This is a genomic window from Legionella sp. km535 (assembly GCF_003990085.1).
In the GTDB taxonomy this organism is placed as follows: Bacteria; Pseudomonadota; Gammaproteobacteria; order Legionellales; family Legionellaceae; genus Legionella; species Legionella moravica.
The window spans coordinates 1-102,896 of record NZ_RZGU01000015.1 but is presented as its reverse complement, the minus strand read 5'-3'; the positions used below and the strand labels follow the sequence as shown (position 1 = coordinate 102,896).

The following is a 102,896-nucleotide window of genomic DNA, read 5'->3' as shown; positions in this document are numbered from 1 at the left end:
TGGTCTTATAATAATGAAAGACCTAATATGGCTATCGGTGGCATTACACCAAGGCAGAAACTAGCTTTAGTGGCTGCTTAACTCTCTATTTTTGATGTCGGTTAAAAATGGGGGGATTACCGTGGATGCGATCAGGTTCTTTTAAAAACCAATCGTGCTCCTCAATATCTCTCTCGACTTCTTGAGCTTCTGTAAATTCAATCTCGATTCCATCTACTATACTTTTTCGTTTTTCCACTTCCTCCCCAGTTATATGGTGTATGCGTTTTTTTCTCTGCATATAATACTCCCAGGTATAGTGGAACTATGATTAACTGCAATTTGAGATTATTATTAAAAAGCAATTTGTTGCGTATTCAACTAGCTAATGCAGCTAATACATGCTCAGGATCTTTATTTATTGCACGAAGGAGAGCTTTTGCAGGGCCCGTTGGCTCTCTCCTCCCCTGCTCCCAATTCCTTAATGTACCAATATTAACATCAATTAAATGACAAAATTTTTCTTGAGTTAAACCCGTTTTTCTTCTTATTTCTTTTACATGAACAGCATCTACCACAAATTCTCGCGAAGGAACGCGCTCACCATCAACAATTTCATTCATTTGAGTCATGCTTTCGTATAATCTTTCAAATAATTTTTTATCCATGATTACCACCGTTCATTTAATTGACGTAACATTTTCTTTTGGTCTGTCGTTAAATCATCTTGCACCCCTTTCTTATAAATAAGTAAGAGTCTGATTTGTGAAGCTGAAGTTACATAATAATATATAACTCTTACACCACTTCGCTTTCCTTTTCCTTGAGAAGACCACCTAATCTTTCGCAAGCCTCCTGTTTGCTGTATAACATCACCCACCGAAGGATTATCAGCAAGATACTTTTGAAACTCAGCATATTCATCATCAGATAAAAGCTCTTTTACATCCTCTGTGAAAATTGGCGTTTCAATAAATATCATTTCAATTCTTCTTTTTATTTGATGAGTAAAGTATATACAATTAGTTATTGTAAGTCAATGACGTAGTTTTTGTAAGTAATAAAAATGGGGGTTTTGTTTCCTAGTATTGCTCTATAAACATTCTAACTTAAAAATGACCTTTAATAGCTTGTGGAAAGTTAATTATCTAGGTTAACTTTTCAAAGTTAAGTTATTAGCCTAAATTACGGAAAATTTACTTTCAAAGTTATAATGATATTATTTATTAAGCCATTTAGTTTCAAATAAATAATTAGAATTTAAATCAATTTCACTGATTATAACTTTTTTATTAAGCTTTTTTTCAAATTCGGTGTTTAACCATTCAATATAAGCTATTTCTTTTTGTACATAACCTAATGGGGAATAATTGGAGACGTATAGCAGCTCAGTATGATAGTTGATCTCTTCTTTAGGATTGATTAATCCCGTATTTTTATCATATCGTTTTTTATATTTTAAATTATATAAATAATTATATTTTTTGGGAGAGCATCCACGATACGATTCAAATACCACTTTTCCTAAAGACTCTTTAATATTTAGAGGCTTATCAACCACAATACCTTTATAAAGTATTTCGGCTTTACTTTTAGGATATGGGTCTATATAAACGACCTTTTTAATTCCAGAGGCAATAATTTTTTTTGCGCATAAATGGCATGGATAGGTGTTACAATATAATGTTGCATTTTTTATACTAACGCCCCTCAAAGCAGCATCACATATGGCAGCTTCTTCTCCATGCACAGGTCTTAAAAATTCAATGAGATCTTTAATCGCGCCCTTCTGTAAGATTTTTTTAATAATATTTTCTCTATTTTTTTGAAATAGTTTTTTTACTCTATTGGGTAAATCATTTTCTATATCTTTAAGAATTTCTTCAGCCATCTGCTCTTTTATTATAGTTGTTAAGGGTTTTCCTTGCTCATGACAAAAATAATCTCTTAAATCTTCATCTTTAGTGTCATTCCAATAAGCACCACCACCAAACTTAGGAACTTCGTTGCAGCCTGCTGAGAGAATATTTCCATCATCATCTGTGATCACAGCACCAACCTGTCTATATAAATCACCAGAACGCATAGCACATACTGAAGCATTGGCCATCGCTACTTCATCTTTAGTTGGCGTTTCTATTGGATCTCCTCTCAAAATATCTAATAATCTCTTAATATCTTCTTTTAAAGTATCGTATCTTACAAAATATGATGCATTTGTATATGTTTCTCGAACTGATTGACCATCCTTATTATTTTCATCATGCTTATCACGCTCAATGATGTAAGTGGCTTTTTCTTTTATCTCTTCATATCTCTTATCAGGGCAACATATAATTTCTTTATTAATTAAATGCTCTAATCTATGGGCTTTAGGTTCATAGACAGAAATTAAAATTAAATTATGTCCATATATTCTTCTTAAAACTTTATACTCGTCATTTCGTTTAAGCGATTTTATGATGTACGCGTTGGATTTGGTTGGAATACGTTTTTTATTAATTTCACATGTAGCAAGTATTCCCATCATAGCAGGATAATTTTGAGCTATCTCATCTCCTTGCTTCTGATAAAATTCAACTTTGTCTAAATGGCTTTTACCTGAAAAAGTGGGGTTGTCACTAAAATAGATGTTGGGTAATTTTGATAAAACAATAGGATGCACTTCGTCATAAAAACCTTCCAATATACCCTTTATATAATTTACAACCTCATCAAAGTTAGTTCCTGTACCTCCGACCAAAGCAATCACTAACTCTGAGCTAATATCCATTTCATTACTCTTATAATCCTTTTAATAAAGTTTAGACCATAACCAATAGCCAGAATGATTTTTACATAATAGTTTTATGTCTCTTAATTTATGAATTAGTAACCATATGAAATTATTGACGTTGCGGAGTCTACAAGTTCGCTTTAAAAGACTTGATGAACACCCGTATTTACTAATCGATTTAATGAACAAAACACGGGTTTTGAACGGTAGTTGTCTTTTAATTTTTCAGGCAATTAATTGATCTACATGTCTAATTGAAAGTCATTTGATGTGCTATTATTACTTAGGTAATTCATTTTTCAATAAGTCGTTAGGAATCTTCTAATATGAGAAAAATCAGGGAGTTACAAAATAAAATTAATCAGCAAATAGATGCCTGTAATAGAAAAAACAACACAAATCTTAAAGCTGAAATAAAAAAACACGGTATGGAGTTCACCATCGCAATTTTTGAAAAAATACCGTCACATCATTTTTTCCAGACTCCACCAATTAAAATTGAACGATTATCCCAAGACGAATTTCTAAAACTAAAACCAAAAGACATTGAAAATTTAATTCCAAAATTGGTTAAAGAAGCTATTGACTTACCGGACGAAGAACAAGACCTACCCAGACACCCTGGATCAGGAATATCAAAATGAACAAGAAAATTAAAGGAAAGAATAAAAAACATAAATCAAATATTGTGTCTGAAATGAATTTTTCATATGCAAGGTATAGTTTTTATACCTCTGAATCGTCAAAAATTGCCAGACAGGTAGCATTTGTTGAGGGGGCTATTTTTTGGACAGTGTATTGGTTAATCGAATGTAGGCCAAAATTTTTACTCATTACCTTTTTCTCAATATTAATTATTTTCTTTATAATTGATTTAGTTCAATATTTATATGGAGCATTTTTATCTAATTCAGATGCTCAAACAATAAAAAAAATACATCAACAAAATCCAGGAAAAGATATTAACTATAATTTGGGGGATGAAACAGGTAAAAAAATTGAAAAATTTTTTATATTAAAAATGATTTTTCTGGGTATTTCAGTAGTTCCTTTATTTGTGATGTTTAAACTTTATGCTACAAGCTAGAAGGAAATAATTATTTTCAATTATTAATGTATTTATATAGAGTGGTCTTTCCTACACCAACCATCTTACAAATAGATTGAATTGAATGCTTCTTATTGGCATAAAGCGTTCTAGCTAATTCCTTTTGCTCATCACTAAGCTTTTCTGGCCTTCCACCCTGCCGCCCTCTAGCCCTAGCAGCTTCAAGACCAGCAAGAGTTCGTTCTTTAATTAAATTACGTTCAAATTCCGAGAGTGCTCCAAATACATGGAACATAAACTTACCGGACGATGTTTCAGTATTTATAGATTCGGTAATACTATGAAACCCTATCCCTTTTTCCTCTAGCTTAGCCACATATGCAATCAGATGCTTAAGAGAGCGCCCTAGCCTATCCAAACGCCATACCACTAGAACATCTCCTTTTCTGAGATAATTCTGTAATTTGTCTAACCCAGGTCTTTCCGAAACCGAGCCGCTGATCTTATCCGTAAAAATTTCCTCACAACCCGCCCTTTTTAATTCATCCAGTTGCAAGTCTAAATTTTGTTCATGTGTTGATACTCTGGCATACCCTACTCGCATCGTTCATCCTTTTGTTCAGAAAGTCTAAAAAGTTAGATTAAAACGAACTTTGTTAAATGTACAGAGTTTACGAACCGATTTTAGGGGTAGATTGAAAATTTTAAGATTTGAGATCGATGCGTTCACAAACCCATCATTTTTGGGAATGTCGTAATAATTGATAGTTCAACACCTATTTATAATGATCGGCTGATTCAAGACCTAGACAAGAACCAAATTTCTGAGAGGCAGTAACGAAACTACAAAAAGCTATTAATTCGATTAACTCCTTGCGAGAAAAATATAGCTCCATCTCTTGAACTTCCTCTTTAGAAATGGATGTATGATCTATTGCAAATTTATTTGCAAACCTTAACGCAATTGCCAAACGTGTCGACTCGGGATTTTCTTCTGGAGGCCCAGCCTTTAACATACAGTATTGACATAAATTTTTAAAAGCCAAAGCACGCCTAATTTGTTCAAGAAACTCTAAAGTAAATACATTACTTCGAAAAAAAACTTCCTCCAATTTTGCCCATTGATTTAAAACCTCAGGTGCATGCCCCATTAATTTTTCAAAAGGTGATCCACCATAATTTGATAGCTCAATATATGACATATATATAATGTTCCATAGGGCGTGTTAACATTTCTACTCTCTTGGCCAACCAGCATACGAGATCAGTTCAATAAAATGTTTGGTTGCTAATATATTGAATAATAATTAATTAAAACCGTTTTTTAAACTCATTTAGCCAAATAAACTCATCTTTAAACAAAAAATAATATGAGTTCATTTAATATGTTTCTTGGATTTATTGAACTTTAACGAATCCCATAATACCTAAGTAATCCAAAATTTTGCCTGCTTTAACAAATTTTATTGTATTATATTGTTAATTATCAAAAGATTGTGATTCTTTGATAGAGTTAGTAAGATCCGAAGATACATTATACATTTTCCCTTCGATAGTCGCTTTATGAAGACTGAATCAAACTCACAGTTTCAAAGAGGAGACAGGGGTACATGGGTCGTCAATGAGTTTCGCGATCCTCCTCCTCTTTCTGAATTACAGCCAGATACTTTTGTGAATCTTGATGGTGAAATGAAACTGCTATCCCAGCTTTCTCTGATAGGAGCAGGGATATTAATTTACGGAGGTTGCACCAGTATTTTTGATTTTAGCAAGGGATTATTCAATCCTGATTTGATAGAAGCTCATCTTACTTATCCTCAAATTTATTATGTAGATCACAATAGGAAGCTTCACACCTGCATGAGATTTGAACTTTTTTTCTCTACACAGAGTGTACGGGATAAATTTATAAAATCCCTGCCAAACTCTGCTCATGTATATCCTAATAAAATTCACAGCTATTACTCTGATACTCAAATTAAGGCAACAATATTGACCAAATCAAGAGAATCTTATATCGAAGTTATAAATAAAATACTCGAGTTTCCTGAAGCCAGGCTAAAAGCAGATCAAATATTGAATGACCGTTATTTTGGTTTTGATAGCAAGGTTTTTGTGAAAGATATCCCATCTTTAGATGAAGCTTCACATGCCATCAATAATGCATCAACAATAGCATCTAATCTGATTGACTCCGTAACAAGCAACACTACTTCAACACCCGAAATAACATTTGTCGAACCGAGTGAAGCATCCCTTGCGCTTGCACAACTTCACCCTTCCAGGAGCAGCTCACCAGAATCGGTTGATACGAAGGTCCATCCCAATGACTCAACACAAAATTTAGTTTTAGTCCAGGCACTAATTGCAGTTCAACCAGATAAGGCACATGCTGAAATTGCGTCGCCTCACATTGATGAGCCCTGTTCATCAGAGTTAGTCAGCTTACATATCAGAAATCTGGAACCAGACACAGAATTAACCTTACCTGAACCTTGTAAAAAAACAACTGAGCTTGACCCGCTTCTTTGTGATGCACACAGCTCGGATATCACACCTGATGATAATGGCAATTTAAAAAATGGATTAATTAAAAACAGTATATTCACTACCATACGCGATAATATATCCAATCATCATCGTGCATCTCCTTCAAGCCAACGATTACCTACACATCAAGAGACTTTAATGACAAAATGTTTTGGAGGTTGTTCTCTTTTATAAATGGGTGCGGTTCCTTTAAAGCAACAAAAACCCCTTGAGTCAAGCTGGTGGGCACGCTTCGCTTTGTCCACCAGCTCCCACTATTCAACAATGGCGACATCTCACTATTTTTTATGCGAATTTTAAATTAAAGCTAAAAAAAATTACCCCATTTTTTTCTGTTCGACAAATTATCAGGTCATTAGAATTTCATATAATCATTATTACTTTTTAAGTGTTCACTCAAAAAATAGAGATTGCTACCATGGTTATGGTTTTTACATTATGTAAAAATATTCCGTGCATTACTCGTTCAATGCAGTACTGCAAAAATAATCGTCAAAAGGATTTACGTCATGCCCAATATAGCAAAACGCACATTGAAATTTACTCAAGGCTTAGGTTACGGAACGTTAACCACTGGAGCAGCTTTAGGAACACTAATTTTAGCAACAGCAACCTGTGGCCTTGCCATGACAGGTATTGGAATTCCTTTAGCATTTGTCACTGGAGTAGGAGCTGGTGGTTGTGGCTATGGCACCGTATTTTTTGCTAAAAAAACAGGTCATAAATTCGGACGGGCTTTTGAAGAGGGCAAGCATCATCACGATCATAATGGACAAAACATAAATTATGGTTTTACAGAAGTCGACGTAAATTCAATCACTGGAAGTAATGCAGCGAATAGCTTGAAAAACAGCAAGATCTCAAAAAGCACCAGTGCCAAAGAAGAACAATTAGCAAATAGCTCAAATCCCAATGCCCACAAACCACTATTTAGTGCTCCTGGTACCGAAAAAACACAGATCACTCTGGTTATGAGTGATACGGCTCCAACCCAAGATCCAATTAATAAAACCAGTATGATTAGCCCCGCGGCATAAACTGAAATTTAGCTCGAGATTAAAGTTAATCTCGAGTTTTATCAATTCCATAAATCAGGGCCATAAACAACTTAGACTAGTACAGCCTTGGCCTAATGGCACTACCTTAACCCATTATTATTTATTGCAAAAATAAAATAGGTTTCCTAAGATAAAAAGAGAAACGACTATTTGATAATCAAGAAGGATACTATGTCAAATACACAATTTCATGTGTCCATGCAGGATGAATAATCAATGGATTGGGATTTTCCTGGTTATGCTAACCCTGATATTGCTGGTTTTATTTTATATATTTACCACACCAATTCCTCAATTAAACAGTTATCATCATTTTGCTGACACACGAACACTATTGAGAATTCCAAATTTTTGGAATGTTACTTCCAATGTATTTTTTATATTTGTCAGTATCCTTGGATTCAGATCACTCAACCAACAATGGAACAATAAAAAAATACAGGGAAAAGAGGCAGTCGTTTATTTAATAATGTTTACAGGCGTTTTTCTTATCGGGGTTGGTTCCGCTTATTATCACTGGTCTCCTACAAATGAGAGGCTAGTTTGGGATAGAATTCCTATGACCATTGTTTTTATGTCCCTGCTGTCCTTGATGATCATGAAAAAAATTAATTTTAATTGGGGATTTCGTTTATTAATACCCCTACTATTATTTGGAATTTATTCAGTACTATACTGGCATTGGACGGAGGAATTAGGACGTGGAGATCTCAGATTATATATCTTAGTACAATTCTATACACTGTTTTTACTTGTTTTCATTCTGCTCTGGTCTCCAAAGTCCCCTCCAGAAACAAAAGCGTTTACCGGTCTGTTGGTTTTTTACCTTTTAGCCAAAATAACGGAACATTATGACCTGTTCATTTATCAGATCAATGGGCAAATAAGTGGCCATACTTTAAAACATCTATTCGCAGCAGTCAGTGTTTATTTTGTTATTAATATTTTAAATTCATCTTCTCAAGGTACATCTAATAATCCTTAAGCTACACTATTAGAGTATGCTATTGATAAGACAGGGAAGCAATGTTCAACGCACCTGAATAATATGGAAAAAAAAACGATGACGTCCATTAAGTGTACCAATCATAAAAATCACTCTGCCTGGTACTGGAAGCCATTTGTATGTCTCGGAATGGTGTTTAAATTCCTTTTTAAATTAAGTATTGGGTCATGGGGTACCCTGGCGATATATTATTCAAATCTACCTTGGTTTTTTTTACGAGTAAGCCTGGCGATTGTATTTGCACTATTTGCCATTTGGAGTTTATGGCTCTCCCATAAGTCGCGAACACTGATAATATTTGCACTAATATATCTTGGTCTTATTGGGTGGTGGATTAGTATTAAACCCATGGAGGATAGAAACTGGCGGCCTGAAGTAGCGGTTATGCCAAGAGCCGTCATTGATGGAAATAAAGTTCACCTAATTAATGTCCGTAATTTTGACTACCGCAGTAGAAATGATTTTATTATTCGATATGAAGATCGTGATGTCGAGTTGTCACACTTAATTGGCTTGGATCTCTATATTTCTTATTGGATGCCAGGTCCGATAGGGCATACTTTTGTGAGTTTTATCTTTAACAACGCTCCTCCGGTTAGTATTTCTATTGAAACACGACCAGAGGTTGGTGAAAGTTTCTCACCTGTTGCTTCACTTTTTAAACAATTTGAGCTGATTTATGTTGTTGGTGATGAACGCGACCTGGTTCGAGTGCGTACGAATTATCGAGGTGAGAAAACGTATCTCTATCACATTAATATTTCTCCGGAGAATGCGCGCAAACTCTTTATGATATATCTTACGAGAATCAATCAACTTGCTGAACGTGCTGAGTTCTACCATTTACTCAGCAATAGTTGCACCATAAATATCATACGCTATGCAAATAAAGCAGGGCGAGTAGGCCATGTGAACATGAACCACTATCTGAATGGTTGGCTTGACAGTTATCTCTACGATAATGGCTGGTTAAACACTTCAGTACCGTTTGAAATTTTGCGCCAACGTTCGCAAATTAACAAAGCGGCTCAGGATGCTAATCATAGTGATGATTTTTCAAAAAGAATCCGTTCGTCCTTGCCATCAGGCAATTGAATTAAAGCGACTCAAAGTGATATGCAATTGCCTGGTCCACCAGATATTTACTCTGTCAATTCATTTTATTTGAAGTATCTGTAGTGTCTTTTTCCTGAATTGGCTCTGAAACCTCTGAGTCTCTCATACCCAATACGGAATCCTTAAATTTTTTTTGTGTGCCCATCTGTTCCGAGTTCATAGATTTAGTTTCATCAGGAATTCTGTTTATTGAGATAAGCTTTGTAAAGGCGTTCAGAGCACCAGTAAACATCGTTTTTAAAAACTGAGTAAACGGTGTGAATGAGTCAAGGAATGTCATTGGAGTCCTTTCATTTAAAGCACTATCTTTGCTCACCGAAGTGGCAATTTTCTGTACTGATGGCTCAAGGCCTGCTTTCTCTTTTAACAGCTCAATACAACGAGTATTTCCAGATGCAATAGCTTTGGGTAGTGCCTTAGAGGCAGTTATGAGATTAGGAATGTCAATGCCAGGATTATTTTTTTCTATCAAAGAAATGACGTATTCCAGGCATTCAGGATTATTGGATTTAGCTGCCAACCGCATGTATCTTTTTTGAACATAAGCAGTCTGAATGCACGTATTAAACCGTGTGCCAATTTCTTCATTCTGTAACAGTCTTTTCAAGGCTTCCAGCCTTCCTTCCTCTACTGCATTTTCACATGCTTTATCGTATGTCGAATTCAGAAAACCGGATTCCAGGCCTTCCATTTTATCTTTATATTCTGGCCGCAATAAAACGTCAATTGCTTCCATCCGGTTATGCTTCGCTGCTCGAGCCAAAGCCATGTCGGAACCGGTTACTCCTGATTCAAACAACACCTTAATCATCTCGACATCATTTTGCATCGCAGCAACTGATAACAAATCAAAATGCGACAAATGAATATTAATCGTTCGGCTGAGGAAATCAGGATCTTCTATTATCAGTCCGTTGACTAACTGTGTTTTGTCAGGAAAATCATAACTGATTTGTTTCGCTGGATGAGCCATCACATTGATGGTTAACGGCATTTGAGTTAAAGGTTGTTTCTTTCTATCGGGACCAAAACTGTCACTTGCTAACAGACTAGCAAGTTCCTCACCGTTCTTACAGATCATGATTTTTCTATCATTAGGATCATAAACATGAAATTGTCCATCTTGCACTGAAATCGCAATCGTGTGTTGAAAAGAGGAAACAGTCCATGAGGTTTCATTAGCCTTCATTTGTTCAAAAATCCTGGACCATTCTTCTGTTTTAGCGATCAACCCAAGATTGTATACCTTTTGCATCGGTTTTGTGACGTGAGCACCTGTCGAATGACCGTGTGCATCATTCACTGGTATTGAAACACCTAATAAATTAACACTATCATCCTGGGCATAACGCTTATCGAATACCTCAGGTAATAAAGCAATGAGGGCATCGCCAATGAATTTATTGATCCGACTGTCGCTAATATCACCCGGTTCATTGAATAATAGCGTTCCTTCAGCTACCTGGCCTTTTTTAATCAAACCAATTGCTCCAGCTTTTTTAATAATAGCCTGGATAATCTGAATAAATTCCTCCTGTTTTCCTTCTATAACGAATTTACAATAAACCGTGGACAAACCATGACAAATGCCCTCATTTCCCGCTTTTAGTTGTATTTTACCTTGATGTTCCAAATAGGCATTTATCATAGGAATTAAATGGTATTGATCCATACCGATGACGTCATCGTATCCTAATCCTGTTTTTTTTTCGTTTGGTGTATACACAATAATATCGATTGAGAAATAATCTAAAGTATAGATCATAATCCAGGAGCTATTGTGTCATCGCTTCGGGATTAGCAGCCTGGAATTTTAAAGGGTTCTCGAGCTGATTTAATGCTGATTATGGGCCGTTGGCTATTGCATTTTATCCCTTGGATTCAATTCATCATCACGATGTGCAGTATAAATTTTGAATCGATTTACTCCTGTTTGTCTGGATTGATTCATCGCCATTTCAGCCAATTTAATTAAGGATTGAATATCCGTCCCATGAACGGGATACAGGCTAACTCCTGCATTTACTGATATTTGAATTAATTGCTCCATAATGTGCACTGGTATTATTAGATCCTGAATCAATTGTTCAATAAAAGATGCAAGGAATGCATTTGATGGTTCATTGGTAAGCATCACCACAAACTCATCCCCACCTATGCGTGCCAAAATATCCCCCTTGCGCAAATTGACCTTTAGTTTAGATGCAATATGAATCAATAACTGATCTCCCACATCATACCCATAGCGCTCATTAATGGATTTGAAGTGATTCATCTCTATAACTATCAAAGCCACCGTATCTTGAGTTCGCGTTAATTGTTTTATGGATACCTGGAACAGTTCATAAAGCATATTGCGATTGGAAAGCCCGGTTAACCCATCATGAGTCACTTCATAAAACATACGACTGTGTTCCAGCGAATTCATGATTTGAGCCATTAATAAATGCAAACTGTTTAAATGATCAGATGTAAATACATTACTCATACTCCGATGTTCCAAATACAGTATTCTCGTACATTGGCCTTTGTACAATAGAGGCATCATCAAGAGTGCCTTGGGATTTTTTTCCATCACATAAGGATCCTGACCGGAGAATTCTGATTGAGCCGCATCATTCAAAATAATTGGCTGTTGCGTTTGTTCCACATAACTCAGGATGAATTTTGGATATACGTTAACTGCATCAGCAGCTTCGAGGCCATTTAGATAAATAGCTTGATGTACCAGATTCCCCTCTGCCACTACAATCCACCGCTCCTCCATTTTCTTTAAAAGAACACAACGCTCAGCATTAGATAATTCCAAAACAATGACCAAAAGCCTTTGCAATAGACGATCCAGACGAATTTCACCTGAAATTAACTGGGAAAACTTTAAAATGGCCAACATATCCAGGTTTTTTGTATCGCCAAGGGCATAAGCAGGGTTTGATACAACCGACTCATCACTCGAACCGCAGTAATCGAGTAATAAGGCTGGATAGGTTTCTTCCAATAATTTAACTTTGGTTACAGCGCCCCAATCTTGATAATATCGGTGTGCATTACATAAATAGAATTTAGCTACTCGTTCAATCTTCATGTCAAGACAAATAAGAGCCGCCCGTTCACTGGCTATCGCAGCAATCAGAATCAATCCCCTGGAAAGTGCCAATTTAATTGATTGTTCACAGAGCGCAAGTGCTTTCTCATGATCTCGATTCAGACAAGCCAATTCACTCGCTATGAGCAATGCATAAACTTTGTAATTACCAGGACACCAGGAGGCGTATTTATCAATAAAAAACGCCAATCGTTTTAATTTTTTTAAATATACCTTTCTTTTAGCTTTAGGTATTTGAGGAAGATAAGAAAATAGAGCAAGAGCAAAAAAAAATTTACCATCCAAATGGCTTACTAAACCCTTATCGTATTCAGCATAAACCTCATGCTGTTCACCCGATAGAACCGCTTCCTCATAACGACCCACTAAAAAATTCAAACGAGTCAATGTACTGTAAAAAAAACTTAACTCCGTTTTACTTTTTCCATTTTTTATCTCTTCTTCAAATAATTCAGTCTTGTTAATCGCCGCAAATTCGCCATCCTTCAAATATTGCACTAAAAATTCCCAGAATTTTGCTACCGTAATAAAATCAGTGATCTTGACTCGGTTCATAAACGACAAAGCCAAACTGATATTCTTTTTTACCTCATCCAGATTATGTCCGGCTGATATGGCGTGAAGAACCAGTAATAATTTGCTGTAATTACTGTAAACCAAATCACCTGAATCACAACATAATCTGAATGCATTATTGACGGTACGGTTACACTCTTCAAAGGAATTTTGATAGGGCTGAATAAAAGTTCCTAATACAAACTGATTTTTTCCTTCAAAATCGGATGATCCATACTCTTGCTTCAACCGGTCGTATAAACGAACAAAAGAGATGGCTTCATCATATAAATTAAGTGAATGCATAATAATAAAAGCATAAACTGGAATGGACATCGAAGTACTTTCGGTATATCCATATTTGAAACTCAAACTCATATTTTTACACGTTAAAATAACGAAGAGTTTTTGATTAATATTAAAGGCGCTATTTAACAATTGAGTGATTAGGTTAACAATAGCCTTTTGTTGTACGTCAGTCATTGGAGGCAAATAAACTTGTTCTATTATGGTATTTCTTAACTGAAATTTAATTTTATAAACAGCAATCAACAAATGCAGTATATTCGGCTTTTCCGGGATGTTTATATTGTATTCGCGTAATGCTGCCAACCCCAAATGCAAAGCCTCTGTATGTTTACCCAAAACAGAGAGCATTTCTATTTTCAATCGATAGACTTCAAGACGATCTGTAGCGCATTGTGCATGATTTAAAAGTTCAGAAAAATAAAGATCAGCGGCTATAAAGTCCCCAAGCAGATATTTACAACACGCACATTCCTGATACAACCGAAATGCTAAAGTATAATTTTTACTCCAATTAACCGACTCCAAAAATTCAATACCTGCTGATAGATGTTCGTTTGCTGCATCATAAGCGGATTCCATTTTCGCTTTTTGACCTGCCCAGTAATTATATTGAGCCAGTAGATGTCTCTCTTCAATATCATCAACTAAAGGAATACTTTGATTAAAATGTTTCAGCACAGTGAACAATCGATCATCATACTTATCCAGTGGTTGTTGTTTTAATAATAACCGGCCAATTTTCAAATGAATCGCAGGCCTGTCCTGTGGCGCAATAAGGTCATGTGATGCCTGTTGAATTCGGTCATGTGCAAATCGATACTGTAAATTACCAAGTTCTAAATCCAAAACCGATTCATTTAACCCGACCAGGCCCAATGTTTTATAAGACTCGTCCAGAGGAAGGATTAAATGAGCATTTATTGCTTGCCATAGTTGTTCGGCAGTATTACTTACGGTCTGACCATTGATAACAAGAAGTGTTTTTAAATCAAATTGATGACCAAAACATGAAGCAAGCTTTAACAGTTCCTGGCCAGGTTTTGAAAGCAGATGAATTTTAGCTGTAATCAGATTAATTACATTATCATCGGCACTTTGCCGGTTTATCTCTTCTAAATTCCACTCCCAAATACCCCGATCATAAGAAAAAATAAGCAGCTGCTGTTGATACAGAAGCTTTAAAAACTCATTAATAAAAAATGGATTTCCTTGGGTTTTTTCAAAAACGCAGTCAGCAAGACTTTGAACTCTTTCGATGGAACCCGCTAATGCATCCTGTAATAATTGTTGAACATTGCTTAAATTTAATGGCTGCAATGTGAGAAGTGTAAGGGGTACATGACTCGTATTTAAATGATTTAAACAAAGCTGCAACGGATGATTTTCATTGATTTCATTATCCCGATAAGCTCCGATAATCAACAAATATTGATTGCCTCTATCGTTTAATAAATTTTCAATAAAGCTGAGAGATGAATTGTCTGCCCATTGCAAATCATCAAGAAAAATCACTAAGGGATGTTCTTCGGTTGCAAACACGCGCACAAAATTTTGAAACACCAGATTAAACCGGGTTTGTGCATCAACAGGATTCAATTGAGGTACAGCAGGTTGTTCACCTATAATTAACTCTACCTCAGGAATAACATCGATGACAATTTGTCCAATGGTTCCCAATGAATGCAACAATTGATTTTTTAGTTCTTCGAGTTTTCCCTCATGCTCTGCCAAAACCTGTTTGACCAAATGTTGAAACGCAGTCACAATTGCACTGTAAGGCATACTCCTTTGGAGTTGATCGTATTTACCCTGGATAAAACATCCATGCTGCTCCACTATTGAATTGTATACTTCCCTGACAACAGCGGTTTTTCCTACTCCTGAATACCCGGCGATAACTACGATTTCAGATGCTGCCTGACTCACTCGTTTATATGCGTCAATGAGTTGTCGCACTTCATGTTCACGGCCGTATAAATTGCGCGAGATACTCAAATGATCCTTAATGTCTTTTGTTCCGAGTGAGTATTCGGTGACCTGTCGCTTGATAACCCACTGCTTGTAACAGTCCACTATATCCGACTTGATGCCTATAAAACTTGAATACCGATCCTCTGGCATTTTTTCTAATAATTTATCAATAATTGCTGCCAGCATTTTGGGGATGTTTCGTCGAACAGCCAATACAGACAGCGGTTTTTTAGTGATCTGTTGTTCAATTAACTCTTGGCTGTTACGTGTTTGAAAGGGCAACTGATTGGTTAGCATCTCATAGAACGTAACCCCTAGAGAATAAAAATCAGTTCGATAATCTACTGGCCGGTTGATTCGTCCCGTTTGCTCGGGAGAAATATAAGCAAGTTCCTCACTAAATTGTTCCAAACTCGAGGAATCAAAGGACTCTTCAGCCAATTTTGTGGAAGCACTCAAATCGATTAATTTTAGAGTTAGTTTCTGTGTGTCGATAACAATATTGGCAGGCCGTATTTCCTTATGAATTATATTCCGTTGATGCAACTCTCCGACAATATCAACCAATTGGATTGCCAGATCGAAAAAATCACCAAGCTCGAGAGTATGATCCAGAATGTAAGAACTTAATAACTGCCCGTCTACATGCTCAAGAATCAAAATGGGAGCGGGCGTATTAGGTAAAAAATCATAGGCTTTAATTATTGGAGGAGCATTTACAGTTTGTAACACATGAAATTCATGCTGCAAAATAGCGAGATTTTCTGAAGAAGTGAAATTATTATTGGGAATTTTTAATAACACTTTGCACTTATCTTTTAGCCTCAACGCGTGATAAGTGTCGATGTTATGATTGTGCCTCATTTTATCATGTAATTCATATCCCAATACAGTAATCATGTACATCTCGGCTTGCAGTTTTTCGTCAGTCCTGTCCTGCGTGGTTTCTATCGCAATATCAATTCATTTTAATTATAGACCAAATCGAATGAGCTATTTCTTAGAGCTTCATATGAAGTGTCATTAATAAGCTAGAATAAACAGAAGAGTGATCAAGAAAGGGACTTATATCCTCATGAAACATCATAATCATATCGCCAAACACATCAAATCAGCTGAGTCCGGCAGCAACAGACATAACAAAACAACCGTATTTGTTATTGTACTGCTCAGTATTGCATTATTGTGTTTTAATTAAAGCGTTCCGAGCTTGATTAAAACCGTTTGCTACATATAAAAACATAGCGCTCTTAATTTTGCCTTAATCTCCGCTATCTATAATGTAGTTATCTAAATTCAAGAGCCCGCTCTATGATTTCTTTTAAAGATAATTTATTTCGAATTTTCCAAAAATATCCATTTCTCCACATAGATAAAGCAGGTGAGCTCACCATTATTATTCCATTAACCGGGGCACAAAAAATTACCGGAGCTATGTCAAAAACTGGTGATAAAACAATGGCGCTTCATTTATTTGGCGATAACACCTGTAAAGCAGATCTGGAGAGAAAAAAATTCTTTGGAGGATTATTCTCAGGGAACTCCGATACATTCAAAACCCAATTCCCTAATCTGATTAGAGATTTAAACCAGTTACTCTCGAATAAGAAACTACCTCCCAAAAAGCAAAAATTTTTATCCACATTAATAGAAAACCTGAATGAATTAAGTAAACAAGCCGACACTTTTCAAACGGGTAATCCCGGTTATGGAGCAATGAAATCCGATCTCGAGCATGGAGAAGACCTTTTAGTGGCCAAAGGAGAATTTATTGTTAAAGTAAAACCGGATAGTGCCAGGACATTAAGTTTACCCAATATCTTGAATCTGACAAACTCGGGTGAAGATCCAACCCGCAAACTCATACCTAAAATTGTGATCGATGACTATCTTGATGCACTGTCCCAAATTAAAGCACCCGCAATAAAAAATCGACTCGATTTAATTCCCGAGGCCATACAACAAATAACCAACATTCGCGATTATCTGAATAGAACAGAAAATAAAAGCCCTAAAGAACTGTTTGTTAAAATGTACCGGTACTTGCAAACAAAAGACAGCTCCTTAGCTGATCGCACTTCTGACGTATTTGAAGACATGGAAGAAAATTTTGGCTATCTCATCGATACAGATGACGATTTAAATGATTGGAGCGATAAGGAACTATTCGAAGCTATAGAATTTGTATTTAATAATGCAAACATTCTTAAAGAATCACCATCAATTCAGCAAAAATCTTTTGAAACTATCTACCAAAATGCGGTAAATCAATATGAAGAAAACCATCCAGATCCCCATAACTACCGGGAAAATAAAAAATCAACCTACAAATTATTCATATTACAGACCTTTCTCTATTTATGCATCCTGGAGCTCAGATTAAAAAATAAAGAAATTGCAAAATCTTTTATTGATTTCATCCAGGATCCAGAACAATTAAACCAGTTGATAACCACTCTATGCACCGATGAAAAAGAATTCAAAAGAATCATATCTGAGGAGTTTCAACTCTCGGATGAAGAATATCAATCAATAATTGATGCCACATTTGAAATCTCAATTCATCACATTGATGCAGACCATTATGATGAGTTACGATTGGCCTGCACAGCTGAAACTGTTCACAACACTCATTATCTGGTCATGGGTGGGCGCCTTTGCTGGAGCATAGTACCGATTACCGAAGACAGTAACCTAAACAGTCCAGAGCAGCAACAACAAGCCTCTGCTCTTCATTTTGAACATTTTTATAAAAACCGTCATGACTATGTGAAACATGCAGTTGCGTTTAAGAATGTCAGGGCATTACTCAATAGAATGTTGAAAGAAAAATTAGAACCCAGTGTTTTAATCCCGCTGATTCCCGATCTTTCAAATAATCAGGCAATACAACTTATAACCGAAACGATTACCAATAATCAATACACCCAAGCTGCGCTCCTAATTGAACACAGCCAGTTAGAATGCTCCTCAAAAGCCATTAGTGCAGCCCTAAAACAAAACCCCATCCCCACCCATTTAATTCAAATTTTTCTCAAAAAAGATCCTGAATATGCCCGGTATATTGAAGGAGAAGCATTGATAAAGGCCGCTCAAAGTGGTGATTTGAATCTGATCAAGCTCATCTTGCTACAACGACCGGAGCTGCTTGAATATGAAGATACCATGAAACAAACCGCCTTTCTTTGGGCATGCAGAATGGGACAAATTGAAGCGGCTTCACTGTTAATTACGGCAGGCGCCAATATTCATTCAAGAACTATTGTTCCTCCAAATTATATTCACAAAACAGGAGAAATAGCTTTGGGAGGCAGAACTGCCAGACAATGGGCAGAACAGTTAACTACACAAGAGCCAGAAAAGGCAGCTCTCTTTAAAACACTATTTACAAACTACTACCAAAGTTTGGATCGTCAATTTTCAGTAAATCCATCATACAAAGATCTTTTTACAAAAAATCATCTTACCCAAGCAATAGACAATGGAGATTTAAAATTAATTAGGATTTTATTGAAACATTGTCCTGATTTAAAGCAAGATTTTAGCGAAGACGATTCAATTCGAGCCCATCATCAATTAGCCCAAAACAATTTACGTGCCCAGGCACTTCCTTTTCAAGAACAATTTAATGCCAAATTAGAACAACTTCAATCAAAAATGCACCGACTTGCTCAAAAAAACGCTAATAACGCAGTCTTGTACCATACTATTCACAAATTAAACAATAAATTAAACAAGGCAAGAAACCAGTTTTTTAATCACGACATTACATCCGAATCACTGCAAAAATTTAATAAAGTGTGCAAGCAGGCTCTTGAAAATGCCAAACCCATATTGGCACAACATCGTGGTTGGCATAACTTTCCACAATTCATCAGAGCAGTATTGGGAGTCATTTCAGCATTAACGATTATTCCGGCCTTAGCCATTGGTTTGGCAACTCCTAATGGGTTTAAAGGCACGTTCTTTGATAATAAAGAAGCAGTAAAAACCACTTCAGCTAAAAAGCTGGAACAATTTGATCAAGAACTGGAAACCCTAAATTCGCAAATGAACCAGCAATTAAGCAAGTAATTGAGAGCATAACCAAACGCCATCAGTTCAAAGCAAACTTTTGGCGTGGAGACATCACGCGAAGACACTTTAAGGATATTAAACTCAACACACTAATCAAACTCAGTACCATCATAAAAGACTCAACGCGCTCAACCCCCATCAAACTCGTTATAAAACTGAATAATGCAGAGCAGTTAAACTGACAAAACAAGGTAAGCGCCAAAGCCATGGCCATTTGTTTAGGAAAAGGCCGTACAACCGATGCGGTAGCTGAAGCGACGATAAATCCCGTACCAAAATAATAGGCCATCATTGGGATAACAAAACTAAGGATTATATTGTCTGAAGTGAAGGAAAATAGCCACATGGACACAGCTGACAAAGCAAATAAACGAACGCCCAGGGCAGTCAATTGCACGCTTTGATAAGAGCTGACCATCAGACCGCAGCATGCAGTACCTAATAAATGCATAATGGCCATAATTGTTTTAATTGTTCCATATTCCGTACTGGTAAAATGAGCACCCTTGATAAGAATAAACGAGGCGCTGGTATTAAAAGCAGATTCTCCAGCCATCATCAACGCGGAAATCATTAAATAGCTGACAAAGACAGGATGTCTAAAAACCAGAAGCATGCTCTTTTTTAAACCCTGTGGCACTAAATTTTGCGGCTTTGTTTCTACTAAACACCCACTTAAGAGCAATAAAAGCAGACCATAAGCAGCAATAATCAACAAGGCAACTCGCCAACTCCAGTAACTGTTTATAAGCCCGCCAAACAAAGAGAGAAAACAAATAAACACACCTGCCAAAGTAAATAACCAGGCAAAATATCGAGTGGCATTTTGCTCATTCTGAGTATCATTTATCATAGCCCGCCCCATTAACAAAGTTGCACCGACTGCAATACCTTGAACAAAACGGCATAACAAAAGAAAGTAAATTGAAGAACTGATTGACGCCATCAAGTTACTGGAAACAAAGAGAATCAACCCACCAATAAATACTGATTTTCTGCCATAATAATCAGAAACTAGTCCCCAGATCACCATGCTCAGCGCTTTCCCCAACAAAAACAGACTTACGGTCAGTTGTGCCATAGGGGCTCCCACCGAGAAATAGTCTGCCAATGCGGGCAGTGATGGAGTAAGAAAATGAATGTCCATATTCCCTAGAAACCAGGTCAATAATACCATTAATAAAGCACTTTTTTTCATGTCGTCGCTTCACCATAGGAACGGGATTCATCCTGGATGTGTACAGGAGACGCCACTTGAAACAGCATAACGGAAAGAGCAAATAGCCCATAAACAGCAGCAATGACCAAAAAGATTAACGGATAGGAAATGGAATCAGCTAGCAATCCGCCCAATAACAACCCAATCAGATTGCCTGTTTTGGCGAAGGAATTGGCAATACCCAAAGCATAACCAGGCAAGACAGCACGATCGGAGCACAAAGCAAACAAAGCGGGCAGTAACGCAGCAAGAACCACACCCCAAAGGACGCGAAGGGCAACAAATAGGAAAAAATTGCTGATAAAAGCCTGCATTATCATTAGAACCATACCCAACACGCTGTAACGTATCAAATACTGATTGACCAGTTCCCGATGATTACGACAGCGATCAAACTGACGACCACACCATTCCGAACTCAACAACATTCCAACAGCTGGCATTGAGTAGAGCAAACCAATCATCATTAAATTATCAGTAAGCGAATGATGCAAATAGAGTGAAAAACCGGGTTCTGGCAGGAATTTGGCTATTTGAGTCAATGAAATTAAGAAACACAATAAATAAAAAATACTTCTGGAACCTGAAAGTGAAGAGGTTGTTACTGGTCGATGAGGTACATTATTTTTAGTTGACGGGGGTAAACAAAATTGCATCAGCAAGGTTATACTTAAACACACAAGGCTTGCTATACCATACAAGCCTTGATAATCAGCGAACGTCAATATTATTCCGCCAACAAAACCGGCAATTGCCGTAGCCATTGCTTTAGTTGATTGCAGTCGGGATAATTGCCTGCCTTTACTTCGCCATTCACAAAGACTCAGTGCATAGGTTTGCAAAGCAACAATAAATCCGGCAAACGCTCCCTGCAGGATGCGGATCACCAATACCCACTCAACGGAGTGAACACAGAGCATACTTGCCTGAGTCACTACTAAAGCCCAGCAAGCACGAAGAAGCATCGGTTTATAGCCAAAACGATCAGCGACCCTACCCCAGAAAGGTGCAACTAAAATGTTGGCCATCATTGGAAGGATAAAACTCAATGTGCTGTAGAATACTCGCTCATCCACAGACACATGACTTTGGGAAGCAATCAACAAAGGAAGAAATGGGTTGGTCATTTCCAAAGCCAGGATCATAAAAAACTGCCCCAATAAAAGGGTACTTTGCACTGACTTAATCATTAAAATCGCTCAACGGATTATCAAGAGAAAAGTAGTTCAGCTCATCCTGATCCTGATTCAGTCTCATGGTCAACAGACTTTTATGTTGCCAGGGCATGCTCAATAATTGCTGATAATGCCAGCGATAAACAGTGGGATGAATCTCCTCTCGATAATGCTCTAACAAGCCTTTTAGTATTGTCCGAACCTGAAGCCACAGTTGATCAACAGGATAGCCATAAACAGCATTTAAACTCTTAACCCAAGGGGTCAGATTACTTAAAAAATTTCCATGGATGAATGTTTGAGACAAACCGTTCAACTCAGAACAAGTAATTGTGGACACCGGATGTAAATCTGGCTTGGTTACGTGATGATACAGTTCATGAAGACAAATTTTTATCCCGCCCAAATCCCTGATGACCAGTCCTACAGGTCGATTATTTTGGATCATAATGAGCGTGTTTTGTTGATGGGCTTCCAGGGCAATACCGTAACGTAATAATAAATACAATTGTCCAGCCAAGACACAATGACAATATACAGAAAAGTATGCTCTGGGATTTAGTGTACTGCTTTGGATTAATTCAATTAATAATGGAGTATGACTGATTGGAGACGTGGCAAACATTGCTGCCAAAGGAATCAAGTATTGCGATTCATCCGTATGGTTCAATGGATTTTCACGAACCAACATGGCTGCATGTTTCCTATCCTGCTCAGAAATGGACTGATCTGAGACATTAATCCCAGCCAAATCTCTGGCAATGTACAAAGCACCTCCAAAGTTATGGTGCTGTGCCAATAACTCACTAAGCCATGTTGAAAGAATTGAAGAATTATATACTGACGCAGGAGAAACGGTACGCATTGCCGAAGTCGTATGCACACCAACCGCTAATTTTAAATGAGGTTTATTCGCTCCTGCTGGCATCATGGTACGAAACGACATTGAAGGCCTGGTATTTTGAATATCAGGAATAATGATGAATCGCCTTGAGTCAATTAGGGAAGAGCACAATGTTTTTAATTTATTATTCCATTGCCAGGGATGCACCGGTAATGGCAAATAATGATCAGGATTTAGTTGCATCGAAAGGAGTATCTGATTCCAGTTTTGAAACTCCCTGGGAAATTGATTCGCGAACAGCAATCGGTAGTTTAGTTCATCTATTGAGGTAAAAGCCACTGAGTAATGGATTGCCGCCCAATGTATGTTTACCTGGGTATTAAATTCAGGTGAATAGCGAATGACCTCATTGGAGCTGAATCCTTTTTTCGCGCGAAAATTGGGATGATAAGGATGGCCTGTACAACCCCACTGCTCCAGAAAATCCATCACTCCCTGTCGGTCATAATGCTCCATTAACCAAGCCCATAAGGTGGAATGGTTTCTTGCTCGAATTTTTAGAGTCTGTTGCCAATGATGACGATACACGAGAGCAAAAGCCTGATTTAATATGCTCTCTTCCAGTTCTTGCTCCAAGCCACTCCAGCGATCAAATAAATCCAATTGATTGGCAGTTTTTTGCTGATTTTTCAATAGATTCAGATAGTGATGAATAGAACATACTGGGTATTTGCGTTTAATTAAATGCTCACTTAGAGCGGCATGCTGAAGTCTTGAAAAACAATCCTGATAAGCTGTTTCAATAAACGTATCCAGCTTTTCTGGCGCGTGATGCAGACCTTTCTCAATGAGTAATGTATGCAATGGATGATTTACTTCCTGATACATGTTCACCTTCACTTTCATTGTATTTATCCATAATAAACTGAATTAAATACACTATAAATGATAATGATTCTCATTTGCAACAATTAATTTATCTAATTTAAAGCGTGTTGACCCTTTGCTTCCTCTGTGTGTACAGGCCAAAGATCCACTTAAAAATTGACGACAGCTTGCATGGCAAAATTATTGACCTGAACCGAATTTCCAACAACCCATCGATTCAATCCTGAGGCTATAGCGTTAGCGGGATAGCCATAGTCCTTAAAATATTGAAACTGCAGACTCAAATAACGGTATGGATTGAATGAAAAACCAACCCCAACTCGTTGTTTAGGAAGTCTTAATGCCAACGCCTGAGAGGAATGATCATAAAACCCAATTATTTTAAACGGGATAGTATTAATTTTCAATTCATAAGCAGTCTGTATACTGAATGCCTTAGGTTGAGCCCCTTTATTATTGTAACTCAAATCCTCCTTAGCAAAAGGACGCAGGGCCATCACAGCAGTGAGATACGCACTCCATTTTTTATTGTACAGATTCACATAACCAGAAAATCCCGGTACATCACTGCGAATACGCTGAGATAAAAATCCTCCGAATCCTTTGTTGTATTGAGATAATTGAGTTTCAGCGAAGGAGCGCAAGTAACTGCCGCCAACATCATAATGCGCATCACGAACTCCAATATTTAAATTGTAATACACAGGTAAAGATGAAGACTTTATTCGTGAATAAGGCTCAAAAAACGAAACATTGGCATAAATCGAATTTTCATAACTGAATACTGTAGTGACTTCATTGATTTGCCCAAGTGCCTTGGTTAAAGGTTTATAAATAAGATCATTTTTATAACGCCCAAAAACGAGCCATTTTTTTCCTGCTTCGAAAAAAAATTGAGAAGGATACAGAGTAAAGGTGTCAAAAAGCTGTTCAAAATAAAGTGACGGTGCAATGGGAGTAGGTACTGTGTTGTATATCAATAAAGCGTTTACTTTATTCCAGTCCGTCACCCGCCATTCAGAGCCTAATTTGATATTGGATAATTGCTGATTGAGCAAATACCGTTCACCCTGAGCAGCCGAGTTAGTCGCATTAAAAAACAGATGCCCATCATAAGAAACATTTTGATGGTCAAACAAACGACTTGCAGAATCAGCGCAATTCATAAAACTACACATCATGACTAATGTACTAATCCAGGTTATCCAATAGAATTTGGCCATAATACGGACACGATGAATGATACCTTAAATGAAAATGAGAATCATTATCATTTAAATTCATCGAATTTGGAACACCTGTTTTTTTATTACTGACACTCTGCGTGCGTTAATTCATCACAATGAATCGTGTGAATCCAGGGTGTGGTCATAACTTTGTGAGGGAGTTAATCCAGAAAAAGCTTTAAATTCATGAATAAAGTGAGCCTGATCATAATAATTGCTGCGTTCCATAATAGCCTCCCAACTGATCCCGTTGCGTAAATACGTTAAGGTATTTTGGAATCGTTTCGTGAGCAAAAATTTTTGTGGGCTGATCCCAATATAATCCTTAAACCGCCGTTCCAGAGTCCTTTTGGTGTACCCAAAATCATGAGCCAAATCAGTCACATTAGTGTTCACGCCAAGAGTCATTATTCGTTTGGTCTGCATAATAAACCGCTCATCGACACGCCTACCCATATGGGGACACAAACCACTAAAAAATACTTCCAGTGCTGGCACAATTTCATCGACTGTTTGCAAAGACAAAAGCTGTTCTTCAAGAATGTCTTGAAGCATTGTACCGAAAATATCAGCCACATTAAGTGCCTTATTCGTCAAAACGCTTGCAGACTCATGAAACAATAATGGGACAGCCCATGGATAAAAGGTGATCAACAATGTTCGGGTAATACCACTTGAATACTGATAATCTTTATACTGCGTCTGCAGTCCACTCAGACCACACCTATCCAGTTTGATTTGCTTGCCTTCCTGAAGTAACAATAAAGAACCCGAATATTGAAAACCCATAACGACATACAAATCAGGCATTACCCTGTAGGGTATAATGTTATTTTGTTCTTCTGCAGAATCAATCGCAATACTCTTAACAAGAGAAGACAAAACAGGATGTAACAGTTCGGACAGAGGTAATACTTGCATCTACAGACTCTGGAAAATACATATATCAAAATAACTAATAGATTTATTATTATACAACTCTACTGCTCAAATAGCGAATTTAGTTCTATTCAGGCGATGTCCTTGAAATTTATTTGAGCTTTGCTTGTAATGAATGATCACCTACACTCCCCTCCACGTCATCCCGAACCCGAACGCTGCACTGTCTCTTGATCACATCTTGCCCACGACCAACGGATTTGATCGCAGAACCAGGATGGCTGTGCTAAAACATGGGATCCCGCGGTCACAGCCGCGGGAATTCGCATGAAATGTGAGTACATGCTGCATTTCGAAACCCCGCAGCGAAGACTTTGGGATCTAATACGTCAATGCCACCATCATGGATCCCGCGCTCATAGCCGCGGGAATTCGCACGATATGTGAGTACATGCTGCATTTCGAAACCCCGCGGCGAAGACAGTGGGATCTAATACGTCAATGCCACCATCATAGATCCCGCGCTCATAGCCGCGGGAATTCGGTGGATTTGTGAACAAGGTTTACTCTTCAAATTCCCGCTACATAACCATGGGATTTCAATTCAAATGTGAGCAAAATCTAAGCCTCGAATTCCCGCGGCTATGACCGCGGGATCCATTTTTTTTAGCCTCACCCCTTTGAATTGTATGGGCAAGCTACACAGCGTAACAAAGAGTTGCTCGCAACTTTATCCTCTCCAAATCATTAAAAAACCAACCAAAATCTACTCATTGAATATCCCAGGTATGACTGCGATATAACAACTCTGAAAGATTAGATCCCGCGGCCATGACCGCGGGAATTCGAAGAGTACATTTTGTCGCATTTTTACAATACGAACTTATTCAATTATCGCATTATGAACTCTCTGATTCATATCACTCAATTCTATGGAGAAACTCGATGATGCAAAACAACCAATCGATAAGTGCACTTTACCCCTTTCAATCCCATTTTATAAAAATTAAGGGGTCAAATTTACATTACATTGAAGAAGGTGAAGGCAGACCCATTTTGTTCCTGCATGGCATGCCGTCTTCATCGTATCTGTGGCGAAACATTATTCCTCATCTTAAAGCTTATGGACGCTGCATTGCCCTGGACCTCATTGGTCATGGGAAATCGGACTCCCCTGATATCGAATATTCTGTTGCAGACCATTTAGCCTATCTGACTGAATTTATCGAACAACTCGATTTAAAGGATATTTTAATTGTCGGTCACAGTTGGGGAGCAACACTAGGCATCGCTTACGCTAAAGAGCATGAACACAATGTTAGAGGATTAAGCTACCTGGAGCCCATGTTGGGAGCATGGAACAATTGGGAGGATTTTAATCCCAATAACCCAGCAGCTCAGGAACTGTTTAAGACATTTCGCTCCACGGACGGCTGGGAACTCATTGTGAATCAAAATATGTTTCTTGAACAAATTTTTGTCAATGCATCGATGCGCGAACTTTCTCCTGAAGAGAAAAACAATTACATTCGTCCTTTTCAAGCAATAGAACGACGAAAAGCAGCCTGGAAAGCTCCTCAGGAATTACCAATAGAGAATAATCCAGCCGATGTTGTGAGGCTTGTTGATGCCAATTATTCCTGGATGAAACAAACAACCATCCCGCAATTATTTTTTTATACAGATCCTGCCGCCTTTTTCACTAAAGAAGCTGCTGAACAATTCGTACAACAAGCACATGCAGTAACGCCCTGTCTGTTAGGACCAGGTGCATACAATCACGCTGAAGATTACCCTCATGAAATTGGCTTTACCTTAGCTGCGTGGATTATTAATAATTATTCGTTACGCTCGACAATGCCACAATTCAGTTTTTATACCACGATTCATAAAGCCATTAGAAAAGCTTTATTTGATACTGCTGTGCTTGCGGGACAAACTGATTTTTTTGATAAAGACAGAAGAAAACCGTTCATTGAGCAATATGCTGATTTGATGAATTTGCTAAGAAATCACTCTTTACATGAAGACACCTACATCCATCCGCTCTTGACAGGATCCAATGGGCATCTGTCTATTGAAAAAGAGCATGAACAACTAGAAAAAGAAATTCAAAAACTTGAGCAGATGTTCCGAATAACTTGTGAATGTCAAGACCGATTATTATGTCATGAATTAGGTAACCTGTTTTACCTCAGCTTCAATGAGTTTATTGCTCATTATGTACAGCATTTGTTTGTTGAAGAAACACAAATTATGCCCGCATTGCGAGACGCAAACCCTCTTCCAATCCTGGTGTCTGCTATGAATGAATTTAAAAATTCACAATCAGAAGAGGATAAAAAGCAAGCGCTCGGGTTGATGTTCAGCGCCATCAACATCGATGAAATGTTATTTATGATAAAGAATATGCAACAAAATGCCAAACAGGAAGATATTGGAGGGATGTTTAAAATTTAAACTATACTGAATTGGGAAGAATATGAATTGTTGTAGTATTGTCTAATTCATATCTTGGATAATTACCAAGAGGAGTCCTCTTTATGAACACCTATATCAAATCACTGTTTTTGGCTTTATCGCTTTCCTTTGCTCCTTCCGTTGTGCTTGCCGATGATTGCAATGTCAGCGACTGTACCGGCGCAAAAGCTTCTGACGAAATTAACTGCCCGGGACATGGTTGTGGTTGTTACTGCGATGAAAATGGAAATGCTCGATGTAAATGCACTCAGCCAAATTAAAAGCCCACACCCTGCTCTTATACAATCTCTTTGTAACGACAAAGAGATTGTAAATACCTAAAAAAGAGGCAACTCATTTAAAAGTTCTTGCTCCAATAAGACTGTAGTTTCATTGATTGCCCGTTCTACAGGTTCTGAAAATCCGGTATGATATTCAATATCCCCAATCTCTATCCCGTACAAAATGATGTGCTCAGGCAATTCACCGAGGCTACGCCCCAGAGCAAGTGTCTGCGCGACGCCCATGTCATGAGTAGAAAGCATAGCATTGAGCTCGAAAATTTCTTCATTGTGAAAACGATGAATCGTTCCTGGAGGGTTACCTGACTGAATGGCATCGATCAAATACACTCTATTGGCTTGCCTCATTAACTCAAGTAACCGTACACCAGGTCTGTCATGTGCTTCGATAAGGATCATACTGCTCTTGCGATGTATTAGCCCCCTCTGTTTCAAGCGTTCAGCAACTATGCAACCGGCCCGATCATCGCCAAAAGGTGAGCCTATCCCAAGTACTTTTATATCCGTCATGTTCGATTTACAGTTAACTTTAGAAAGTGCGTCGAGCATGAAATACAGGGGTCGTAATTACGAATGATCATTTCGCTAAAATGTCTTAATTCATCTTCCCTTTTATTCAACCCAAACTGTCTTAAAGAAATGCCCAAATCTTCCTCAATACGTGCCTGGTTTTGACTGGTAGGAGGGACTATACGCGCGAAACTGAGTATACCCTCGTGATCCAAAGCTATATTCTGCCATAACATCCCTCTGGGGGCCTCTGTGCACCCAAAGCCCACTCCTGCTTGAGGTACTATTTCAGGATGTGACAATTCAGGGAGTTCATACTGTTCCAAAATACGTATGGATTCAAGAACTGCATAATACAGTTCAACCGCGCGGGCAATAATGCAATGATACATATTACGTGAAGGAAAATGAATATTCAGATCCTGTAACAAAAGATGAATAGGTACAGGAAGATGTCCGAAACAATTATTAAGCCTGGCCAAAGGGCCAACCAAATAGGGCTTGTTCTGTAACAAACAATGCAAAGCGGTTGAATAAGAAACCTGATTCTCAGTGAAGTACGCGTTAAACTCATCAATACTGATGTTCAAGCCGTGATCAGAGACAATCCGGCCTTCATTCATAGGATATTCAGTGGGATGATACAAAGACACTGAGGTGAACTCATGGGAATTATCTGGCAATTTAAGAGTTGCAAGCCATTCAATTAATCCAACACAATCAGCCACCCGCTCTCTGGCTTTTTCCAGCATTAAATTGATTTCTGTACGCTGAGGCGCTTTATAAAAACCACCGACACAAGCACCTACCGGATGTACCGAACGTCCACCCAATAATTTAATTAAATCATTGCCAAAGGCTTGCAAACGCATTCCTCTGCGCACTTCTTCAGGATGGTATTTAGCCATTTCAGGAACTGAATTAAACCCCAAAAAATCAGGTAAAGCCAAAAAATGAATGTGCATGCTATGACTTTCCAGCCACTCGCCACAATAAAACAAGCGACGCATGGTTCGCACCCAGGGACTGGGTTGTATCGAAAAACACTGTTCAATCGCCTGAGTTGCGCTCATTTGATACGCTACAGGACAGATACCACAAATCCTGGCGACAATATCCAATACTTCTGTGTAACTGCGCCCTTCCAGAAATTTCTCAAACAATCGTGGTGGCTCATAAATTTTTAATTTTAATGTTTCGATTTCGCTATCACGAATATGCAGCTCCAGTGCACCCTCACCTTCAACTCGCGCCAGTATAGGAACATTAATCGATACGTTATTACTCATTGATAATCCGAATTCCCTTAAAATAATTGCCTGCTTTTTTGAAGGCGGGCGCTTGATTATTAATCTGTAAAAATTGTCTTGAGACCGCTTCTTTATTGATTCCCCAGGATTCAAAACGCGTTCCTAAAGAAGTAGTATTAGGGTTTTCTTTAGGTCCATAACAGGCATAGCAGGCACGCCCCAATGAAGGGCAAAGCGAGCCACAACCTAATTGAGTTACCGGTCCCATACACGGTTGTTTTTTAGTAATTAAAACACACACATTACCCTTACGCTTACACTCCATACACTCAGAATCTTTTTTTATGCGGGGTATCGAATGCGACAGTAGAAAACGAATAGCTTCCAATACCTGCTTTCCATTCACAGGACATCCCCAAAGCTCCCAATCTACACGAATATGCTGAGAAATGGCAGTGGATGTACTCAGGGTCTTGATGTACTCGGGAGAGGCATAAACGCTGGCCATCCATTCATCCGTATCAGCACTATTTCGTAATGCCTGAATCCCTCCGGTAGTGGCGCAGGAGCCTATGGTGATAATGTATTTGCTTTGCTCCCGGATTTTTTTGATTCGTTCTTCTTCATGTGGTGTAGAAATACTGCCCTCAACAAAGGCAATATCAACTCTTGCATCAACATCTACTGTGCCTGCTTCAGCAAAATGTACCAGATCAACCAATTCGGCCAAAGCCAGCAAGGCTTCTCCTGCATTTAAAAAGGCCAATTGGCATCCATCACAGGATGTAAATTTATGTACAGCAACACGTGGCTTCATAGGATTCTCAAGCAGTCAAAAATTAAAACCCTGGTTCTTTAAATAAAGCTTTAATTTGAGAATAAGCAAATACAGGACCATCCTTACAGACAAAAAGTCCGCCATACTGGCAATGGCCGCATTGCCCAATTCCGCATTCCATATTTCGTTCCATACTCAAAAACATCTGGTCGTCGGAAAGCCCTTTTCCGCCAAGCACTTTAATGGCAGTATGCATCATCATCTCTGGCCCGCACATCATCGCTACGGTCTGCTCTGGATTTAAAGGTATTTTATCGATCATATCCGTTACATAACCCACACTCCATGGCCATTTGGGGCCTGCCTGATCTGCGGCAATATGTACTTCAGTGTGAGGCGATTTCTGCCATTTGGCGTATTGCTTTCGAAAGATAAAGTCATCGCTATGCTTTACCCCCTGCAAGATGCTGAGATGACCGTAGTGTTTTCTTCTCGCTAAAATATAATTAATAATTGAAATGGAAGGAGCACATCCCAAGCCACCGGTTAGAACAACCACGTCTTTTCCTTTTACTTCTTCGAGTGGCCATCCTCGACCATATGGGCCGCGAATACCCAGTCTATCCCCAATCTGCAATTGCTGTAATGCCCGTGTTACGCGACCGACAGCCCGAATTGTATGAGTAAGGACGCTTTGTTCTCTGGGATCAGAAACAATGGATATAGCAACTTCCCCCACACCATAGAGGTACAGCATATTGAACTGCCCAGGATAAAAGCTGTAGCGTTGATGAAGATCTGTGTCAGCAAATCTCAGATGTAATGTAAAAATTGAATTTGATTCCTGTATTCTATCAACGATTTCAACTTCATAAGGCAAATAAGGATCAGGACAGGTATTAATCACTTTTTTTAATCCTCACATTGGATTCCCCGGAGATGGCAGCCAGTTCTTCTGTAATATCAATACCCACAGGACACCAGGTAGCACATCGTCCACACCCCACACATCCGCTGGTTCCAAACTGATCAAACCAGCTTCCTACTTTATGCGTGAGCCATTGACGATATTGTTTTTGCGTGTCATTACGGATGACTGTTCCGTTTATATTGCTGTGTCCTGTAGTGAAACAGGAATCCCATTCTCTTTGATGTTCGCTGCTCGAACCATCCAGCTCAGGTTTTTCGACTTCACTGTGACAAAAACAGGTTGGGCAAACCGAGGTGCAATTTCCACAGGACAAACAACGCTCGGCAACGTCTTCCCAGCGAGAATGATTTAAATTGGCAAACAATAAATCGCGTAACCCTTTTTGGTTGTCCAAAGGTATCTTTTTGGTTTGCATGTCCCCGGCATTTTTAACTTGAGCAGCCGCATTCGCGCATTGTGCTTTTTGTGCCTGAATCAAGACTAAAGCATCAATAATTTCTTGACCTCGCCTACTGCCCGTTCTTACCACAAAGCCATCATCAACTTCAGTCATAAGAATATCAAAAGGATCCTTAACTTCTGGTCCAGTACCTGCCGAAACGCAAAAACAATTCGCAGAAGAATAGGTACAGTTGACTGCAACAACAAATAATTGTTCTCTTCTCTTCATATATCGTGGATCCGGTTTACTGCCTTCAACAAATACTTTGTCCTGAATACGCATCGCGGCTAAATCACAGGAACGCGCGCCAATAATCGCAACCGGTGATTCCTTCGGATGGTGTGATTTAAAATCTAATTTACCCTCTTCATTACGAACAACAGTCCATAAGGTTTCCTGCGGTTTAAATAAAATCGGTTTGATGGCTTGAGGGCCGTTGGCAAAAGCAAAGGCTTTGCGTTCCTCGATTTGTTCCAACCGATATTCTCCGGGAGCTTGATGATCGCGAAGACTCCAAGGCAATTGATCTGCCTGAGTCAGGACATCATAGACTATGGCATGATCACGTACTTGCGGACCGATACAGGAATACCCTGCACCATGCAAAGCATCCAATAATTCTTGCAACCGGTTATGGGGTAAAAAATAACTGTTTTTATCGTGCATGCGGAAAATCCTTATAAGTCGACCTAGCAAATCCTCGGTAATTGTTCACCCATCAACCAATCTATAGTCCTCATTCCCCCTAGCTTTGTTTTTAACTGAACAAAATGTCGGGGATCTTCAATGACCTCACCGATGATTGCCGCATGGACCCCCAGAGGATGGGAACGCATTACAGTCAATAATAATTCGGCATGCTCCGAAGAGCAAATCACTACCAGTTTTCCTTCATTAGCCGCATACAACGCATCCAGACCCAACAGTTCGCAGGCACTGGCTACTTCTGTTCGAACTGGAATGCTCGATTCATCAATGAGCAATCCAACTCCTGATTGAAGTGCCAATTCATTTAAAGTCGTAGCAAGTCCGCCACGGGTAGGATCGCGGAGGCAATGAATGTCAGGCACGGCTTGTACCATATGTGAAACCAGGCCATGTAATGAAGCCGTATCCGATTGAACCTGAGTTTGAAATTGCAAATTATTGCGATGCGCCATGATGGCAACCCCATGATCGCCTATATAGCCACTCACAATAACGCGATCACCTGGCCTGGCACGATCACCGGAGATATAAATCCCCTCAGGCACAACCCCAATCCCGGTCGTAGTAATAAAAACACCATCCCCCTTCCCTCGCTCAACGACTTTGGTGTCACCGGCAATGATGGCGACCTGCGCCTCTTTAGCAGCTCTGGCCATAGACTCTACTATTTTTTTTAGATCGACCAGCGGGAAACCTTCTTCAAGAATAAAACTGGCAGTCAAGTACAACGGTTTGGCACCGGACATTGCAATGTCATTAATCGTACCATGCACGGATAATGAACCAATATCGCCCCCGGGAAAAAATAATGGAGAAATGACATGGGCGTCAGTAGTCATCACCATACGCCCTGATGAGACCGCAAAACAGGCTTGATCATTTTTTTGCCCTAACCATTCATTATTAAAAGCAGGTAAAAACAGTTGGTCAATTAACTGAGCCATGGCACGACCGCCACTGCCATGAGTTAAATTGACTAAGCCATCCTTAAAATTCAGTTTGGGGCCTTTATGGGTTCGGCTAAGCACGGCTTCTGTCATAGTGCATTCACCCGTCCGTATGCATATACAGCGGCACAGGCTCCTTCCGATGAAACCATGCAGGAACCCAGAGGATTTTCTGGCACACAGGCTTTAGCAAACAATGAACACTCCTTCGGTTTTTTTATTCCACGCAATACATCGCCACAAAGGCATTGCTTGTGTTCTTCTCCCTCAGTTTCAGGTAAGTCAAAACGCCGTTCCGCATCAAACTCCCCATACTGGGCTTTAATTTGCAAAGCACTATGGGGGATATAACCCAGACCTCTCCACTCAAATTGATCTCGTAATTCCAAAACTTCCGCCATGATTTGTTGAGAGCGCTGATTTCCCTCTCGATTCACTGCTCGTACGTACTGAATCTCTACCTCACATCGACCCTCATTAATTTGCCGAAGCAGCATCGAAATCGAATGCAAGACATCCAAAGGTTCAAATCCGGAAATGACAATGGGTTTCTTATAAGTAGAGCAAACCGCCTCATAGGGCTGGCTTCCTATAATAATGCTGACATGAGCAGGCCCTACAAATCCATCCAGATTTACTTCCCCAGATTGCAACAAGCTGTCCATGGCAACAGGAGTAAGGACGTGATTACAAAAAACACTAAAATTACTGATGTTTAATTGTTTCGCCTGCTGAATCACCAGGGCTGTAGGAGGGGTTGTGGTTTCAAAGCCAATGGCAAAAAACACCACTTCCTTAAGCGGGTTTTCCTGAGCAATTCTTAGCGCATCATCCACGGAGTAGATCATCCGGACATCAGCACCCGAGGCCTTGGCTGTTAAAAGACTTTGTCGACCAGAGCCGGGGACTCGCAGCATATCCGCGTAACTGCACAAAATCACATTCGGCATCCTGGCAAGACTGATTGCTTTATCGGTTCTTGCCATAGGTAAAACACAAACAGGACAACCAGGACCATGGATCAGCTCTACATTATCCGGCAATAAATCCGGGATACCGTAACGATGAATCGCATGAGTATGACCACCACAAAACTCCATCAACTGATACTGACGATTGGGATCGGCCAATGCTTTGATTTCATGAGCAAGAGCTTTTGCATAATTGGCATTTCGGAACTCTTCAATGTATTTCATTCGCTCTGTTCCTTTAGCATTTCAGCAAACAGACTCAAAGTTTTTTGAGCCTCACCTTCGTCCAGACGAGTTAATGCATAGCCTGCATGAATAATGACATAATCCCCTAGGTTAACCTCTTTCACCAGAGCTATTGAAATATCTTTGGTGATACCGCCCAATTGAATAATGGCTCTATCGTTTTCAAGAATTTGAGTAATTTGTGCCGGCATTGCTAAACACATCATCTGTCCTTACATTATTCCAGTAATCCATGCCTGTCCCAATGAAATTCCACCATCATTAGGCGGCAGAGTTCGAGGCAACAACGGTGTGATTCCGAATTGAATTAATGCCTTGCTTAATCCTTCGGCCACGACCTGATTTAAAAAACAACCACCGCTTAACAGCACCCTATCGAGAGCTTTCTCTCGACAAACTTTGGTGATCCATTCAGCAAGCCCAGCAATTAAGGTCCCGTGGAACACATTGGCTCCTCTTACCGGATCGGCAAGATCGGATAAATAATCAAAAACGGGCATGATATCAAAAACATTATCCATTATCCGCCAGCCCTGTTTCAATACTTCAGGCTTGGTCACCAGGCTTTCCAACTTCATTGGCGCTTGCCCCTCATAAAAAGACAGCGTTTGAACACCCAACAGAGCGCTTGCTGCATCAAATAAACGCCCACAACTTGAGGTCTGAGGACAATTAATACCTTGTTTCAATAAAAGGTGTAGTGCTTGTGCGGAGGGTTGCTCGGCAAACCGCGCTTCTATTTCATGGCTTCTACCTAAATGGTGCAACACACCTGCCGCCATGCGCCATGGTTCTCGAGCAGCAATCTCTCCGCCGGGTTGCGGAATACAGGCTAAATGCCCTAATCGTGTGAATCGCGCCTCGTCCAATAACAACAACTCGCCTCCCCATGCTGAACCATCTATTCCATATCCATAACCATCCAAAGCCAGACCAATAACGGGGTAATCAATATGATATTCTGCAGCTACTGATGCAAGATGAGCGTGATGATGCTGAATGGCATAAGATGGAACCCCATAATTTTCTGCGAATCGGGTAGTATAAAAATCTGGATGCATGTCATGGGCTATTCGTTCTGGCTCAACATCCAAAAAACGCTTTAAATGCTCCAGAGTCTCATGAAAAAACTCAATCGTTGCCTTATTGGTTAAGCTCCCTATATGTTGAGACACAAAAGCTTCATCTCCGCGAGTAATGCACAAGGTATTTTTTAAATGCCCCCCTACTGCCAAAACAGAAGGAATGGCTCGAGGCAATTGAATAGGCTGAGGAACGTATCCTCGGGAGCGACGAATAAAAAGCGGGGCATCATTCACCATATGGACAACCGAATCATCAGCTCGGGTGACTATCTGACGATTGTAGGATACCGTTTGTTCCGCTATAGAGGACAGTTTGTCTCGCGCTTCATTATCGTCGATAATTAAAGGCTCACCACCAAAGTTAGCGCTGGTTACCACCAAAATCATTGCTTGAAATTCATCAAGCCATTGGCTCCCCTCAGGTTCTCCTGCCAAGGCATGAAACAAAAGATAATGAATTGGGGTGTAAGGCAACATCACTCCAAGGTGATTTAATCCCGGAGCCAACGCATCAGGTAGGGTTCGATCTTTTTTTTCCAACAAAACTATAGGTCTCTCTCGACTCGCCAATACGATTTTACCTTGTTCCGTCACGTGAACGAGAGCTTCAGCACTAACACGATTTGCCGCCATCAATGCCAATGGCTTTGCTTCTCTGTTTTTGCGTGCTCTGAGCTTTAAAATACTGGCTTCATTTCGCGCGTCGCAAATTAACTGATATCCACCCAGGCTTTTTAATGCAATCACTTCTCCACGCAGTATCCGTTGCGCTCCATCATGAATAGATGAAGAAAGGTGCGGACCGCAATCGCTACAAGCTGTAGGTTGGGCATGATAACGTCTGTTTTCAGGATTTAAATAATCAGCACTACACCTTTTACACAGCGGAAATGCATCCATTGAAGTTTGACACCGATCATAAGGCAAACCACGTGTTATTGAATATCTTGGGCCGCAATGAGTACAATTGAGAAAGGGGTATAAATAATAATGGCTTTTTGGATCAAATAATTCGTTCAGGCATTGAGGGCAAACACAGGTATCCGGACTAATTATCGTACTTACGGTTCCAGGTGTACTCTCTCGAATGTCAAATCCCGTTTCCTCTGATATTAATGGAATGAATAATAACTGAGTTTGATTCATTTTTGCCAATGGAGGTAAGTTACTTTTTAACTCATCTAAAAAACGCTCACTTTGACTTCCCTGAATCTCTATAAGCACCCCCGCGCCATTATTCTGAATCCATCCGGTTAAATTCAGTTTTTTCGCAATCCTGTATACACAGGGCCTGAAACCGACCCCCTGAACTTGACCCTGAATCTGAATCTGCAGCCTGTTGCACTTCATTTACATCTTCTTTAAGTCAGAAAGCCCCATTAATTGAGTGTTCAACCATTCATACCATACTTGCAACCCGTCACCACTCTTTGTAGAAAGTGGCAGGATTTCAAGTTCAGGATTGATTCTGCGGGCGTATTCTTTACATTGCTCCAAATCAAAATCAACATAGGGGAGAAGATCCGTTTTAGTGATCACTAATAAATCTGCGGCATGGAACATATCGGGATATTTAAGGGGTTTATTATCCCCTTCGGTAACGGATAACATGACGATTTTATAGTGTTCACCCAAATCAAATAAAGCGGGACAGACCAGATTACCTATGTTTTCAATGATTAAAATCGACCGCTCCTTCAACGGGAGTCCTTCTAACGCATGCCCCACTCGGTGAGCATCCAAATGACAGACTTTTCCCGTATTAATTTGGATGGCTGTTCCACCACTGTCTTTAATTGCACTGGCATCAAAATCAGTTTGTTGATCACCAACAACTACCGCTATATCAATGATCGTGTTTAAATCGCTTATTGTTTTGGCAAGCAAAGTCGTTTTTCCTGAACCGGGGCTGGACATCATGTTTAATGCCAAAATATTTTTTTGCAAAAAATAACGTTCATTGTCCTTAGCGTACTGATTATTTTTTGCCAGAATATTTTGTTCAACCTGAATCAAATGCCCTTCATGCTCCTGATGATCATGATGATGATCATGATGATGATGCTCGTGCTCTATACTATGATTCGATTCTTCAGTACATCCGCAAATTCCACACATTATTCAACCACCATGGATTTAATTCGTAACTCTTCACCCTGTATAATACTTAATGCATGACTGCCACACTTGGGACAATCATCGTAGTATTGTTTAACAGGTACCTTTGCATGACAGGCATGACACAGAGCTTCACCGGGAACTTCAATAACTTGTAGCTCGGCATTTTGAGCGACAGAGCCCTGCGCTATCACCTTAAAACTAAAATTCAATGATTCCAGGTCAACAGCACTTAACTGGCCAAGTTCCAAAACAATTGTTTTAACCTGCGCATATTGTTTCGCAACTGCTTGTTGAGTAACAAGCTCAAGGATACTCTTGCACAACCATAATTCATGCATCACCAGTTCCCTGTTCAATGAAACGATATTTCGCTCTAGAGTACTCCATCACCACCTATTATGGGAAGTACCGTACAGAAACAGAAGATACTACAAAACCTGCATTCCTTTTTATTGCTGGCATAGACGCAACTTCCCAAATTAGGTTAATATGCGCAGTCTTAATATCAGTGGTAAGCCCATTAAAATCATTATGTCAAAAACTACACAAAACAAAAAACTGATTTCCTGTGTCGTTCCTGTATTTAATGAGGAAGAAATCGTTGCTGAATTCGTTGCCGCGCTGGATAAAACGCTCAAAGGGTTAAACTACCCTTATGAAATGCTCCTGATCGATGATGGCAGTCAGGACAATACGTTCACGATTATTCAACAATTAAGAACGCAATTTCCCATTCGATACCTTCGTTTTAGCCGTAATTTTGGAAAAGAAAAAGCAATAAGCGCCGGATTGGATCATGCTCGTGGAGATGCAGTTATTCTGATGGACAGCGACTTTCAGCATCCACTTGAATTATTAAGTGAATTTGTGCGTCAATGGGAGCAAGGCTATGATATGGTTTATGCCGTTCGTCAAAACAGATCAGACGAGTCCTGGCTAAAAAGAACCTGTGCAAAAGCTTTTTATCAATTTACTTCTAAAATAAACCACATCAATATCCCTGCAAATGCTGGAGATTTTAGATTACTAGATCGAAAAATTGTGAATGCCCTGCAACAATTGCCGGAACGCAATCGCTTTATGAAAGGGTTATACAGTTGGGTTGGTTTCAAACAAATTGCCATTCCTTTTGAAGTGCAACCTAGAAAATCTGGCACATCACAATGGAGTTTTTATTCTTTGCTGGATCTGGCAATCACAGGCATTACCTCATTTACCGCCTTTCCCTTAAGAATGATCGCTTTAGGAGGAATAGGGGTCGCCACAGCAGCCTTATTCTATGCGGCATGGATCATTATCAGCACCCTGATATTTGGCATACAGACTCCCGGTTGGGCAACCATAGTCACAGCCATAACCTTCTTTGGTGGATTGCAGCTCTTTGCTATAGGCGTAGTAGGAGAATACATTGGGCGTATCTTTGATGAAGTAAAATACAGGCCACATTATATTATCGATGAGGATTCCAGCTTTGATGACAGCAGAACTTAAACTATCTCATCGACTGGTTTACTACACAGGTATTGGTGCAACATCCGCTTTTGTACACATTATGAGCGTACTCTGTTTGGTCACCAGTTTCGCTATCAGCCCACTGATTGCCAATATTATTGCTTTTTTAATCGCATTTAACATCAGTTTTATGGGTCACAAATACCTGACATTTTCCAAACTTCAAGATCAAAAACAATTAAGTTTACCGCATTTTTTTCTGGTCGCAGCCTCTGCTGGACTACTGAACGAATCACTTTATTTTCTCTTGTTGCGTTTCACCCATTTAAATTATTTGATTGCTTTGATCCTGGTATTAGGTTTAGTCGCTGTCTACAGCTATTTACTCTCAAGATTCTGGGCTTGTCGTTAAACTCAAATTAATTTGATGCTCCTCACAATCACGCAAAAATTCATTACTCATAAAATAATTCAGTTCTTGTTTTCGAGTAATTGAAATCACATCATCAGGATCGTCCCCCTCTCCTGGATGACACATGATTAGGGTACCATGAGGCACCTGAGCCAACCATTGTCGAAACAAGGCTCTATAATCTGAATCAGGAGCAAAATCATACACGCCAGAAAAACAGCTGTTGTGAGGGATATTCCATTGCTGCAACTGAGTATGGAATTTTTCCCCTCCAGTTCTCGCCAAGAGTACTGACTTCACTTTAAATTGGGGAAGCGCAATTGCCGGATAAGTGGAGCGGATGAATATTCCTTTTTCCTTTAAGTTTCTTTGTTGATACAGATCAAGCAGGACTTCTCGTATTACTGGAAACTGATGGACGTGTTGATGGCCGTCTATGAATTCAGGATATTCTCCCATCACCCCCACATAATGATCGAGCTGAGCATTCAATTCATTAAGAATCTGTGCTTTGTGAATCATTCGGGTATGAGCTCTTAGAATCAACTCATTTAAACGAAAACACTTTTTTTCGGGATTTGATAAAAATGAACCCTCGGTGAGATTAAAATGCAGGCCTGTACGAATCTGATTTTTCAGAATTAGCAAGTCTTTGGCATATATGGGAAAATCCGGTTCGTTCACCATGCAGCTTACTGCAGACAATCGATTCATTCGCACCAGCTTTAAAATACCCAGAGAAATCCCTTGATTCAGGCCAAAATCATCCGCACATAAAATAATGTTTTTAAATGAGCTCATCAGAATTTATGCCGTCTTGGGAAGTGTTTTTGTCATTAAGAAGCGAGTGCTTAATATATTGATACAAAGCCCGCTGATAACTAACAAACCAGCCTCCAGCTTCCATAATTGAAAAGGCTCACCCAATATCAAAATAGAACCAAGCATTCCGACTACAGGAACTAATAAAGTAAACGGAACAATCATTCCGACAGGATATCGACTAATCAGCCAGTTCCAGACCCCATAACCAATCCACGTTGAGACATAGACAATATAAGCCAATGAAGCACAACCCTTCCAGCTTAAATGCTCATAGGTATAACTGAAACTTCCAGGCCCTTCAAATAGTAAAGCAAGAAGAAACATGGGAAAACACGCAACAAAGCTGCCCCATACAATAACTGAAATTAAATTATTCGTTTTAATCTGTTTGGTTATCAGGTTTCCAATACCCCAGGTAGCTGCGGCTCCCATGATAAATAAAAATCCCGGTAACGATACATTGGAATCAAAATGCATGGCAACCAGCCCTATACCTGAAAATGAAACCAGGGCACCAACGAGTTGACCGGCAGTTGGGGCTTCCCCAATAAAAATTATGGCAAAAAAGATACTGAAAAATACTTGCACCTGCATCAATAAAGAGGCCATTCCAGGAGTCATACCGACCTGCATGCCAATAAACAGCAGAGCAAATTGTAAAGCAAACATCACCAACCCATACGCTGCAATAATACGAAAAGGGACTGCAGGTGGTTTTATAAAAAATACCGCAGGAACACTTGCCATCAGGAATCGTAGAGCACAAAGCAGTAAGGGAGACATTTCATCAAGACCCCACTTGACGAATATAAAATTAATTCCCCAAACTAGCACTACCAACAGGGCTAACAATATATGAGATATAGGCATGGTGAGTTCTTTTGAATAAAATACCCCTCCATTTTAACTTAAAAATTGGACAATTGCTAAGTATTAAAAATTTTTGCTTCATATTAGATCACCTTTATTACTAAATTTGATAAAATATCCTTAATTTTTAAATAATGATAAATATTTAACCTACGTGAAGATAATTAATACTCCCTTAAGGATCCCTTGCTACAATTTAACTTCACATTTTCTAATTGTATTTGGAGAAACCCATGGCGAAGACAAAGACAGACAGGTCTGCTAATCTAGTGAAAAAAGACTCTTTTTTTCATAGCCGCTTACAACTTTTGGTCGCTGGCGCATTATTTCCTGTAGGCAAAGGTGATTGGTATAAAGAAAAAGGGTATGGAGCCAAAACAGTTAATCCAGAAGAAAATGCAGCATTTGATGATTTCCTTCAACAACAAAAAACAGATGAAAACGCGCTATACTACAAAGCGTTTAAAGGTTTGAATTTTAACTTAACCATGGTTGATTCAAAATTAACCACCGGTAAAAACTGCCAACTGGAAGTTCTAAAATGCGCACCGCCAGTAGGCGCAGAACAAAAGCCAGGAACGGGCAAACACATCGTTTATTTTCCTGGAGCAAATACATACTATCAAGCCTGCTTCCGCGATATTACTGCTGCTGCCAAGCAAACTGGCGCCACAGTTCATGCATTCAATTTTCCAGGCACAGGAAAAAGTACTGGACAGGTTCGAGAAGCAAATGACTTAACCAATGCCGGTATCTCTGTCGTGAAATCCTTACTAAAACAAGGCGTTCATCCTGACGACATCATTTTACAAGGTGACTGTTATGGAGCAGGTATTGCCCTGGAAGTAAAAAAACAATTCGAAGATCAAGCTCATATCAAGCTGCGCGTAGTCATGAATAATGCATTTAAATCATTTAAAGCCGCAGTGTACGACATGATTACCCAATCAACCTGGATACCTAACGCATTAAAATCAATAGTTAAAACGCTGTTGCAATTTACTGGATGGCATATTACACCCGGTAAAGATTATGTTCAGTCCAATCCCTACCAATGTCACATTCAGCACAATGGCGATCAAACACTGATCTCTGCATCTTTATCCGGTAAAGTCAGCAAATATCATGGAGAAATGAAATCAGGTAAAACCAAATCTGAGAAAAGACAGCCTATGGTTGATAGTTGCCCTGAAGAATACAAGCAAGATCGTGATGAACTGGACGGTATGCATATTGTACGAGTTAGTGAAGCAGCAAAAGAACGATTAGGCAATAAATTTGGCAGAGACAAATTTGGTAATGTGAATGCTCATTTCGCTGATTTGTGCGAATTGGAGATGCTTAATGGCAAGTCTGTTTATGAAGGATATGTTAACGTATATCTCGAGCGCTCAGACCGATACATCCAGGCTCATCCCCAAATATGCGTTCCAGAAGAGATCAAAATCAATTATCTTGCTCCAGCTCATGCTATGGAAATCACCCAGCAAGAAGCGGAAGACCTCCAGGAAGTTGCTGGCTTAATTGAGTCACAACAATTCAGAGCCGATATTAATTTTGGAGAAGATGTTCCATCATCCGAACCTCAAGCTCAGATGAGCTGATTACTTCTCACTGAGAACGGTGTTGAAGCACTGTATTCTTAATCTGCTCGGATATCTCCTTTAAAGGCCGGATGTTGCAAGACTTCCGGCCTTATTATTTCTTTGATGCCATAAAATTATTTAGTAATTCTGTAGTTCAGTTCTTGCCTCTCTCACGTTACAATGACAAAAAATTCTAAAGATAAATAAATGAACGAAATTATTCTTGCCACCAGTAATGCTGGAAAAATCAGAGAATTATGTGATTTACTAGCACCCATTCACTGTATTTCCCAATCCTCTTTAGGTATAGACAGCGCTGAAGAAACCGGATTAAGTTTTGTAGAAAATGCCATAATAAAAGCACGACATGCCAGCTTACTTGCCAATAGACCGGCATTGGCAGATGACTCAGGATTGGTAGTACCTGCTCTTAATGGCGAACCCGGTATCTACTCCGCACGCTATGCAGGAGAGCGAGCTACTGATCAAGAGAATATCCAACGTTTATTAAACAATATGGCGCATTTACCCGACGAACAACGGCAGGCCTATTTTTACTGTGCTATAGCCCTGGTTCAACACGCACATGATCCTGCTCCAGTTATTTCCACAGGCATTTGCCATGGAACTATCAGTCTGGTAGCAACAGGCTCTGGTGGATTTGGCTATGATCCTGTGTTTTTTATAAAAGAATATCAATGCACAGCAGCAGAATTACCTGCTAAAATTAAAAATACCATCAGTCATCGCGCAAAAGCATTACTCCATTTACGCGAATTTATTCCCAGTTTAAAATGAACGTTGAACTCGAAAATCTCTTTGCCGAAGCCTATAAATTTCAATATGAAGGCCAACTTCCTCAAGCGATCAGCCTTTACGAACACATCCTGTCCATAAACCCTAAACATAACAACACTCTGCATTTTCTGGGTTTAACTTATGCTCAGTTAGGCGACATGGATAATGCGATTTTATATTTGTTACAGGCACAAGAAGTAAACTCTGGTGATCCCGCATTATTAAATAATCTTGCCAATGCGTATAAAAAGTCCAATCAACTGGATAAAGCCATTCAATTTTACCTCAAGGCAATTCAACTAAAACCAGAATATGCACAGGCACATAATAATCTGGCGACAGTATATGCTTTACAAAATAACTACCAACAAGCACTAATCCATTATGGAAAAGCAGTGAATGCAGAACCGGATTTTAGCGCAGCTCATTTTAATCTGGGGTTGCTGTTGCTTCAGAATAATCAATTAACTGCTGCTAAAACTCAATTTAATAATGTCATTACGCTCAATCCTGCTCATACAGAAGCCTATTTTTATTTGGGGATCTTATATCTGGAAGAGAATATGCTGACAGAAGCAGAGCATGCATTTCAAAAAGTGCTGGAGCAGGATCACGAACAAGTTCAAACACTGGTCAATCTCGGGGTTATTGCTCTCAAAAAAGATCAAAACCAGATTGCTGTCGATTACTTCACAAAAGCATTAGCTCTGGACAATGAAAACATAGATGCTCGCAACAATCTGGCCGCCACGTTCATGCATCATGACCGTTTTGAAAACGCGTTGATGCATTACGATGTCTTACTAAAAAAGGAACCTGATAATATAGAGTATTTATATAACTCAGGCGTTGCGCAAATGGCTCTGGGCCATTTGAATGAAGCGATTATTTTTTTTGAGCAGATCCTGAATTTAAACCACACCCACACCCCCTCCCTGAATAATATGGCAGCCATTTATTTAAAAATGGATATGCGAGAAACATCACGAGAATATTTACAAAGGGCTTTAGCCATTAATCCCCAGGATACCATCAGCAGGCATATGCTCAATGCCCTAAATGGGGCAACAGATGCAGACACGACCCCGGATTACGCCAAAAATCTGTTTAATAATTATGCTCTATATTATGAACAGCACATGAAGGACCAACTCAATTATTCGCTGCCGCAGCACATTGGCAGAACAGTACATGAACTGGAGTTACTCCAGGTCAACAACACTTTGGATATAGGTTGCGGAACCGGATTATCAGGCATAGTACTGCGTGAAATCAGCAAGCGATTAACAGGAATTGATATTGCAGAAAAAATGCTCGCCCATGCCAGGGAAAAAGGGATCTATGACTCACTGGTTCATTCGGAAGTCATTGAATTTCTTAATCAAAACAAACAACTCTATGATTTAATAGTTGCCGTAGATGTATTACCTTATTTTGGAGATTTGAGTAGCCTATTCCAGTTAATCAGTGCTCATCTCAACCCACAAGGATATTTTATCTTTTCTGCAGAACTCAGTGAAAAAGAACCATGGACACTGCAAACCAGTGCTCGCTTCAACCATCATCCTGATTATGTAAAAGACCTGGCCAATGAATGCCAGCTTGAACTCATCAAACAAGAAAAAGTACCGGCACGTCTACACAATCAGCATCCGTTAGAAGTGATGCTCTATGTTCTCAGAAAGATTTGAACTCAATCTCTGTACATAACAAAAAAACCTGTCATGTACAGAGGAACTCAATAACAGATCTAATTCATTTGCAAGATGCACGCATTATGCAAAGCAGCAGGCGTACCCCCAACTTCTTTAACAATTTCCTGATATCTTGGATTCTGGTTAAAGAAGGCCATGTTATTTATATTTCTATTCAAATATTCTTTGTATTCCCTGACCAGGGCATCCTGACTCGGTTTCAAAACATAACCGTAATGAGCCAACGATGCCATTAAAGCCAGCAAACCCAAAGCGGGGGCATTTAATGAAATTAACGTACTCGCAGCAAGTTCAATCAACAAGATTCGTTCCGCTTTTGGTATTGCTTTCCAATCTTTTATAAGCCCATTTTGGCCAGCCCATTGAAGCTGAAGCTGCTGTTTCAATTGTAAGTTTGGCATTTCTTCTCCTGGATCTAATTAATGTCAAAAATTGCCCATCAATTTAACATAAATTGCCCATTTCGATCCACTAAATAAACAAAATGCCCACACTTGTTGCATTTAGATCGTTTAAATGAAAACATCACTTAGCCACGACCGTTAATAAATCCAACTGAGATAATAATCTCTTAATCTTATTATGCTACGCTTAATCTGTAAGGTTAATTTTCAAAATGGTGAAATCTGGCAATGCCTGATCCCTATTTAGTAAATCATATTAATGGGTTAAATAAACATTCTGGTTCAGATCGAACTGGACACATCAAGCACGACCTGAACTATCAGCGTGAAGATGGAGCTCTTGTTCCCATAATTTATAAAGAAAATAAACATCAAAACCCTGAATTATCAATCAAAGAAGTAGCATTTAGTGAGATGGCTCGTCTCTTTATGCTGCCTCATTCAACACCCAGTTATCATTTGGTACATGATAAGGAACACAACAAGATTACCGGTGTGGCCTCTCTTCACATCCATCTTTCTATTGCCCAACAAGTTAATATTAAAAACACTGCCTTTCAAAAAATCAGTTATTCATCGGAAAAAATGCAATATCGATTTGAACAGGTCAAGGTAAGGGGTTCCGCGGATATTCCATACCAATTTCTTAATCAGCTTCCCCACGGTTTTTTCAACACCCTGATGGAACAAAGAAATCTAGGCACGCTTACAATTGATATGGATTCTCTTGCCAGTACTTTTGTCAATAAATACACCCTGGAAGAAGACGATTTACACAAGGGAAACATCGGGATCTATACCATCATCAAAAACAACAAGCCCCATATCGTTTTTTTTAATATCGATCATGAGTTGATGCTCAGCGACAGTATTATGTCGTTTATCAATTTACGGAGCACAAACTGGTCGTATGGAGAAAAGTCATTTAACATTACGCCCCGAGATTTGCTCAATTTTCCAGATCTCCAGGATTCTGGAAATCATTATTGGCCGACTTATAAGCGGTTTATGGTTCAATTTAATGATGATAAAGCATACATCAATTCCAGCGAAAGAAACGCATTCATCAATTTAAAAAATGATCAGGAGTTTAATCGTTATAAATGGAAACGCCTGTTGAAATGCATCCTGACTCCTGAACAACTCATGAAAAATGCTTTGGCCTTACATTTCGATCCATCGAACCCCAAAGATGCATCTGAAATAAATTTGGTCACTCAAGCAATGCATGAACGAATTATAAAACTACGAGCAGCGCTCCTCTCAATTCCGGAGTTTCGTGCCTATATTAACAGTGAGCAAGGAAAAAATGATATTAAAGCCATTAAACAGGAATTCAACCAGTACATGACGGCGGAGCCATACAACCAGCACTCACTAACCGCATCAATTCAAAAGGATATTGAGAGACAATCCGAACGGTATTTAACCTTATGTTCGTCTGAAAATGAATCCGTGATCAAAAATGGAGATACTCCTCTGCATGTTACTATTCGCCTGGGAGAATATCGTTTTGATGAAAGTCACAAATCCTTCAGTGAGTATTTTGGTACTGCTAACTCCGATGGCCAACTTCCCATTGAATTGGCTGCCGAGCTGGCCAAATCCTATGAAACTGGATCTGAAAAGACAAATCCAGGCAAAGATCCTTTATGCGTCATAAAACATCTTCTGGCACATGGCGCAAAGATGACACCCAAAGTTGTAGAAATATTAGAATCAAAGAGCATTGATATAGAACATTATCAATTTCGATCCCAGTACTATGATCGTAAGATAGAAAATTATGCTGACTTAAAAGCGGTGATGGGTGAAATAAGCCAGGATCTTGATTTAAATCTGAAAACAAAAAAAATAATTGCTGCCAACATCATCGAACAGCATATAAATAAACTTTCTCCAAATGAGATAAACCAATTAAAAAACGATTTGAATGGAGCAAAAAATCACCCCATAGCATCAGAGTTTCTCTTCATTAGTCAATTACGCAGCTCTCTGTGGATAGTCAGGGCAATACGAGGTTTATACGGTAATTCATCAACCAGAATGGAGCTGAACAATCTGATTAATGATTCAGAATGCCGACAGAAAATAAATCCGCATCAATTATTCGCCAACCGTTATTCAACCGTTATCGCTGAGAAAAGACCAGAATCTGAGATAGACAATGAATCGAATAAAACCCCAAATTGTTCCAAATAATGACAACTCCATTGGGATGAGTTGGCAGGTCATCAATTGATTCCCAAAATTCCACGATTTATTCCAGAGAGATCCTCGCTAAAATGAACCTACATTAAACGAGACCATTTCAAGATTCCGCGCATATAGCGCGGAACGTAAGCTAAGGAAGCAATTATCAAATGATCCTGATACCTCTCTGAACAAAAGTTTTTTATTCGTTATTAAAAGGGTAATACCAGGCCAGCATTTAATAATTGAATTTGCCTTTTGAATAACAGTTGAATGTGCAACAAATTATCCGCATCCGTTGCTTCAAATCGAGCAACCAGGCAAGGAGTAGTATTCGATGCTCTTAATAATCCCCAGCCATTAGCAAACTCGACTCGCAGACCATCAATAGTTAGAATGCGCGCATCAGGAAAATCAGCGTGTTCACTAAACAATTTCATAAAAATAAATTTTTCATGCTCTGCTATAGTGATTTTCAATTCTGGAGTGTTGATACTGTTGGGGATTAATTTGAATTGCTCACTAACGGTTAAATCTGAAGCACTGATAATTTCTAATAATCGGCAAGCGCTATACAACGCATCATCAAAACCATACCAACGATCCTTGAAAAACAGATGACCACTCATTTCACCAGCCAAAGCAGCCTGTTCTTCTTTCATAACGGCTTTAACAATAGAGTGTCCTGTAGGACACATTTTTGCAATTCCACCTGCGTCCTTAATGACGTGTTCCAGATGAGTAGAACATTTAACATCATAAACTATGGTCGCTCCGGGATTTCGACTTAAAACCTCACGGGAAAAAAGCATCATTAGACGATCGGGCCAAATCATCTCCCCTGAATTGGTAATTAAGCCCAAGCGATCAGCATCGCCATCAAAAGCCAATCCTATATCAGCATGATGAAAGGCTACTGCTTCCTTTAAATCAACTAAGTTCGCCTCTATGGTCGGATCAGGATGATGATTGGGAAAACGACCATCCACTTCACAGTATAAAGGAATAACGTCACAGCCCAATTCAGAGAGAACTGCAGGAATAATTGGCCCGGCAATCCCGTTTCCGCAATCAACCACAACTTTCAATGGCTTTTTGAGTTGAATATCGCTGACTATACGCTGGATATAATGGCTTATTACATCGAAATGCGTTTCCTTCCCTTGTCCTTGTAAGCGTTTGCCCTCAACAACCAGCTCATAAAGAGTGTCTATATCTTCCTGTGTTAACGTTTTCCCTGCCAACACCATTTTAATGCCATTATAATTGGCCGGATTATGACTTCCAGTAACCATTAACCCACAATCCAGACCTTGAGTATGGGTAGCATAATACATCACAGGCGTCGCTACAGCGCCCAGATCCACCACATCAATTCCACTGTCCAGAAGCCCTGTTTTTAAGGCCTGAGACAAACTGGGACTGGTAAGGCGACCGTCACGAGCCAAGTAAATGCTTTTTCGGTTCAAAGCCTGCAAATAGCAGGCAATCGCTAAACCAATGGTATAAAAGGAGTGTTCGTCCAAATCTTGCCCTATGACACCTCTGATATCATAGGCACGAAAAACGGAACGAGGAATTTGTACCTGTTGATACATCATCTAATGCCTCCCAGAGCTGCCAAAACCGCCCTCACCTCGACTGCTTTCAGTAAATGAATTCACTATTTCAAAGGCTGCCTGGACTACGGGAATAAACACCAATTGCGCAACACGCTCACCAGGGTTTATCGTAAAAGATTCCTGACTTCTATTCCAACAGGATATTTTTAGCTCCCCCTGATAATCAGAATCAATCAAACCAACGAGGTTTCCCAAAACAATGCCATTTTTATGCCCCAAACCCGAACGAGGCAAGATGACTGCGGCCAATTTGGGATCGGCTATGTATATAGAAAGTCCTGTAGGCAACAAAACCGTTTCCTGTGGGGCTATCTGGATGGGTTCAGAAATGCAAACCCGCAGATCCAAACCAGCAGAACCATCAGTGGCATAGGCAGGCAAGGGAATCGTGTCCCCAATCCGTGAATCCAGTATTTTTAATTGTATTACCTGGTGCATCATCAATTCCAATAAGTTCAATGGCGGCCATTTTGCAGAGTTGCAGCAAGGATTGCAATAATTTGTCCAGCCAGCCGCGTTTTATTGGTCATAGGAAGATCTATCTGATTGTTTTTTGTAATTATAGTGACTTGATTGTCATCATTCTCAAAACCCAATCCATTCCCCACCTGGTTCGCGATGATCATATCCAATTTTTTGTTAATTAACTTTTCTTTGGCATACTGAATCAGAGCAGTCGTTTCTGCGGCGAACCCAACGACATACCCTGCTTGACCACTGGCTGAAACCATACTGAGAATATCGGGATTTTTTACTAAATCAAGCGTTAATTCTGCATGATTATTTTTCTTAATTTTTTCCGTTGCCGGGGTCGCCACTTTATAATCAGCAACCGCAGCCGCTCCGATAAACAAAGTGCCCGGTTGCAAACGATTCATTACTTCGTCCAGCATGGATTGCGCCGACTCTACCCGAACCAATTCGACTCCTGCCGAAGCGGACAGAGCACTGGGGCCACTAATCAGCGTTACGCGCGCTCCAGCCATGGCTGCGGCCTCTGCCAAAGCAAAGCCCATTTTTCCAGAACTGTAATTACTTAAATAGCGAACAGGATCAATTGCCTCTCGGGTGGGGCCGGCTGTAATCAGCACATTGTTCCCTGCTAATAATTGATGAACCTCATACAAACGCAGAGCGCTAATGATCTGTTCTGCTTCACTGACGCGTCCCAATCCATGTTCACCACAGGCTTGTGAACCCTCTTCAGGCCCAACAAAAAAAACACCACGCTCTTTCAAAAGCGCGCAGTTTGCCTGGGTTGCAGGATGAGCCCACATACTCCGATTCATCGCAGGACAAACAATGACTGGAGTTTCAGTCACCAGATACAAGGTAGACAATAAATCGTCTGCAATGCCTTGAGCCATTTTAGCGAGACAATTTGCCGATGCCGGCACAATTAATAAGTAATCAGCCCACCGCGCCAATTCAATATGCCCCATGGCATGTTCCGATTGCCGATCAAATAAATCAGTACGTACTTCATTGCTGGATAATGCCTGCATTAACAATGGACTGATAAACTGTTGGGCGGATTGAGTCATTACCACTCTGACCTCCGCTCCAAGTCGAGTTAACTCTCTTACCAGATAGGCTGACTTATAAGCAGCAACCCCGCCACAAACGCCCAAAAGGATTTTTTTATCAATAAAATCTTGCATGACTGACCGTTTTTTATAAGAATACCAGCGATCAAAGCACAAACTTCGCAATAAAGGAATAAAAAAGGAATACAAAATGACGGTTGTCCAATCAACACCGCGGTTCGATCTGCGTGAAAAATTACTTCATTACGGCGTACAAAGCCTCTCTGACACTGAATTACTAGCGGTATTTATCAGCTCCGGAAGCAGGAAAAAATCCTGTTTGCAGTTGGCCTATGATCTGATCAAGCATCTTGGAGATTTACGGGCAATCCTGAATGCCTCCGCCCAGAATTTCAAGCAGGTTTCCGGTCTGGGAGAAGTGCGCTACCTGCAATTACAGGCAGTAAAAGAAATCTGCCGTCGCAGTGATTTTATCCATTTACAAAAAGAAACCCAGATAACCAACAGCAAACAAACATATGCTTATTTGAAAAAAAGATTGCGTGATTATAAAAATGAAACCTTTGCTGCCCTTTATCTGGATACCCAACACCGGATCATCGCTTACGAAGAGCTCTTTTCAGGCACGATTAATTCAGCAACCGTTCATACGCGCCCTATTATAGAACGGGTTCTCCAACTCAATGCAGCAGCATTGATTCTCGCTCACAACCATCCCTCTGGAGTGTCCGATGCAAGTCATCAGGACCTGGAAGTTACTGAGCGCATTCGTGAGGCGCTTGAGCTGGTAGATGCGCGATTATTAGACCATATCGTCATAGGAGACAATGAGGTCTATTCCATCATTGCAGAGAGTAAAAGTGTCTGCAATTAATGGTGTTTAAAGTCTCTTCATCCTGAATTCAGCAGCCTCTTCGTGCATTTAATGGCGATGATACAACTGCCAAATTCAGGATCAGAAGCCCCAAATCATCAATAATGGATAAAAAAAATGGTACAACTGTTCATCCCTGATTTTATCAAAAACCGAATGGTCCAACTCATTCTTGTAATCATTAGCTTAATGGATATCGCTGCCTCAGGAACTTTAAAACATATGCTCATTTTATTCGGTTTACCGTATTTGGCTTCCATAGCCCTTTTCTGTTTAATTAATCCGAGAAAATCACCGATTAAACCCAGAGTCAGCGAGCAATACAGGCCTTACAACAATAAAAAAAACAGACGCTAAAGTCTGCTAAATGACCACCCACTGGTTTAACCTGAGTTCAGCAATTGAATTCAGGATTAAAGATTCAAAAAAGTGTCTTGCTCCTTTCAAGCGCCCCAAAGCGAATTCGCTTTGGGGTTTCTTGATGAGAACAATCCCCAGAAAAACTGCCAGCAAAAAAAGAACTATGACTATTTCTGACATAAATTCCTCATCAATAATGTTGGTCAGTGAAACCGTTGAGATTAATATCAAGTTGATTCAAATACAGTATGGACTTGTTGAATGTTATTAATCAAATGGATCAGTTATCAATTGGGACTCAATCAAGTTTACTTATCAAGTTCAATCCACGCCAACTCCGGGCACAGCATTACCTTATTTTATTGACCAAGTAATGCGATCTTCATTCAATATCCTATGAACTTCATTGGTTGAAGTCTGTAATGCATGCCGGGTAGAGCGAACTGTAGCAGGAGGGATTTTAAAAAATTGTAATATGCTTGTGCTGAACGCGTTTTGATTATGATATCGATTTAACGCATCGCTATCGTTTTGGCTTATTCGAACAGCCTGAGCATAAGCACTCACGTTTTGTTTTAAAGAATGTTCTAATGTATCCCGTAAATTGGTGTAATCATCCAGATTATAATTTTTATTGATATTGCCCCTAATCACGTTAACTGACTGGCGCAATTGCTTCATAATGTTACTAATTACCACTGTCTTATCGTTGTCCTTACCGTATTTGTCCAGTAAACGGTTGACTATAGCCTCTAACCTTCTTTTCAAATAATTCATGGCATTAAGTATATAGGTACTTTTCTCTTCAAAGAATTTAACCAGTTTTTTAAGATGCTCCTCCGATTGTGTTTGCCGGAGATGTTGAGTATTCAAATCCTTCATCGGCGATAATGAGTGTCTGAGAGGATCAAAATTCTGTACATGATTTATATAAGTGCCCGATTGACTGTCTTTAGTGCGATAAAAATTCTTAATCCGGGCTTTATATTGCGATGCAGGATAAATTTCATTAGCCCAAGGATCACAAATATAGGCATTGGTACCCCATGTTTCTGGCTTGTTCGGATGACTGTTTTTCTCCTTTCCTAACACCAAAAGAGCATGATCCCCTCCGACGATGCAGTAAACTTCCGCTTCAATCTCAGGCAGAAAGTGAACTACATAATCTAAAGCCATTATTGCCAGTTCATAACAATTACCTAATGAGAATTTTTTGCATAGATCAATCGTCTGATAAAATCGCTTGATTGTTTTATCTATTTCCAAATCGTATAACCGAGATTCCCTACATAATCGGCGCAGATCCAACAACGCTTTGTTTAGGGAAGACTTTTGAATGGCAAGATAAGAATTGTTGATCAATTGAGTACTACCCAGCAAGATATAAGATCGCGCATAATCAGAGGCCAATTGCGCAGCCTGTTCTGAAGTTATACTACTCTGAGAAGACGACATAAATCACCACATCACTACCTATTTAATTCAATGTGAATCAAGTTCATTTAAACCAAACAAGCCATCACTGCTTTCCTCCATAATATTCCATGAATAAGCCATTCTGTACATGAAAAAATTATCCTCTGTACCGAGATTTATTAGAATCCAATGGATTACTTAGGACAGCCATATTGTGTATACTTCATTGGTTTTAAATAATCCCGGAAATGATGAAAATCACCCCTCCATGTTTGTGAATAATTTAGACTGATTTTATGGAAATTTTGAAGAATCTTGCCGCCGTATACGTCACCAAACCCGAATTTCGCACTGAACTTTGTGACGAATTAGGAGTAACAACAGAAGTCGTTGAAGATTTGGTTTTTTCTCCTCGCCAAAAACTCGATGTCTGTTTTGCTCAGGATATTTGGCTGGAGCCTGTGGTCGTCAACTTTCAATCTATTTCTGAAGCCGTTAAAATTCTTCGTCAAGCAGGAAAATTTTGGTACTTACACCCCGTACATCACATCAGAAGATCGCGACTGATTGAAGATCAACTCCGTAAGTGCCCATCTCTCGATCGGCATTTTGCCAGAGATATTGAGCTGCCTGCTATTGGGGCTTTTTGTCTTATGGATCAAAATACCTTGATTTATAGTACTAAACGCTTAAAAAAATGGCCGCAGGGGAAATGTTTCTTCATAGAAGATAAAGTAAACCCACCCAATCGCGCTTATTTAAAATTATGGGAAGCACTTTTTCTGCTGGGCAAATACCCCAAACCAGGTGATACAGTGTTGGATCTCGGCGCATCACCAGGAGGCTGGACTTACGTCATGCAATCACTGGGTGCGACGGTTACTGCGGTTGATAAAGCTCATTTAGATGAGAAAATAGCAAAACTTCCTGGAGTTCATTTTTTACAACAAAGTGCCTTTGCTTTAGATCCCTATACTCTGCAGCACGGTTATGATTGGGTACTGTCGGACGTGGCCTGTTATCCAGATAGAGCCTATGCCCTTATCAGGAAATGGATTGAATCTGGCAAGGCAAAACAGTTGATCTTTACTGTCAAGCTTCAAGGAAAAACTGATTTGGCATCGATAAAGCAATTTCAGGAAATCCCTGACTCGCGCATTTTGAATCTATTTTATAATAAACATGAAGCGACGTTTTTTTACCCTGCCTGAAGTTCGCCATTTTTATTTATGAATCGTGCCGCAACGAATATCATAAATAAAGCTGTGATCATGCTCGGTTAGTTTTTGAGATAATGGTTGATTAATCATGATGTGCGATGCAGCCTCTTCAGATAAATCATACTTAACCAGAAAACTGCGCTCGACAAACCGAGCATTATTTTGTGCCGCTTGAATAATATGCTTCCAGATGACGTCATAGCTATTTCTATTGGCATAAGATGAAAAATCTGAAACCGAAAATGCAGTAAACGTATTAGGAGATTCACTTAATATTTGTTCCAGGCTACAGTTTTTAATAACAATACGTCCCAAACGCTGTTTAAGTTGCCGAAAGTGTTCTTCTTGCAAATGAATGGGTAAACAATCTGAATGATACTGTCCTAAAAAAATCAGATTTAAATAAGGATTAGTAGCAAAAAGTTGTGTCCCGGCTATGTGATCAAAGCGATTATGCAGATATGCAGAAATATCAAAATCACGAGGGACAAAGGCAATACCTGGTTCTTTCAAAATATACTTCCAGATAAATCGGCGCCCTGTAATATAAATAATCAAGGACCAAAAACGGCTTTTCCACTCGTCATTCCATATTCTTTTTTGATCTTCCAGAGAGGTACATGAAAACAATTTAGCTAAGGTTTTTTTCTGGAGTGCGACTATACTCCCTATCTGGCGCATGTAGTGTTCCCAAACTCCTTGATATATGACTCCTGACTGAATTAAAGAAAACTGATTTTGCCAAAAGTCAGCAGCCTCCCTGGATAGATCTTTTTTTATTTTTGCATAAAGCTCGTCCCGATGCCGGCAAGGATTAACACCGATAAAATCAAGCATGGATTCATAATCCAGATGATTTATAACAGCCATTTTTAGCTCTAATAAATAATTTTGTTTTGCATTAAAATCAACAGCGGTGATTTGACAATCAGCCTGGCTCAGTAAATCAAGAGGTCGAGCACCGCTTCCCGTAATGCATAAAACATGATCTGTTTCATTAAGCTTTAATCCCTCTAGTTCCGAACGCGGATCCTCGTTGGCAGAGGAATAAATAATTTGATCAAAAAAATTATTCATGATGAGCCATTATAAATTCAAATTAATAGTACGTGCTGGCAAAATAATGCCATTCCTGGATAGTTGATCCGCATCATAACGTTGCCTGCGGATGTAATTGCTAGCACAATCACCTATTGAAGAGGCTGAATGGCGCGTTTTTTCATAAGCGAGATTTTCCCTTTGCAAATCTAATATTTTTCGATCTTGCCAAAGAATCCGTTCAGCCATGAGCCGCACAACGGGGGTAAAAATCCTGTTGATCATCCCATTAAAATTTAAAGTAATTGCAAAAAATAATTGAGTTTGATTTTCACTGATCGGCCGCATGGCAACCCAGGCACTAAATGCCGGACTCTCGGTCTCAAAATAATAATTAATCTTGACATGCGCTGGCAAGATAAACGTATCCGTATGAGAAACCATTTTTCCTTGAGGATTAATTAATCGGCTAAATAAACTGATGTCTTCCTGTGATGGATGATGACTAACTAAAACCTCATTTTCGTGCATGGAAACATCAACCAACCGTGACATTAATTGGCTACTATCACGTATTAACCCCGAATGAACAAATAACGTGTGAGGTGAATCCATGAAGTTTTCAATAATATCTTCTATATGATGATTAAACTTTTTTTCAATAAGTACGGTTTTTGATTTATTTGAGGTGGTTTCTATAATTTTAGGTGGAGCTAATCGTGCTGTTTCTTGTAAACAGACCCAAACCATCAAATTATCGTCATGTACTAAAAAGGGAATCAAGCCCGGCTTTGATTTAGGTTGATCCGCATCACAAAGAGAGGGTACAGCACTTAAAGTGCCGCAAGGTTTAAATGACCAGCCATGATAGGGACAGACTAATTCATCATTCACCACCAGACCTGAACTCAAAGGCGCTTGTCTATGAGGACATACATCCTTATGAGCACGCCATTCATTTTGAGAGCGCCACAAGACTATGGGTGTATCGAGTAATACAAAACGTTGGGGTTTCGCTGAATTTTTACGGAGAACCTGACTGAATCCCAAAGGATACCAATAATGACCCAGTCCAGAATCCATGCGACCAGTAATATTGTTTTTATTCACTACACGTTCCTCTGAACATTCATTTTAATTCATTGTAGCTTAATAGTTAAATCATTCTATTCTGAATGCATATTCTGCATCAACCACTCTGATCTTTTTTTAGCAAAAGAAAGTCTTTTCATTGATTCAGATTACTTTCAACTATACCAAACAGGATTTAACGTTCTAAATAGCCAACTGTCGCTTGATCACATCTTTATCCATGCCAAGTGGCTTTGATCGCGGCCCAGGGGGCAGTGCTAACGCTGTGGATCCCGCGGTCACAGCCGCGGGAATTCGATTGAGATGTGAGTACATACTGAACTAAAAAATACTCACATCTCATTGGGATTCTATTTTATACAAGGAGACGAAAATTTACAAAGTACATGCCATTGCAATACACTACGTATTCCGAAGCCGTCTGAACTGTATAAAGTACAGTGCTCGTACTTTGTTTTATATCTCAAACCAAACAGAAAGCCTGGATACAATAAGACTTCAGGGACCTTACCTAATTGTTTTTAATGGTCTTATTCTTTGAATATAGAGGTATATAATCAAAGGATTGCCGACAAGTGTCTGAGCCACACTCATCGTACGTATTGTCAGCGCATAGAAAAAATTCCTGTGCTCCATATTGTGCTGCTCGAGATAAAGCATCGTCAATAGAATTGAAATGCCATAGCTCTTTTCCTTTATGAATAAATTCATCAGCATCTTTAGAGATAATTTCTACAATGTATTCATGAAGCTCGACTGGTGAATAAATCAAAGCGATAGCCTTAGAACCATTCTTCGCTTGATGAATTAAACTTTCGCGTGTTTGATTTGCCATAATTTTATTCCTAATGACTAAGCTCTAGTATAATTATAGGCTTAATTTTACACATCAACTCCCAATAAATGCCAAATTTTAAACACAATGAACTCAATTAGATCATAAGGAGGTGCTGGGCTTGAGTTATTTTCCCTAAGCTCGCAAGCCCTACATCCGAATATTTATAATGTCCGAATGGATAGCGCCCCCCCCCCAATAAAACCTGAGTGTTTTTTTATGACCAATTTTCAATTTAAAGTTCCTCTAAATGACAAAAAAACCTATCATGCGCGCAGGGGTCAGGACAGTTTTATGGGTCATGTACAGAGATAAAGTTCACATGATCCTGCATTAAAAGCCCTTGGGGTGAAGAGATTTGCATCATGTGATAGAATAAAGCTTATACAATAGCATTTGCTGGTACACACTCATCCCAAAAAGAACCAATCAATACGATTAATGATGAGGGCAAATGATAACACTAGAATAGGATGTAAAAGATAACTTTATGAACAAATTTACAATTTCATTGACTATTAAACGACTCCTAACAGGCTTACTCCCAATACTGCTGGTTGCTTGCACCCATCAACAAGCTAATGGTCCGGGTCAGTATGTGGTTAGAGGTAAAACATATCATGTGATGAAGTCTGCCAAAAACTACAAAGCTAAAGGAATTGCTTCCTGGTACGGAACACACCCCCGGCATCAAAAAACATCGAACGGTGAGCGTTTCAACAAGTATGCGATGACCGCAGCTCATCCAACACTCCCCATTGCGACTCGAGTACGGGTGAAAAACCTGAATAACGGTAAGTCGATAGTAGTTCGAATTAATGATCGAGGGCCTTTTGTATCGAACAGGCTAATTGATTTATCCTTCGGTGCCGCTAAAAAACTCGGTATCAAAGGCCTTGCTCCTGTTGAAATTGAAGTGGTTTAACTTGGCTGGGACGTAATGCTTATTCAAAAGAATAAGCTGTTCTATCAAGAGGATTTTCACATTCAGGGCAAGACACTGCAATGCATTATAGATGACATGTTCCGTGGTTATTGTAACTTTATAACCAAATCGTGTCAGGCCCTTGAAAAATCAAAAGAAAGAATATCGGCTATTCCTGGCTGTTCCAAGGCTAGAGCAAGCAAGCGATCCACTCCCAGAGCAACACCGCTGCATGAAGGTAATCCATGTTCCAAAGCCTGCAATAAATAGTGGTCGGCTTCTGCTGCGGGCAAACCATGCTGTTTTCTCAGATCGTTATCCTGTACAAAACGTTTCGCTTGAGCATGAACATCGGTGAGTTCATGAAAGCCATTCGCTAGCTCTACTCCTTGATAATAAACCTCAAACCGTTCGGCTACACCATTCTGAATTTTAGCCAAAGATGCCTGAGAAGGTGGGAAATCATAAACGGCAACAGGCGAATTAATCTTGCCAAGGAAAGGTTCAACAACATGACTCATTAATAAAAATAAATACTGATCTCTGTCCTGCTCCTGAGATGACAAAACAGTGTCCAGTTGATTGTTCAACAGTACATTCTTGAATTGATCAATCGAGGCGGTAAACGGATCCAGCTCACAACTTTCAATGAAGGCCTCTTGGTACGTTTTTTTGATCATTGGCTCAGTCTGTAATAAGGTTTGCAACAATAAATCCATTTCCTCCATCAAGGCATGATGATCAATGCCCAACTGATACCATTCCAATAAAGTAAACTCAGGATTATGCCACCTCCCCAGCTCATCATCTCTAAAAACTCGCGCCAACTGAAAAATAGGACCACTGCCTGCGGCAAGCAAACGTTTCATATGGTATTCAGGCGAGGTCTGCAGGCAATAAGATCGTCCTCGAAAAGTGGCCTTGATATTACTTAAATACACATCAGTCACACCAAATTGAGCCATTATCGGTGTTTCAACTTCGAGATAGTGTCTGCTACTGAAAAATTGACGAATTTTTGCAATAAACTGAGCGCGTTGCTGGAGTAATTCAATAGAAGCAGAAGGGTGCCAAGGGATCTCATGCATGATTAATAAAAAATCCCCAACTCAAGTCGTGCCGCTTCCGTCATTCGATCCTGCGACCAAGGCGGTTCCCAGACTAGCTCAACGGTACAATCACTAACCCCCTCGACCTGGTTTACGGCCTGCTCAACAGTTCCCGGAAACGTTTGTGCCACAGGACACCCGGGGGTTGTCAGAGTCATCTTGATGTCGACATGCCCTTCATCGTTAATGGCGACGTCATAAATCAATCCCAAATCATAAATATTGACTGGAATTTCAGGATCAAAAACTCCCTTCAGCGCCAATATCACATGTTCTTTTACTGCTTCATTATCCTGTTTTTTCTTAAAACCAAACATGCCACACCTCTAACTGATTTGCTTGCTGGAACGAACACAATATGACGAGTCAACTTTTAAAGATTATTCGGTTTTCACCACAGAAGTGTCTTTATTTAAAGCTGCTTCCAAAGTATGCCAGGCTAAAGTGGCGCACTTAACCCGTGCGGGAAATGCCTTGACTCCAGCAAGAACCGTCAATTTATCCATAGTGCTCGATTGCTCTTCTTCGTCCAGGGTGAGCATATTATGAAATCGATGAAACAGATCATGAGCTTCTGGTACTGTTTTACCCTTTAATGCATCAGTCATCAAAGAAGCTGAGGCTTGTGAAATCGCACAGCCACAGCCTACAAAACTTAAATCAGTAATCACATTATCAGCAATTTTGGCATATACCGTGAGTTTATCGCCGCATAATGGATTAAAACCATTAGCCTGAGCCGTTGCATCGGCCATATCATGGTGATTACGCGGATTGCGATTATGATCAATAATGATTTCCTGATAAAGTTCTCGCAAATCCGTATTCATGCAAATACCTCTTTCACTTTTTTCAGCGCTTCAACACAGAGATCAATTTCTTGTTGGGTATTGTAAAAAGATAATGAAATTCTTGAAGTCGCTGCCACACCAAAAAAATCCATCAAAGGCATAGCACAATGATGCCCGCTGCGAATCGCAATGCCTTCACTATCCAGAATGGTACCAATGTCATGGGCATGAATCTTACCATGCACAAATGAAATCACTGGGACTTTGTGTTCTGCAGTACCGATGATATTAAAACCTTTGACCGATTCAATAGCCGCTGTGGCGTAACGTAATAATTGAGTCTCGTACTCCGCAACAACCTCAAGATCCAAAGACCATAAATAATCAATAGCGGCTCCCAAGCCAATAGCACCAGCAATATTGGGCGTTCCTGCTTCAAATTTGTGCGGAATCGGGGCAAACTCTGTGCCCTCGAAGCTTACTGAATTAATCATTTCGCCCCCGCCCTGATAAGGAGGCATACCATTTAAAAGCTCTTCTTTCCCCCAAAGTACGCCTATACCGGTTGGACCATACATTTTGTGTCCTGAAAAAGCATAAAAATCACAATCCAGATCTTGGACATCAATAGGTAAATGAGCGGTTGCCTGAGCGCCATCCAATAACACTTTGGCACCGTAAGCATGAGCCATTTCAATCATTTTCTTCACTGGGTTAATCGTACCCAACGCATTGGAAACATAATTAATGGCTACAAATTTGGTATTTTCATTTAATTTTTTTTCAAACTCATCCAGCAACAGTTCACCATTAACTGAGATAGGGGCTACCTGCAGAACGGCTCCTGTTTGTTTGCATACCATTTGCCAGGGAACAATGTTGGAATGATGTTCCATATGAGTAATTAATATCTCTTCCCCCGGTACAATGTGAGGAGCAACAAGACTCTGAGCGACCAAATTAATTCCTTCGGTGGTGCCGCGTACAAAAATGCATTCCTTGGCCGACCTGGCATTAATAAAACGCTTTACTTTGGCTCTGGCCGCTTCATACAGCTCTGTTGCTCTGACACTGAGCGCATGAACCCCTCGATGCACGTTTGAATTATCATGCTCATAATAATGGGTCATCGCATCAATTACCGCTTTCGGTTTTTGTGTCGTTGCTGCATTATCAAAATAAACTAAATCATAATCATTGATTTTCTGATTCAGAATAGGAAAATCCTTACGAATCGCATGAACGTTCAATGATGTAACCGCTGAAGGATTAGTACTCATTAGCGTACTCCAACTGTTGCGTTAATAAATGTCCCATCCAATCAGCCAAGTCACGATTTTGAATGAGGCGTAAATTATCCTGAGCAAAAGCATGAATTAAATATTTGGATGCTTCCATTCTGCCAATGCCACGAGTCGCCAGATAGAATAATGCCTCTTCATCTAATTGCCCAACAGTTGCACCATGAGAGCATAATACATCATCAGCAAAAATCTCTAACTGCGGTTTTGTATCAATTTCAGCATTTGCAGACAGCAGCAGATTCTTATTTTGCTGTTTGGCGTTCGTGTGTTGCGCGTCTTTGGAAACAATCACTTTTCCATTAAATACAGCCCGTGATCGACCAGTTAAAATGCCTTTATAATCTTGTTCACTGGAGCATTCAGGAACAAGATGATGTACGGTTGTATGATGATCCACATGTTGGCCTTCAGCCGGGGCATAAATACCATTCATTAGACAATGAGCATGCTCTTCCTGCAGGTACATGCTGATATCACTACGCACCAATTTCCCCCCCAAACTGAGGGAATGACTTAAAAATTGACTGCTGGCAGATTGGCGCACCGCGATATGACCCAAATGGTAAGCGGATTTACTTTCATTCTGAATTTTATAATGGGAGACGCTGGCGCCAGCTCCAACGCAAACCTCAGTGACTGTGTTAGTTAAATAAGAGCAGCGATCCGCCCCCTTATATTCTTCCAGAAGAGTCACTTGGCTGTCTGCTTCAGCGATGATCAAATGTCTTAGATGTACTGCCTGATTATTCTGATTCTGAGAATGAATTACAGCAATAGGGTCTTCAATACATACGCCTCGGGGAATATACAAAAATACCCCATTATGAATTAATGCGGTATTTAAAGAGTGAAAACCATGTTCCTGGTTCAGTATAGTGCCCAGGTAGGTTTTAATCAGGTCCTCATGTTCAATCAAAGCAAGGGCTAATGGGCGTAACACCACCCCTGCAGGCAATTGCTTCATCCATTCTGGCTCATGAATAATCACACCATCTTGAATGAACAGCTGATGTTTAACGGGCAGATTTGAAGACAAATCAGCATTGGAACTGTTTACAGATTCAGGTATGGTAAAGGGCTGTTTGAGTAAAGAATCCAGTAGCGTATATTTCCAATCCTCATCGTGACGAGTTGGAAAACCATGACGACTTAATTGTTCCAGCGCTTTAGCCTGCATATGCGCAAGCCAGGGAATTGTGGATTGCCCTGCTTTAGCCTGCTGTTGATAAAAACTTAAAATCTCGTTCATCACTGCTCCGTTTCTTCAAGCCAGCTATAACCTTTTTTCTCCAGTTCAAGCGCCAAAGATTTATCACCAGACATGATAATACGGCCGTTTACCAAAACATGGATAAAATCAGGCTCAATATAATCAAGCAAGCGTTGATAGTGGGTCACTAAAATTATAGATCGTTCGGGAGAGCGCATGGCATTAACACCCTGAGATATAATCCGTAATGCATCAATATCCAGCCCTGAGTCGGTTTCATCGAGAATCGCAAGCTTTGGCTCAAGGGCAGCCATTTGAAGAATTTCATTACGCTTTTTCTCACCACCAGAAAACCCTTCATTAATGCTGCGATATAAAAAGCTTTCATCCATATCCAATAATTGACATTTTTCACGAATAAAGCTCAAAAACTCTATAGCATCGAGAGTATTACGGCCCTGTCCTTTGCGAACGGCGTTAACAGAAGCCTTTAAGAAATTGATATTGGTAACTCCGGGGATTTCAACAGGATATTGAAAAGACATAAAAATCCCGGCCTGCGCTCTTTCTTCAGGTGATAGGGGTAATAAATCCTGCCCCAAATAAGTTACTTCACCACTGGTTACCTCATAAGAAGGATGGCCAGCCAACACTTTAGACAAAGTACTCTTACCAGAACCATTAGGGCCCATAATGGCGTGCACTTCACCTGCATTAACCTGCAAATTGATGCCCTTTAAAATTGATTGTGCATTGACTGCGACATTGAGTTCATTAATTTTTAACATATTAACCTACTGCCCCTTCTAAGCTTATTCCTAACAATTTAGTGGCTTCCACCGCAAACTCCATGGGTAATTCTTTCAATACCTGCTTACAAAAGCCGTTTACGATCATTGAAACTGCATCTTCAGTGTCTATGCCTCTTTGTTGGCAATAGAATAATTGTTCTTCACTGATTTTTGATGTCGTCGCTTCATGCTCAACCTGAGCCGTTGGATTTTTTACTTCAATGTAGGGAAAAGTGTGCGCTGAGCACTCACTACCCATTAACATCGAATCGCATTGGGTGTAATTTCGTGCATTAGTGGCCGTTGGCGCAATGCGAACCAAACCTCGATAGGCATTGTGGGCACGACCAGCACTAATCCCTTTTGAAATAATGGTCGAACGGGTATTTTTTCCCAAATGAATCATTTTGGTTCCCGTATCAGCCTGTTGGCAATTATTCGTTAAGGCAACAGAATAAAACTCACCGACAGAATCATCACCCTGTAAAATAACGCTTGGGTATTTCCAGGTTATTGCTGATCCTGTTTCTATCTGAGTCCAGGAAATTTTTGACCGCTTACCTCTGCAGGCACCGCGTTTGGTCACAAAATTATAGATTCCGCCTTTTCCGTCTTTATCGCCTGGATACCAATTTTGTACTGTTGAATATTTAATTTGTGCGCCATCCAAAGCCACCAGCTCTACAACAGCCGCATGCAATTGGTTTTCATCACGCATGGGAGCGGTGCAACCTTCAAGATAAGACACATAACTGTCTGCATCGGCAATAATCAGAGTGCGCTCAAACTGGCCTGTAGAAGCGGCATTGATACGAAAATAGGTTGATAACTCCATGGGACAACGTACCCCCTTGGGGATATACACAAAGGAGCCATCGCTGAATACAGCAGAATTCAAAGCGGCATAAAAATTATCACGATAAGATACAACGGAACCTAAATATTGCATGAGTAGATCAGGATGCTCATGTACCGCTTCTGAAAATGGGCAAAAAATAACCCCTTTTTCAGCCAGTTTGGCTTTAAATGTCGTAGCAACCGAAACGCTGTCAAAAACAGCATCCACAGCGACTCCAGCAAGCATTTCCTGTTCTCTTAAAGGGATGCCCAGCTTTTCATAGGTTCTTAATAATTCGGGATCCACTTCATCAAGGCTTTTAGGCGCGTCTTTTTTACTTTTGGGCGCTGAATAATAAGAAATCGCTTGATAATCTACAGGAGGATAATGCACGCTCGACCATTCAGGATGAGGCATGGTCAGCCAATGCCTGAACGCTTTTAAACGCCATTCCAATAGAAATTCAGGTTCACCTTTTATTGCGGACAAACGACGAATGACGTCCTCATTTAATCCGGGAGGAAAAGTATCCACCTCAATGTCGGTAATAAAACCATGTTGATAATCTCTGTCGAGCAGAGAATTAATTTGCTCACTGCTTTTAGCCACGATTTACTCCACTTGCTAATTGCCGGACTCGATCAACATCCTGTGTATGAAGAGTTGGTTTTGCCAATGCTTCCAGACTGACACTATCCAGCGCAGTTTCTATCGCACGGCTTATTAATCGCCAATTACCCTGAATGGTACATACTCCCTGCAAAGAACAATCATTGGGTTGCAAACTGCACTCAGTAAATCCACGATGTTCTTCCAAAGCATAAATAATTTGTGACACGGATATTTCAGTAGCTGGCCTTTGTAATCGGTATCCTCCGGTTACTCCGCGCACTGAAGTTAATAGCCCTGCACTGGTTAAACGTTTTAATATTTTACTGACTGTTGGTACCGCTAAATGGGTATGAAAGGCAATATCACGAGCATTACAAAGATCCTGTGCATGCTTGGCAAGATACACCATCACTACTGTTCCATAATCAGCCAATTTGCTAAGGCGCAGCATAACACCCCCAAACCGAATAATCTAGTACCGGATAGGTCTTAATTCAGAATAAAATCAGAGAGTGGCTCTCATTCTTCCTTAGACTCTATAGTATAAATATAGTACTAAATTGGTTCTATATATGACAAAAGGCGAATAGTACCTTATTATGAGGAAAATATCCAATGAAAATGCTTTTATTCACAGGGCTGTCCCACATGAATGGTATTTATTTGAACACAAGTGGTAAATTCAGGTCCCTTCTCCCTTTTTAAGGGAGAAGGGCTGGGTTTCTTATCAATTGACATGCTCCATGGGTAAAATTAAGATACATCACACTCAAAATGCTTACAAAATAATTTGATTAAATAAATTCCTCAGGAAACTCAAACGATCGGAGGCATAATAAACCAGATAATACTGATTATTACGCTTCCTCAGTAATCGACTATTCAGGCAATATGGCAACACCTCGTGAGATCTCGCCACCGATTTTGGTGAAGAGCCCTCCGGTATAGATAGTACTGCCACTAAAAATCAGGGCATCAACAGTGTTATTGGCATCAGGGTTCCATCCCGTAGCCTGGCCGGTGCCTAAATCCAGTGCCGCAATACGGTTGCGAGCTTGGCTTCCAATGCTGGTGAATTGCCCCCCTGCATAGACAGTGCTGGCATTAAGAGCCAGGGCGTTAACAGTATTATTGGCATTAGGGTTCCATGCCGTAGCCTGGCCGGTGCCTAAATCCAGTGCCGCAATACGGTTGCGAGCTTGGCTTCCAATGCTGGTGAATTGCCCCCCTGCATAGACAGTGCTGGCATTAAGGGCCAGGGCGTTGACGGTGTTATTGGCGTCAGGGTTCCATGCTGTAGCCTGACCGCTGATCAAATCCAATGCCGCGATACGGTTACGAAACTGGCCGCCGATGCTGGTGAAGCTTCCACCGGCATAAACAGCACTGCCATTGAAGGCCAAAGCATAGACAATATTGTTTGCGGCAGGATTCCATGCGGTAGCCTGGCCGCTGCTCAAATCCAATGCCGCGATACGGTTACGAACCTGACCACCGATGGTGGAAAATAATCCTCCGGCATAAACAGAGCTCCCATTTAGAGCCAAAGCATAAACGGTGTTGTTTGCTGCCGGGTTCCAGGCTGTAGCCAGGCCCGAACCTGAATCCAGTGCTGCAATGCGGTTACGGGCTTGACCGCCGATGCTGGTGAATTGTCCCCCTGCATAAACGGTGCTGCCATTAAGAGCCAGGGCATAGATAATGCTGTTTGCGTCAGGATTCCAAGCCGTAGCCTGGCCGGTACTTAAATCCAATGCCGCAATGCGGTTACGAGCTTGACCGCCGATACTGGTAAAGCTTCCCCCTGCATAGACAGTGCTGCCATTATGGGCCAGGGTCAAGACGAAGTTATTTGCACTAGGGTTCCATGCGGTAGCCTGGCCGGTACCGGTATCCAGTGCCGCAATGCGGTTACGGGCTTGACCGCCGATGCTGGTGAATACCCCCCCGACATAAACGGTGCTGGTATTGATGGCCAGACTGTAGACGGGTTGATTTGCGCTAGGATCCCATGGATCAGCCTGACCAAAAGCTGAATCCAGTGCCGCTATGTAATTACGTGCTTGTCCACCGATGATGGTGAAGGCTCCTCCGACGTAGACGGTACTGCCATCAAGAACCACAGTTCTGACGTAGCTGTTTGCGTCTGGGTTCCATGCTATAGCCTGACCGGTGCCCAAATCCAGTGCCGCAATATGGTTTCGAGCAAAGCCCCCGATGTTGGTGAAGTTTCCTCCAGCATAGACAGCGCTAGCATTAGCTGCCAGAGCATTGATAGTGCTGTTTGCGTTTGCGTCCCATACTGTAGCTTGGCCGGTGCCTGTATCAAGTGCCGCAACGTAGTTACGGGCTTGACCGTCGATGCTGGTGAATCCCCCTCCGGCATAGACTATGCCCTCATTAAGGGCCAGTGCATTAATACTGCTGTTTGCGTTTGGGTTCCATGCTGTAGCCTGGCCGGTGCCCATATCCAATGCGGCGATACGGTTACGAAACTGGCCTCCAATGCTGGTAAAATCACCCCCAACATAGATCGTGCTGCCATCCAGGATCAAGGCTCTGACGGCGCTGTTTGCGTTGGGGTTGAACTGAACATCAACGGTGTAGTCGGATAAAATATGAGCGATTCGGTTGCGTGCAACGCCTCCGACTTGTGTAAAGTCTCCTCCAATAAACCATCCACCAGTACCATCTGAGATAACCGTGAACACATCACTGTTCACCCGGGGAGCAGTTGGTAACGTTTGTGAACTGGCCTCATCAATTGCAACGCCAAAGCCGGTGTTTGGCCCCACTGCAGTAAAATCACCACCTAGATAAATGATATTATTTACTGAATCTAACGCCATAGAGTATACCTCACCATTGGTTATCCAAGGGAAGTTGACGGTAAGGCTGGCGTTGATACTGTTCGTATTACTTCCTGAAACAGGCGCAATAATTGGTCCATGCGTCACAGTGCCCGGGGTGAAGGTGAGTTGGCAACTGCCTCCTGGAGCAATACTCAAGCAGTTCGAGGCATCTTGGGTGACATCACTCCAATCAGCAGGCAAAGTTGCTGATACGTTCGTTGCTGTCGTGGTCAGGGAGTTGTTGGTAATTGTTAAAATTCGGGGTAATCCGGAAAGCGCCGGATAAGCCGGGAACAGAATTAATGGAGAACCCGTCACTGAAATTGATGCGTCATCAGGCACAGGATTGACTCGGGTAATATGCAGAATATTGGCCTCGGGTGGGCGATAACATTGACTTGCACTGAATTGCGCACAGAGTACTGGGCCCTTGTGAATTCCTGTAGCGGGCATCTCGTTCCCATTGATGGTCAGTATCAGTATGCAGGTACTTCCTTTGGTCGCAAGCTGACAGGGCGAGGCGCTAAGGCCAGCTGGCGTGTTTTCGGGACGAGAGTCTAATATCAGATTTTTTAACTTGGCGGATTGATTGGTGACTCGATAGAGTACTTTAACCGTACCGTTGGATGGCACTGTAACAGTCGTTGCCGTTAACGGTTCAAACGTCCATAATGCCTTCCCTGCTTGCCCTGTCCCTCCCGCCAACCAGAAGCACAGAAAGGCTAATACCCTGCCTAAAAACAGGTGGCTTTTTTTGTTAGTTTGCTGCATGAATTCTCTCCTTAAGTCACATAGACAGGATTAACCAATAATACATTATTAAAGCGGTGATAACGCGCTATTCGCGTTTCTGCACAGGATGGATGGTTTGGTAAAACAGTCGATACAGCGAGTAAAAAGAAGTAACGTTTCATGGTGCTCCTTGCATGATACAGAGTGATAATCCAGTTTTAGTCTGTACACAATCTAAAACTGCTTAAAACAATAAGAGTCATTACTATCCGTAGATTCTGGCGGGGATTAAAGGCCGATGAATGCGGACAAAGTGTGCGTTAAATGCACAAGGGAGATAATAAAAAAGGAAGTATAAAGCAGGCGTCGTTCAAATGACGCTTCAAGGAACAATCCATTATTCTTATCTCTAAAGAAAATAGTAACAGCTTTGATGTTCCAGTAAAAGTGACCGTAGCTTTTTGAGACCTACGGATCGAACCAAATCACAGAGGGTTGAAGTCTGAATTGCCAAAACGGGTAAAGAGCACGACTCATTCTGATAGGCTCAAGCCCCATCAAAGGTACCCTTTTCTAAAAAATTCAGTATGAGTTTCTGCGTTTTAAAATTATTCATAATAAAGGTATGAGTAGAATTTATAACGACAATATCGGCTTTTCCATCCAAATCAGCAGATGAAGGCGGTACTTTTGCATCAAATCGCCCCGCGATTATCCCCATTTTAATTTTTGGCACGGGTACATGATGCACGTAAGATGATTCTTCGGAACTCAGTTCTGCCAAAGGCTTTATGGGCGATGTAAAGAATGGAAATAGTTTTGTAGACATTCTTGCTAAAAACGACCCTTGGTTCGGCGGAGCCATCATAATTAAATAACCAATATTCTTTAATTGTTTTTCCGACATTTTGGCTAGAGCTTCTCTAACAATTATTCCCCCAAGACTATGCGTAATGAAATGAACTTTAACCTCGGGATTATTTTCTAATACCTGACCAATGTACCGGGATAAATGCATGCTGTGTTCGTGAATCGTATATTTCGGGGAAGGATAACTGTATGAATATACAGTATATCCCTGATGTTCCAAAAAGGATTTTAATAAACTCATACTCATTGACGTACGCATTAATCCATGAATTAAAACAACCAGTTCACGCTTGTTTTTTTCTTTATTATTCACTTCTGCATAAGCGGGCAGAACGATACCTGCCCCAATGAATAACATCAAAATAAATTGAATGATTAAGAGTTGATTGCGAATGAATTTAACCATTGTACTCCCTGTCAGTTTTTGAACAATACACCATCCCCTCATTCGCATTAATACGAAGTGAGATACTGTAAGGGAATATAGTACCATTTATTTAAATTTCTTGTATAAGGCCCAGCCTATCAAAAAGAGAACCAATATAATGACTGCCTAAAAGCAGCATCAAAGGAAGAAAATAGATAAAAAATTGTAGGGCTCCATAAGTAAAATGGTGCTCAGAATTTTCTTCATGATAATGCATCTCGTCGGGATGATACTAAAAAGTTTGGCATAAATTCCAACTAATAACCAATTTTTACACTTGCTAATCTCGTCTAAAGGATTAAGAATAAAGAATCTTATTATTTTTTTCAGGAGACAGGATGACTCATGATAAAGAAATCAGTGATCTAATGCAGTCTGTTGCAGAAAAAAGCCTGCAAATCATTACTGACTTAAAAGAAATGCCAAACCAGCTTCCTGCCTTATTGAGTCAATTTATTGATTTAACAGAAAATTTCCAAAATTTAATTACCGTCGTATTAAATAACCCCGAAAAAGTTTGGCAAATGCAATTGGAGTATTGGAATGATGCAGTCAACCTGGCTCAAAACCAATTAAATCATTGGCTGCAAGGGAAAACCATGCCCATTGAAGATCATCGATTCCATGGAGAGGACTGGATTAATAATCCTTTTTTTAACTTATTAAGCCAACAGTACCTTCTCGCCAATCAACACATGAATTCCTTATTGGAAAAAATGGAATATGGGGATAAAAATTTAGCAAAACGCGTGCGTTTTTTCGTCAAACACTATTTAGATGCACTCTCTCCCGCTAATTTTATCCACACGAATCCACAACTCATTGCTGAAACCATTCAAAGTCGTGGTAAAAATCTATTGCATGGTTTGCATAATCTGCTAAATGACCTGGAAATCAATTCAGCACGATTGAACATCAAAATGACCGATTCCGAAGCATTCAAACTTGGAGTCAATATTGCAACTACTCCTGGAAAAATAGTGTTTCGTAATGACATGATGGAATTAATTCAATACACCCCACAAACAAGCAAAGTAAAACAAATACCCCTGCTCATAATTCCACCATGGATCAACAAGTATTATATTTTAGATTTAAGCCCCCATAATTCATTAATAAAATGGCTGGTTTCTCAGGGAATTACGGTATTTATTATTTCCTGGGTAAACCCTGATGAACGATTTGCCAAAAAAAGCTTATACGATTATTTAAAAGAAGGGCCTATGACCGCCATTGCAACCATTCAGAAGCAATTAAACGTCAAAGAAGTGAATGCATTAGGATTTTGCATTGGAGGCACACTGCTTGCTACTTTATTGGCTTACAATAAAAAGCACCAGAATAACTCGATTCGCAGTGCGACCTTCCTCGCGGCAATGATTGATTTTAGTGATCCCGGTGATATATCGGTTTTTATTGATGAGCAACAGATTAAAAAGCTGGAAGAGGAAATGGATGCAAAAGGCTATCTTGATGGTAAATTTATGGCCTCCAGTTTTAACTCTCTAAGAGCAAACGATTTGATATGGTCATTTTTCATCAAAAATTATCTGCATGGAAAAAATCCGGTTCCTTTTGATATTCTGTATTGGAATGCGGATTCAACCAACATGCCAGCTACGATGCACTCACAATATTTACGCTGGATGTATTTGCATAACGATCTGGTAAAACCGGGTAAAATAAAACTCAATCATACTCCAATTGATGTTAGAGCCATTGATATCCCCACGTTTTTCCTTTCAACACAAAAGGATCATATCGCTCCATGGAAAACCACTTATATTGGTTTTCAACTCATGAATGGGCCTAAACAATTTGTATTAGGTGGCTCAGGACATATAGCGGGTATTATTAACTCCCCAGCTACAAAAAAATACGGTTATCGCACCAACTACACGTGCCCGAAGAGTGCAGATGAATGGTTAGAACATTCCGTCGAACATCCAGGCTCCTGGTGGGAAGAGTGGCTCAGTTGGCTAAAAACTCATTCGGGTAAATCCATCATGGCACCGGTACTGGATCAACTTCCTTTATCGCCGCTAATGGATGCACCGGGAAGTTACGTACTGAAAAAATAATTCGCATGAAGGCGTGTTAGAGATAATAACACGCCAAGCTCCTACTGCCCCAACAATCACAATGAGATTGAATGTTATTCTATCCCCATGAAGCCAGGACAGTTTCAAAGAGCAGGAACAACTCATCTGCCGCTTACTCTGATTTTACTTCGATTTTTCTATTGTTTTTACCTTTGGATATCATTTTTGGAATTTCTACGGACAATACTCCATTTCTAAACGTAGCATCAATTTTAGCGTCATCAGATACACCTTCCAGGTTGAATTGACGAGAAAATGAGCCGCTGGTGCGTTCAGTACAAATAAAATTTTTCCCTTTTTCATTATGCTCTGAACATAATTCACCAGATAAAGTTAATAAACCATTGCCAAAATGTACATTCAAATCTTTAGCCTCCATTCCGGGCAAATTTGCTTTTACAATATAGCAATGTTCCTTTTCTTCAATATCGACTTCTGGCCATAGTTCATTTTTTAAAAATGAAGACAGATTTTTACCACCACTTAATAAATTATTTTGAAATAAGGTATCTACATCGTCTTTTATGTGTCGCAGCATATTCCATGGCTCATATTGCATCAGGTTCATGATAACCTCCTTATATTTAGACAATAAATAATCAATCGATCTAATAATAGTACATATTTACTGAGATTCCAGATCCATTGCATCTTTATTTCAGAGAGGTTACTTAACCTGGCTTTTAGACAGGCTTTATGCGCCTGCCTTACCAGAATGCTGCCCTTGTATGAGTTCGGCTTCCCATGTTTTCCCAAAAACTTCCAGGCTTAATTTAATCACGCCCTTCTCTGGATCGATAAAAGCTGTAGTCGCAGCATGCCATTGCATGCCTGGTAGAATGTCAGCTTTATGAGTAGCCTTTTGAATCCAGACTTTAGATTCCTCATTCCAGGAGCGTGTATAAACACTTCTGCATCCTACGCCTAGAGGTCTGATTAATCGCAACAATAAACGTTTTCCAAAATCAAGAGGCCATAAATCCAGTGCAGGTGAATCGCTCCAAACCTCAGCTTGTGTTGTTAAAGGAGTTAATCCCAGAGCAAGTGCCCATAGATCCAATAAAATATCCTTCTCACCCTGAGAATCATAAAAAGCAAGGGTAAGCGGTGTCTGCTCATAACCTAATGAGCGATCTCTTTGCGCATATAATCGAGTCTGTCCTTGAGGAGTAATCCCGGTTTGTAGCATCATGATGCATTCAGGTTCATTATCACACGTCACCCGATAGTGAAGTGTAAGACCTGATTGTAAATCAAGGGCTTCAGCAAGCTCATTATTCCGTTGTGCACTGACAATATAATCGCCATCTGTTGGATAATAAAAAAGATTAAATTGTTTGGGCTGGTTGGGTTTATGTGTGATGACATTAGAAAAATGATAAGGCACCATCTCGCTGGAAGGTCTTACTCCTTTTTGTACCTGAATGTAAAAGCGATGCTCTTTATCAAATTGTTCACAAGCAGCAATAGGTAATCCTGCTGTGATCCAATCTCCAGTATTAGGCTTTAAACTCCCCTTTTTTAGATACGGAAGCAAAATATATTGTCCCCCATAATCTCGAAGCAATATAAAATTCCCCCAAGACTGATCTATTGCTGCCTTATGATGCTTCACATTGGCACTATCACGCATTTCTACGACACTTGCGTTTACAGGAGCATAAACAGGATGCTCGTCCACCTCATCAATACGTGCAAAATAAAAGTGATTCTCCTTTGAATCTAATGCAACTCGCCATTCCTCCGCAAAAAATTGGGTGATAAAAATACTCTCCAAATGAATGCCTCGTACAGACTCCAAGCGGTATCGTTCCCAGGCAATTTCAGGTGAAACAGGCATATCCAAATTTAAAGGACCTTTCTTTTTTTTGATTCTGTAATTTAGACCACCTAACCAAAAATAAGTACTTAGCAAAAAGGGCAGAACCAAAAGGGGAAGCTGAACAGGGAATAATAGTTTATAGAGAACAACAACTGACAGGGCAGCCAGAGCACTTCCACATAAAGCAACAAAATAACTGAACTTACCTGGAACCATGAAAATTCCACCGATAGCTATAGTCGCCAACATAAAATTATATCCTGTTTGGGTAATCAGCATATCATAACCAAACAGGTGTAAGGTCAAGGCGCCAATAATATAACCAGAAATCACTAAAAAAGTAAGATATCGAGAAGCTACAAATAACCCCAAAAAGATAAGCGCACCCGGGAGCGGATATGGAACAAGCATTAATCCACCTACAGTAGAAAAAAAGACATCAGACCAAGGGAACGACATAAATGAAGGCAAATTCGCCTGAACGAACATCAATGATGGAAATGATACCAATTGTTGTTCGTGAAAAAGGATAATTAGAGGCCATGTGCCTAAAACAAAAGGTAAAGTCATCAAAGGCACCTTGCCTAAATTCCACATAAAATTACATAACCAATTGGTACACGTTGTTATAAATAAGGTAATAATAATCAACCCCAAAAATAACTGAATCGATATTGGATAATAGGCACTTAAAAACAAACCACAAAGCAAGCCATTAACCAGATGCAGATCACCAGGAGGATTTATCGATAATAATCGACCAAAGATCGAAGTACACAGTAAACTAAACAGGCCAGCGAAGGCTGTTCTGGGCGATGCCCAGCTGATTAGCGCAAACCATGCTCCGACCCAGGGTGAATAACAAAAAAACACCGTTGCATAGGCACGGAATAAACGATGCACTACATTCGTTTTAAACGAATAAACTGAATTGAAATTTAAAATAGTACTTAATCTAGTTGATAACATGACAATATCCATTCTTAAGTCATTAAAATTTAACACTACTCGTCAATTGTTCCAGGCTTCTTTTGAATCTCAAGCTCTCTTAATGCTAGAGGAACATGTTCCAATGATTGTAGCGTCTCCAAGCGTTCAGCTTCTCTAATAACTTCAACATTCCCCTGCTCCATAATCATGATGATGTTAGGTCGATATTGAATAAATTGCATCCATTGAGTGTTATTATAAGCACCCGTGTTCGTGATCATTAATGGCTCACCAACGTTGAGCGGTGGCAAAAAAATCGAACTGTGAATGACGTCCAGATTCATACATAAAGAACCATATAAAACAGTATCTTCAGAAATACCATCCAATGGTCTTAAAGGCTTAACCATATGGTTATACCAAAATGCGGTAAACAACAGATTGACTCCCGAATCAAGTATACAGCCACGACGTCCATCAGGCAGACGTTTATTACCAACTACACGAGTAATCAAACACTCTGCATCATCAATAACTGCTCTTCCTGTTTCCAGTATTAACATTGGCAAAGGTTTTCCTTCTGCCTCACGGTGAGCAGTCGCAGCCCTCAAGCTGTTTGTAATGGCTTGAGCGTATTGCTCAATTTGAGGAACAATTTGTTCAGGAGATAAATAGATCCCTCTTAAAGCATTAAACGAGGCAAATCCGCCTCCTATATCCAATACACTAATCCTGCAATCTATCTCCCGCTCTGCAGCGTCCATAAAGGCACACATAATGCGCACTTGCTCGGCATATGCTCGTGTATCGAGAATAAATGTTCCTATATGGCTGTGTAATCCGGTTAACTCAAGATGCTTGCTTCCTCCAATACGGAGCACCGCCCTCATCGCTTCACCGTTTTCAATATTAAAACCAAAGCGACTCCATGGTTCTGTATACCCATTGTTAAAATTCAGTCTTATTCCGACTTGAACAACTTCAGACATATCTTTGGCAATTTGTTCAATCATCAGTAATTCATCAAAATGATCGATATTGATAAACGCATTATCTTTTATCGCTTCCTTTAGAAGCTTTTGAGATTTATAAGGACCATTCAAAATAATGCGAGAACCTGGAACGCCTGACTGTTTTGCTTTGGCGTACTCAAAATCAGAGACGACTTCTGCCCAGGAACCTTCCTGATGCGCTATGTGACACACGGCAGACAAGTAATTGGTTTTATAAGGCCAGGCATGTATCATTTCCGGCCAAAGTGCACGAAATACACGAGTAAGATGGCGTATATTTTCTCGGATTTTTTTTTCAGATAATATAAATAAGGGGGAATGATATTGATCAAGAAGGGGCAACACGGGGATTCCATCGATATGACTCTGACAAAATTCATCCCGATATCCATTAAACTTATTCACGCCTCCAGCCTGCTGCATGATGATAGCAGGTTTAGACCATATTTTTTTTTGTTTGCCCATATTTATTCCTTAATATCGACAACAGAAGCACCATAAGCAATCATTTTCTCAATTTGATTCAAACTAACCATTTGCTCGTTAGAATAGCGAATAAAATAAGTGCCCGTTTCAGGTTCCTCAAACTTGGAGCGATACTCTAGCCCCAAAGTCATTTCGATTAATCGCGCAGGCAAATTTTGACCCGATTTTTCGGATATCGAAATCCAGGCAGGAAAACGAGGATTAATCTCGATGAGGTGATAATGCCCCTCTGAATCACACATTAACTCTAATTCAAATGGCCCCTTCCATTTCAACTCTTTTATAATGTTCTCGGCGAATTGAAACACTGCCTCATCATAAATAGTCACACCAACACAGGCTTTATTTTTACTGGTTAATGCAACTTTCTTAATGATAACACCACCGATCATTGCACCCTGGCCATCACCTATAGCACTAAGATTACATTCCTCACCCAGGATGTAACGTTGAGCCAAAATGGGATAGCCCCAGTCCTTAACCATATCGTTAAATGCTGCTGTTGCCTCATACGGAGAGAATACTTTTCTTGCATCATAAAAAGGGCCTTTAACTATTAAAGGATAAGTCCATCCTTCATAATTACAAAAATTAAAAAAATCAGGTGTATAAAGAGCCTTTACTTCGGGATAAGGAATATTGATTTTACTGGCGAGTTCAGGTAGCCGATCTTTATGACAACGATTCAATTGATCACGTGTTGGTAAAAAAGTATGAATGCCCAGACTTAGCAATCGCTCGGAAAGCCCGATAACCCCAGATAGCTCGGAATCAAGACAAGGTATCAGAGCATCTATCGGTTCCTCTTTCTTAATATCAAGCATGCGCAAAAACAAAGCCTCTGATCCAAATCTGGGATAGGGCAACAAATACGCAGCATCGCATAGGTCTTCAGCATATAAGCCCACATCAAAAGCATCATAACCCAAGCCAACAATACGAACCTTATCGCCAAAAGATTTACGCAGACAGGATGCAACAGAAATCCCTGGCGCCGGATTTTCAGGTAGAGCATTCATGCCTGTGATTGCCACAGTGAATCGGTTCTTTGTTTTCATTTGATTTGTTGTTGTAAATTAGTAAAGAATTCTTGAATATCATGCTCTATCACTTCCCTGCTCACATGATACTCTTCACTTAATTTTTCAATAATTTGTGCCAGGTTAGAACCGTCCTGGATGAATTTTATGATTGCCAATCCATTACTGTTCACTCTGTAATTTTTGCCCCGCAATGGATCAAAAACAAAACCACTTTCAGTAATAATAAGACGTTTAAGAACTTCAGGATTGGGAAAATAATTGGTTTCAACCTCAACTTCAGTCATTTTTCCAGCTTGTCTGTACGTTGCCATAACGACTCCAAACAATACCTCAATACATAAAGCATAGTTGAAATTTTTGTTATTATATTGATTACTTAAAATAAATTCAGAACATGCAGAGGATTCATAAACTGAATCCCCTTATCACGAGACATTGAAATCGGAATGGTCAACACATAAAGCTCAGATATACAGAATCAACCTGATAGTCACTGATGCTTTTTAAGGTAATCAAGCGCCTCTTGATTGTCGGGGGATCGCTCCAGTACCAATTGATAATTTTTAATAGCCAAAGTTTTCTTACCTTGCCAAGCTTGGGCTCTGGCCAGAAAAATGTACACCGTTGGATCTGAAGGATAACGTTTGGCCATTTCTGCAGCATGAGGTTCAAGAATTTCCCACTGCAAAAGAGCTGATTCAGAGGTCATCAGCCTCACATTGGCATTATAATCCCATGCGGAGATTTTAATTACTTCTTTTGCATAAAGAGCAGCTTCTTTCCATCGCTGTTGTGCTAAAAGAGGCAAAGTTAATCCCAAACGCGCATCGATGGAATCTGAATTGAGTTCAAGAGCTTTTTTATAGTAGGATATCGATGTGTTGTATTCCGTTTGCAAATAATACAGCCAACCCAAGCGAAGCAGAAGAAATTCATTCTTTGGTGTTGTGTTCAGCATAGGCTCTAAGACCTTCGCAGCGTCCAGATAGTGTTTGTTTTGCTCCAGACTAAACGATTTTTTCCATGGGTTGTTATCCGAAGCAGCAAAAGACATCGAATTTAAAAAGACAAATCCAACCAACAGAACCGACATCAGGGCCCTGTTACCATCTTTTATCAGCCTCATGCGTTTTTTCCTCATGAAAAAATCAATAAGAGTAAATATAGCATCACGGCCATATTAAGTCTATTTTTCAACACATCATTCACGGCTGTCCCATTAAAAATATGACGTCTTTCCGAGCGTAGCGAGGAATCTCCTGCAAGGTTGCACGATCCCATTACAATGCGGCCATTAAAATCATATCAAGAGTTGAGTATCCCCTGCCAGCCTTTTTCTGCAGACGCCTAATGCTCATATCCTTAAATTTCTTTTTGGTATTTTGTAACTCGTTCAAAATAATATGCCGAACCATCGCCATATTTTCAGGAGCATGATCTTTGCGTACGCGAGAATCCTCTTCACGTAATGTAACGTCCAAGACCCAATGTAGACTGTTCTCGACAGCCCAGTGACTACGGAATAGTCTGAGCAATTTGTTTAGCATTTGCAGCCAAGATGCTGATAAGGTAATGTTAATTAATGCATTAATTCAGATTGTGCCAATTTGCAGGAGATTCCTCGCTACGCTCGGAAAGACGTCACATTTTTAATGGGACAGCCGTGACACATCATTTTAAGTTGATTGTAAACAGAGTGGAACTATGTAAATATTAAAAACTCTATAGTTTTCCTTTGTAATTTCATGATGATAAAAACAATAATAACCTGCATATTTTTATTGATTGTAACCAACCTCTCCTGGGCAGGCGATAGGTGGACAACAAACATTACCCCTCAAGCGGTATCAGTGGCCTATCCAGGATCACCTATTCGGAACAACCTCAATACTGAGGGAGCTATAATCGATCTTCAATATTTAGAGCGCTTGGGCATTACATTTGGCGAGACCCACCTCAATCTGAACTATAAATACGACATTCCAGCTTTGCGTCAGGATGTTGGGTATTTTTCAGTTCGTGCACCTCTGACGCCAGACTATGTTCCTGGCACGTTAACACTACGATTGGATTCCTATAAAATTTGGGGCAATGATCCAACCCATGAAACCGATAATACAAATATTATCGCTCCAATGGTCTCTTTTTTAAATTACAATAAAACCTATTATCTGGATGTAGGTTACGCTTACAGCAAATACGGTACCAGCGTTATTCGAAATGACAATTTGGCAATAAATCAGGTAACCCCAACTTTTGGTTTTAGTTTTTTTGAGCAAATGAATTGGTTGTATTTCAGGTTATACAGCATTCACTCATCTAACCCAACCCGATCCCAAAACTTAAACAATACCCTGGGAACAGAAATCACATTAACGCACTACATCATGCCCAGTTATTTTTTCGTACCTCAAGAATTGCAACTGAGCGTGTTTTTAGGAAAGCGAATTTATGCCGTAGATAACGTAGCACTTATTCCTTATAACCTGGGTGATGTGCAAAAAAACAGCGCTTACATACAAGCAAAGTGGAAATTATCTCCCCATCTGTTTTTAATTTTAAATGGTGGGAGCCAAAACTTTAACACTATATACTTTAATACAAATTATAAATACAAACTCAATTACATCTATGGGGGACTTAATTTCAAATTTTAATCCCTTGGAAGACGGTTAAAGTAATTTTTTTAATTGGCGCCAAACCGTTTCCAGTATAATAAATTGCCCTTGCTCAGTAGGATGCAGTTTATCATCCTGCATTAGATTTTTATTCGTATCTACGTATTTGAGTAAAACCGGAACCAGTGCAATATTCTGTTGATTTGCCAAAGCAGGATATAAGTTCGAAAAGGCTGCTCTATAGGATGATGGGTAATCAACAGGCAATCGCATACCTAATAAAAGTACCTTACTGTTTTTTTGCTTGGCCAATACAATCATTTTTAATAAATTCGACTTAATCGTTTGTATTGGAACATGTTGAAGCCCATCATTTGCCCCCATTTCAATAATAGTAATCTTGGGGTTGAATTCATTTAGAGCCCATTGAAGTCGATGCAACCCATTTTCTGTCACATCACCAGGAATACTGTAATTGACTACTTCGTATTGATAGTTTTCATTTTTTAGTCGCTCTTTCAGCAAATTGACCCAGCTGTCCTGGGAGCGTATACCGTAAGCATAACTTAGGCTATCCCCAACGATAAGAATAACCGGGCTCGATTTTTTGGGAAAAAATAAAACGAGAAAAAATGGAAGTAAACACAGCAACAAGAAAACCATTCGTTTCATTTACTGGCTCCAAACTGTTGATAGGCATATGATAAATGCAAAATAGATGATTCATAATATCAATACAGTATAAACTCTAATATGATCAACAGATTAAATGCTCATCGACATACGCTTCTGATGTGTTCAATAAGGTCTCTGTTCATACCAAAATCCGAATGTCCCATAGTAGCACTAGAAGCAACATTGCCATCTGAACGTATAATAAGCCAGTCTACAAAATGAAATATTCTGCTTTGCCTGTAAGCAATCAAATGAGTTTTATCCAATTGAGTTATGTTAACTTGGGGGACATTACTTTTGATGCATTCAGCCAATTGTGTCAGGGTATCAACTTTAAGTGGAGCAATGTAATGTGCGTCATCTGCAGCAACGAAACTGCTTACCCAATTCGGTTTTGTTTCGGATAACTGTCCATCGATTAAACCTTTAGGCATGTCCCTGAAATTAATTTGCGGAAATAAATACATCACCCCCACCACAAGGGCGATGAACACAACGACAATTAAAATAATTTTCATTTAGACCATTTCCTCTTCATGCAGCTGCTGTTCTTCCTGAATAATGTGCTCCAAAGAAATATAATCAATTTTACCAGAGGGTAAAATCGGTATTTTGCTATCAGGATATATTGTATGAGGCACAAGCAGTTCTGAATGTCCCTGTTCATGAATTTTTTTAATGAAATTCATTTTATCTGCATGTACTGCTTCGCTGAATAACACGATCTGCTCCCCTTTTCTGGGGCATTTTCTGGTAACCGCAGCATGCAATAATTCAGGCCAAACAGAAGCGGCTATGCCTTCAACTGCAGTTAAGGAAACCATCTCCCCGGCAATTTTGGCAAAGCGTTTCGCACGACCGGATATCGTTATAAAATGATCTTCTGTCATCGTGACGATATCGCCTGTATCATGCCAGCCATCAAAAGGTGGAATGATTGTTCCTGGCTTATCCGCATTCATATACCCACGCATAATATTAGGACCACGCAGTTGCAGGCGTCCGCCCACCACGATACCCTCTACAGGAACAATACGGCTCTCCATAAAGGGCAAGATCATCCCTACACTACCTGGACTTGATGCTAATGGACAATTCAAAGAAATAACCGGAGAGGCTTCTGTTGCGCCATATCCTTCGTAAATTTTTACTCCAAACGTTTCAGACCAATATCTTAAGGTTTCTGGCTTCACTTTCTCAGCGCCAGCAAAAATATAACGCACACTGCTGAAGTCATATCGGTCAGCGGCACGTGCATACCCGGTTAAAAAGGTATCCGTACCAAACATAATGGTCGCTCCTGTTTGATACACCAGACCAGGAATGACTTTATAATGCAGGGGTGATGGATAGAAAAAGCATTGAATCCCGGTAATCAATGGAGTGATGCTACCAGCGGTTAACCCGAAACAATGAAAAATAGGCAGGGCATTAAAGAAAATATCTCGGGAAGTAAAATCAACCCGTGACTTCATTTGGCAGCAATTCGCCAAAATATTAGCATGGCTCAAAGCCACTCCCTTTGGCACCCCCTCTGAACCTGAGGTAAACAAAATCACCCCTGTTTGATCCGGTGCAATAGCCTCACCAATGAGACGATAAGCCACAGCAGGAAACATTCCTTTCACCAGACCTGAAATTTTATGAGCCAGATTTATGGATGATTTAAAATCTTCCAAATAAAGAATTATCAAACCTGCGGCCTGTAATTCTTCAATTAATGACTCCAGTTTGGCAGTGGCAATAAATTGCCGGGAAGTATAGATTGATTTAATTCCTGCGGTATTACATGCAGAAATTAAATTATAAAATCCCATGCTGAAATTCAACATAGCAGGAATTCGTCTGTACGCCTGTAAAGCAAAAAAAGTGACCATTCCCGCAATAGTGGTGGGCATCATGATCCCAACATGCTCTCCAGCTACTGTTTGTTTTTTAATTTGCTTCCCTAAAATAAAACAACGAGCAATAAATTGTCGATAAGTCAAAGGAGTGCGGTTGCTGTCTTCAATTTTAGCCTTATTTTTGACGCCTACGGCAACCCCTTCGATTAATGCGGTAAATAAGGTTTGCGGCTGAAAACTGTTCGCAAATGCCAAGTCACCAATCAATCGAAATAAACGCAAACTGACTGCCTGACGGTTTACTGGAACATGATGGGGCTGGATAAATACCTGTGAAGGCATTATATGAAGGGAAATTTTGGGCGCGATATGAATGCTGTGTTTACTCTTGCTGATCGAGAACACACTGTGCTCAGCACCTTCGATCCGAATTGGGATGACTTCAGCTCCAGCTTTCTGCAAAACAACTCCAGGTCCATCGTACACCTTGAGACTGTCTTCTTGTTCACCTATTAAGCCTTGTGGAAAAATAACGCAGCGTTTCCCAGAACGGATTGCTTTAATCAAAACCCTGGATGCCCTGGCACTACCGGGATCGATAACAATAACCTCAGCAAAAAGCAAAACCAACTTGACCCATAACTTTTTGAACATTAATGGATGTAATGCAATAGTCAATCGCTCGGGTAAAAAAACTGAAAGCAATAATACATCAATCACAGAGGTTCTGTTTGCGATAATCACTGAATTAGGCGCTGGCTGATAGTGCCCCTTTACCTCAACGCGAAACCATGTCACAAGCAGTGATTTAATCCAGCGTCTCGCTCTTTGAATTTGCTTTTCTTTCCAACTCAAATGTTCCATATTATCAAATCTCTATAAAAATACCGGGATTATAAAATCAAATTTCATTTTACAAGATTGAAACCAATTTAAATAGTTATAATCCAAGTCTAAACATAGCTTAGGTAGAATAATCGTTCAGATTACTTGCGACTCTATCGTACCTGTAATAAAGTGAGCGATATGAATTACAAAAAAATCCAGCCTGTTAAAATCAGTTGCTTCCTTTTGGCCATTGCCTTCTTCTTTTTTTGTGGCATAGCATTTCAACAACATTCCCCTGAAATCATTAACTGGATTGATGAGCTGGGATGGCTGGCGCCAGCCCTGTTTATCTTGATTTACTGCCTGGCAACCTTAATGTTATTGCCAACTATGGTGTTAACATTGGCGGGTGGCGCTCTATTTGGGCCATTGCTTGGCCTGTTATTCAATTTATTAGGGGCAACCAGTGGAGCAGCCTTGGCCTTTCTAATTACCAGACACCTCGCTTACGACTGGTTTTCAAAAAAAAGAGGGGAAAAGCTGAATAAATTAATCAACGGAGTAGATGAAAAAGGCTGGATATTTGTAGCTTTTTTGCGATTAGTCCCCATAGTGCCATTTAATTTGGTTAACTACGGCATGGGGATTACCGGAATTAAATTTCGACTTTACCTCGTAACCACTTTTGTTTTTCTGATACCAGCAGAAATTATTTACACCTATTTTGGGTATGCAGGAATGGACGCCCTTGCTCAGCCCAACCATTTTTACAGAAACGGCGGTATTTTACTCACCGGCATAGCTGTTTTGTTTCTTTGCATTATTAAGTTCATCAAGAGAAAGCAAGGTGATTAACTGCTCAATTACAGGATGAGCCACCTCAAAAACTACTTGATCAACAGCAAGAACGGCTCTGATTCCCTGCAAGGAATTAGAAATAAAAACGGCATCTGCCTCTTCAATCATGGCTTTGGTTATTCCTTGTTCAAGACAGGGAATATCATGCTCCTGGCACAGCGATAAAATTCGTGATCGAGTTATACCGGGTAATACACCATGTTCCAAAGGTGGAGTAATCAACTCATTATTCTTTATCAAAAACAGGTTCGCGCAAGTAGTCTCAGTGGCAAAATGCTGTAAATTAAAAAATAGCGCATCATCCGCACCAAGAGTTAATGCCTGGCGTCGTGCCAGTATAGCTTCCAGATAATTAACCGTTTTCAATTGGTAGACTGGATTTGCCGCATCCCTCAACCAGGAGGTACTGATTAAACGTATCGGATGCTTAAGCACTTGATAGTTAAAGGTTTGAAAAATCAGCTGGCTAACCTGGCCTCTCTGTGCCAATCCTCTGGGAGCAGGACCTCCACTTAAAATGGCTTTTATTCCCCCATGATACAAATTGTCACGTCTGATCTGCTGGATGAGATGCTCACACCAATCATCCAAAGAAAGATCAAAGGGGATACCTAACTGACCAGCAGAATGAGCCAGCCTTTGCCAATGCAACGGGGCAAAACAAGGATTGGAACTGTCTACCTTAATCGTCTCAAACAATCCCTCACCCAAAAAGATGCGATCATCAATTCCAAATGCAGGAACAACATCACCTTTATCTATTAATACCCTGGTATGCATCAAAAACCCATCTTTAATAATCTACAAAATCATCAAGCTCATCTCGTAATCGCTTTTCTTCCAACATTTTTTCCAAACGTCGGCGAGCATCCAAACCATTACCAGGCATATCAGTAAATTCAGTATCTACTTCAACCTCTTCAAAATCATCTTCAACTTCAATTATTTCTTCTTCGTCTTCTTCAAATAAGTCAGTCATACCCATTCTCTCAGAGAGTTAACATCAATTCGTTAAATCACTTTTTAAGTGGAACAAAATACCAGGACGGCTATATACCCTATTTTTTTTTTTTTGACCAGTTTTTTTTTAATCACAGATAAAATTTTTCCAATAGACTGGTTATTTATGTAGTGCCACATACTTGAACTTTCGTTATAAACAACGAATAATCAGTAAAGATAAATAACAAAAGTAATTGTATGCCTGACCAATTAAAAGTTGCGTTACGTAACTCTATAAAGCAAGTGCGCTCTAAAATTACTGTTCCGTATCGAGCAAAATCATCAAATCAGATTTGCAATCGAATTAAAGCTCTTGAGCACTATAGAAAAGCCAAGAGTATTGCTTTGTATTTTGCAGTCAATGGCGAAATTGATTTAACCAACATTTGGCAAAGTGCTCCTTTGCAAGGTAAGTTCTGCTATTTTCCTGTATTGAATGAGAATTCAACCCTTACCTTTTTACCGGCTACACCCAATACCCCTTTTATAAATAATCGGTACGGTATTCCTGAACCTGATGTCAGCCGTGATCTGGCAATTCCCATAGAGGAACTGGATTTGATCATTATGCCACTGGTAGCCTTTGACATCCATTGTACACGATTGGGGATGGGGGCTGGTTATTATGATCGAACATTGAGCAATAAAAAAAATTGCCTGTTCATAGGAGTAGCCTATCAATTTCAGAAAGTGGATTTTCTGATTCCCGAACCCTGGGATATTCCTCTCGATGCAGTAGTAACTCAAAAAACTATATACTGGCGCAATCCCTAAATCCCAGACACACTATAATTTTCCTGCGTTGAATGCGTTGGATTTGAGTGCAGGTTAACAGAAAAGCCCCATAAAAAAAGCGCAGTGTACATCAGGTACATGAGCATTTTTTTATGGAGCTTTTAAGAGCCAACGACTTTCGTGCGTTGAATGCGTTGGACTTGAGTGCAGGTTAACAGAAAAGCCTCATAAAAAAAGCGCAGTGTACATCAGGTACATGAGCATTTTTTTATGAGGCTTTTCTGTTAAGATGCGCCAAAGACAACGCATTCAAAGGGCGTCGCGACCGACTTCACCCGTTCTAATCCGCACCACCTGTTGCAACTCATAAACAAAAATTTTACCGTCCCCTATTTTTCCTGTATAGGCAGATTTACATATCGCTTCAATTGCTACGTCGACCATATTCTCTGGAACGGCCAATTCAATTTTAATTTTTGGGAGAAAATCGACTACATATTCAGCCCCTCGATACAATTCAGTGTGTCCTTTTTGACGACCAAATCCTCGAGTTTCAGAAATGGTTATTCCTGGTACACCTATTTCTATTAATGCCTCATGTACATCATCCAGCTTGAAGGGCTTGATGATTGCGGTAATCATTTTCATAATTATTCCAATGCAGTATGTGAAATTTAATAAGTTCTTTCAAACTCGGCGGTTCGGGTGTAGTTCTTGAGTAGCAGTTTTGTTAGACTGTTAACAATAATAAACACGGAGCAACTATGTTCAACACAAAACAATTCGACGAATTGGCTCAAATGCTTTTTGCCACTCTGCCTAGCAGTCTACAGAATATTGAAAACGACATTCAACAAAAATTTAAAGAAGTTTTACAGGCAACCTTCACTCGCATGGATTTAATTACCCGTGACGAGTTTGATGTCCAATGTAAAGTACTTGCTCGTACCCGGGAAAAACTGGAACAACTGCAAAAGCAAGTTGATGATTTATTAAAAACCCAGAAAAATAAAAATCAGGAACCCTAAGTCCCGACACCCCTGAATAAAAAACGACACACTCCAATTGGCTGTACAGGTTTAGATACCTTAGGAAACAGAAGTTCAAGTGTGTTGTTTATTTTATACAGGGACACCTGAAAGTTACATTTATAAAGCTGTCCAGGAAATAAAGACAGCCAAACGTCCAACACAACAGGAAACGACATCATGAATCTCGCATTCACCAAAACGCGCAGCACTATTGGCATACAGGCGCAATCTGTATCAGTAGAAGTACATCTTTCAAATGGTTTACCTGGTTTTACCATGGTAGGACTAGCTGAAACAGCAGTAAAGGAAAGTAAGGACCGCGTGCGAAGTGCAATTATAAACAGCCAATTTGAATTTCCCTGTCGTAAAATCACAGTAAATTTGGGACCTGCTGATTTGCCTAAATCGGGTAGCGGCTTTGATTTGCCTATTGCGTTGGGGATCCTTGCGGCATCAGGTCAGATACCCCCCGATAAATTAATGAATCATGAGTTTATCGGCGAGTTGGCTTTAAGCGGTGAGCTAAGGGGAGTATCTGCAATTATACCTGCTGTTCTTGCCGCGCATAAAGACAATCAATTCCTGGTGATTGCTACGACCAATGCTCCTGAGGCCTCATTAACCGGACATCAGGATGTACTTACTGCCAACAATTTAAGGGAGGTATGCAATTATCTCTGTAACGACGCACCATTACAAAGCGTACCGTCAAGACCTGAATACACGAAATCGACTCATGAGTTGGACTGGTCCGATATCAAAGGTCAGTTTCATGCAAAAAATGCAATGGAAATTGCTGCATGTGGTGGACACAGCATTTTGTTATGCGGTGCTCCAGGCAGCGGCAAAACCATGCTGGCCAAAAGGTTTGGTACCTTATTACCCGAGCTAACTGAAACCCAGGCGCTGGAGTGTGCGGCAATTAACTCAATTCGAGGAAAACTCCCCGATTTCGCAGAGTGGCGTTCGCCACCATTCCGTGCGCCACATCATACCGCTTCCCCTATGTCTCTGGTTGGCGGAGGAAATCCTCCCAAACCCGGAGAAATTTCCCTGGCGCATCATGGGGTTTTATTTCTCGATGAGTTACCTGAGTTTAATCGACATGTCCTGGAAACACTGAGGGAACCATTAGAATCGGGCACTATCTGCATTTCGAGAGCAGCGGCTCAAACCGAGTTTCCTGCCCAATTTCAATTAATCGCAGCTATGAATCCATGCCCATGCGGTCAGTGGGGTAACACTCAGGCAAACTGCTTATGCACACCCGATAGAATTAGCCGCTATTTAACCAAGTTATCAGCCCCATTATTGGATCGAATTGACATGCATATTACCGTGCATGCATTACCTCCAGATGAGTTAATAAAGCCCAATACCAATCCCGACAGACAAAGTGAGCTAATCAGGGAAAAAGTAATCAAGGTTCGGGCCTTACAAATGATGCGACAAAACTGCATTAATGCCAATTTAAGCTCAAAGCAATGCGAGCAGTTGTGTGAGTTAGGAGAAAAAGAGCACTCTTTTTTAAATGAGGTCATGAATAAGCTGAAACTCTCTGCCCGAAGCTATCATCGCCTGCTCAAGGTAGCGAGAACGATAGCAGATATGAATGAAAGTAACAAAGTGAGTCTAAATTACCTGCAACAGGCCTTATCTTACAAACAGACTTTTCAAGCTCCCAAATAAAGGGTTCCAAGAATAGCGAATTCCCGCGGTCTTCACCGCGGGATTTCGGCCTATATTTATACGACGTCAGCCACCTGATGCTAATACAGAGTTGATCCAAAGGGTTTAGCCAATGCTCTGATCAAGAGGCAGAGCACAGCGAAGGAGAGAGATGACCTGGTGGGGGGATACCATATATCAATATCTCATTTGAAAAACGGTACTGATCAAGATCCAAATTATTTTAACCATTTGATTTAAGAATCAACGATTCAATAATCGCCATTCGAGAATAAACACCATTGGTTACCTGGCGCAAAATAAACGATTGATTTCCATCGGCAACATCACTATCAATTTCGATACCCCGATTCATCGGCCCTGGGTGCATTACCATGGCATCTGGTTTTGCATAGCCGAGACTATTTTGAGTTAAAGCAAAACTGCTCCTGTAGGCATCCAGATCGAGATGATCATTATCAGTCAAACGTTCGCGTTGCACTCGTAAACAAATCACAACATCTGCCTCAGACAAGCCTTCACACAAATTATTGGTTACACGCCCATAATGTACCAATTCAGGTTGCCAAAGTTCCGGAGCAATAAATACCAATTCACCAACTCCCAGTATACTGCACATACTTTGAAAGGAATTGGCTACACGTGAGTGCCTGACATTACCTAAAACGGCAATTTTCAACTGTTCCAGGTTGGGTTTCTGCTCAATGATAGTCATTATATCCAATAGAGCCTGACTGGGATGAGCATGTGTTCCATCCCCAGCATTAATTATATGAATTGCATTACCCAGGCGCTCGGCCAAACTCTGCTGCAGCCCATTGAGTTTGTGGCGAATAACAAAATAGTGTATGCCCATTGCAGCTAAAGTGTTCAAAGTATCCTCAATAATTTCGCCTTTACTTTCAGATGAACTCTGCAGATCAATATTAATAACTGGTATTGATAAACGTTGTGCCGCCAATTCAAAACTAACCCGGGTTCTCGTACTGTTCTCATAAAACAAATTGGCCATAGTATGATCAGCATAAGATGGATAACTTGAATGGTGCTTAAAATGAAATGCTCTTTGTATCAATGCTTCAATTTCTTCGCGTGATAATTGACTAATCTCAAGAAAATGGTTCATAAACCCTCTTTAGAATTCGTTCCAAACTGGTGTTTTAAAATCGCCTGAATGCGCTAATTCTACACGATGTAGTGCTAGAATTCGAAGGACATTTTATTAAACAGCGTTGAACATGGTAAAACAAGACGAAGAACCACGCTATTCTGGATGATGCAACCACTGCTCCAGGATGACACAAGCGGCGATGCTATCAATTTCTGTATTTCTGAGTTTACGATACCCACCCTGCTCAAACAATTGTCCTCTTGCTTCTACTGTTGAAAGTCGTTCATCAACCAGATGAACAGGGATGGAAAAACGTTTACGTAATTGTTTGGCAAACCTGCGTGCTGCAGAGGTTGTATACAACTCACTGTCATCGATACACGTAGGCAATCCAACAATTAACGCCTCAGGATTCCATTGTGTTATAAGTTTTTGAACACTATTCCAATCGGGAACACCCGACTTGGCACTAACAGTAGATACAGGTGAAGCGCTACAGGTTAATCGTTGTCCAACTGCAACCCCAATGCGTTTATAACCAAAATCAAACCCCAAATAAACACCCCTAGGCATGGCCGGCATCAGAACTAAGTTGACTCATTTTTACCCCTAAGGTCAATCCTGCATATTCCCAACGATCTTCAAAAGGAACTTCATAAAGAATTTCTGACTTATAAGGACACACTAACCAAACATTATCCATTACTTCTCGTTCCAATTGATTTTCAGTCCAGCCAGCGTACCCTAAAGTGACCAATACGTCTTTAGGGCCTTTATCTACGGCTATTGCCCTGATGATATCATTTGAAGTAGTAACAGTCACCTCATCCTGCAAAAACAAGCTGGAACGCCATCCACCCATTTGTTTATGAATCACAAATCCCCGTTCCGGTTGCACAGGCCCACCGAATAATAAAGGCATGCGATTTTGTTCCAAATTAATGGGTTCAATTTGCAATTGTTCAAATACTATGGACAAAGGAAACTGCATGGGTCTGTTAATAATTAAACCAACCGATCCTTGTTCGTGATGCTCACAAAGATAAATGACTGTTCGTTCAAAATTAGGATCATTTAATGAAGGCATGGCAATCAACAAATGATTCGCTAATGAGCTTATAATTGCCATGAGGTCCCCCAAAAGTTTGTCGGTATTCAATTTAATTATACACCAAAAAAGACCATTATTTTGTCAAAATGAATTTAAATGGAACGCTGGTGTTTAATACAAATAAATCTCATCAATTCACCAGATTCAAGCGCAATGAATAGTAAGTACCTATCGCCTGCACTATTCGATATAATCATCTCCTGACCGCTACAATATTTATGAACAATATTAAGCCTGAGACAAAATGATTTTTTTTGTAAGCCCTGCTTTATTTTACTTCTCCTGCAGGCATGGAGTTCACTATCGAAACCTTTATATATAATGTTGAATTTTGAGAAAATGGCCTTCCTGCAGTGTAAGAAGTAGAACTGGAATCATTATTCTGGCTGCCTTCAGCACTACCCAAAGGTACCCATTTATTTAATGGAGCCATTATGGTGGTATTAACCTGCTGATTATCAAATTGTTGCCCACCCGCAGCATTTTCTTGCTCTCTAACCCGTTTAACAGACAATTTAACCTGGTTTCCCTGTAATACAGGCTGCACCAATAAACCATTTTGAATATTATGCTGCTGGTACTCAATTCCGGTAAATAAACCAACGCCAACAGAACTAACAACAGGCACCTCTTCGCCAGTTGAAACAAAGGCAGATTCCCCACTCATCACTTGAACAGACTGACTGCGCTGTACTTCAGACTGAGGATTGGTACTGTAGGTCACATCATTATTATTTTGTTGACTAAGCCAATCAGGATCACCTTGATATATTGAAATATTGAATGTAACCGGGGGCACATCGAGTTTGTGCAAAACGTCTCTGATTTGAGTCAACGTGGAGGGACTGACTACCACAATTAAAGTGTGCCCTGAACCGCTTACTTTTTCCCCATCTTCTGTTTGTATCAGCGGTTGAATTAATTGAATTATTTTGTCCGCGGGCACATAATTCAATTCAATGACTTTAGTTATCATCGATTGGGAAAAGGCATTACTGGCGAAGAAAAACAAAACAATCAACCATCGATTCATAATGGCAACACTCCTTGTTGGTCCAATTTTATTGCATTCTTTATTGTTCATTGTAGCACTGAACTATCAATGTTGTTTCAATGGATTAAAATGAGTGGTTTTGTTCCTGCAAAAGTTTGGGTATAATCGCTTCAATCTGATTTCAGGGATATGAACATTATGGGTAGTATTTTTAATATGTTTGGGCCATCGCCGATAAGGCCAATTGAGCAACACATCCGCAAAGCACACCAATGCGCAAAACAACTATACCCATTTTTTGAAGCAGTATTAAAAAAGGATTGGAAATCAGCGAACAACATCAAAGAAAAAATTATCTCTTTGGAAAAAGAAGCAGACTTAATCAAACGTGATTTACGCCTGCATCTTCCTACCGGTCTATTTCTGCCTGTGTCACGAACCGATTTACTCGAGCTTTTAAGCGCTCAGGACAAAATTGCCAACAAAGCAGAAGATATAGCCGGTTTAATTACCAGTCGACAAATGACCATTCCAGAAGCTCTGGTTCCCGTATTTATGCCTTTTTTACATCGTTGCCTCGATGCCTCAAAACAAGCCTGTAAAGCAATCAATGAGCTTGATGAATTACTTGAAACCGGATTCAGAGGCAGTGAAGTAAAAATTGTTGAGGAAATGATCCTTAAGCTGGATGAAATTGAGCATGACAGCGATGAAAAACTTGCTGATATTCGTCATCGTATCTTCGAGCTGGAAAAGGATTTATCAGCAATAGATATTATGTTTCTTTATAAATTAGTCCAATGGATTGGTGAATTAGCCGACAATGCCCAGACAGTAGGTGGTCGACTTCAAATTCTTATAGCCAGGTAGTATATTCCGATGGATTATTCAATTTTGTTTCTCTTTGTAGCTATTGTGCTGTGTTTTTTAATGACATGGGGTGTTGGAGCTAACGATTTAGCCAACGTAATGAGCACCACTATGGGCTCAAAGGCGGTAACTGTTCGTCAAGCCATGCTCATTGCCATAGTTTTTGAATTTGCCGGTGCGTTTTTAGGAGGAAATGGCGTTACTGAAACCATGAGAGATGGAATCATTAACACCAGTCAATTATCCAATGAACCATTAATTCTGATTCAAGGGATGTTGGGTGTATTAATGGCTTGTACCATATGGATGAACCTGGCCAGTTACCTGGGAGTACCTGTATCCATAACCAATGCTTTAGTGGGTTCAATGGTCGGTTTTGGCGCAATGGTCCTTGGTCCAGATGCCATACACTGGAACCAGGTTGTTCGAATAGCCATTAGCTGGATTACTTCTCCCATGATTTCAGGGATTACAGCCTATGCACTATTCATCAGCATCCAACAGACTATCTTTGTCAAACGAAACCCGTTAACCAAAGCCAAACTTTATATTCCCATCTATCTCTTTCTCATCGGTTCCATCCTGTCCTTTATTACTGTTTTTAAAGGATTGCATCATTTTGACATTCATTTGAATTTCAAACAGAATTTAGCAGTTACCCTGGCAACAAGCATTATCATTACCATTACGGGTATGATTTTTATCAAGCGCATTCCTGAAAATCCCAAAATAAGACGCAGAGAACGTTTCATTCAGGTTGAGAAATATTTTGCCGTTTTAATGGCTATGACCGCTTGTGCTATGGCTTTTGCACATGGCTCTAATGATGTTGCCCTGGCAGTAGGCCCGCTAACTATAGTGTACAGCCTCGTCATGAATGCAAATCAAGCGTTTGATGCCAACAATTATCCAGCCTGGATCATCCTGCTAGGTTGCACAGGAGTCATTGCTGGATTATTAATGTACGGTAGAAAGGTCATTGAAACTGTAGGTAGTGCAATTACAGCATTAACCCCAAGTCGCGCTTTTGCAGCTACTCTTGCTGCAGCGACCACAGTAGTTGTTGCCACCAGCACAGGAATTCCTGTATCTGCGACTCAAACTTTAGTAGGTGCAGTCTTGGGAGTGGGTTTGGCCAGAGGTATTGGCGCATTGAATCTTATTGTCATACGCAATATTTTCATGTCCTGGATTTTGACCTTACCAGCCGCATCCATTTTGACCATAATATCGTATAAGCTGCTTCATCTCTTTTTGGGGTAGCTTAAACTCACAGCAGAACCCACTATCATGCACAACAGTGCCCGCCAACGGCGGGCTGATGCATTCTACCAAGATCGACACATCACCTCACTTTGCGCCCACGTACTGCACTTTACAAGGAATTGTCGAGCGAAGGCCTGACGCTTGTTCTACTTCGAATCTCCTTGGCTTAGATCGTAAAAGCCAGCGGCACAGCTAGAGTAGGTTGGGATTTGAGCAAGAACCTTACTTCGGATTTCTGTCAGGCTTTGTACGCGGTATCAAATCAATCAATAGAACTAAACCTCATAAACATAGAGTTATGACGACAGTGACGATTAAAGCCGTGTTATATTAAAACTCTTCCCAAATCTCGCCTTTATCATCCTTATAATCTTTATTATCTCTCATGTATGCGATTCGTTCGTGTTTTTTAATTTCTTTTATTTGTGATGCAGATTTCTTATGAGTGGCATCAAATTCAAAGAAAAATTTATCATAAGGACTTACATACGCTTTATCTATATCATGTTCGGTCATACCAATTCCAAAATAACTTTATTCATAATAACTATTTTATCGCTTTTTTAACTAAGTTACCATTAAGCTTCTTCAAAAGATAAAAGGCTAAGCAATGAAATTAAAAAAAGCGGAATTGCATGTACATTTAGAAGGATCCATTTCACCCGAATTAGCTGTAAAACTTGCCAGACGCAATAAATTAACCCTGCCTTCAGGCCTCATTGCCCCAGATGGCGTTAGTTATTTATCAAAAGATTTTCTGGATTTTCTCAAAGTTTATGACACGTTAGCTGCAGTAATTAAAGTCCCACAAGATTATTATGACATTACTTTTGATTATCTCAGATCTAATGCCCTGGATAACGCCATATACATAGAAATGATGTATTCGCCAGATCATGCTGAACGCTCTAGCGGAATCCCATCCAAAGAACATCTTGCAGCCATCCAGCAAGCTATCGACGACGCCAAAGAACAATTTAATATCGTTGGACGTATCATAAACACCGCCGTACGTCATTTTGGAGTTGACGCTTGTGAACGAGTCGCACGGCAGGCTGGCATTGATAAATTTCCCTGTGTGACTGGATTTGGATTGGGAGGAGACGAAGCAAAATTCCCACCAAAACTCTTTACTCGAGCCTACCAAATCGCCGCTGATGCAGGATTGGAATGTACCGTTCATGCGGGTGAATTTGATACCGCTCGAGGAATGGTTGAAGCAATGGAACATCTGCCCATAAAAAGAATAGGGCATGGAGTTAATGTCATTCACTCTCCCGACACCATGGCTATGGTTAAAGACCGCGGAATCGCATTGGAAGTGTGCCCTACCAGCAATATCTTTTTAGGTTTATTTAAAGATATGAACAGCCACCCCTTTCCAAAACTGTATGATGCGGGTATCAAAGTAAGCATCAGCTCTGATGATCCACCATTCATGAGCACTACGCTAGCCCAGGAATATCAACGCGTGCAGGAATCATATCAATACAGCGACAAGATCATGAATGATATTACCAAAATGGCGATTGAAGCGGCTTTTGTCGATGAAAAGACAAGAAAAGAGCTGCTCGAGCAAATATGAGGTTGAAATCCTGTTGAGAAAATCCCGTATTACTGGACAGTGGTACGGGAGCCTGTTGTTTTGGCATAGACCTGCTGAAAATAGGCCTAAACGCCTTCCCCAAAACGTTAGTCCAATGTTTTCCTATAACGTTTAAATCCAATAACAAGCACGACGAAAGTAAAAAGCAGTATAGGAACAAACTCACTCCATACTTCGGCGAAACCATTCCCCTTTAGCACGATACCTCGAACAATGATCAGATAATGAGATAATGGCAATACACTACCAACCCACTGCGCCCATTCAGGCATTCCTCTAAACGGAAACATAAATCCAGACAATAAAAGTGAAGGGAGGAAAAAAAACATGGCCCCTTGAGCAGCCTGAAGCTGGTTGGAGGCTAATGTTGAGAAAGTAAGGCCCACAGATAAATTTGCAACAATAAATGGAAAAGTAAAGATCAAAAGTAAAAGAATACTGCCTTGTATAGGAATGGAAAACAGAAATTTGGCCATTAATAAAATTAAGCTGACCTGAATAAAACCAACTAATACGAAAGGAAGTAATTTTCCAGCCATAACCTCTAATGGCCTCAAGGGCGTTGAAAGTAAAGTTTCCATAGTTCCACGCTCATTTTCTCGTGTGATCACCAAAGCCGTCACGATAACCATAGTCATGGTTAATACTACCCCCAAAAGTCCTGGAACGATGTTATAGGCTGTAATAGCCAAAGGATTATATTTGGCATGAATCTCAGGTAGATATGGTGGGGATTTTGGTTTTAAAGATGAAAGGGAACCATTGAGATCTTCATTTAATGAAAGACTGGCCAGTTCCGTAAACACTGAAACTGCGCGGCTTGTTGCTGCAGGATCTGTTGCATCTGCCTCGAGAAGTAAGGGGGGATGCAACCCTCGGATTACGTCTCGTGTAAAATTAGGAGGAAAACTGACTACAAATTGAATTTTACCGGTTTTCAGCAACCTGCTGGCTTCCTTTTCATCAGTTTTCGAACTGATAAAATAAAAGTATGTTGAATTTTCCATACTGGTTAGAATGCGTCGGCTTAAAGCCGTGTTATCCGGATTAACAACTGCCGTAGGTAAATTACGCGGATTTGTATTAATAGCAAAGCCAAATAGAATTAACTGCATTAAGGGTATGCCCACTATCATGCCCAGCGTGACTCTGTCGCGAATCATCTGTATAAACTCTTTGATCATAACCGCTAACAAGCGATTCAGGCTTGCTCTAGTCAACAAAAGGCTCCGGTGATTTATTTACTAAACTGATAAATGCATCCTCAAGTGTTGGTTCTATTGAATACCATTTTATCGAATATTGAGAACTTAATTTCTGTAAACCTTCTTCAATTAGTTCTATATTGTACCCGCAAACATGAATCAAATTGCCAAACAGGGCCGATTGAACCACTCCAGGGATTTTTTTTGCATGCTGTAATAAAGTAGTAGTGACGCTTCCTTTGATTTCCCATGTTTTTAAATGAGTTTCATCAATTACTTCAGATACTGTACCCGTTGTTAAAAGTTTGCCATAAGCCAAGTAAGCGATTCGTGTGCAACGCTCTGCTTCATCCATATAATGAGTAGAAACAAAAGTAGTGATGCCTTCCTGGCTTAAAAAATGAATTTGATCCCAAAACTCTCTTCTTGCAATAGGATCTACCCCTGCAGTTGGTTCATCGAGCAACAACAGATCGGGTTCATGGATTAAACAGGTAGCAAGTGCTACACGCTGTTTCCATCCACCAGATAATTCTCCAGTCAGTTGCTTTCGTCTGTCGGTTAAACCCAATTTATCCAAAGCATCAGCAACTCGTCTGTTTCGATTAGACACTCCATACACTCGTGCGATAAAATTCAGGTTTTCTTCAATAGTTAATTCAGTGTATAAACTGAATTTTTGAGTCATATAACCAACGCGTTCCTTAATCTGCTCTGACTGAGTCAATATATCGAAACCTAAACAGGTGCCTTGCCCCGCATCTGCTTTTAATAATCCACATATCATCCGTATTGTTGTCGTTTTACCACTTCCATTGGGGCCGAGAAAACCAAATACTTCGCCTCGATCCACCTCTAAATCAATATCGTCCACTACAACTCTCTGCCCAAAACTTTTACGCAGACCTTTTACATTAATAATGATGTTGGAATCCGGGATGCTCATTACAAATTCACCATAACGGGTTGGCCCGGTTTAAATGAAGTAGGATTCATAATACGCGCTTTAACTCTGAATACTAATTTTGAATTGTTATCACGGCTGTAAACCAATGGGGGTAAAAATTCAGCATCCGGTGATATGTAATTAATTACTGCAAGATTAGTGTTTTGACATCCCTCACAATCAAAACTGATGTTTTGCCCCACCTTTAATCGAGCCAGATATTCCAAAGGCACAAAAAATTCAATTCGGATGTTTTCAGGTGTTAACAAAGATAATACAGATTGTTGAGCAGCAACGTATTCACCTGTTCGATAATAAGTATCGAAAATAACGCCATCGGCGGGTGCATAGATGGTTTTCTGTGACAATTCCCATTGAGATACATTCATTTTAGCAATCAGTGAATCCACAACACCTTGTTGTGCTGCAATTAAATCCTCCCTGCTGCCTAATTTTGCCAATGCCAAATTGGCTTCATACTGCATTTTTAATTCTTTTTGTTGTTGCAAATGCGCCAATGCCGCATCAAGACTATCCTTGTCTGAAGCCTGTTTATCTACTAACTTCTGATAACGAGAGACTCTTATATCTGCTAAAGTAATTTGAGCATTGGTCTGCTCAATTTGTGCTTCTATCGCTTCAATTTCCTGAAGCCTTCTTGGTTTTTTTAAATCAGTGAGCTGACTTTGTGCCTGAGATAATTCGCCTTTAATCTGAGAGATATTCATTAATTGAGGATTAGGATCGAGACTATATAATAATTGCCCCTTATTAACTTTTTGTCCGCGTTGTACTGCCAAATGCATTAATACACCATAGAATGGGGAGGCAAGGTATATATTCTCACCCTCTACATATCCTTCAAATTGCCCATGCTCATTACTGCCGCAACTATTAAGGATTATAATCATGAAAATAATGAATAATGATTTTAAATGCATAATCATTCGATGCTTGTATGATGTATTTTTTAATTGTGGGCTGTTTTTTATATTTGTGCAAGTTACGGTAAATAAACAAAAAAATTTGGTAGGGAATGAAGTAGCTGCTACTATTAATTTATTTTCTCTAAGTAAACTATGACAAAAAAACAGTTTGATCTGATAGTGATTGGTGGTGGAAGTGGTGGAATTGCCAGTGCTGTACGCGCCGCAAAATATGGTGCCAAGGTAGCTATTATAGAAGAATCTCAGTTAGGAGGAACCTGTGTCAACTTAGGTTGCGTTCCCAAAAAAATAATGTTTAACGCATCGATTATTTTTGAAACGTTACACAAAGCTCATGATTATGGATTTAGTCCTGTTAGAGCAAAACTTGACTGGAATAAACTGATCACCAAACGCAACGAATATATAGAACGCTTACGCGGACACTACACGAACCGCTTAAAAGAATTTGATATCACCCGGATCTGCGGCAGAGGTGTTCTGCACGAACAGAATACCGTACTTGTAAATGACTGCTTATATAAAGCGGAACACATTATTATTGCCACAGGCGGGGAACCTGCCTTGCCTAACATTATTGGTATTCAACATGCTATTGATTCAGATGGATTTTTTTCTTTAACAAAACAACCCCAAAAAGTAGCGATCATTGGCAGCGGATATATAGGAGTTGAACTGGCAGGAGTGCTTAATGCACTTGGTAGTGAAACACATCTATTAATGAGGGGCGACAGACCTTTAAGCAAGTTTGATGACATGCTTGGAAGTACTTTAAATGAAATAATGATGCAACAAGGGATTACGGCACATCCTAATCATAAAGCGCATTGCATCAATCTGCACAGTGATGGAAGAAAAAGCATACAATGTCAAAGTGGCTCTACTATTCATGATCTTGACGTTATTATCTGCGCTGTTGGCAGAACCCCAAGAACACATCATTTAAATCTCGATAAATTAAAAGTGAAAACAGACAAACAAGGACTTATACGAGTTGATCGCTTTCAAAATTCTACGGCAAAAGGAATATACGCAATTGGAGATGTGACTAATGGTCCTGCCCTTACACCCGTTGCTATAGCTGCGGGAAGAAGACTTGCGGACAGACTTTTTGGTCAACAACCCAAAGCAAGACTCAGTTATGATAATATTTGCTCTGTTGTATTCAGCCATCCTCCTGTCGGAACTGTCGGTTATAGCGAACAGGCAGCTATAGAGCGGTATGGAGCTGAACAAATAAAAATATATAAAACACGATTTAATCCTATGTATGATGCATTAAGTGAAACGAAAACCCCTACTGCAATGAAATTAGTCACCTTGGGGAAGAAAGAAAAAATCATTGGTCTTCATGTTATCGGCTATAATGCCGATGAAATGCTCCAAGGTTTTGGAGTAGCAATAAAGATGGGAGCCTGTAAAAAAGATTTTGATAATACAGTAGCCATTCATCCTACAAGTGCTGAAGAATTCGTAACTATGGTGTAATAATGACAAATTTAATTCGAAGTTTTGATAATAAAAATCCATCATTGGGAAAGCAGGTATACATCGATCCCCAATCTGCAGTAATAGGAGATGTTACTTTAGGAGATGATGTCTCTGTATGGCCTATGGCCGTACTGCGTGGTGACGTTAACTCGATTACAATTGGTCACTCTTGCAACATTCAGGATGGTGCCGTACTTCATGTAACGCATGATGGCCCTTATACCCCAGGTGGCAAACCACTAATTTTAGGTAATTGCATCACCATCGGCCATCACGCAATGTTGCATGGTTGTACAATAGACGATCTATGCCTCATTGGAATGGGGACAATTGTTTTGGATGCAGCACATATTAAACAACATGTGGTTATTGCCGCAGGAAGTTTAGTACCGCCAGGCAAAATATTAGAAAGCGGGTATTTATATTTAGGTAGACCGGTACAAGCGGTCAGGAAATTGTCCATCAATGAAATAGAACAAATTGAATACTCAGCACAACATTATATCCGCTTAAAAGACAAGTACCTAAACAATTGATTTAAAAGGCTGGACTAAAAATCCAGCCTTACTCCTCAACCAGGATTTTCCATTAAATTGTGTATCTTTTAAAAACATTTTTTTTAAATATTGCTAAACTAATATAGATCAGGAATTTTAATAAGATATTACCGACGGGAATGGAGTACATTAAAATGAAAGGATTATATTTACCTCTATTCGGCGCTGTACTGTGTATAGCGACAGCTACCTCTTATGCAGATGAACAAACCTGCAACAATCGTTATGACTATTGTATGTCTTCTTGCAATAACCAGTATAATCAATGCACTAAGAACAATAACGAAGAATCGTACTGTAAAGATCAGTATCAGCCGTGCATTCAAGGTTGCAGTAACACTAGGGATAGTTGCTTGTCCCAATAGTACATACAGCAGGAGAATGAAATGAAACTACCTCAACTTTTAAGCGTGTTCATACTATTGGGTGGCATAAATTCATTGGTTTATGCTTCAGGGCAATTAGTGGTTAGCAATTGTCCTGAAAATTGCACTTCGTGTTGGGAACAATGCACGAAAGATGACGATTGTGGCGTAGAGCATAAATGCATTTCAACACCATGCGGAAACAGATGTGTAAAGGAAATTTCAACAAATGGACAATGACCCTATATTACTCAATAGCTTAATTAGCCTATATACCACATCAGTGGATATCAACTGAGCTTGCTTGGATGCAGTAAAAAAGATAGGTGCTATGTTTCAATAGTAGTACGAAGATATTAATTTTAAGAATTATGGATAAAAAAAAAGCGGCTAAAAAGCCGCTTTTCTGGAATAAAACCCTGGCGATGACCTACTTTCGCATGAGGAAACCTCACACTATCATCGGCGCATGTTCGTTTCACTTCTGAGTTCGAGATG

Annotated in this window: 97 protein-coding genes; 31 read left to right on the top strand and 66 right to left on the bottom strand. The window is 40.0% G+C overall.

Annotated elements, in window-relative coordinates:
- Positions 1–85 precede the first annotated feature (85 nt).
- The 4 genes from ELY21_RS10330 to ELY21_RS10315 all read right to left on the bottom strand — a co-directional run bounded on the left by ELY21_RS10330 (position 86) and on the right by ELY21_RS10315 (position 2,752).
- The gene (locus tag ELY21_RS10330; RefSeq protein ID WP_127109233.1) at positions 86–280 is read right to left on the bottom strand and encodes a hypothetical protein; all 195 of its coding nucleotides are present in this window, start codon (positions 278–280) and stop codon (positions 86–88) included.
- Positions 281–356: 76 nt separating this feature from the next.
- Positions 357–647 (bottom strand): DNA-binding transcriptional regulator, encoded by a 291-nt coding sequence (locus tag ELY21_RS10325; protein WP_127109231.1) that lies wholly within the window; start codon positions 645–647, stop codon positions 357–359.
- Positions 648–649: 2 nt separating this feature from the next.
- Positions 650–961 (bottom strand): hypothetical protein, encoded by a 312-nt coding sequence (locus ELY21_RS10320; RefSeq protein WP_127109229.1) that lies wholly within the window; start codon positions 959–961, stop codon positions 650–652.
- Positions 962–1,198: 237 nt separating this feature from the next.
- A complete protein-coding gene (locus tag ELY21_RS10315) occupies positions 1,199–2,752 on the bottom strand; it encodes a deaminase (RefSeq protein ID WP_127109227.1) in 1,554 nt (517 codons plus the stop codon).
- Between the two features lie 329 nt (positions 2,753–3,081).
- Here ELY21_RS10315 and ELY21_RS10310 point away from each other — a divergent pair, with 329 nt between their 5' ends.
- Together ELY21_RS10310 and ELY21_RS10305 are read left to right on the top strand one after the other, a co-directional pair.
- On the top strand, positions 3,082–3,399 hold the full coding sequence (locus tag ELY21_RS10310; RefSeq protein WP_127109225.1) for a hypothetical protein: 318 nt from the start codon (positions 3,082–3,084) through the stop codon (positions 3,397–3,399).
- Positions 3,396–3,842, top strand: coding sequence for a hypothetical protein (locus ELY21_RS10305; RefSeq protein WP_127109223.1), 447 nt, complete (start codon positions 3,396–3,398; stop codon positions 3,840–3,842). The genes ELY21_RS10310 and ELY21_RS10305 overlap by 4 nt, the downstream gene beginning before the upstream one ends.
- Positions 3,843–3,858: 16 nt before the next feature.
- On the opposite strand, the gene ELY21_RS10300 is transcribed toward ELY21_RS10305, so the two are convergent.
- Both ELY21_RS10300 and ELY21_RS10295 read right to left on the bottom strand, forming a co-directional pair.
- A complete protein-coding gene (locus tag ELY21_RS10300) occupies positions 3,859–4,407 on the bottom strand; it encodes a recombinase family protein (protein ID WP_127109221.1) in 549 nt (182 codons plus the stop codon).
- A gap of 172 nt (positions 4,408–4,579) precedes the next feature.
- On the bottom strand, positions 4,580–5,005 hold the full coding sequence (locus tag ELY21_RS10295) for a carboxymuconolactone decarboxylase family protein (protein WP_127109219.1): 426 nt from the start codon (positions 5,003–5,005) through the stop codon (positions 4,580–4,582).
- Positions 5,006–5,366: 361 nt separating this feature from the next.
- Here ELY21_RS10295 and ELY21_RS10290 point away from each other — a divergent pair, with 361 nt between their 5' ends.
- The 4 genes from ELY21_RS10290 (at position 5,367) to ELY21_RS10275 (ending at position 9,512) form a co-directional block, all read left to right on the top strand.
- Positions 5,367–6,527, top strand: coding sequence for a hypothetical protein (locus tag ELY21_RS10290; RefSeq protein WP_127109217.1), 1,161 nt, complete (start codon positions 5,367–5,369; stop codon positions 6,525–6,527).
- 335 nt (positions 6,528–6,862) lie between these two features.
- A complete protein-coding gene (locus ELY21_RS10285; RefSeq protein WP_127109215.1) occupies positions 6,863–7,390 on the top strand; it encodes a hypothetical protein in 528 nt (175 codons plus the stop codon).
- Positions 7,391–7,649: 259 nt separating this feature from the next.
- Positions 7,650–8,396, top strand: a complete 747-nt coding sequence (locus tag ELY21_RS10280; protein ID WP_158618548.1) for a ceramidase domain-containing protein — start codon at positions 7,650–7,652, stop codon at positions 8,394–8,396.
- 78 nt (positions 8,397–8,474) lie between these two features.
- Entirely contained in the window at positions 8,475–9,512 is a 1,038-nt protein-coding gene (locus ELY21_RS10275; RefSeq protein WP_127109245.1) for a DUF4105 domain-containing protein, read from the top strand.
- 55 nt (positions 9,513–9,567) lie between these two features.
- Here the strand turns inward: ELY21_RS10275 and ELY21_RS10270 are convergent, their stop codons facing one another.
- Positions 9,568–11,298 (bottom strand): ankyrin repeat domain-containing protein, encoded by a 1,731-nt coding sequence (locus ELY21_RS10270; RefSeq protein ID WP_127109211.1) that lies wholly within the window; start codon positions 11,296–11,298, stop codon positions 9,568–9,570.
- A 93-nt stretch (positions 11,299–11,391) separates the two neighbouring features.
- Positions 11,392–16,374, bottom strand: coding sequence for an AAA family ATPase (locus tag ELY21_RS10265; RefSeq protein ID WP_158618547.1), 4,983 nt, complete (start codon positions 16,372–16,374; stop codon positions 11,392–11,394).
- A 175-nt stretch (positions 16,375–16,549) separates the two neighbouring features.
- On the opposite strand from ELY21_RS10265, the gene ELY21_RS15930 reads away from it, so the two are divergent.
- Positions 16,550–16,672, top strand: a complete 123-nt coding sequence (locus ELY21_RS15930) for a hypothetical protein (protein WP_255411184.1) — start codon at positions 16,550–16,552, stop codon at positions 16,670–16,672.
- Between the two features lie 113 nt (positions 16,673–16,785).
- On the top strand, positions 16,786–19,548 hold the full coding sequence (gene ankF, locus ELY21_RS10260; RefSeq protein ID WP_127109207.1) for a Dot/Icm T4SS effector AnkF/LegA14/Ceg31: 2,763 nt from the start codon (positions 16,786–16,788) through the stop codon (positions 19,546–19,548).
- 22 nt (positions 19,549–19,570) lie between these two features.
- On the opposite strand, the gene ELY21_RS10255 is transcribed toward ankF, so the two are convergent.
- The 5 genes from ELY21_RS10255 to ELY21_RS10235 all read right to left on the bottom strand — a co-directional run bounded on the left by ELY21_RS10255 (position 19,571) and on the right by ELY21_RS10235 (position 25,824).
- The gene (locus ELY21_RS10255; RefSeq protein WP_127109205.1) at positions 19,571–20,749 is read right to left on the bottom strand and encodes an MFS transporter; all 1,179 of its coding nucleotides are present in this window, start codon (positions 20,747–20,749) and stop codon (positions 19,571–19,573) included.
- Positions 20,746–21,960: an MFS transporter gene (locus ELY21_RS10250; protein WP_127109203.1), complete on the bottom strand. Its 1,215-nt coding sequence runs from the start codon at positions 21,958–21,960 to the stop codon at positions 20,746–20,748. The genes ELY21_RS10255 and ELY21_RS10250 overlap by 4 nt, the downstream gene beginning before the upstream one ends.
- Entirely contained in the window at positions 21,953–23,695 is a 1,743-nt protein-coding gene (locus tag ELY21_RS10245) for an IucA/IucC family siderophore biosynthesis protein (protein ID WP_127109201.1), read from the bottom strand. Before ELY21_RS10245 ends, ELY21_RS10250 begins: the two co-directional genes overlap by 8 nt.
- A gap of 131 nt (positions 23,696–23,826) precedes the next feature.
- The gene (locus tag ELY21_RS10240; RefSeq protein ID WP_233588702.1) at positions 23,827–24,900 is read right to left on the bottom strand and encodes an LbtU family siderophore porin; all 1,074 of its coding nucleotides are present in this window, start codon (positions 24,898–24,900) and stop codon (positions 23,827–23,829) included.
- A gap of 114 nt (positions 24,901–25,014) precedes the next feature.
- A complete protein-coding gene (locus ELY21_RS10235; protein ID WP_127109199.1) occupies positions 25,015–25,824 on the bottom strand; it encodes an AraC family transcriptional regulator in 810 nt (269 codons plus the stop codon).
- Between the two features lie 903 nt (positions 25,825–26,727).
- Between ELY21_RS10235 and ELY21_RS10230 the strand changes: the two genes are divergently transcribed.
- Positions 26,728–28,242 (top strand): haloalkane dehalogenase, encoded by a 1,515-nt coding sequence (locus ELY21_RS10230; RefSeq protein ID WP_158618546.1) that lies wholly within the window; start codon positions 26,728–26,730, stop codon positions 28,240–28,242.
- A gap of 83 nt (positions 28,243–28,325) precedes the next feature.
- The gene (locus ELY21_RS10225; protein WP_127109195.1) at positions 28,326–28,523 is read left to right on the top strand and encodes a hypothetical protein; all 198 of its coding nucleotides are present in this window, start codon (positions 28,326–28,328) and stop codon (positions 28,521–28,523) included.
- A 57-nt stretch (positions 28,524–28,580) separates the two neighbouring features.
- Here ELY21_RS10225 and ELY21_RS10220 read toward each other — a convergent pair whose 3' ends face one another.
- From ELY21_RS10220 to hypA, 11 genes are read right to left on the bottom strand one after another with little or no spacing between them, the layout of a single operon-like run.
- Complete coding sequence (locus tag ELY21_RS10220) at positions 28,581–29,054, bottom strand: hydrogenase maturation protease (RefSeq protein ID WP_127109193.1); 474 nt, start codon at positions 29,052–29,054, stop codon at positions 28,581–28,583.
- Entirely contained in the window at positions 29,051–30,343 is a 1,293-nt protein-coding gene (locus ELY21_RS10215; protein WP_127109191.1) for a Ni/Fe hydrogenase subunit alpha, read from the bottom strand. The genes ELY21_RS10220 and ELY21_RS10215 overlap by 4 nt, the downstream gene beginning before the upstream one ends.
- Complete coding sequence (locus ELY21_RS10210) at positions 30,336–31,121, bottom strand: sulfhydrogenase subunit delta (protein WP_127109189.1); 786 nt, start codon at positions 31,119–31,121, stop codon at positions 30,336–30,338. The genes ELY21_RS10215 and ELY21_RS10210 overlap by 8 nt, the downstream gene beginning before the upstream one ends.
- Before the next feature lie 22 nt (positions 31,122–31,143).
- Positions 31,144–31,989 (bottom strand): FAD/NAD(P)-binding protein, encoded by an 846-nt coding sequence (locus tag ELY21_RS10205; RefSeq protein ID WP_127109187.1) that lies wholly within the window; start codon positions 31,987–31,989, stop codon positions 31,144–31,146.
- Positions 31,982–33,121: a 4Fe-4S dicluster domain-containing protein gene (locus tag ELY21_RS10200; protein ID WP_127109185.1), complete on the bottom strand. Its 1,140-nt coding sequence runs from the start codon at positions 33,119–33,121 to the stop codon at positions 31,982–31,984. Before ELY21_RS10200 ends, ELY21_RS10205 begins: the two co-directional genes overlap by 8 nt.
- Before the next feature lie 23 nt (positions 33,122–33,144).
- The gene (gene hypE, locus ELY21_RS10195; protein ID WP_127109183.1) at positions 33,145–34,203 is read right to left on the bottom strand and encodes a hydrogenase expression/formation protein HypE; all 1,059 of its coding nucleotides are present in this window, start codon (positions 34,201–34,203) and stop codon (positions 33,145–33,147) included.
- Positions 34,200–35,306, bottom strand: a complete 1,107-nt coding sequence (gene hypD / locus ELY21_RS10190; RefSeq protein ID WP_127109181.1) for a hydrogenase formation protein HypD — start codon at positions 35,304–35,306, stop codon at positions 34,200–34,202. Before hypD ends, hypE begins: the two co-directional genes overlap by 4 nt.
- On the bottom strand, positions 35,303–35,533 hold the full coding sequence (locus ELY21_RS10185; RefSeq protein ID WP_233588701.1) for a HypC/HybG/HupF family hydrogenase formation chaperone: 231 nt from the start codon (positions 35,531–35,533) through the stop codon (positions 35,303–35,305). Before ELY21_RS10185 ends, hypD begins: the two co-directional genes overlap by 4 nt.
- A gap of 6 nt (positions 35,534–35,539) precedes the next feature.
- Positions 35,540–37,762 carry a carbamoyltransferase HypF gene (gene hypF, locus ELY21_RS10180; protein ID WP_127109179.1) on the bottom strand — a complete coding sequence of 741 codons (2,223 nt, stop codon included), beginning with the start codon at positions 37,760–37,762 and terminating at the stop codon, positions 35,540–35,542.
- The gene (hypB, locus tag ELY21_RS10175) at positions 37,763–38,530 is read right to left on the bottom strand and encodes a hydrogenase nickel incorporation protein HypB (RefSeq protein WP_127109177.1); all 768 of its coding nucleotides are present in this window, start codon (positions 38,528–38,530) and stop codon (positions 37,763–37,765) included.
- The gene (gene hypA / locus ELY21_RS10170) at positions 38,530–38,871 is read right to left on the bottom strand and encodes a hydrogenase maturation nickel metallochaperone HypA (RefSeq protein WP_127109174.1); all 342 of its coding nucleotides are present in this window, start codon (positions 38,869–38,871) and stop codon (positions 38,530–38,532) included. Before hypA ends, hypB begins: the two co-directional genes overlap by 1 nt.
- A gap of 193 nt (positions 38,872–39,064) precedes the next feature.
- Here hypA and ELY21_RS10165 point away from each other — a divergent pair, with 193 nt between their 5' ends.
- Together ELY21_RS10165 and ELY21_RS10160 are read left to right on the top strand one after the other, a co-directional pair.
- Positions 39,065–40,024 carry a glycosyltransferase family 2 protein gene (locus ELY21_RS10165; RefSeq protein ID WP_127109172.1) on the top strand — a complete coding sequence of 320 codons (960 nt, stop codon included), beginning with the start codon at positions 39,065–39,067 and terminating at the stop codon, positions 40,022–40,024.
- Positions 40,008–40,397, top strand: a complete 390-nt coding sequence (locus tag ELY21_RS10160; protein WP_028383762.1) for a GtrA family protein — start codon at positions 40,008–40,010, stop codon at positions 40,395–40,397. Before ELY21_RS10165 ends, ELY21_RS10160 begins: the two co-directional genes overlap by 17 nt.
- Here ELY21_RS10160 and ELY21_RS10155 read toward each other — a convergent pair.
- Positions 40,374–41,198: a ChbG/HpnK family deacetylase gene (locus ELY21_RS10155; RefSeq protein WP_127109170.1), complete on the bottom strand. Its 825-nt coding sequence runs from the start codon at positions 41,196–41,198 to the stop codon at positions 40,374–40,376. The genes ELY21_RS10160 and ELY21_RS10155 overlap by 24 nt on opposite strands.
- Positions 41,199–41,204: 6 nt before the next feature.
- The gene (locus ELY21_RS10150; RefSeq protein WP_127109168.1) at positions 41,205–42,092 is read right to left on the bottom strand and encodes an EamA family transporter; all 888 of its coding nucleotides are present in this window, start codon (positions 42,090–42,092) and stop codon (positions 41,205–41,207) included.
- A 233-nt stretch (positions 42,093–42,325) separates the two neighbouring features.
- On the opposite strand from ELY21_RS10150, the gene sdbB reads away from it, so the two are divergent.
- The 3 genes from sdbB (at position 42,326) to ELY21_RS10135 (ending at position 46,167) form a co-directional block, all read left to right on the top strand.
- Positions 42,326–43,696, top strand: a complete 1,371-nt coding sequence (sdbB, locus tag ELY21_RS10145) for a Dot/Icm T4SS effector alpha/beta hydrolase (protein WP_127109166.1) — start codon at positions 42,326–42,328, stop codon at positions 43,694–43,696.
- A gap of 189 nt (positions 43,697–43,885) precedes the next feature.
- Positions 43,886–44,476 carry an RdgB/HAM1 family non-canonical purine NTP pyrophosphatase gene (rdgB, locus tag ELY21_RS10140; protein WP_127109164.1) on the top strand — a complete coding sequence of 197 codons (591 nt, stop codon included), beginning with the start codon at positions 43,886–43,888 and terminating at the stop codon, positions 44,474–44,476.
- Positions 44,473–46,167, top strand: a complete 1,695-nt coding sequence (locus ELY21_RS10135; RefSeq protein WP_127109162.1) for a tetratricopeptide repeat protein — start codon at positions 44,473–44,475, stop codon at positions 46,165–46,167. Before rdgB ends, ELY21_RS10135 begins: the two co-directional genes overlap by 4 nt.
- A 59-nt stretch (positions 46,168–46,226) precedes the next feature.
- Here the strand turns inward: ELY21_RS10135 and ELY21_RS10130 are convergent, their stop codons facing one another.
- On the bottom strand, positions 46,227–46,592 hold the full coding sequence (locus ELY21_RS10130; RefSeq protein ID WP_127109160.1) for a hypothetical protein: 366 nt from the start codon (positions 46,590–46,592) through the stop codon (positions 46,227–46,229).
- 231 nt (positions 46,593–46,823) lie between these two features.
- On the opposite strand from ELY21_RS10130, the gene ankK reads away from it, so the two are divergent.
- The gene (ankK, locus tag ELY21_RS10125) at positions 46,824–48,797 is read left to right on the top strand and encodes a Dot/Icm T4SS effector AnkK/LegA5 (RefSeq protein WP_127109158.1); all 1,974 of its coding nucleotides are present in this window, start codon (positions 46,824–46,826) and stop codon (positions 48,795–48,797) included.
- A gap of 203 nt (positions 48,798–49,000) precedes the next feature.
- Here ankK and ELY21_RS10120 read toward each other — a convergent pair whose 3' ends face one another.
- The 3 genes from ELY21_RS10120 to coaBC are packed head-to-tail and all read right to left on the bottom strand — an operon-like array spanning position 49,001 to position 52,071.
- A complete protein-coding gene (locus tag ELY21_RS10120; RefSeq protein WP_127109156.1) occupies positions 49,001–50,389 on the bottom strand; it encodes a phosphomannomutase/phosphoglucomutase in 1,389 nt (462 codons plus the stop codon).
- Positions 50,390–50,848, bottom strand: a complete 459-nt coding sequence (dut, locus tag ELY21_RS10115; RefSeq protein WP_127109239.1) for a dUTP diphosphatase — start codon at positions 50,846–50,848, stop codon at positions 50,390–50,392.
- Positions 50,849–50,865: 17 nt separating this feature from the next.
- A complete protein-coding gene (coaBC, locus tag ELY21_RS10110; RefSeq protein WP_127109154.1) occupies positions 50,866–52,071 on the bottom strand; it encodes a bifunctional phosphopantothenoylcysteine decarboxylase/phosphopantothenate--cysteine ligase CoaBC in 1,206 nt (401 codons plus the stop codon).
- A gap of 76 nt (positions 52,072–52,147) precedes the next feature.
- Between coaBC and radC the strand changes: the two genes are divergently transcribed.
- Positions 52,148–52,831 (top strand): DNA repair protein RadC, encoded by a 684-nt coding sequence (gene radC, locus ELY21_RS10105; protein WP_127109152.1) that lies wholly within the window; start codon positions 52,148–52,150, stop codon positions 52,829–52,831.
- 117 nt (positions 52,832–52,948) lie between these two features.
- Positions 52,949–53,188: a hypothetical protein gene (locus tag ELY21_RS10100; RefSeq protein ID WP_028383751.1), complete on the top strand. Its 240-nt coding sequence runs from the start codon at positions 52,949–52,951 to the stop codon at positions 53,186–53,188.
- A 357-nt stretch (positions 53,189–53,545) separates the two neighbouring features.
- Here ELY21_RS10100 and ELY21_RS10095 read toward each other — a convergent pair whose 3' ends face one another.
- Positions 53,546–54,646, bottom strand: coding sequence for a hypothetical protein (locus ELY21_RS10095; protein ID WP_127109150.1), 1,101 nt, complete (start codon positions 54,644–54,646; stop codon positions 53,546–53,548).
- Positions 54,647–54,903: 257 nt separating this feature from the next.
- Here ELY21_RS10095 and ELY21_RS10090 point away from each other — a divergent pair, with 257 nt between their 5' ends.
- Positions 54,904–55,818, top strand: coding sequence for an FtsJ-like methyltransferase family protein (locus ELY21_RS10090; protein WP_127109148.1), 915 nt, complete (start codon positions 54,904–54,906; stop codon positions 55,816–55,818).
- Positions 55,819–55,830: 12 nt separating this feature from the next.
- Here ELY21_RS10090 and ELY21_RS10085 read toward each other — a convergent pair whose 3' ends face one another.
- From ELY21_RS10085 to ELY21_RS10075, 3 genes are all read right to left on the bottom strand, one after another.
- Positions 55,831–56,904 carry a DUF3419 family protein gene (locus ELY21_RS10085; RefSeq protein WP_127109146.1) on the bottom strand — a complete coding sequence of 358 codons (1,074 nt, stop codon included), beginning with the start codon at positions 56,902–56,904 and terminating at the stop codon, positions 55,831–55,833.
- Positions 56,905–56,913: 9 nt separating this feature from the next.
- Positions 56,914–57,975: an aromatic ring-hydroxylating dioxygenase subunit alpha gene (locus ELY21_RS10080; protein ID WP_127109144.1), complete on the bottom strand. Its 1,062-nt coding sequence runs from the start codon at positions 57,973–57,975 to the stop codon at positions 56,914–56,916.
- A 493-nt stretch (positions 57,976–58,468) separates the two neighbouring features.
- Positions 58,469–58,792, bottom strand: coding sequence for a hypothetical protein (locus ELY21_RS10075; RefSeq protein WP_127109142.1), 324 nt, complete (start codon positions 58,790–58,792; stop codon positions 58,469–58,471).
- A 490-nt stretch (positions 58,793–59,282) separates the two neighbouring features.
- Here ELY21_RS10075 and ELY21_RS10070 point away from each other — a divergent pair, with 490 nt between their 5' ends.
- Entirely contained in the window at positions 59,283–59,717 is a 435-nt protein-coding gene (locus ELY21_RS10070; RefSeq protein WP_028383746.1) for a septal ring lytic transglycosylase RlpA family protein, read from the top strand.
- A 134-nt stretch (positions 59,718–59,851) separates the two neighbouring features.
- Here ELY21_RS10070 and epmA read toward each other — a convergent pair whose 3' ends face one another.
- From epmA to ELY21_RS10020, 11 genes are all read right to left on the bottom strand, one after another.
- Positions 59,852–60,805 (bottom strand): elongation factor P--(R)-beta-lysine ligase, encoded by a 954-nt coding sequence (epmA, locus tag ELY21_RS10065; RefSeq protein WP_127109140.1) that lies wholly within the window; start codon positions 60,803–60,805, stop codon positions 59,852–59,854.
- A gap of 2 nt (positions 60,806–60,807) precedes the next feature.
- Entirely contained in the window at positions 60,808–61,143 is a 336-nt protein-coding gene (locus tag ELY21_RS10060) for an SUF system Fe-S cluster assembly protein (protein ID WP_028383744.1), read from the bottom strand.
- A gap of 63 nt (positions 61,144–61,206) precedes the next feature.
- Positions 61,207–61,656 carry a Fe-S cluster assembly sulfur transfer protein SufU gene (gene sufU, locus ELY21_RS10055; RefSeq protein WP_127109138.1) on the bottom strand — a complete coding sequence of 150 codons (450 nt, stop codon included), beginning with the start codon at positions 61,654–61,656 and terminating at the stop codon, positions 61,207–61,209.
- The gene (locus tag ELY21_RS10050) at positions 61,653–62,897 is read right to left on the bottom strand and encodes a cysteine desulfurase (RefSeq protein ID WP_127109136.1); all 1,245 of its coding nucleotides are present in this window, start codon (positions 62,895–62,897) and stop codon (positions 61,653–61,655) included. The genes sufU and ELY21_RS10050 overlap by 4 nt, the downstream gene beginning before the upstream one ends.
- Positions 62,887–64,170 (bottom strand): Fe-S cluster assembly protein SufD, encoded by a 1,284-nt coding sequence (gene sufD / locus ELY21_RS10045; RefSeq protein WP_127109134.1) that lies wholly within the window; start codon positions 64,168–64,170, stop codon positions 62,887–62,889. The genes ELY21_RS10050 and sufD overlap by 11 nt, the downstream gene beginning before the upstream one ends.
- The gene (gene sufC / locus ELY21_RS10040) at positions 64,170–64,919 is read right to left on the bottom strand and encodes a Fe-S cluster assembly ATPase SufC (RefSeq protein WP_028383740.1); all 750 of its coding nucleotides are present in this window, start codon (positions 64,917–64,919) and stop codon (positions 64,170–64,172) included. Before sufC ends, sufD begins: the two co-directional genes overlap by 1 nt.
- Before the next feature lies 1 nt (position 64,920).
- Positions 64,921–66,369 (bottom strand): Fe-S cluster assembly protein SufB, encoded by a 1,449-nt coding sequence (sufB, locus tag ELY21_RS10035; protein ID WP_028383739.1) that lies wholly within the window; start codon positions 66,367–66,369, stop codon positions 64,921–64,923.
- The gene (locus ELY21_RS10030) at positions 66,362–66,823 is read right to left on the bottom strand and encodes an SUF system Fe-S cluster assembly regulator (RefSeq protein ID WP_028383738.1); all 462 of its coding nucleotides are present in this window, start codon (positions 66,821–66,823) and stop codon (positions 66,362–66,364) included. The genes sufB and ELY21_RS10030 overlap by 8 nt, the downstream gene beginning before the upstream one ends.
- A 427-nt stretch (positions 66,824–67,250) precedes the next feature.
- The gene (locus ELY21_RS10025) at positions 67,251–69,995 is read right to left on the bottom strand and encodes a hypothetical protein (protein WP_127109132.1); all 2,745 of its coding nucleotides are present in this window, start codon (positions 69,993–69,995) and stop codon (positions 67,251–67,253) included.
- An 11-nt stretch (positions 69,996–70,006) separates the two neighbouring features.
- Entirely contained in the window at positions 70,007–70,138 is a 132-nt protein-coding gene (locus tag ELY21_RS15925) for a hypothetical protein (RefSeq protein ID WP_255411183.1), read from the bottom strand.
- Between the two features lie 365 nt (positions 70,139–70,503).
- Positions 70,504–71,232 (bottom strand): triacylglycerol lipase, encoded by a 729-nt coding sequence (locus tag ELY21_RS10020; RefSeq protein ID WP_127109130.1) that lies wholly within the window; start codon positions 71,230–71,232, stop codon positions 70,504–70,506.
- 359 nt (positions 71,233–71,591) lie between these two features.
- On the opposite strand from ELY21_RS10020, the gene ELY21_RS10015 reads away from it, so the two are divergent.
- Positions 71,592–73,334: an alpha/beta hydrolase gene (locus ELY21_RS10015; RefSeq protein WP_127109128.1), complete on the top strand. Its 1,743-nt coding sequence runs from the start codon at positions 71,592–71,594 to the stop codon at positions 73,332–73,334.
- Between the two features lie 133 nt (positions 73,335–73,467).
- Here the strand turns inward: ELY21_RS10015 and ELY21_RS10010 are convergent, their stop codons facing one another.
- The 7 genes from ELY21_RS10010 to ELY21_RS16035 form a co-directional block, all read right to left on the bottom strand.
- On the bottom strand, positions 73,468–73,923 hold the full coding sequence (locus tag ELY21_RS10010) for an Hsp20/alpha crystallin family protein (protein ID WP_127109126.1): 456 nt from the start codon (positions 73,921–73,923) through the stop codon (positions 73,468–73,470).
- A gap of 126 nt (positions 73,924–74,049) precedes the next feature.
- A complete protein-coding gene (locus tag ELY21_RS10005; protein WP_158618545.1) occupies positions 74,050–76,146 on the bottom strand; it encodes an urea transporter in 2,097 nt (698 codons plus the stop codon).
- Positions 76,147–76,181: 35 nt separating this feature from the next.
- Positions 76,182–77,585, bottom strand: a complete 1,404-nt coding sequence (locus ELY21_RS10000) for an alanine racemase (RefSeq protein WP_127109122.1) — start codon at positions 77,583–77,585, stop codon at positions 76,182–76,184.
- 2 nt (positions 77,586–77,587) lie between these two features.
- Positions 77,588–78,664, bottom strand: a complete 1,077-nt coding sequence (locus ELY21_RS09995) for an ATP-grasp domain-containing protein (protein ID WP_127109120.1) — start codon at positions 78,662–78,664, stop codon at positions 77,588–77,590.
- Positions 78,661–78,960: a PqqD family protein gene (locus ELY21_RS09990; RefSeq protein ID WP_127109118.1), complete on the bottom strand. Its 300-nt coding sequence runs from the start codon at positions 78,958–78,960 to the stop codon at positions 78,661–78,663. Before ELY21_RS09990 ends, ELY21_RS09995 begins: the two co-directional genes overlap by 4 nt.
- A 179-nt stretch (positions 78,961–79,139) precedes the next feature.
- Entirely contained in the window at positions 79,140–79,775 is a 636-nt protein-coding gene (locus tag ELY21_RS09985; RefSeq protein ID WP_158618544.1) for a lipopolysaccharide assembly protein LapB, read from the bottom strand.
- Positions 79,776–79,929: 154 nt separating this feature from the next.
- Positions 79,930–80,196: a transposase family protein gene (locus ELY21_RS16035; RefSeq protein WP_127109114.1), complete on the bottom strand. Its 267-nt coding sequence runs from the start codon at positions 80,194–80,196 to the stop codon at positions 79,930–79,932.
- A gap of 198 nt (positions 80,197–80,394) precedes the next feature.
- On the opposite strand from ELY21_RS16035, the gene ELY21_RS09975 reads away from it, so the two are divergent.
- On the top strand, positions 80,395–81,306 hold the full coding sequence (locus tag ELY21_RS09975) for a hypothetical protein (protein ID WP_127109112.1): 912 nt from the start codon (positions 80,395–80,397) through the stop codon (positions 81,304–81,306).
- 15 nt (positions 81,307–81,321) lie between these two features.
- Here ELY21_RS09975 and ELY21_RS09970 read toward each other — a convergent pair whose 3' ends face one another.
- The 3 genes from ELY21_RS09970 to ELY21_RS09960 all read right to left on the bottom strand — a co-directional run bounded on the left by ELY21_RS09970 (position 81,322) and on the right by ELY21_RS09960 (position 84,650).
- Positions 81,322–81,939, bottom strand: a complete 618-nt coding sequence (locus ELY21_RS09970; RefSeq protein WP_127109110.1) for an arylesterase — start codon at positions 81,937–81,939, stop codon at positions 81,322–81,324.
- Positions 81,940–82,040: 101 nt separating this feature from the next.
- Positions 82,041–82,460, bottom strand: a complete 420-nt coding sequence (locus ELY21_RS09965) for a DUF1499 domain-containing protein (protein WP_127109108.1) — start codon at positions 82,458–82,460, stop codon at positions 82,041–82,043.
- Positions 82,461–84,650 (bottom strand): AMP-binding protein, encoded by a 2,190-nt coding sequence (locus ELY21_RS09960; RefSeq protein WP_127109106.1) that lies wholly within the window; start codon positions 84,648–84,650, stop codon positions 82,461–82,463. It abuts the gene before it with no gap.
- Between the two features lie 162 nt (positions 84,651–84,812).
- Between ELY21_RS09960 and ELY21_RS09955 the strand changes: the two genes are divergently transcribed.
- Complete coding sequence (locus ELY21_RS09955; RefSeq protein ID WP_127109104.1) at positions 84,813–85,469, top strand: TVP38/TMEM64 family protein; 657 nt, start codon at positions 84,813–84,815, stop codon at positions 85,467–85,469.
- Here ELY21_RS09955 and ELY21_RS09950 read toward each other — a convergent pair.
- Together ELY21_RS09950 and ELY21_RS09945 are read right to left on the bottom strand one after the other, a co-directional pair.
- Positions 85,401–86,252 (bottom strand): aminotransferase class IV, encoded by an 852-nt coding sequence (locus ELY21_RS09950; protein ID WP_127109102.1) that lies wholly within the window; start codon positions 86,250–86,252, stop codon positions 85,401–85,403. The genes ELY21_RS09955 and ELY21_RS09950 overlap by 69 nt on opposite strands.
- Positions 86,253–86,265: 13 nt before the next feature.
- On the bottom strand, positions 86,266–86,451 hold the full coding sequence (locus ELY21_RS09945; RefSeq protein ID WP_127109100.1) for a PA3496 family putative envelope integrity protein: 186 nt from the start codon (positions 86,449–86,451) through the stop codon (positions 86,266–86,268).
- 221 nt (positions 86,452–86,672) lie between these two features.
- Here ELY21_RS09945 and ELY21_RS09940 point away from each other — a divergent pair, with 221 nt between their 5' ends.
- The gene (locus ELY21_RS09940; RefSeq protein WP_127109098.1) at positions 86,673–87,248 is read left to right on the top strand and encodes a 5-formyltetrahydrofolate cyclo-ligase; all 576 of its coding nucleotides are present in this window, start codon (positions 86,673–86,675) and stop codon (positions 87,246–87,248) included.
- Positions 87,249–87,518: 270 nt separating this feature from the next.
- On the opposite strand, the gene ELY21_RS09935 is transcribed toward ELY21_RS09940, so the two are convergent.
- The gene (locus ELY21_RS09935) at positions 87,519–87,857 is read right to left on the bottom strand and encodes a P-II family nitrogen regulator (protein ID WP_127109096.1); all 339 of its coding nucleotides are present in this window, start codon (positions 87,855–87,857) and stop codon (positions 87,519–87,521) included.
- A gap of 116 nt (positions 87,858–87,973) precedes the next feature.
- Between ELY21_RS09935 and ELY21_RS09930 the strand changes: the two genes are divergently transcribed.
- The gene (locus ELY21_RS09930; protein WP_127109094.1) at positions 87,974–88,237 is read left to right on the top strand and encodes an accessory factor UbiK family protein; all 264 of its coding nucleotides are present in this window, start codon (positions 87,974–87,976) and stop codon (positions 88,235–88,237) included.
- A gap of 180 nt (positions 88,238–88,417) precedes the next feature.
- Complete coding sequence (locus ELY21_RS09925; protein WP_127109092.1) at positions 88,418–89,929, top strand: YifB family Mg chelatase-like AAA ATPase; 1,512 nt, start codon at positions 88,418–88,420, stop codon at positions 89,927–89,929.
- Positions 89,930–90,152: 223 nt separating this feature from the next.
- Here ELY21_RS09925 and ELY21_RS09920 read toward each other — a convergent pair whose 3' ends face one another.
- From ELY21_RS09920 to ELY21_RS09905, 4 genes are all read right to left on the bottom strand, one after another.
- On the bottom strand, positions 90,153–91,055 hold the full coding sequence (locus ELY21_RS09920) for an aspartate carbamoyltransferase catalytic subunit (RefSeq protein WP_127109090.1): 903 nt from the start codon (positions 91,053–91,055) through the stop codon (positions 90,153–90,155).
- Positions 91,056–91,193: 138 nt separating this feature from the next.
- Positions 91,194–91,613: a Holliday junction resolvase RuvX gene (gene ruvX, locus ELY21_RS09915; RefSeq protein ID WP_199741692.1), complete on the bottom strand. Its 420-nt coding sequence runs from the start codon at positions 91,611–91,613 to the stop codon at positions 91,194–91,196.
- The gene (locus tag ELY21_RS09910) at positions 91,606–92,169 is read right to left on the bottom strand and encodes a YqgE/AlgH family protein (RefSeq protein ID WP_127109086.1); all 564 of its coding nucleotides are present in this window, start codon (positions 92,167–92,169) and stop codon (positions 91,606–91,608) included. The genes ruvX and ELY21_RS09910 overlap by 8 nt, the downstream gene beginning before the upstream one ends.
- A gap of 250 nt (positions 92,170–92,419) precedes the next feature.
- Complete coding sequence (locus tag ELY21_RS09905) at positions 92,420–93,187, bottom strand: type II/III secretion system protein (RefSeq protein WP_127109237.1); 768 nt, start codon at positions 93,185–93,187, stop codon at positions 92,420–92,422.
- A gap of 156 nt (positions 93,188–93,343) precedes the next feature.
- On the opposite strand from ELY21_RS09905, the gene ELY21_RS09900 reads away from it, so the two are divergent.
- Together ELY21_RS09900 and ELY21_RS09895 are read left to right on the top strand one after the other, a co-directional pair.
- On the top strand, positions 93,344–94,015 hold the full coding sequence (locus ELY21_RS09900; protein WP_035921549.1) for a TIGR00153 family protein: 672 nt from the start codon (positions 93,344–93,346) through the stop codon (positions 94,013–94,015).
- A gap of 9 nt (positions 94,016–94,024) precedes the next feature.
- A complete protein-coding gene (locus ELY21_RS09895) occupies positions 94,025–95,278 on the top strand; it encodes an inorganic phosphate transporter (RefSeq protein ID WP_127109084.1) in 1,254 nt (417 codons plus the stop codon).
- 333 nt (positions 95,279–95,611) lie between these two features.
- Here the strand turns inward: ELY21_RS09895 and ELY21_RS09890 are convergent, their stop codons facing one another.
- Positions 95,612–95,797, bottom strand: a complete 186-nt coding sequence (locus tag ELY21_RS09890) for a CBU_0585 family protein (protein WP_028383715.1) — start codon at positions 95,795–95,797, stop codon at positions 95,612–95,614.
- A 94-nt stretch (positions 95,798–95,891) separates the two neighbouring features.
- Between ELY21_RS09890 and ELY21_RS09885 the strand changes: the two genes are divergently transcribed.
- Positions 95,892–96,866 carry an adenosine deaminase gene (locus ELY21_RS09885; RefSeq protein WP_127109082.1) on the top strand — a complete coding sequence of 325 codons (975 nt, stop codon included), beginning with the start codon at positions 95,892–95,894 and terminating at the stop codon, positions 96,864–96,866.
- Positions 96,867–96,973: 107 nt separating this feature from the next.
- On the opposite strand, the gene ELY21_RS09880 is transcribed toward ELY21_RS09885, so the two are convergent.
- From ELY21_RS09880 to ELY21_RS09870, 3 genes are read right to left on the bottom strand one after another with little or no spacing between them, the layout of a single operon-like run.
- Positions 96,974–98,107, bottom strand: a complete 1,134-nt coding sequence (locus ELY21_RS09880; RefSeq protein ID WP_233588700.1) for an ABC transporter permease — start codon at positions 98,105–98,107, stop codon at positions 96,974–96,976.
- Positions 98,100–99,038, bottom strand: a complete 939-nt coding sequence (locus ELY21_RS09875) for an ABC transporter ATP-binding protein (protein WP_127109080.1) — start codon at positions 99,036–99,038, stop codon at positions 98,100–98,102. The genes ELY21_RS09880 and ELY21_RS09875 overlap by 8 nt, the downstream gene beginning before the upstream one ends.
- On the bottom strand, positions 99,038–99,979 hold the full coding sequence (locus ELY21_RS09870; protein ID WP_158618543.1) for an HlyD family secretion protein: 942 nt from the start codon (positions 99,977–99,979) through the stop codon (positions 99,038–99,040). Before ELY21_RS09870 ends, ELY21_RS09875 begins: the two co-directional genes overlap by 1 nt.
- Before the next feature lie 138 nt (positions 99,980–100,117).
- On the opposite strand from ELY21_RS09870, the gene gorA reads away from it, so the two are divergent.
- Together gorA and ELY21_RS09860 are read left to right on the top strand one after the other, a co-directional pair.
- Complete coding sequence (gorA, locus tag ELY21_RS09865) at positions 100,118–101,473, top strand: glutathione-disulfide reductase (RefSeq protein WP_127109076.1); 1,356 nt, start codon at positions 100,118–100,120, stop codon at positions 101,471–101,473.
- Positions 101,474–101,475: 2 nt separating this feature from the next.
- Positions 101,476–102,012: a gamma carbonic anhydrase family protein gene (locus ELY21_RS09860; RefSeq protein ID WP_127109074.1), complete on the top strand. Its 537-nt coding sequence runs from the start codon at positions 101,476–101,478 to the stop codon at positions 102,010–102,012.
- The last annotated feature ends 884 nt before the right edge of the window (positions 102,013–102,896 follow it).

Coding starts and splice junctions, on each gene's coding strand:
- ELY21_RS10330 (WP_127109233.1), bottom strand. CDS start 280: ATGCAGAGAAAAAAACGCATACACCATATAACTGGGGAGGAAGTGGAA.
- ELY21_RS10325 (WP_127109231.1), bottom strand. CDS start 647: ATGGATAAAAAATTATTTGAAAGATTATACGAAAGCATGACTCAAATG.
- ELY21_RS10320 (WP_127109229.1), bottom strand. CDS start 961: ATGATATTTATTGAAACGCCAATTTTCACAGAGGATGTAAAAGAGCTT.
- ELY21_RS10315 (WP_127109227.1), bottom strand. CDS start 2,752: ATGGATATTAGCTCAGAGTTAGTGATTGCTTTGGTCGGAGGTACAGGA.
- ELY21_RS10310 (WP_127109225.1), top strand. CDS start 3,082: ATGAGAAAAATCAGGGAGTTACAAAATAAAATTAATCAGCAAATAGAT.
- ELY21_RS10305 (WP_127109223.1), top strand. CDS start 3,396: ATGAACAAGAAAATTAAAGGAAAGAATAAAAAACATAAATCAAATATT.
- ELY21_RS10300 (WP_127109221.1), bottom strand. CDS start 4,407: ATGCGAGTAGGGTATGCCAGAGTATCAACACATGAACAAAATTTAGAC.
- ELY21_RS10295 (WP_127109219.1), bottom strand. CDS start 5,005: ATGTCATATATTGAGCTATCAAATTATGGTGGATCACCTTTTGAAAAA.
- ELY21_RS10290 (WP_127109217.1), top strand. CDS start 5,367: ATGAAGACTGAATCAAACTCACAGTTTCAAAGAGGAGACAGGGGTACA.
- ELY21_RS10285 (WP_127109215.1), top strand. CDS start 6,863: ATGCCCAATATAGCAAAACGCACATTGAAATTTACTCAAGGCTTAGGT.
- ELY21_RS10280 (WP_158618548.1), top strand. CDS start 7,650: ATGCTAACCCTGATATTGCTGGTTTTATTTTATATATTTACCACACCA.
- ELY21_RS10275 (WP_127109245.1), top strand. CDS start 8,475: ATGACGTCCATTAAGTGTACCAATCATAAAAATCACTCTGCCTGGTAC.
- ELY21_RS10270 (WP_127109211.1), bottom strand. CDS start 11,298: ATGATCTATACTTTAGATTATTTCTCAATCGATATTATTGTGTATACA.
- ELY21_RS10265 (WP_158618547.1), bottom strand. CDS start 16,374: ATGATTACTGTATTGGGATATGAATTACATGATAAAATGAGGCACAAT.
- ELY21_RS15930 (WP_255411184.1), top strand. CDS start 16,550: ATGAAACATCATAATCATATCGCCAAACACATCAAATCAGCTGAGTCC.
- ankF (WP_127109207.1), top strand. CDS start 16,786: ATGATTTCTTTTAAAGATAATTTATTTCGAATTTTCCAAAAATATCCA.
- ELY21_RS10255 (WP_127109205.1), bottom strand. CDS start 20,749: ATGAAAAAAAGTGCTTTATTAATGGTATTATTGACCTGGTTTCTAGGG.
- ELY21_RS10250 (WP_127109203.1), bottom strand. CDS start 21,960: ATGATTAAGTCAGTGCAAAGTACCCTTTTATTGGGGCAGTTTTTTATG.
- ELY21_RS10245 (WP_127109201.1), bottom strand. CDS start 23,695: ATGAAAGTGAAGGTGAACATGTATCAGGAAGTAAATCATCCATTGCAT.
- ELY21_RS10240 (WP_233588702.1), bottom strand. CDS start 24,900: ATGGCCAAATTCTATTGGATAACCTGGATTAGTACATTAGTCATGATG.
- ELY21_RS10235 (WP_127109199.1), bottom strand. CDS start 25,824: ATGCAAGTATTACCTCTGTCCGAACTGTTACATCCTGTTTTGTCTTCT.
- ELY21_RS10230 (WP_158618546.1), top strand. CDS start 26,728: ATGATGCAAAACAACCAATCGATAAGTGCACTTTACCCCTTTCAATCC.
- ELY21_RS10225 (WP_127109195.1), top strand. CDS start 28,326: ATGAACACCTATATCAAATCACTGTTTTTGGCTTTATCGCTTTCCTTT.
- ELY21_RS10220 (WP_127109193.1), bottom strand. CDS start 29,054: ATGACGGATATAAAAGTACTTGGGATAGGCTCACCTTTTGGCGATGAT.
- ELY21_RS10215 (WP_127109191.1), bottom strand. CDS start 30,343: ATGAGTAATAACGTATCGATTAATGTTCCTATACTGGCGCGAGTTGAA.
- ELY21_RS10210 (WP_127109189.1), bottom strand. CDS start 31,121: ATGAAGCCACGTGTTGCTGTACATAAATTTACATCCTGTGATGGATGC.
- ELY21_RS10200 (WP_127109185.1), bottom strand. CDS start 33,121: ATGCACGATAAAAACAGTTATTTTTTACCCCATAACCGGTTGCAAGAA.
- hypE (WP_127109183.1), bottom strand. CDS start 34,203: ATGACAGAAGCCGTGCTTAGCCGAACCCATAAAGGCCCCAAACTGAAT.
- hypD (WP_127109181.1), bottom strand. CDS start 35,306: ATGAAATACATTGAAGAGTTCCGAAATGCCAATTATGCAAAAGCTCTT.
- ELY21_RS10185 (WP_233588701.1), bottom strand. CDS start 35,533: ATGATGTGTTTAGCAATGCCGGCACAAATTACTCAAATTCTTGAAAAC.
- hypF (WP_127109179.1), bottom strand. CDS start 37,762: ATGAAGTGCAACAGGCTGCAGATTCAGATTCAGGGTCAAGTTCAGGGG.
- hypB (WP_127109177.1), bottom strand. CDS start 38,530: ATGTGTGGAATTTGCGGATGTACTGAAGAATCGAATCATAGTATAGAG.
- hypA (WP_127109174.1), bottom strand. CDS start 38,871: ATGCATGAATTATGGTTGTGCAAGAGTATCCTTGAGCTTGTTACTCAA.
- ELY21_RS10165 (WP_127109172.1), top strand. CDS start 39,065: ATGTCAAAAACTACACAAAACAAAAAACTGATTTCCTGTGTCGTTCCT.
- ELY21_RS10160 (WP_028383762.1), top strand. CDS start 40,008: ATGACAGCAGAACTTAAACTATCTCATCGACTGGTTTACTACACAGGT.
- ELY21_RS10155 (WP_127109170.1), bottom strand. CDS start 41,198: ATGAGCTCATTTAAAAACATTATTTTATGTGCGGATGATTTTGGCCTG.
- ELY21_RS10150 (WP_127109168.1), bottom strand. CDS start 42,092: ATGCCTATATCTCATATATTGTTAGCCCTGTTGGTAGTGCTAGTTTGG.
- sdbB (WP_127109166.1), top strand. CDS start 42,326: ATGGCGAAGACAAAGACAGACAGGTCTGCTAATCTAGTGAAAAAAGAC.
- rdgB (WP_127109164.1), top strand. CDS start 43,886: ATGAACGAAATTATTCTTGCCACCAGTAATGCTGGAAAAATCAGAGAA.
- ELY21_RS10135 (WP_127109162.1), top strand. CDS start 44,473: ATGAACGTTGAACTCGAAAATCTCTTTGCCGAAGCCTATAAATTTCAA.
- ELY21_RS10130 (WP_127109160.1), bottom strand. CDS start 46,592: ATGCCAAACTTACAATTGAAACAGCAGCTTCAGCTTCAATGGGCTGGC.
- ankK (WP_127109158.1), top strand. CDS start 46,824: ATGCCTGATCCCTATTTAGTAAATCATATTAATGGGTTAAATAAACAT.
- ELY21_RS10120 (WP_127109156.1), bottom strand. CDS start 50,389: ATGATGTATCAACAGGTACAAATTCCTCGTTCCGTTTTTCGTGCCTAT.
- dut (WP_127109239.1), bottom strand. CDS start 50,848: ATGCACCAGGTAATACAATTAAAAATACTGGATTCACGGATTGGGGAC.
- coaBC (WP_127109154.1), bottom strand. CDS start 52,071: ATGCAAGATTTTATTGATAAAAAAATCCTTTTGGGCGTTTGTGGCGGG.
- radC (WP_127109152.1), top strand. CDS start 52,148: ATGACGGTTGTCCAATCAACACCGCGGTTCGATCTGCGTGAAAAATTA.
- ELY21_RS10100 (WP_028383751.1), top strand. CDS start 52,949: ATGGTACAACTGTTCATCCCTGATTTTATCAAAAACCGAATGGTCCAA.
- ELY21_RS10095 (WP_127109150.1), bottom strand. CDS start 54,646: ATGTCGTCTTCTCAGAGTAGTATAACTTCAGAACAGGCTGCGCAATTG.
- ELY21_RS10090 (WP_127109148.1), top strand. CDS start 54,904: ATGGAAATTTTGAAGAATCTTGCCGCCGTATACGTCACCAAACCCGAA.
- ELY21_RS10085 (WP_127109146.1), bottom strand. CDS start 56,904: ATGAATAATTTTTTTGATCAAATTATTTATTCCTCTGCCAACGAGGAT.
- ELY21_RS10075 (WP_127109142.1), bottom strand. CDS start 58,792: ATGGCAAATCAAACACGCGAAAGTTTAATTCATCAAGCGAAGAATGGT.
- ELY21_RS10070 (WP_028383746.1), top strand. CDS start 59,283: ATGAACAAATTTACAATTTCATTGACTATTAAACGACTCCTAACAGGC.
- epmA (WP_127109140.1), bottom strand. CDS start 60,805: ATGCATGAGATCCCTTGGCACCCTTCTGCTTCTATTGAATTACTCCAG.
- ELY21_RS10060 (WP_028383744.1), bottom strand. CDS start 61,143: ATGTTTGGTTTTAAGAAAAAACAGGATAATGAAGCAGTAAAAGAACAT.
- sufU (WP_127109138.1), bottom strand. CDS start 61,656: ATGAATACGGATTTGCGAGAACTTTATCAGGAAATCATTATTGATCAT.
- ELY21_RS10050 (WP_127109136.1), bottom strand. CDS start 62,897: ATGAGTACTAATCCTTCAGCGGTTACATCATTGAACGTTCATGCGATT.
- sufD (WP_127109134.1), bottom strand. CDS start 64,170: ATGAACGAGATTTTAAGTTTTTATCAACAGCAGGCTAAAGCAGGGCAA.
- sufC (WP_028383740.1), bottom strand. CDS start 64,919: ATGTTAAAAATTAATGAACTCAATGTCGCAGTCAATGCACAATCAATT.
- ELY21_RS10030 (WP_028383738.1), bottom strand. CDS start 66,823: ATGCTGCGCCTTAGCAAATTGGCTGATTATGGAACAGTAGTGATGGTG.
- ELY21_RS10025 (WP_127109132.1), bottom strand. CDS start 69,995: ATGCAGCAAACTAACAAAAAAAGCCACCTGTTTTTAGGCAGGGTATTA.
- ELY21_RS15925 (WP_255411183.1), bottom strand. CDS start 70,138: ATGAAACGTTACTTCTTTTTACTCGCTGTATCGACTGTTTTACCAAAC.
- ELY21_RS10020 (WP_127109130.1), bottom strand. CDS start 71,232: ATGGTTAAATTCATTCGCAATCAACTCTTAATCATTCAATTTATTTTG.
- ELY21_RS10015 (WP_127109128.1), top strand. CDS start 71,592: ATGACTCATGATAAAGAAATCAGTGATCTAATGCAGTCTGTTGCAGAA.
- ELY21_RS10010 (WP_127109126.1), bottom strand. CDS start 73,923: ATGAACCTGATGCAATATGAGCCATGGAATATGCTGCGACACATAAAA.
- ELY21_RS10005 (WP_158618545.1), bottom strand. CDS start 76,146: ATGTTATCAACTAGATTAAGTACTATTTTAAATTTCAATTCAGTTTAT.
- ELY21_RS10000 (WP_127109122.1), bottom strand. CDS start 77,585: ATGGGCAAACAAAAAAAAATATGGTCTAAACCTGCTATCATCATGCAG.
- ELY21_RS09995 (WP_127109120.1), bottom strand. CDS start 78,664: ATGAAAACAAAGAACCGATTCACTGTGGCAATCACAGGCATGAATGCT.
- ELY21_RS09990 (WP_127109118.1), bottom strand. CDS start 78,960: ATGGCAACGTACAGACAAGCTGGAAAAATGACTGAAGTTGAGGTTGAA.
- ELY21_RS09985 (WP_158618544.1), bottom strand. CDS start 79,775: ATGAGGCTGATAAAAGATGGTAACAGGGCCCTGATGTCGGTTCTGTTG.
- ELY21_RS16035 (WP_127109114.1), bottom strand. CDS start 80,196: ATGCTAAACAAATTGCTCAGACTATTCCGTAGTCACTGGGCTGTCGAG.
- ELY21_RS09975 (WP_127109112.1), top strand. CDS start 80,395: ATGATGATAAAAACAATAATAACCTGCATATTTTTATTGATTGTAACC.
- ELY21_RS09970 (WP_127109110.1), bottom strand. CDS start 81,939: ATGAAACGAATGGTTTTCTTGTTGCTGTGTTTACTTCCATTTTTTCTC.
- ELY21_RS09965 (WP_127109108.1), bottom strand. CDS start 82,460: ATGAAAATTATTTTAATTGTCGTTGTGTTCATCGCCCTTGTGGTGGGG.
- ELY21_RS09960 (WP_127109106.1), bottom strand. CDS start 84,650: ATGGAACATTTGAGTTGGAAAGAAAAGCAAATTCAAAGAGCGAGACGC.
- ELY21_RS09955 (WP_127109104.1), top strand. CDS start 84,813: ATGAATTACAAAAAAATCCAGCCTGTTAAAATCAGTTGCTTCCTTTTG.
- ELY21_RS09950 (WP_127109102.1), bottom strand. CDS start 86,252: ATGCATACCAGGGTATTAATAGATAAAGGTGATGTTGTTCCTGCATTT.
- ELY21_RS09945 (WP_127109100.1), bottom strand. CDS start 86,451: ATGACTGACTTATTTGAAGAAGACGAAGAAGAAATAATTGAAGTTGAA.
- ELY21_RS09940 (WP_127109098.1), top strand. CDS start 86,673: ATGCCTGACCAATTAAAAGTTGCGTTACGTAACTCTATAAAGCAAGTG.
- ELY21_RS09935 (WP_127109096.1), bottom strand. CDS start 87,857: ATGAAAATGATTACCGCAATCATCAAGCCCTTCAAGCTGGATGATGTA.
- ELY21_RS09930 (WP_127109094.1), top strand. CDS start 87,974: ATGTTCAACACAAAACAATTCGACGAATTGGCTCAAATGCTTTTTGCC.
- ELY21_RS09925 (WP_127109092.1), top strand. CDS start 88,418: ATGAATCTCGCATTCACCAAAACGCGCAGCACTATTGGCATACAGGCG.
- ELY21_RS09920 (WP_127109090.1), bottom strand. CDS start 91,055: ATGAACCATTTTCTTGAGATTAGTCAATTATCACGCGAAGAAATTGAA.
- ruvX (WP_199741692.1), bottom strand. CDS start 91,613: ATGCCTAGGGGTGTTTATTTGGGGTTTGATTTTGGTTATAAACGCATT.
- ELY21_RS09910 (WP_127109086.1), bottom strand. CDS start 92,169: ATGGCAATTATAAGCTCATTAGCGAATCATTTGTTGATTGCCATGCCT.
- ELY21_RS09900 (WP_035921549.1), top strand. CDS start 93,344: ATGGGTAGTATTTTTAATATGTTTGGGCCATCGCCGATAAGGCCAATT.
- ELY21_RS09895 (WP_127109084.1), top strand. CDS start 94,025: ATGGATTATTCAATTTTGTTTCTCTTTGTAGCTATTGTGCTGTGTTTT.
- ELY21_RS09890 (WP_028383715.1), bottom strand. CDS start 95,797: ATGACCGAACATGATATAGATAAAGCGTATGTAAGTCCTTATGATAAA.
- ELY21_RS09885 (WP_127109082.1), top strand. CDS start 95,892: ATGAAATTAAAAAAAGCGGAATTGCATGTACATTTAGAAGGATCCATT.
- ELY21_RS09875 (WP_127109080.1), bottom strand. CDS start 99,038: ATGAGCATCCCGGATTCCAACATCATTATTAATGTAAAAGGTCTGCGT.
- ELY21_RS09870 (WP_158618543.1), bottom strand. CDS start 99,979: ATGCATTTAAAATCATTATTCATTATTTTCATGATTATAATCCTTAAT.
- gorA (WP_127109076.1), top strand. CDS start 100,118: ATGACAAAAAAACAGTTTGATCTGATAGTGATTGGTGGTGGAAGTGGT.
- ELY21_RS09860 (WP_127109074.1), top strand. CDS start 101,476: ATGACAAATTTAATTCGAAGTTTTGATAATAAAAATCCATCATTGGGA.